Origin of the sequence: Burkholderia pseudomultivorans (assembly GCF_902499075.1) — a bacterium.
Taxonomy (GTDB): domain Bacteria; phylum Pseudomonadota; class Gammaproteobacteria; order Burkholderiales; family Burkholderiaceae; genus Burkholderia; species Burkholderia pseudomultivorans.
On record NZ_CABVPP010000006.1, the window covers coordinates 1 to 115,343 of the forward strand.

Annotated in this window: 88 protein-coding genes, 3 pseudogenes and 1 riboswitch (1 of these 92 running past the window's edge); of the genes and pseudogenes, 46 read left to right on the forward strand and 45 right to left on the reverse strand. The window is 68.5% G+C overall.

The features are described from left to right. Window positions 1–126: 126 nt before the first annotated feature. Together BST28156_RS06535 and BST28156_RS06540 are read left to right on the forward strand one after the other, a co-directional pair. A pseudogene (locus tag BST28156_RS06535) lies at window positions 127–825 on the forward strand (ISNCY family transposase); the annotation flags it as partial. Between the two features lie 102 nt (window positions 826–927). Beyond that, window positions 928–1,848 (forward strand): SDR family oxidoreductase, encoded by a 921-nt coding sequence (locus BST28156_RS06540; RefSeq protein ID WP_174901765.1) that lies wholly within the window; start codon window positions 928–930, stop codon window positions 1,846–1,848. A 60-nt stretch (window positions 1,849–1,908) separates the two neighbouring features. Here BST28156_RS06540 and BST28156_RS06545 read toward each other — a convergent pair whose 3' ends face one another. Both BST28156_RS06545 and BST28156_RS06550 read right to left on the reverse strand, forming a co-directional pair. Then, window positions 1,909–2,637, reverse strand: coding sequence for a transporter substrate-binding domain-containing protein (locus BST28156_RS06545; RefSeq protein ID WP_174901766.1), 729 nt, complete (start codon window positions 2,635–2,637; stop codon window positions 1,909–1,911). A gap of 34 nt (window positions 2,638–2,671) precedes the next feature. After that, window positions 2,672–3,871 (reverse strand): pyridoxal phosphate-dependent aminotransferase, encoded by a 1,200-nt coding sequence (locus BST28156_RS06550; protein ID WP_174901767.1) that lies wholly within the window; start codon window positions 3,869–3,871, stop codon window positions 2,672–2,674. Between the two features lie 243 nt (window positions 3,872–4,114). Between BST28156_RS06550 and BST28156_RS06555 the strand changes: the two are divergent. Next, window positions 4,115–5,068: pseudogene (locus BST28156_RS06555) on the forward strand (aminotransferase-like domain-containing protein); the annotation flags it as partial. A gap of 125 nt (window positions 5,069–5,193) precedes the next feature. Here the strand turns inward: BST28156_RS06555 and BST28156_RS06560 are convergent. Further along, a complete protein-coding gene (locus tag BST28156_RS06560; RefSeq protein WP_174901768.1) occupies window positions 5,194–17,532 on the reverse strand; it encodes an LWXIA domain-containing protein in 12,339 nt (4,112 codons plus the stop codon). Window positions 17,533–17,870: 338 nt separating this feature from the next. Between BST28156_RS06560 and BST28156_RS06565 the strand changes: the two genes are divergently transcribed. The 5 genes from BST28156_RS06565 (at window position 17,871) to BST28156_RS06585 (ending at window position 22,235) form a co-directional block, all read left to right on the forward strand. Then, window positions 17,871–18,494, forward strand: a complete 624-nt coding sequence (locus BST28156_RS06565) for a hypothetical protein (protein ID WP_060237841.1) — start codon at window positions 17,871–17,873, stop codon at window positions 18,492–18,494. 310 nt (window positions 18,495–18,804) lie between these two features. Then, on the forward strand, window positions 18,805–20,016 hold the full coding sequence (locus tag BST28156_RS06570) for a porin (protein ID WP_174901769.1): 1,212 nt from the start codon (window positions 18,805–18,807) through the stop codon (window positions 20,014–20,016). A gap of 303 nt (window positions 20,017–20,319) precedes the next feature. Then, window positions 20,320–20,943: a ubiquinol-cytochrome c reductase iron-sulfur subunit gene (gene petA / locus BST28156_RS06575; RefSeq protein WP_060239040.1), complete on the forward strand. Its 624-nt coding sequence runs from the start codon at window positions 20,320–20,322 to the stop codon at window positions 20,941–20,943. A 274-nt stretch (window positions 20,944–21,217) separates the two neighbouring features. Beyond that, a complete protein-coding gene (gene pal / locus BST28156_RS06580; RefSeq protein WP_174901770.1) occupies window positions 21,218–21,709 on the forward strand; it encodes a peptidoglycan-associated lipoprotein Pal in 492 nt (163 codons plus the stop codon). 358 nt (window positions 21,710–22,067) lie between these two features. Beyond that, window positions 22,068–22,235: a hypothetical protein gene (locus tag BST28156_RS06585; protein WP_174901771.1), complete on the forward strand. Its 168-nt coding sequence runs from the start codon at window positions 22,068–22,070 to the stop codon at window positions 22,233–22,235. A gap of 81 nt (window positions 22,236–22,316) precedes the next feature. On the opposite strand, the gene BST28156_RS06590 is transcribed toward BST28156_RS06585, so the two are convergent. The 3 genes from BST28156_RS06590 to BST28156_RS06600 are packed head-to-tail and all read right to left on the reverse strand — an operon-like array spanning window position 22,317 to window position 27,129. Beyond that, window positions 22,317–23,576 carry a cytochrome c gene (locus BST28156_RS06590; RefSeq protein WP_174901772.1) on the reverse strand — a complete coding sequence of 420 codons (1,260 nt, stop codon included), beginning with the start codon at window positions 23,574–23,576 and terminating at the stop codon, window positions 22,317–22,319. Further along, window positions 23,573–24,253, reverse strand: a complete 681-nt coding sequence (locus tag BST28156_RS06595; RefSeq protein WP_060237829.1) for a (2Fe-2S)-binding protein — start codon at window positions 24,251–24,253, stop codon at window positions 23,573–23,575. The genes BST28156_RS06590 and BST28156_RS06595 overlap by 4 nt, the downstream gene beginning before the upstream one ends. Continuing rightward, the gene (locus tag BST28156_RS06600) at window positions 24,250–27,129 is read right to left on the reverse strand and encodes a xanthine dehydrogenase family protein molybdopterin-binding subunit (protein WP_174901773.1); all 2,880 of its coding nucleotides are present in this window, start codon (window positions 27,127–27,129) and stop codon (window positions 24,250–24,252) included. The genes BST28156_RS06595 and BST28156_RS06600 overlap by 4 nt, the downstream gene beginning before the upstream one ends. Window positions 27,130–27,560: 431 nt before the next feature. Here BST28156_RS06600 and BST28156_RS06605 point away from each other — a divergent pair, with 431 nt between their 5' ends. The 10 genes from BST28156_RS06605 (at window position 27,561) to BST28156_RS06650 (ending at window position 37,685) form a co-directional block, all read left to right on the forward strand. Continuing rightward, a complete protein-coding gene (locus tag BST28156_RS06605; RefSeq protein ID WP_174901774.1) occupies window positions 27,561–29,105 on the forward strand; it encodes a sensor domain-containing diguanylate cyclase in 1,545 nt (514 codons plus the stop codon). Between the two features lie 221 nt (window positions 29,106–29,326). After that, window positions 29,327–29,599, forward strand: coding sequence for a hypothetical protein (locus tag BST28156_RS06610; RefSeq protein ID WP_174901775.1), 273 nt, complete (start codon window positions 29,327–29,329; stop codon window positions 29,597–29,599). Between the two features lie 124 nt (window positions 29,600–29,723). Next, complete coding sequence (locus BST28156_RS06615) at window positions 29,724–30,758, forward strand: succinylglutamate desuccinylase/aspartoacylase domain-containing protein (RefSeq protein WP_174901776.1); 1,035 nt, start codon at window positions 29,724–29,726, stop codon at window positions 30,756–30,758. Between the two features lie 119 nt (window positions 30,759–30,877). After that, window positions 30,878–31,174 carry a type II toxin-antitoxin system MqsR family toxin gene (locus tag BST28156_RS06620; protein WP_006413131.1) on the forward strand — a complete coding sequence of 99 codons (297 nt, stop codon included), beginning with the start codon at window positions 30,878–30,880 and terminating at the stop codon, window positions 31,172–31,174. 1 nt (window position 31,175) lies between these two features. Further along, window positions 31,176–31,577, forward strand: a complete 402-nt coding sequence (locus BST28156_RS06625) for a type II toxin-antitoxin system MqsA family antitoxin (protein ID WP_060237813.1) — start codon at window positions 31,176–31,178, stop codon at window positions 31,575–31,577. Between the two features lie 312 nt (window positions 31,578–31,889). Continuing rightward, window positions 31,890–32,450, forward strand: a complete 561-nt coding sequence (locus BST28156_RS06630) for a GNAT family N-acetyltransferase (protein ID WP_174901777.1) — start codon at window positions 31,890–31,892, stop codon at window positions 32,448–32,450. 53 nt (window positions 32,451–32,503) lie between these two features. Further along, window positions 32,504–33,451 (forward strand): ABC transporter substrate-binding protein, encoded by a 948-nt coding sequence (locus BST28156_RS06635; RefSeq protein ID WP_174901778.1) that lies wholly within the window; start codon window positions 32,504–32,506, stop codon window positions 33,449–33,451. Between the two features lie 40 nt (window positions 33,452–33,491). After that, window positions 33,492–34,844 carry an LLM class flavin-dependent oxidoreductase gene (locus BST28156_RS06640; protein ID WP_174901779.1) on the forward strand — a complete coding sequence of 451 codons (1,353 nt, stop codon included), beginning with the start codon at window positions 33,492–33,494 and terminating at the stop codon, window positions 34,842–34,844. Between the two features lie 86 nt (window positions 34,845–34,930). Further along, window positions 34,931–36,706 carry an amino acid ABC transporter permease/ATP-binding protein gene (locus tag BST28156_RS34965; protein WP_174901780.1) on the forward strand — a complete coding sequence of 592 codons (1,776 nt, stop codon included), beginning with the start codon at window positions 34,931–34,933 and terminating at the stop codon, window positions 36,704–36,706. A gap of 43 nt (window positions 36,707–36,749) precedes the next feature. Continuing rightward, entirely contained in the window at window positions 36,750–37,685 is a 936-nt protein-coding gene (locus tag BST28156_RS06650) for an ABC transporter substrate-binding protein (RefSeq protein ID WP_174901781.1), read from the forward strand. A 44-nt stretch (window positions 37,686–37,729) separates the two neighbouring features. On the opposite strand, the gene BST28156_RS06655 is transcribed toward BST28156_RS06650, so the two are convergent. Together BST28156_RS06655 and BST28156_RS06660 are read right to left on the reverse strand one after the other, a co-directional pair. Then, the gene (locus BST28156_RS06655; protein ID WP_174901782.1) at window positions 37,730–38,824 is read right to left on the reverse strand and encodes an LLM class flavin-dependent oxidoreductase; all 1,095 of its coding nucleotides are present in this window, start codon (window positions 38,822–38,824) and stop codon (window positions 37,730–37,732) included. Window positions 38,825–38,880: 56 nt separating this feature from the next. Further along, on the reverse strand, window positions 38,881–39,849 hold the full coding sequence (locus BST28156_RS06660) for an ABC transporter substrate-binding protein (RefSeq protein WP_174901879.1): 969 nt from the start codon (window positions 39,847–39,849) through the stop codon (window positions 38,881–38,883). Window positions 39,850–40,116: 267 nt separating this feature from the next. Here BST28156_RS06660 and BST28156_RS06665 point away from each other — a divergent pair, with 267 nt between their 5' ends. From BST28156_RS06665 to BST28156_RS06675, 3 genes are all read left to right on the forward strand, one after another. Continuing rightward, window positions 40,117–41,043 (forward strand): alpha/beta hydrolase family protein, encoded by a 927-nt coding sequence (locus tag BST28156_RS06665; RefSeq protein ID WP_174901783.1) that lies wholly within the window; start codon window positions 40,117–40,119, stop codon window positions 41,041–41,043. After that, window positions 41,040–41,471: a MarR family winged helix-turn-helix transcriptional regulator gene (locus BST28156_RS06670; RefSeq protein ID WP_174901784.1), complete on the forward strand. Its 432-nt coding sequence runs from the start codon at window positions 41,040–41,042 to the stop codon at window positions 41,469–41,471. Before BST28156_RS06665 ends, BST28156_RS06670 begins: the two co-directional genes overlap by 4 nt. Before the next feature lie 501 nt (window positions 41,472–41,972). Then, window positions 41,973–43,418 (forward strand): sialidase family protein, encoded by a 1,446-nt coding sequence (locus BST28156_RS06675; protein ID WP_174901785.1) that lies wholly within the window; start codon window positions 41,973–41,975, stop codon window positions 43,416–43,418. 71 nt (window positions 43,419–43,489) lie between these two features. Here BST28156_RS06675 and adhP read toward each other — a convergent pair whose 3' ends face one another. Then, the gene (gene adhP, locus BST28156_RS06680) at window positions 43,490–44,518 is read right to left on the reverse strand and encodes an alcohol dehydrogenase AdhP (RefSeq protein WP_174901786.1); all 1,029 of its coding nucleotides are present in this window, start codon (window positions 44,516–44,518) and stop codon (window positions 43,490–43,492) included. A 509-nt stretch (window positions 44,519–45,027) separates the two neighbouring features. On the opposite strand from adhP, the gene BST28156_RS06685 reads away from it, so the two are divergent. From BST28156_RS06685 to otsA, 3 genes are all read left to right on the forward strand, one after another. Further along, on the forward strand, window positions 45,028–47,052 hold the full coding sequence (locus BST28156_RS06685) for a TonB-dependent receptor (RefSeq protein WP_174901787.1): 2,025 nt from the start codon (window positions 45,028–45,030) through the stop codon (window positions 47,050–47,052). 380 nt (window positions 47,053–47,432) lie between these two features. Then, complete coding sequence (locus BST28156_RS06690) at window positions 47,433–49,055, forward strand: methyl-accepting chemotaxis protein (RefSeq protein ID WP_174901788.1); 1,623 nt, start codon at window positions 47,433–47,435, stop codon at window positions 49,053–49,055. A 373-nt stretch (window positions 49,056–49,428) separates the two neighbouring features. Continuing rightward, entirely contained in the window at window positions 49,429–50,826 is a 1,398-nt protein-coding gene (otsA, locus tag BST28156_RS06695) for an alpha,alpha-trehalose-phosphate synthase (UDP-forming) (protein WP_174901789.1), read from the forward strand. 24 nt (window positions 50,827–50,850) lie between these two features. Here the strand turns inward: otsA and ftsH are convergent, their stop codons facing one another. Next, entirely contained in the window at window positions 50,851–52,827 is a 1,977-nt protein-coding gene (ftsH, locus tag BST28156_RS06700; protein WP_174901790.1) for an ATP-dependent zinc metalloprotease FtsH, read from the reverse strand. A gap of 442 nt (window positions 52,828–53,269) precedes the next feature. On the opposite strand from ftsH, the gene BST28156_RS06705 reads away from it, so the two are divergent. Next, window positions 53,270–54,925 carry an acid phosphatase gene (locus BST28156_RS06705; RefSeq protein WP_174901791.1) on the forward strand — a complete coding sequence of 552 codons (1,656 nt, stop codon included), beginning with the start codon at window positions 53,270–53,272 and terminating at the stop codon, window positions 54,923–54,925. 87 nt (window positions 54,926–55,012) lie between these two features. Here the strand turns inward: BST28156_RS06705 and BST28156_RS06710 are convergent, their stop codons facing one another. Both BST28156_RS06710 and BST28156_RS06715 read right to left on the reverse strand, forming a co-directional pair. Further along, complete coding sequence (locus tag BST28156_RS06710; RefSeq protein ID WP_174901792.1) at window positions 55,013–56,509, reverse strand: FAD-dependent oxidoreductase; 1,497 nt, start codon at window positions 56,507–56,509, stop codon at window positions 55,013–55,015. A 265-nt stretch (window positions 56,510–56,774) separates the two neighbouring features. Beyond that, window positions 56,775–56,984, reverse strand: a complete 210-nt coding sequence (locus BST28156_RS06715; protein ID WP_040131725.1) for a hypothetical protein — start codon at window positions 56,982–56,984, stop codon at window positions 56,775–56,777. A 443-nt stretch (window positions 56,985–57,427) separates the two neighbouring features. Between BST28156_RS06715 and BST28156_RS06720 the strand changes: the two genes are divergently transcribed. The 4 genes and pseudogenes from BST28156_RS06720 to BST28156_RS06735 all read left to right on the forward strand — a co-directional run bounded on the left by BST28156_RS06720 (window position 57,428) and on the right by BST28156_RS06735 (window position 59,892). Next, window positions 57,428–57,844 carry a nuclear transport factor 2 family protein gene (locus tag BST28156_RS06720; protein WP_174901793.1) on the forward strand — a complete coding sequence of 139 codons (417 nt, stop codon included), beginning with the start codon at window positions 57,428–57,430 and terminating at the stop codon, window positions 57,842–57,844. Between the two features lie 3 nt (window positions 57,845–57,847). Then, window positions 57,848–58,030: pseudogene (locus tag BST28156_RS34970) on the forward strand (SDR family NAD(P)-dependent oxidoreductase); the annotation flags it as partial. A 79-nt stretch (window positions 58,031–58,109) separates the two neighbouring features. Further along, window positions 58,110–58,943, forward strand: coding sequence for an SDR family NAD(P)-dependent oxidoreductase (locus BST28156_RS06730; RefSeq protein WP_217451808.1), 834 nt, complete (start codon window positions 58,110–58,112; stop codon window positions 58,941–58,943). 40 nt (window positions 58,944–58,983) lie between these two features. Further along, window positions 58,984–59,892 (forward strand): NAD-dependent epimerase/dehydratase family protein, encoded by a 909-nt coding sequence (locus BST28156_RS06735; RefSeq protein WP_174901795.1) that lies wholly within the window; start codon window positions 58,984–58,986, stop codon window positions 59,890–59,892. 102 nt (window positions 59,893–59,994) lie between these two features. On the opposite strand, the gene BST28156_RS06740 is transcribed toward BST28156_RS06735, so the two are convergent. The 5 genes from BST28156_RS06740 to BST28156_RS06760 form a co-directional block, all read right to left on the reverse strand. Then, on the reverse strand, window positions 59,995–61,860 hold the full coding sequence (locus BST28156_RS06740; protein WP_060239024.1) for a phosphoenolpyruvate carboxykinase (GTP): 1,866 nt from the start codon (window positions 61,858–61,860) through the stop codon (window positions 59,995–59,997). A gap of 529 nt (window positions 61,861–62,389) precedes the next feature. Next, window positions 62,390–63,166: a glucose 1-dehydrogenase gene (locus tag BST28156_RS06745; RefSeq protein ID WP_174901796.1), complete on the reverse strand. Its 777-nt coding sequence runs from the start codon at window positions 63,164–63,166 to the stop codon at window positions 62,390–62,392. Between the two features lie 95 nt (window positions 63,167–63,261). Continuing rightward, complete coding sequence (locus BST28156_RS06750) at window positions 63,262–64,017, reverse strand: SDR family NAD(P)-dependent oxidoreductase (protein WP_174901797.1); 756 nt, start codon at window positions 64,015–64,017, stop codon at window positions 63,262–63,264. A 9-nt stretch (window positions 64,018–64,026) separates the two neighbouring features. Continuing rightward, window positions 64,027–64,893 carry an SDR family NAD(P)-dependent oxidoreductase gene (locus BST28156_RS06755; RefSeq protein WP_174901798.1) on the reverse strand — a complete coding sequence of 289 codons (867 nt, stop codon included), beginning with the start codon at window positions 64,891–64,893 and terminating at the stop codon, window positions 64,027–64,029. A gap of 41 nt (window positions 64,894–64,934) precedes the next feature. Beyond that, complete coding sequence (locus BST28156_RS06760) at window positions 64,935–65,435, reverse strand: nuclear transport factor 2 family protein (RefSeq protein ID WP_060237754.1); 501 nt, start codon at window positions 65,433–65,435, stop codon at window positions 64,935–64,937. A gap of 185 nt (window positions 65,436–65,620) precedes the next feature. Here BST28156_RS06760 and BST28156_RS06765 point away from each other — a divergent pair, with 185 nt between their 5' ends. Beyond that, window positions 65,621–66,115, forward strand: a complete 495-nt coding sequence (locus tag BST28156_RS06765) for a nuclear transport factor 2 family protein (protein WP_174901799.1) — start codon at window positions 65,621–65,623, stop codon at window positions 66,113–66,115. A gap of 53 nt (window positions 66,116–66,168) precedes the next feature. Beyond that, window positions 66,169–66,885: an EthD domain-containing protein gene (locus tag BST28156_RS06770; RefSeq protein ID WP_174901800.1), complete on the forward strand. Its 717-nt coding sequence runs from the start codon at window positions 66,169–66,171 to the stop codon at window positions 66,883–66,885. Between the two features lie 128 nt (window positions 66,886–67,013). Here BST28156_RS06770 and BST28156_RS06775 read toward each other — a convergent pair whose 3' ends face one another. Continuing rightward, window positions 67,014–68,444, reverse strand: a complete 1,431-nt coding sequence (locus BST28156_RS06775; protein WP_174901801.1) for a DEAD/DEAH box helicase — start codon at window positions 68,442–68,444, stop codon at window positions 67,014–67,016. 196 nt (window positions 68,445–68,640) lie between these two features. On the opposite strand from BST28156_RS06775, the gene BST28156_RS06780 reads away from it, so the two are divergent. From BST28156_RS06780 to BST28156_RS06790, 3 genes are all read left to right on the forward strand, one after another. Continuing rightward, a complete protein-coding gene (locus tag BST28156_RS06780; RefSeq protein WP_174901802.1) occupies window positions 68,641–69,279 on the forward strand; it encodes a helix-turn-helix transcriptional regulator in 639 nt (212 codons plus the stop codon). Between the two features lie 51 nt (window positions 69,280–69,330). Then, window positions 69,331–70,311 (forward strand): threo-3-hydroxy-L-aspartate ammonia-lyase, encoded by a 981-nt coding sequence (locus BST28156_RS06785; RefSeq protein ID WP_174901803.1) that lies wholly within the window; start codon window positions 69,331–69,333, stop codon window positions 70,309–70,311. Between the two features lie 156 nt (window positions 70,312–70,467). Then, a complete protein-coding gene (locus BST28156_RS06790; protein WP_174901804.1) occupies window positions 70,468–70,716 on the forward strand; it encodes a hypothetical protein in 249 nt (82 codons plus the stop codon). A gap of 64 nt (window positions 70,717–70,780) precedes the next feature. On the opposite strand, the gene BST28156_RS06795 is transcribed toward BST28156_RS06790, so the two are convergent. The 5 genes from BST28156_RS06795 to BST28156_RS06815 form a co-directional block, all read right to left on the reverse strand. Further along, window positions 70,781–71,605 (reverse strand): SDR family NAD(P)-dependent oxidoreductase, encoded by an 825-nt coding sequence (locus BST28156_RS06795; RefSeq protein WP_174901805.1) that lies wholly within the window; start codon window positions 71,603–71,605, stop codon window positions 70,781–70,783. Between the two features lies 1 nt (window position 71,606). After that, window positions 71,607–72,482, reverse strand: a complete 876-nt coding sequence (locus tag BST28156_RS06800) for an SDR family NAD(P)-dependent oxidoreductase (protein WP_174901806.1) — start codon at window positions 72,480–72,482, stop codon at window positions 71,607–71,609. A 30-nt stretch (window positions 72,483–72,512) separates the two neighbouring features. Continuing rightward, entirely contained in the window at window positions 72,513–73,505 is a 993-nt protein-coding gene (locus tag BST28156_RS06805) for an NADP-dependent oxidoreductase (RefSeq protein ID WP_174901807.1), read from the reverse strand. A gap of 74 nt (window positions 73,506–73,579) precedes the next feature. Beyond that, window positions 73,580–74,212 carry a Dabb family protein gene (locus BST28156_RS06810; RefSeq protein ID WP_059517171.1) on the reverse strand — a complete coding sequence of 211 codons (633 nt, stop codon included), beginning with the start codon at window positions 74,210–74,212 and terminating at the stop codon, window positions 73,580–73,582. After that, window positions 74,202–74,546 (reverse strand): hypothetical protein, encoded by a 345-nt coding sequence (locus BST28156_RS06815; protein ID WP_059517172.1) that lies wholly within the window; start codon window positions 74,544–74,546, stop codon window positions 74,202–74,204. The genes BST28156_RS06810 and BST28156_RS06815 overlap by 11 nt, the downstream gene beginning before the upstream one ends. A gap of 172 nt (window positions 74,547–74,718) precedes the next feature. Here BST28156_RS06815 and BST28156_RS06820 point away from each other — a divergent pair, with 172 nt between their 5' ends. Continuing rightward, complete coding sequence (locus tag BST28156_RS06820) at window positions 74,719–75,822, forward strand: helix-turn-helix domain-containing protein (protein WP_174901808.1); 1,104 nt, start codon at window positions 74,719–74,721, stop codon at window positions 75,820–75,822. Next, window positions 75,813–76,451, forward strand: a complete 639-nt coding sequence (locus tag BST28156_RS06825; RefSeq protein ID WP_009694279.1) for a class I SAM-dependent methyltransferase — start codon at window positions 75,813–75,815, stop codon at window positions 76,449–76,451. The genes BST28156_RS06820 and BST28156_RS06825 overlap by 10 nt, the downstream gene beginning before the upstream one ends. 51 nt (window positions 76,452–76,502) lie before the next feature. Here the strand turns inward: BST28156_RS06825 and BST28156_RS06830 are convergent, their stop codons facing one another. Next, window positions 76,503–77,858: a hypothetical protein gene (locus tag BST28156_RS06830; RefSeq protein ID WP_174901809.1), complete on the reverse strand. Its 1,356-nt coding sequence runs from the start codon at window positions 77,856–77,858 to the stop codon at window positions 76,503–76,505. 352 nt (window positions 77,859–78,210) lie between these two features. Between BST28156_RS06830 and acnB the strand changes: the two genes are divergently transcribed. Next, a complete protein-coding gene (gene acnB / locus BST28156_RS06835) occupies window positions 78,211–80,796 on the forward strand; it encodes a bifunctional aconitate hydratase 2/2-methylisocitrate dehydratase (RefSeq protein WP_009694282.1) in 2,586 nt (861 codons plus the stop codon). 256 nt (window positions 80,797–81,052) lie between these two features. Beyond that, window positions 81,053–81,249, forward strand: a riboswitch (cobalamin riboswitch). A 271-nt stretch (window positions 81,250–81,520) separates the two neighbouring features. After that, entirely contained in the window at window positions 81,521–83,449 is a 1,929-nt protein-coding gene (locus tag BST28156_RS06840) for a TonB-dependent receptor domain-containing protein (protein ID WP_059605687.1), read from the forward strand. Window positions 83,450–83,547: 98 nt separating this feature from the next. On the opposite strand, the gene BST28156_RS06845 is transcribed toward BST28156_RS06840, so the two are convergent. The 5 genes from BST28156_RS06845 to BST28156_RS06865 all read right to left on the reverse strand — a co-directional run bounded on the left by BST28156_RS06845 (window position 83,548) and on the right by BST28156_RS06865 (window position 87,656). Further along, on the reverse strand, window positions 83,548–84,075 hold the full coding sequence (locus BST28156_RS06845; protein ID WP_174901810.1) for an acyltransferase: 528 nt from the start codon (window positions 84,073–84,075) through the stop codon (window positions 83,548–83,550). 45 nt (window positions 84,076–84,120) lie between these two features. Then, window positions 84,121–85,092, reverse strand: a complete 972-nt coding sequence (locus BST28156_RS06850) for an electron transfer flavoprotein subunit alpha/FixB family protein (RefSeq protein WP_174901811.1) — start codon at window positions 85,090–85,092, stop codon at window positions 84,121–84,123. A 100-nt stretch (window positions 85,093–85,192) separates the two neighbouring features. Further along, on the reverse strand, window positions 85,193–85,942 hold the full coding sequence (locus tag BST28156_RS06855; protein WP_174901812.1) for an electron transfer flavoprotein subunit beta/FixA family protein: 750 nt from the start codon (window positions 85,940–85,942) through the stop codon (window positions 85,193–85,195). A gap of 43 nt (window positions 85,943–85,985) precedes the next feature. After that, a complete protein-coding gene (locus BST28156_RS06860) occupies window positions 85,986–86,774 on the reverse strand; it encodes an SDR family NAD(P)-dependent oxidoreductase (protein ID WP_059517186.1) in 789 nt (262 codons plus the stop codon). Between the two features lie 45 nt (window positions 86,775–86,819). Next, window positions 86,820–87,656 carry an alpha/beta fold hydrolase gene (locus tag BST28156_RS06865; protein WP_060237690.1) on the reverse strand — a complete coding sequence of 279 codons (837 nt, stop codon included), beginning with the start codon at window positions 87,654–87,656 and terminating at the stop codon, window positions 86,820–86,822. A 151-nt stretch (window positions 87,657–87,807) separates the two neighbouring features. Between BST28156_RS06865 and BST28156_RS06870 the strand changes: the two genes are divergently transcribed. From BST28156_RS06870 to BST28156_RS06900, 7 genes are all read left to right on the forward strand, one after another. Then, on the forward strand, window positions 87,808–88,581 hold the full coding sequence (locus BST28156_RS06870; RefSeq protein ID WP_174901813.1) for an SDR family oxidoreductase: 774 nt from the start codon (window positions 87,808–87,810) through the stop codon (window positions 88,579–88,581). Window positions 88,582–88,699: 118 nt separating this feature from the next. Continuing rightward, a complete protein-coding gene (locus BST28156_RS06875; RefSeq protein ID WP_060237681.1) occupies window positions 88,700–90,265 on the forward strand; it encodes a DUF1302 domain-containing protein in 1,566 nt (521 codons plus the stop codon). Between the two features lie 40 nt (window positions 90,266–90,305). Next, entirely contained in the window at window positions 90,306–91,688 is a 1,383-nt protein-coding gene (locus BST28156_RS06880) for a DUF1329 domain-containing protein (protein WP_174901814.1), read from the forward strand. Between the two features lie 85 nt (window positions 91,689–91,773). Beyond that, on the forward strand, window positions 91,774–92,556 hold the full coding sequence (dmpE, locus tag BST28156_RS06885; RefSeq protein ID WP_174901815.1) for a 2-oxopent-4-enoate hydratase: 783 nt from the start codon (window positions 91,774–91,776) through the stop codon (window positions 92,554–92,556). A 16-nt stretch (window positions 92,557–92,572) separates the two neighbouring features. Continuing rightward, window positions 92,573–93,472: an acetaldehyde dehydrogenase (acetylating) gene (locus BST28156_RS06890; protein ID WP_174901816.1), complete on the forward strand. Its 900-nt coding sequence runs from the start codon at window positions 92,573–92,575 to the stop codon at window positions 93,470–93,472. Between the two features lie 16 nt (window positions 93,473–93,488). Beyond that, window positions 93,489–94,520 carry a 4-hydroxy-2-oxovalerate aldolase gene (gene dmpG / locus BST28156_RS06895; RefSeq protein ID WP_174901817.1) on the forward strand — a complete coding sequence of 344 codons (1,032 nt, stop codon included), beginning with the start codon at window positions 93,489–93,491 and terminating at the stop codon, window positions 94,518–94,520. A 207-nt stretch (window positions 94,521–94,727) separates the two neighbouring features. Continuing rightward, window positions 94,728–96,119 carry an MFS transporter gene (locus BST28156_RS06900; protein WP_174901818.1) on the forward strand — a complete coding sequence of 464 codons (1,392 nt, stop codon included), beginning with the start codon at window positions 94,728–94,730 and terminating at the stop codon, window positions 96,117–96,119. Window positions 96,120–96,155: 36 nt separating this feature from the next. On the opposite strand, the gene BST28156_RS06905 is transcribed toward BST28156_RS06900, so the two are convergent. Both BST28156_RS06905 and BST28156_RS06910 read right to left on the reverse strand, forming a co-directional pair. Beyond that, the gene (locus BST28156_RS06905) at window positions 96,156–96,398 is read right to left on the reverse strand and encodes a hypothetical protein (RefSeq protein ID WP_174901819.1); all 243 of its coding nucleotides are present in this window, start codon (window positions 96,396–96,398) and stop codon (window positions 96,156–96,158) included. Further along, window positions 96,395–97,642, reverse strand: coding sequence for an alkaline phosphatase family protein (locus BST28156_RS06910; protein ID WP_174901820.1), 1,248 nt, complete (start codon window positions 97,640–97,642; stop codon window positions 96,395–96,397). Before BST28156_RS06910 ends, BST28156_RS06905 begins: the two co-directional genes overlap by 4 nt. 228 nt (window positions 97,643–97,870) lie before the next feature. Here BST28156_RS06910 and BST28156_RS06915 point away from each other — a divergent pair, with 228 nt between their 5' ends. Beyond that, window positions 97,871–99,904: a hypothetical protein gene (locus tag BST28156_RS06915; RefSeq protein WP_174901821.1), complete on the forward strand. Its 2,034-nt coding sequence runs from the start codon at window positions 97,871–97,873 to the stop codon at window positions 99,902–99,904. 39 nt (window positions 99,905–99,943) lie between these two features. Here the strand turns inward: BST28156_RS06915 and BST28156_RS06920 are convergent, their stop codons facing one another. The 14 genes from BST28156_RS06920 to BST28156_RS06985 form a co-directional block, all read right to left on the reverse strand. Further along, a complete protein-coding gene (locus tag BST28156_RS06920; RefSeq protein ID WP_174901822.1) occupies window positions 99,944–101,020 on the reverse strand; it encodes a 3-ketosteroid-9-alpha-monooxygenase, oxygenase component in 1,077 nt (358 codons plus the stop codon). Window positions 101,021–101,089: 69 nt separating this feature from the next. After that, window positions 101,090–103,558 (reverse strand): efflux RND transporter permease subunit, encoded by a 2,469-nt coding sequence (locus BST28156_RS06925; protein WP_174901823.1) that lies wholly within the window; start codon window positions 103,556–103,558, stop codon window positions 101,090–101,092. A gap of 61 nt (window positions 103,559–103,619) precedes the next feature. Next, window positions 103,620–104,579 carry a WD40/YVTN/BNR-like repeat-containing protein gene (locus BST28156_RS06930; protein WP_174901824.1) on the reverse strand — a complete coding sequence of 320 codons (960 nt, stop codon included), beginning with the start codon at window positions 104,577–104,579 and terminating at the stop codon, window positions 103,620–103,622. Window positions 104,580–104,690: 111 nt separating this feature from the next. After that, window positions 104,691–105,896, reverse strand: a complete 1,206-nt coding sequence (locus BST28156_RS06935; RefSeq protein WP_174901825.1) for an acetyl-CoA C-acyltransferase — start codon at window positions 105,894–105,896, stop codon at window positions 104,691–104,693. A 13-nt stretch (window positions 105,897–105,909) separates the two neighbouring features. After that, window positions 105,910–106,395, reverse strand: a complete 486-nt coding sequence (locus tag BST28156_RS06940; RefSeq protein WP_174901880.1) for a MaoC family dehydratase — start codon at window positions 106,393–106,395, stop codon at window positions 105,910–105,912. Next, window positions 106,395–107,195: an SDR family oxidoreductase gene (locus BST28156_RS06945; RefSeq protein ID WP_174901826.1), complete on the reverse strand. Its 801-nt coding sequence runs from the start codon at window positions 107,193–107,195 to the stop codon at window positions 106,395–106,397. Before BST28156_RS06945 ends, BST28156_RS06940 begins: the two co-directional genes overlap by 1 nt. After that, complete coding sequence (locus BST28156_RS06950; RefSeq protein ID WP_174901827.1) at window positions 107,192–108,385, reverse strand: acyl-CoA dehydrogenase family protein; 1,194 nt, start codon at window positions 108,383–108,385, stop codon at window positions 107,192–107,194. The genes BST28156_RS06945 and BST28156_RS06950 overlap by 4 nt, the downstream gene beginning before the upstream one ends. Next, entirely contained in the window at window positions 108,382–109,620 is a 1,239-nt protein-coding gene (locus BST28156_RS06955; protein ID WP_174901828.1) for an acyl-CoA dehydrogenase family protein, read from the reverse strand. Before BST28156_RS06955 ends, BST28156_RS06950 begins: the two co-directional genes overlap by 4 nt. 3 nt (window positions 109,621–109,623) lie before the next feature. After that, a complete protein-coding gene (locus BST28156_RS06960; RefSeq protein ID WP_174901829.1) occupies window positions 109,624–110,514 on the reverse strand; it encodes an SDR family oxidoreductase in 891 nt (296 codons plus the stop codon). A gap of 34 nt (window positions 110,515–110,548) precedes the next feature. Continuing rightward, window positions 110,549–111,700: an acetyl-CoA C-acetyltransferase gene (locus BST28156_RS06965; protein WP_174901830.1), complete on the reverse strand. Its 1,152-nt coding sequence runs from the start codon at window positions 111,698–111,700 to the stop codon at window positions 110,549–110,551. Next, entirely contained in the window at window positions 111,697–112,767 is a 1,071-nt protein-coding gene (locus BST28156_RS06970; RefSeq protein WP_174901831.1) for an acyl-CoA dehydrogenase family protein, read from the reverse strand. Before BST28156_RS06970 ends, BST28156_RS06965 begins: the two co-directional genes overlap by 4 nt. Window positions 112,768–112,802: 35 nt before the next feature. Next, window positions 112,803–113,972, reverse strand: coding sequence for an acyl-CoA dehydrogenase family protein (locus tag BST28156_RS06975; protein ID WP_174901832.1), 1,170 nt, complete (start codon window positions 113,970–113,972; stop codon window positions 112,803–112,805). Next, window positions 113,969–114,787 (reverse strand): enoyl-CoA hydratase family protein, encoded by an 819-nt coding sequence (locus BST28156_RS06980; RefSeq protein WP_174901833.1) that lies wholly within the window; start codon window positions 114,785–114,787, stop codon window positions 113,969–113,971. The genes BST28156_RS06975 and BST28156_RS06980 overlap by 4 nt, the downstream gene beginning before the upstream one ends. Window positions 114,788–114,812: 25 nt before the next feature. After that, window positions 114,813–115,343, reverse strand: partial view of an NAD(P)H-dependent flavin oxidoreductase gene (locus BST28156_RS06985; RefSeq protein WP_174901834.1) — the final stretch only. Its footprint extends 558 nt past the window's final position; only the last 531 of its 1,089 coding nucleotides appear in the window; the start codon falls outside the window, past its right edge — the gene reads right to left on this strand; the stop codon is at window positions 114,813–114,815.

The following is a 115,343-nucleotide window of genomic DNA, read 5'->3' on the forward strand; positions in this document are numbered from 1 at the left end:
GTCCGCAACCACCCTCCTCGCCACGATCAAAATTGCCTTGCAAATGGGAGGCGACCATATAAGAAATGTCGTGTTTTTGACTGCTGGCATGCTGGACGGCTCGTTGAGCAAGCACGGAAGCCGACCATGCAGCCAGCCGGATTGGTGACACTGACGATGCGAGAGCTTGATCGACTCAAGGTGATCCAGGCTGTGGTGGATACGGGCTTGAAGCCCGGACGTGCAGCCGAACGGCTGGGCCTGAGCGTGCGCCAGGTGGAACGGCTGGTTATCCGGTATCGCGAGCGTGAGCCCGACGGCGTAGCTTCGGGCCGTCGTGGGCGACCGGGCAAACCGCAAGCTCGGCGACGGGCTGGCGTTACGTGCCCTGACCGTTATCCGGGAGCGCTACGCGGATTTTGGGCCGACGCTGGCGTGCGAGAAGCTGCGCGACTGTCATGGCATTGACCTGGCTGTCGAAACGGTTCGTACGCTGATGAGAGCTTCCGGCCTGTGGATTCCACGCAAGCAACGCCCGCCGAAGGTCTACCAACCGCGCAACCGCCGTGCATGCCTGGGCGAACTGATTCAGATCGACGGCAGCGATCATCGCTGGTTCGAGGAACGGGCGCCGGCCTGCACGCTACTGGCGTACGTCAACGACGCAACGAGCCGGTTGATGATGTTGCATTTCACGCAGACGGAATCGACCTTCAGCTACTTCGAAGCGACACGGGCATACATCGAACGCCACGGCAAGCCTGGGCCTTCTACAGCGACAAGTCGAGCGTGTTGCGCATCTCGATACGGGGCAAGACTGTCAACCGTGTGACGCCGTTCGGTCGCTGAACTCCTGCAATCTAAACCATCCCCCTTGACCTTAAAGCTCCCTTCAAGGTTAGCCTTTTGCCTATCGTCATTTGAGACAGAGTCGCCAAGGCAGAGGACATGCAAACGATATTAGGGGCAAATGGCCAGATTGCCACCGAACTGGCCCGGGAACTGCGGCGCATCGACACGCCCGCCATACGTCTCGTGAGCCGCAATCCGCGCAAGGTCAACGACACCGATACCCTGGTGTCGGCCAATCTGCTGGATGCGCGCCAGACCGCCGAGGCGGTAAAAGGCAGTGACATCGTCTACTTCACGGCCGGCCTGCCGCCGGATACGGAGCTGTGGGAAACGCAGTTTCCGGTCATGCTGAAGAACGCGCTCGACGCCTGTCGCGCAGAAGGCGCCAAATTCGCCTATTTCGACAATACCTACATGTACCCGCAGGACAACCGGCTGCAGACGGAGTCGACCCAGTTCGCGCCGGTCGGCCGCAAGGGCAAGGTGCGTGCGGCGATGGCGGCGATGGTGCTCGAAGAGATGGCGCGCGGCGACATCCCCGTCCTGATCGGCCGCGCCCCCGAATTCTATGGCCCGGGCAAGACGCAAAGTTTCACGAATGCGCTGGTCATCGACAAGCTGAAAGCCGGCAAAAAGCCAAAGGTGCCATTGCGCGACGACACACGGCGCACGCTCGTCTGGACGCCCGACGCGAGCCGCGCACTCGCGGTACTCGGCAACACGCCGGACGCGTTCGGGCAGACCTGGCATCTGCCGTGTTGCGACGATCGCCCGACTTACCGGGAGTTCGTCGAGATGGCAAGCCACGCATTCGGACAAAAGGCCGCCTATTCGATCGTCGGAAAATCGGCCTTTTGGATTGCGGGTCTCTTCTCCCCCCAAGTACGTGAAATCAGGGAGCTTCTGCCTCGCTACGAACAAGACAATCTGTTCGACTCCACGAAGTTCAAGCGACGGTTTCCCGAGTTCAAGGTGACCACCTACCAAGCGGGCCTTGAAAAAATTCGACAGGAATGAGCGGAGAGACCGGTATCTCTCCGGCCGTTCGCTTAGCCGGGAAGCTGACTGAATCCAGAATCACTTCAGCCCGCCTGCGCCCACAACCCCATCGATCTCGGTCCCGGCGATCCCGTATTTCGCCATGCGCGCCCGATGATCGGGCGACCCGAGATACGCGCGCAATTGCTCGTTAACTGCGTGCAGCAGCCCCTGATTCTCCTTGCTGAACGAAAATGCGCCCACCGGCGCCTTTCCCGACGCGTCCGGAGCATGCGCAATCGACTCCAGTTCCGGATTTGCATCCGCAATGCTGCGGTTGCCGATCGCGGTCGCCGCAAACGCATCGATCTTTCCCGCCAGCAACGCGGCGACGGCGTCGGGCTGATCGTTGAACAGAACGATCTGCGCATCGTCGACGCCCGCCGATTTCGCGGAATCGACCTGAACCTGTCCCGGGATCAGCCCGAGTCGCGCGTCGGCCCGCTTCGCCACCGCATCGTAGCCGGACAGCGCCTTCGGATTGCCGCGCTGGACCACGAAGCCGTCGCCGAGCGACCAGACCGGCAGACTGAACGCGACTTGCCGCGCACGGGCAGCCGTCACGAAGATCGGTACATTCATGTCCCAGCGTCCCTCGCTGACGCCCGGCAGCAGTTCTTCGAAGGTCGTCAATCGATGGTCTATGGTCGTCACGCCGATGGCTCGCAGCACCACATGCGCGAGTTCGATATCCGCACCGGTGGCGGATCCGTCGCCTCCCGTCCAGTAGAACGGTGGCTCCTCGACATACGCGAGACTGATTTTCATGATGTCTCTCCTGTAATCAGCGGGTCAACATTGCTCAGGCAGCTACCTCGTCGAGTGCAGCGGAAAGCGCGGACAACGCCTCGCCGAGGCGCTTAGGCGGCAAGTAGCCGAACCCGAGACGGAACACGCGATCGCTTTCGCCGAACCAGCTACCGGCGGCAAGCTGCAGCGCATACTCGGGCAGGATCGCCCAGAAGCGTGAAACGGCATCGTCGTCCAGCGCATCGGGCCGCAGTCGCACGCAACACATCGCGCCCGCATCCGGCCTCACCCATTCAACCCGCCGCGCCTCGCGAGCACACCAGTCGGCCAGTTCGTCGAGCGCGCGGGCAAGCAGGCGCCGCCGCGGCCCGAGCACCGCTTCCCGATGATCCAGCACGACTGCCGCGAGCGTCTCGTCGAGTACCGAACCCGAGATCACCGTGTTCATCTTGGCGACGATCAGCCGCGCGCGCAGATCCGGATCGGCCACCGTGAGCCAGCCGGTCCGCAAGCCGGGCGCGCCGAGCGCCTTCGATACCGACGCGCCGGTGACGATCCGTGCGTCGAGACCGGCAACGCTGTCGATCACTCGCGCGTCGCCATAGCTCGCCTCACGATAGGTTTCGTCGACGAACAGAACGGCTTCCGGTGCGCGGCGCGCCATCAGCCCGAGCAGTTTCTCGATATCGGCGTGCGAAGTCTGGACGCCGGACGGATTTTGCGGCGACGCGAGGCTGACCAGTTTCGTTTTAGGCGACAGGCTCGCCTCGATTTTCTCCAGGTCCAGCCGATAGCCGCTTTCGAACGTCGAGCGCACCTCGCGCACCGTCACGCCGGCGCCCAGCAGGCTGTCGCGGCACGGGGGGAAGCACGGCGCGACCAGCACCGCCTCGTCGCCGGGACGGCAAACCTCGAATGCCAGCAGAAACAGTCCGAGCGCCGCGCCCTGGGTCGTGACGACCTGCTCGGCCGGAATCCCGCAACCTCGCGCAATCGCGTCGCGAAGCGCGTCGGCGCCGGCCGACTTGCTGTAGCCGAGCTTGAGCGCGCGAATCGATTCGACGCCGGCCAGGTCGAGCACTTCCCCGACCGTCAGGTCCTGTGACGTGCTCTCGGCCAGGTTGAACAGCCGATTCACGTCGAGCAGCAAAATGATGTCGTTGCGAGGGAAGCGCCCTTTCCACTCGCCCGCCTCGGCTCCGCCACGTCCGGTCCTGAACGTCATATTGGGATCCTGAATAATCGTGTTCATGCGAATGTCTCCCGCTTCCGTTGAATACCGTGCCGCACGATCCGCTGCCTGCGGCTGTGCGCGCGAAGTGTGCCGATTCCGATGCCGTCACATCTGATGATGCGATCGCGACCCATGCATCGTAGCGCGTCGACGAAAACCATAACAGCCACAATTTCCTGAGGATGGACCATCACAATTCGACTTGTCGCGCGACGGATGCCGGACCGATAATCGCGGCGTGTACCGATACCGACCCACGTCATGGAAACGTCCTCTCCGTACCGCTACCAGCAGCTGGCCGATCTCATCGTCGGGATGGTCGACAAGGGCACGCTCGCGCCCGGTGCGCGCCTGCCGTCGGTGCGCGCATTCAGCGAACAGCATCGCATCAGCATATCGACCGCGCTGCAGGCGTACCGGCTGCTCGAGGATCGCGGCATCCTGGTCGCCCGGCCGCAATCGGGTTTCTATGTCGCGACCGCGCGACGCGGCACGCTTGCGCTGCCCTCGACGCCGCGTGCGCGCGCCAGGGCATCGACGGTGTCGATCAGCGGCGCCGTCGCGGGGCTGCTCGAACATGCCGCCAACTCGGCGCTGGTTCCGCTCGGATGCGCGGTTCCCGATCCGGCGCTGCTGGAGTCGAAGCGGCTGGACCTGGCGCTGGCACGCGTCGCGCGACAACAAGGCATGCGCTACAACGTCTATTCCCCGCCGTACGGCGACCCGCGCCTGCGGCAGGAAATCGCGAAGCGTGCGATGCGGTTCGGACATGCGCTTGCGCCGGACGACGTCCTCGTCACCAACGGCTGCACCGAAGCGCTGACGCTTGCCCTCAGCGCGGTGGCCCGGCCCGGCGACACGATCGCCGTCGAGTCGCCGACGTATTTCGGGCTGCTGCATACGCTGGAAGTGCTGGGCCTGAAGGCGCTGGAACTGCCGACCGACCCGACTCGCGGCATCGACATCGGCGTGCTTGCCGGCTGGCTCGAAACGGGATCGGTGTCGGCCTGCGTGCTGTCGTCGACCTTCAGCAACCCGCTCGGCGCGACGATGGCGGAAACGGACAAACGCGCGCTGCTCGCATTGCTGGCCGCGCATCGCGTGCCGCTGATCGAGGATGACGTTTATGGCGATATCCACTTCGGCGGCAAACGGCCCACGCCTTTCATCGCAGTCGATGGGGGCGCCGATACGATCTACTGCAGCTCGTTTTCCAAAAGCCTCGCGCCCGGGGACCAGCCGCATCGAAAACGGCGTCCGGCAATTGGGACGACTCGCCGCTCGTCAGCTCGACCGCTGAGAACCGGGGACGCTGCCCGCGTGCGGGCGCCTGCGCCCCCTTACCCGACGATCACTCGCTGTCCCGGATCGATCTGCGCCGGATTCTGCGCAAAATTCCGGTTGAGCTGCAGGATCTCGTCGAGCGCGACCGCGATCCGTCGCTCGCTCGTCATCTGCTGCTGTTCGTCGGCCGGCACCCTGGCCGCCGCGAGCAACGACGACTCGTGACGTTCCGCGATCGTCCACAGTGAATCGCCGGCGACCACCGTCACGGTCTGCGGTGCGCTCGTCGGCGGCTGCGTGGATGGCGAAGAGGAGTTCGACGGCTGCACGCCGGGTGTCGCCGGTGTCGCGGAAGCGTTCGGCCGTTGCGTCGCGGGCGTCGTCGGAACCACTGGCGTCGCAGTCGCCGTTGCACCTGGCGCCCCCGACGGCGCCAACGACGCCCCCGGCGTCGGCGTCACACCGCCGCTCGCCCCCGTCGACTTCGGCGAACCCGCCGGCGACTTGTCCTTGTCGTCCGAGGTCGCCGCCACCACCAGATTGACCCCTTGCACGACGCCGAAAATCACCACCGGCGCCAGCGCGATGGCGGTCGGCACGCGTTCCATCCACGGCGTCGCATTCGGGAAATGCGTATGCAGGCGCCCGGCGCCGAGCAGGATGCCGGAAGCCATCGTCAACGCGCCGGTGGGATCGCCCGTCATCATCGTGTGAATGCCGCTCGCGACGCTGGCGGCCGATGTCGCGTAATCGCCGACCGCGCTCACGGTACGCGCGATCTGACTGCGATTCTCCGCATTCACGCCGCGCAGGCTGCCCGCATAGACGACGCCCGTATAGGCACCGGAGAACAGCCCGCCAAGCGCCTGCCCGCCGGCCAGCCAGTTGCCGTGCGCGATCGCCTCCGTCGCGTTCATCGCGACCGAGCCCGCGTATCCGCTCAGCGCGAGCAGCCGGCCGACGCGGCCGACCATGTGTCGCGGACTGCCATGGTGCAGCAGCTTCAGCGACGTGCCGCCGACCACGCCCTGCATCTGCGCAAGCATGTCCGCGGCGATCGCCTTCGTATGCGTGACCGTATCGTCGAACGACAGCAGCTTGTCCGCGTTCAGCTTGCGCAACTGCGCGGCCTTGGCCTTGCCCTCGCGCGCGATCTGCTCCAGTTGCGCACCGCGTCCGTTCACGTCGAAGTGATTCGCCCGCAACTGCGTCTGCATCCCGTGCACGAGCCGGTCGACGACGTGGTCGAACACGCGCGGGTCGCCGTTCTTCAGGCTCGCCACCGTACCGTGGTGCAGCGCCTGGAACAGCCGCCCGACCCGCATGCCGACAGACAGCGAATTGGTCGCGGTGCGCCCCGACTCGCGCCCGAGCGTGACCAGCCCGCCGACTCCGATGACGTCGATCGCGCCCGCCACCCCGATATCGACGACGACCTGCTGCGACGACTGCGGCTTGTCGCCATCGAGCATCCGCTTGTGTACGCGCAGTGCATACAGCTCGGCCTGCCCGCGCTTCTCGTCGGGAATCTTCACCTGGCCGAGCTGCGCGGCCTCCCGGCGGCTCGCGCCGAGCGGCTTGGTGCCGTCGTTGATCAGCGCCGGCGCGCGCACCACCGAGCGCCAGTATTCGACCGGCTCGCCGGCCGTCGCGACCCGGGCTTGCGAATGCGTGGTCACGCGTTCGGGCACGCCGGCGCCGTACTTCGCCAGCCAGCGCTCGCCGAACGCGCGTGCGCGTTCTTCCGTGCCGTTGCGCGGCGGGTTGCCGTCGGCTTCCCAGCGCGGCGTCGCATACTCGATCGTCGCCTTGCGGGCCTGGTTCAGCAGTACGGTCGTGTTGCCTTCGTAGAGCCGCTTGCGCAACGCCGCGACGTCGGCCGGCGTCATCCCGTCCGCGGCGCCGATCCGTTCGACTTCCGCGAACAGCAATTGATGCTGGTTCGCGAGCGTCTGCCGGTCGACGCGCTCGAACACGCGCGTCAGCGCATCCGCGCCGTGCAGCCGGCCGATCACGTCGGGACGGTCGCGGTACTCGACGATCAGCTTCGCCAGCGCCGCGGTGAGCGGCTGGTTGCCGACGAAGTCCGCGCCGTGCGTGCCGTACGACAGGCCCATATGCACCCACTCGAGTCCGTCGCGCTCGAGCACCGCGCGCAGCAGCGTCTCGTGCCCGCCGCCCGGCACCGACTCGGGCACCGCGTCCCAGCCGTGGAACGTGACCATCACGTTCGGCGCGACGGTATCCGGGTTGTCGTTCGCCCACTGTTCGAGCGCGCTGAAGAGCCGCACGTAGTCGTGGTACGTGTCGTTCGTGCCCGACTGGAACCGGTAGTCGGAACCGGACACCAGCGCGCGCGACGGCGCGGTCTCGAGCCGGATCGCGAAGCCCGATTTCGCGGCCTCGTCGAGCCAGCGATGCAGGTGCGCCAGATCGTCGAGCGCCAGCGGCTTGCCGTCCGAGCCGGGCGCCGGAAGGATCCGGCCGTTTTCGCCGTCGAAGACGGTGTTTTCCTGCTCGCCCAGCGCATGCACGGCGCGCAGGAATTCCGGGTCGTGCGCCTTGCCGAGCGCCGCCGCGAGCGAATGCGGATCGACCACGAGCGTGACGATCGGCATCACGCCGCCGTGGCGTTCGACGAGCTGCGTCATCAGCGCCGGATCGTCGCGCAGCGAGAACGCGCGCGCCATCGGCACCATCCGGTCCTGCAACTGCGGATCGGAGCGCGTGAAGATCTGCCGAATCCGCTTGTCGGCGACGGTCGCCGCGCCGAAGCGGCGCGTGCGCGCCTGCAGCTTGCCGGGAATCGGCAGAAAGCGCGACGCGGACGTCGACACGTCGCGCGCGACATACAGCTTGTTGAGCAGCGTGCGCCACATGCCCGCGTCGACCATCACGGCCTGCGGCTCGCCTTTCAGCACGAGGTTCACGTCGCCGGAGCGCTGCGTCTGCTTGTTGAAGGCCTCGATCTGGTCGTACGTCTCGAAATAGTCGCCGGTTTCTGCCGCGCCGTTGCGCAGGCTGTACTCGATGGCCGTGGCCGACGCGAGGCCCGGCTGGTACGGTTCGATCGACAGCGTCCGGGGCTTCGCGCCGGCGGGCGGCGCACCGCGGCGCATTCGCTGCAGTTCGCCGCGCACGTCGTTGTAGGTCTGCCGCGTGCGCGCGGCCAGCGCGCGGAACGGTGCCGACTGCCGCCCGCGCGCCTCCGCGTCGCTCAGGTGTTCGGCGAGCGCCTGTGCGCGCGTCTCGAGCGCCGCGACGCGCGTCGGCCGCGCAGCCTTCAGGAAGGCTCGCGGCGGCAATCGCGTCAGCAGGAAATGCAGGTCCGCGCCGAAACGGTCGTCGCCGATCGGCATCTCGTCGAGCGACACGCCGCGGTGACTCGCGTTGTTCGCGTGGCGGATGGCGTCGAACCAGCGCATCTTGCCGCCGCGCGCCGAGATCACGCCGATCGGATTGCCGAGTGCCTCGGCCACCGCGCCGTCGGTCCTGAATACGTAGACGACGTGGCGTTCGCCGTCCACCGCGCCGTTGCGGATCGCGCTCAGCAGGTGCTGCGCGTTGTTGCCGCTGAAGTCGATCGCGTGGAATGCCGACGCGTCCGACGGCAGCAAATGCGGATCGACGAGCGGCGACGTCGAGGCGGCGGACGCTTCCCCGCCCGCCTTCGCGCGTGTGGGCGACCAGCGGACCGGCACGAGCGACTGGAACACGTCGCCGGCCTTGCGGCGCGGCGGGGTGTCGACGGCGGGATCCTTCGCGGGCTTGAAGCCGCCAATGCGATCGACGATCTCCGGCTTCACGTCGCTGACCACGAAGCGGATCCCGCGGCGCGGCGAGCGGCCGACCGGAATCCCGCCGCGGCGCTGCCGCCGGAACACCGTGCGCAGATCCTGCTCGGGAATCTCGGTGTCGCCGAGCGGCGCCTTCTCGTAGTACTTCCATGTGTGGTTCGTATTGCGCGCCGCGTAGCCGAGCACCTTGCCGGTTTCGTCGTCGACCACGTGAATCCAGCGGCGCTCGCCTTCGACCGCGGCCACCGCCTGCCGCGGTCGCTTGAAAGCCGGCGCATCGTGCAGCTTCGTCATGTCGGCGGCAAGCGTCGCGTCGATCTTGCGCCCCGACGCCGCAACGGACCACGACGACCGGCCATCGTGGCTCTTGATCTTCGACGGGCCGCCGAATCGCATCAGCTCGTCGTGCGCGACCGGCGACACGTAGAAGTCGTAGCCGCGGCGCGCATTGCGCCCCTTCGCGCCGGTCTTCGCGAGCGCCTTGCGCAGCGCAGGCGGCACGCGCCGGCCGTCGAGCATGCGCACCGGGCCGGGCACGCCATGCTCGTCGGTCTCGAGCACCGCGACGAACGCCGGCGGCGCATGCTCGGCGTTCTTGCCGGGACGCGCCGTGTGCTCGGTGATCAGCACCTGCGCATTGCGGCCGAGCTTGCGCCCGAGCCCGTCGAGCGTCGGCGCCTGCGCGCCGTCGACACGCGTCAGCGTGCGGCGGTCGAGGCTGTCGAGCCACGCGGCAGCCTGCGCCTCGCGCGCTTCGGCAACTGCGGTCGAGGTACCGCCTTCGGGTACGGCCGGCGCACCCGCATGGCCGGATACGGTGGCCGGCGACGCCGCGCCAGCCGGTTCGTTCGCAGCGCCTGCGAGCCGGCCGCCCGGCCCCGCCGCGCCGAGCGTCGGCCAGGTCGGAGTGCCGTCGGCCGCGCCGAGTGCACGCATTCCGCTCGCATGCACGGCGGCATAGCCCTCTGGCAAGCCGTTGCGATCGACGCCGACGAGCCGATACGACGCGTCGCCGCTTGCCGCGTCGCGCGTACGCACGACATACGCATCGGCGCCAGCCGGTTTGAACAGTTCGCCGTCGGGCGTGGCAATGCGCACGGCATTCGCCGGATCGTGGCCGAGCGTCGACAGCAGCACGGCATCGGTATGCGCGGCGGCATCGACGGCCGCCCGGTTCGCGGCGACACGTGCGGCGATGCGCTGCTGCGATGTCAGGTCCGGCTGCGCGAACGCGGTTTCGTCCGGCAACGCGTCCGCCGGCACGTACGCGTAATCGTTCGCGGCGGCCTGGGCCGAATCGAATGCGCGTTCGAGATCGTCATGCCCGACGCGCTGCGCACCGGACGGCAATGCGCGCGGCTCGGCGGCCGACGGGTCGTGTCCCGCACGCGCGACCCTCGTCTCGGGCACGGTGCCGCTGAAGCGGAACCAGCCGTCTTCGGGGTCGATCGCGCCGAAGTCGGTGCCGCTGCCGAGCGGGATGCTGCCGTCGCGCGTCATGAATTCGACGCGCAGGTTCGTCAGGCCCGCCGCGTCGAACGCCGTCATCACGTCGTCGATCACGCGGGTCGGTTCGGGTTCGTCGAGGAAATAGCTCGGCCAGTGCTGGCTTACCGTGCCGCCGGCGCGTGTCACGCGCGCGGCGTCGCCGATCACGCCGGGCCGTTCGGCCAGCGCGCTGCGGAATGGATGGTCGAGCGTCACCGATTCGAACGTTCCGTCCGGGATCGGCGTGAAGTCGTAGGCCGGGTCGGCGAAGGTCGGGTCGGGCACGCGCGGCACGGTCGGGCGCGCCGCCGCATCGGTCATCGGGCGCGCCGCAGCAGGCGCGTCCGGCTGCGCTCCGGCCGACGCGTCGTCCGCGACGAGCGCGGGGCGGCCCGCGCGCGCGGGATCGCCGCGGAACACCTGCATCGCGAGACGATCGCGGTCGATCTGGCCGGTCAGGCGCGTCACGCGCACGGCAACCGAACCGTCGGGCCGAACCATCAGGATGTCGGGCGGCGCCCACACCGACGTCGGTCGCCCGGTCAGCTCGGACAGCCGCTGCGCGAGCGTCGTGGCAAACGTCGCGTTCGCCGCGCGCACCTGGGCGGGCGCGACGCGCAGCGGATCGTGCCGGGCCGAGCCGCCGAAGCACGAATACAAGGTCACGTCCTGTCCCGGCGCAAGGTGCGGCGCCACCCGCACGGCTACCTCGTCCGGCGTCAGTGGCCGCCCTTCCGGGCCCTGCATCGCATCGGCCGAGATGCCGTGGCCGAACACCACGTGATGACCGGGCGGCGACATCAGCCCGCGCTGGCCGATCGCATGCAGCCGGTCGCTTTCCGGCATCAGCATCGTATCGACCGGGCGCAGGAATTCGGGATGCAGTTTCGCGTCGATGCCGGTCACGTCGTCGAAGCCCGGCTGCAGCACCGACCGGCCGTGGACCGTCGTCGTGACGATCCCTTCATTGACGATCCGCCGATCCGTATAGACGCCGCTGTTCGGCAGGTAGGTTTTCTGCGGAATGCCGGACAGGCCGTCGTCCGGCTCCGTTTCCTGCTCGTCGCGCGCGGCCCATTCGTCGGCCTTGAAAACCCGGCCGGTGCCGACGTCGGCCAGCGGCGTCGGCACGTAGACCGGCGGTTCGGTCCCGTCCGGCTCCGCCGCGAGACGCGGATGCGCGGGCCGCTGCGGCGTCGCGCCCTGCCCGCCGCCATCGCCGCGCCGCCCGCTGTCCGCCTGCGGATCGATCTGCTGCTCGATCGGGCGCACCGGCTCGACCGGCGCATCGCCATGCGCGGCCGCGCCGGGCACCGTTTCGCCGCGCGACGCGTACACCGTCGGCAGATCGCTCGCGTCCGGCGCTTCGGGAATATGCAGGTAGAGCCGCGTCGACACGTCCGGATCGTCGGCCGGCACGACGATCTTGTCGCTGTTCGGATGCAGGACCAGCGCGCCGGTGCCGCGCACCGAGTTGGACGCGATCGACGCGATCACGGGCGCCTGCAGCTCGTATGCGAGTTCCTGCGCGAACGGATAATCGCCGGAACCGAGGTAGCAGCCGGTCAGCAGCACGCCGTTGCCCGCCGTATAGGCCGGATCGTCGAGCAGCTTGCGCGCGAACAGCTTCGGCGGCATCCGCTCGCCGTCGAGCGTGACGGCGGTCGAGCTGTCCCACCTGACGTTCTGCGGCGTCGTGCCGTGCGATTCGACGATGTCGAAGCCCGATACCTTCAGGAACCGGCGCGCGGTCGGATGGCCGAGCAGGTTCACGACTTGCGAGCCCGGCACCGGCCGCAGTTCCAGCGGATTGAGCAGCACTGGCTGCGCGCGGCCCGGCGAGAACTTGCCGTTCGTGTCGGGCTCGATCTGGAAGCGCGCGAGCCGGCGGTTCGGGTCGGGATCGGCGCGCCGCCAGCCGGCTGCGTCCCCGCTGCCGTTGCGGCCATACACGGGCGCCTGGATCAGGTCCGCGAATTCCTGCAGCAGTTGCGGATCGGCGCCGCTGTGCGCGCCGTCGAGCGCGACCGGCACGCCCGGCGTATAGCCGTTCCACGCCAGCTGTTCGAGCGCGTGCGTCATCTCGAGCGCGCTCGCCGCGCGGCCGCTGCGCGGATTGACGATCGAGCCGCGCCTCGTCAGCACGCGCCATACGTACACGCCGAGCGGCACGCGCGCTTCGGCGGCCGCGTCGCTGCCGCCCCAGCGGTTCGAGACCGGACGCGGCGCGACGTTTTGCCAGTCGACCCGGCGCGGCGCGCCCTGCTCGACGATCGGCAGCCCCGGCGAGAAACGATAGGTGCGCGGCCCATGCTGCACCGAATGATCGGGCACGCCGGCCCGATCGGGCGCACCCGGTTCCAGCACGATGCTGCTCGTATAGCCCGAGTCCGGGCTGCCGTCGCTGCGGGAGCGCGGCGAGCGCCACGCGACGAAGCCGCTCGCGCCGTACACGTCGACGCCCAGCACGTTCGCGAGCAGTTGCGCGAGCGGGCTCACGCGCGTGCCGGCGCCGCACGCATAGAGGATCACCGGCGACTTGCCGTCCCAGCCGCTGCGCCGGACCATGTCGGCCATCTCTTCGGCGCTGATCGCCTTGCCGGCCGCATTCGCGAACGAATCGGCCCACGCATGCGCGTACACCGCGAAATAGCCGGGCGGCACTGGCATCAGCGGCCGCTCGCCGGCGGGCAGCCGGTTCTCGGGTTGCGCCGGGTTGGTCGAATAGATCGCGAGATCGGCTTCGCGACGCGGATAGGCGCCCCACTGCGTTTCGGCCAGGCCGAGCGGCGCGTTGATCACGTCGATGCGTCGGCCGTCCTCGTAGCGGATCAATGGCTTCGCGGGATCGAATCCGCGCGGATACAACACGCGCAGCGGACGGTCGTACGCGCCGTTCATCGACAGCTGGAGCCCGTTGCGCGCATCGTTCGCGGCAACACGTCCGGCGATCGCTTCGGGCGGCACCGTGCCGTCCGCGGCCAGCGCGCTGCGGTCGACCAGCGCGACCGCATAGCGGCCCGCCACCGCGCCGTCCTGCGCGACCATCAACGCGTCGTGGAACGCCGCATAGCGCGTCACGTCGATCGTGCCGTCTTCGTCGCGCACCGCCGCCGGGTCGCTGCCCGCGTTCGCGCGGCGCGCGTCCGCGTTCGCTGCGCGCAGGTCGTCTCCGAGGTCGCCCTTTTCAGTGGCGGGCAGCCCGTCCTGCTCCGGCGCGCGCGCATTGCCTTCGGTGTCCTCGAGCGCATACACGTAGTACTCGATGTTCTCGAGCCGGTTGCCGCTGTCGAGAACCGACCCGACGACCTTGCCGAGAATCTCCGGATCGGCGGCGACATGCGCGGGAATCTCCCAGGACGCGGGGCGCGCGTTCGCCGCAGGCACGCCGGTTTCGGCCGGCGCAGTCGGCCCCGCCTCGTCGCCGGACAACGCTTCGGCAACGGCCGGCGTCGCTTCGCCGCCGGCCGCTTCGGAATCGGGGGCCAGCCGCAACGCGATCGCGTCGCCGTCGTCGGCGATCCCGTTCGAGCCCTTCGTGCGGCGCGCGCGCAGCCACGACGCGAATTTCGAGCCGCGCCCGGCATCGGCCGGCGCGAGCGGTTCGCCGTCGTCGGCCGTCTCGCCGAAGCTGGCCGCCTGCTTCTCCGCGTGCTGCCACGGATTGCCGATCTCGCCGACCGCGAGCCGCTGGTTCACCAGCCCGTCCGACAGCATCGTGTGCATCACGTCGAGCGCCGTCGGCCTCGCGACCGGCGGCGTCGCGGGCGTCTTCGTGATCGCGCGGATCGGCCGCTCCATCAGCGTGTGCGAGCCGAGCCCCATCTGCGCGACGCCGATCCCGAGGTTCAGCAACTGCTGCGCGCGATCGGAATCGGACATCGCGTCCCAGTTCTTGAGCAGCGACGCGCCCTGGTCGAGCATCTGGTAGCCGCCGATCGCGCCGCCCGACACATTGAACACCGCGGCCGTGCGGCCGGTCGTCTGCGCGAGCGAATCGAACGCGTCGGCCTGCTGCGCGAAGCGGCCCAGGCCGGCCAGTTCGGTCACCGCGCCGTCGCCGCGCGACGCCAGCGTCAGCATGTCCGACATCTGCCCGGTCGTGCGCAGCAGCGACGACGCTTCCGCGAGCGACTTCGCCGCGAAGCCGAGCCCGCCGCCCGCCATCCCCGCGCCGCTGCCGATCAGGCTGAGCCAGTCGCCGCGCGCCTGCGCGTTGCCGAAGCCGGTCGACTGACCGTGTTCGCTGAGGTTGTGCAGGTCGCCGATCGCGGTCGGCACGCCGACCGCCATCCCGGTGCCGACCGCCGTCCACGCGGCGACCAGCAACGGCGCGGCCACCGTGCCGATCCCGCTCGCAACCAGCACGACACCGCCGGCCGCCGCGAGGATGCCGGTGCCGATCTCGAGCACGTGCTCGAAGCGCTGCCAGCCGGTGGTCACGTGCGCGGACTGCGTGTCGTACTCGACCGGGCCGCCGGACGCCGGGCCGATCGTCAGGTTCTTCGGGATATACAGCGTGCCGTCGTCGGACAGCGCGTTGTTGTGCCGGTAGTCGTCGATGCTCTTGTATTCCCAGCCGCGATCGTCGATCAGCCGATACTCGTTCGGACTGCCTGCGACCTGCACCTTGAACAGCGCGCTCGGGTTCGCGCCCGAATCCTTCGACACGTAGTAGATCGGCACGAGCGACACGACCGGGTGATCGCCGCCGACCTTGCGGATATGGTCGACCACGGTCTGGATCATCTGCGTCGCGGCCGAATTCTGCGCGTACAGCGACTTGTCGTTCACGGCCGTGCCGTTCAGCAGCTGCCCGTTGCCGACGATCATCTGCTCGAGCAGCGCCATCGACGGCACGTCGTTCGCATCGGTCGGCACCGCGCCCGGGTCGTCGGGCTGCATCCCGAGGCCCGCGCCGACGAAGTTCGTCAACTGGTTGGAGCCGGCCGTGAACGTATACGACTTGTCGTCGAAATGCTTCTGGAAATCGCTGAAATACGCGTGCAGCTGCTTCGACGGATCGGCATTGAACAGCTTGTAGCTGGCCGTCGCGGCCTGCTGGTTGCGCGTGTTCTGCGCATGCTCGGTGCCTTGCTGGTAGCGCAGCTGGAAGTCGTTCGCGAAGCCCGCGCGAAACCGGTCGTCGCCCTGCATCTGCGACAGCAGCGCCTTCGACAAGGCCGGATCGACGCCCGACGCGAGCGCCTGGCGCACGCCGTCGAAACCGTATCCCGGGTCGCTGCCGCGCAGCGTGTAGATCAGCGTCTTGGCATTGCCCTTGTCGTTCAGCAGCCAGCTCGCGACGTCGTCCTCGCGCTGCACGGGGACGCCGCTCGCAGTCGGCTGCTGGTCCGCGAGCCCGACCGCGACGCTCAGCCCCTTGTAGAACTCGGTGCCCTGCCCGTACGGCTGCGGCGTGCCCGTGTTGTTCTGAAACCACTTGTCGTTGAAATCCTTCTCGACCGTGTCGAGCACGACGCCGGCGAATTCGGGCGGCGCATCGGCGAGGATGTCCTGCATCCACTTGCCGGCCTTGTCCGCGTTCATCGTGCCGTCGTTGCGCGCCTGCACGCTGGCCGTATCGGTCGCGCTCGCATCGGGCTTCTTCATCAGCGGATCGATCTGCGCATGGATGAAGCTCGCGTTGAAATGCGGCTGGCCGGCCTGCGTCCACAGCGTCTGGCGCTCATCCAGCGAGAACGACGCATCCATGTTGGTCTTCAGCACCTTGAGCGCCGCGCTGGCGCCGCCGGGACCCTGCATTGCCTGGTCGACCTGCTGCTTCGTGTACTGCAGCCGCACGTCGGGCGCGGCCGCGAGCAACAGCTGGATCTGCTTCTGCGGGTCGCCCTTCGCCTTCGGATCGACGTGCGCCATCGCGTACTGGAACACGCCCTGCTGATCGAGCTGGTCCTTCAGCGCCTTGGCCTTGGCCGGGTCCTTCACGTTGGCCGGGTTCACCTCGGCCCCCGTCATCTTGACGAACGCCTCCGCGAGCGGATTCTGCTGCGCGAGCGCCTTCTCCTGCGGCGACAGCGTCGGATCGTTCGGATCGACGGTCTGCCCGGTCTCCTGCAGCAGCGCGAACGTGACCGGATCGGACTGTGCGAGCTGCTTCATCTGCGGCGACAGCGACGGATCGTCGGGATTGATCGTCGCGATCGTGCGCTTGAGCTGGCTCTGCTCGCCCAGCACGTCGACGAGGCCGGTGTACCACATGCCGTCGTGATTCTGCTTCACGGCCGCGACCGCCTGTTTCTGCTCGTCCGCCGTCACGTAGTTCAGCGCGGTATCGTCGCCGCCGATCACCTTGTCGTACTGGCTCTGCGCCTGCGACATCTCTTGCGTAATGTCGGCCTCGTCGGCGCGGCGCGCGCCGCCCGGTTCCTTCTGCCACGCCGCGTAATCGGCCTTCGCGTCGTTCAGGCGCAGCGTAGCGGCCGACACGCTGTATTCGTGGCGCAGCGCATTGGTCAGCGCGGTGTACGCGCTGTCCTGGTTCGCGTCGGCCGTGCTCGCCGCCTGGCGAAGCTGCGCGCCGGTGTCGGGATCCGCGCGCCGGACGCCGCCGGGCAAGCTGTTGTACTGCGTCAGATCGGCATGCGCGTCCTGGTCGTGCTGCGCCGCGAGTGCGAACTGGAACGCCTTCTCGTTGGTCGCCCGCTGCGGCGCCGATTCCGCCGCGACCGACTTCTGCGCGGCGTCGACGACGTCGCCGAGCACCGGATCGTTCGGCGAGGCCTTGCGCAGGTCCGCTGCGACGCCCGCGATCGCCTTGTTCGTATCGCCGCCGCCGTCGGCGGCGACGCGCATCTGGTTCTCGACGGCCGCCTGCACCGCGCCCCACGCGGATTCGGCCTTCTTGACCTGGTTGTCGAGGTCGGCCTGCGACGCGCCCTGGTCGTGCAGGCGCTTGAGCGTCGCCATCTCGGCCTGGGCCAGCCGGAGCAGACGCTGGGTCTCGGCCTGCGCCGCCGCGAGGGCCTTCTGTTCGGGCGTCTGCGCCGGCGGCGCGCCGCTCGCGCCATTGCGGTTCGCCGGGTCGTTGTCATTGTGCGGCGGCGGCACGTATGTCGATCCGCCCCCTCCCACAGCCATCAACACCATGTTCGTTCTCCCGCGGCCTGCGTGACGCGGCGTGATGCGCCGCAAAAACGGCGGACAGCCACGCGCAATGGTCCATTGTGCCGAACGGAAATCGGTCGAAAAGGCGTGAATTACGTAGTCGCCGGCGCGATCGCGCCGGCTGCGCAAGACGCCTGCTACGAACGGGGAAGCGGCGGCGAGCGGTCGAGGCGCGTGCCGGGCGGCCGTCGGTCGTATCAGACGGGAAATTTTTCCGATTGCCGCCGGCCAGGTCATAACGACAGGCTCGCCCGATCGCCGCATTCTGGTGTACGTTCCGGACCAGCATCCAGTCAGCCCGAGCGACGACCGCCAACCGCATGCACTACCGCCCCGACGATCTCCACCGCCTGTTTTCGTGCGTGCCGACGCTCCGGCTGAACCGTCCCGCGCCGGCCGAGTCGTTCCTGGACGCCGCCGTCGCGGTCGGCGACGAACTCGCGCACGTGCTGCGCGACTATCCGCACGTCCGCTACGCACCGCTCGACTTCCACTATCTGTGCCATCAAAGCCTGTGCGCGCTGGACGATGCGCTGCTGGCCGACCTGACGCAGGATTCGAATCCCGGCGGATGGCACGGCGCGCACTGGGCCGCGTTCCTGATCGCGCTCGCGGGCGACGCGCGTTACCTGCCGCATCTCGATGCGGTACGGTCCCATCGCGGCGTTCAATGGGCGGCCGGGCTTGCGGATGCCGCGGTACGCGCCGATGCCGCGTCCGATGCGTCGCGCTGTTGCCGGCTGATCGTCGCGCTCCGCGATCAGTTGGCGCCGCTGCCGCGCGTCGGCGTGCGACTGCGCATGTACGCGGCTCCCGATGACATCGATTCGACGGCCAGCGCGGTTCGCACCGCATATCGCAGCGGCGACTTCGAGGCCGCGCTCAGGCTGGCCCGTCGCGAACCGGCCGGCGATGCGGCCGACGCACGCACGATCGCGCGCTGAGATCCTGCAGCCGCGTCGCCGGATGGACGATCGAGCCGCGCCCATGCGGCGACGGCAAGCCGATCGCCGCCGCGCATGGCGCCATCACGGCGACGAGCACGCGCTTCGCCGAAAGCGTCTGCGTGCATGCGCCAGCAAGACAAGGCCCGCTCTCGGTGCATCCGGTCCTCGGCTCGCGGCGGCGATTATGCGCGATTTCGCAGAGGTGCTTTCCTGTGCAGCGCCTTAATCGACCGGCGCGCGATCTCCAATAATGGCCGCTCGATCCGTCGGCCGCCACACGGGGCCGCTCAAACAATAAAAAACTCCTATGCATTCCTACCAGATGAAAAAGCATGGCGGCGCATGCGTCGCGGGGACCGTCATTGCCGCATGCCTGACCGGCGTCGCACCGACCGGCGCACACGCCCAGAGCAGCGTGACGCTGTACGGCCTGATCGACACGTCGCTCACCTACGCGAGCAATCAGCGCACGCACGGCGCCGGCTCGCCGGGCAGCGGCGCGTTCGCGATGACGAGCGGCGCACTGAACGCGGCGCGCTGGGGACTGCGCGGCCGCGAAGACCTCGGCGGCGGCATGGCCGCCGTGTTCACGCTCGAGAACGGGTTCTCGGGCACCAGCGGCGCGCTGTCGCAGAAAGGCGTCGACCTGTTCGGCCGGCAGGCGTGGGTCGGCGTGAGCTCGAAGACGGCAGGCACGCTCACCTTCGGCCGCCAGTACGACCTGATCCTCGATTTCGTGACACCGCTCGGCGCGTCGGGGCCCGGCTGGGGCGGCAACCTCGCGGTTCATCCGTACGACAACGACGACTCGAACCGCAACATCCGCATCAACAACGCGGTCAAGTACACGAGCCCGACATACCGCGGGCTGACCTTCGGCGCGATGTACGGCTTCTCGAACACGGCCGGCGCGTTCTCGAACAACGCGGCGTGGAGCGCGGGACTCTCGTATGCAAACGGGCCGCTGAAGCTCGGCGCCGGCTATCTGAAGATCAGCCGCGACCGCAACGCGGCGAATCCGAACGGCGCGCTGAGCACGGTCGACGGTTCCGCAACGATCACGGGCGGCAACCAGCAGATCTGGTCGGTCGCCGGGCGCTACGCATTCGGCCGCCATTCGGTCGGCGCGAGCTGGTCGCACTCGACCACCGACGGCGTGACCGGCGTGCTGCAGGGCGGCAGCATCGCGCCGCTGAAGGGCGAATCGCTGGTGTTCGACAATTTCACGGTCGACGGGCGCTACTTCGTCAGCCCCGCCTTCACGCTGGCCGCCGCGTATACCTTCACGATGGGTCGCTTCGACACGCGCACCGGCCAGACGCGCCCGAAATGGAACCAGGTCGTCGCGCAGGCCGACTATGCGTTTTCGAAGCGCACGGACGTCTATCTCGAAGGCGTGTACCAGAGCGTGAGCGGCGGCAACGGCAACCCCGCGTTCAACGCGACGGTCTGGACGCTGACGCCGTCGGCCAACAGCAACCAGGTCGTCGTCGCGCTGGGCATCCGACACAAGTTCTGACGACGCGGCGTGCAGCCTGTCCGACCGTACGTGCATCTTTCATGCCCGCTGCCCCGCCGTCGCATCCGGCTTGCGGTCGACGGCGTTTTAAGCATCGCTTAATCCTCGCTACCTAGGCTGGAATCGCGACGTGCTCGCGCGGTCCCGCAGCGACGGCCGCATCTCGCGAACGCACGCACACGGCAGGACGCGCCGCACGGCCCGCGCGCGACGCCGAATGCTGCACGGCCGCGGGCCGCCGGCCCCGGCGACCCTGCGCGTCGGGCGGCAACCCCACGCCGTTCGACGCAAGCGGAGTTCGCGATGAATGCACAACCCCCGCTGGAAACCGTCGACCTTCATCGACGCACGCTGCTGATCGCGACGACCGTGACGGGCGGCATCGGCTGCGTCGCGGCCGCGATTCCGTTCGCCGATTCGCTGTCGCCGCCGGCAAGCGCGCTCGCGGCGGGTGCGCCGGTCACGGTCGAGATCGGCGGCCTCGGCGAAGGCCGCATGATGACCGTCGGATGGCGCGGCAAGCCCGTGTTCATCGTCAACCGCACGGCGGCGATGCTCGATGCGGTCACGAAGGCCACGCCGATGGTCGCGGACCCCGACACGCAACATCCGTTCTCGATGCCGCTGCCCGCCTATTGCCGCAATCCGTTTCGCGCGCGCGCCGAGCGCCGCAATCTGCTGGTGGTCGTCGGCGTCTGCACGCATCTCGGCTGCACGCCGACTCCGCGCTTCCAGCCGGGCGCGCAGCCGAATCTGCCCGACGACTGGCCCGGCGGCTTCCTGTGCCCGTGTCACGGCTCGACGTACGATCTCGCGGGACGCGTATTCCGCGACAAGCCCGCGCCGCAGAACCTCGATGTGCCGCGCTATCAGTTCACGTCGCCGACCGCGCTCGTCATCGGACGCGACGAACACGGCGAAGCCTGACGCGACCGGCCGCCCCGGCGTTCCCGATATCGGCGCGCGCCGCCCGGCACGCTTCGACGCAAACCGCGGCCCGCCGGTCGGCTCCCGCGCGAAAAATGCGAAGAAACTGGTCACGCTGTGACATTTTTCCTAATCTATTTGCAGCGGCACCGCCATTGGTCGCGCCGATCGCGACAGTCTTTCATATCGCGTGCCACCGGCTTACGGATCGACGTCGCACCGATGCGGCGGGCGCGCCCCACGCTTTCCACGCAGTCAACCGCAGGAGAAAACGATGAGCAAAACAAACCGGTTTGCGGTCATTGCAGCCCTCGCGCTGTTGGGCGGTTGTCATCACGCGGCGAAGACGCCCGAAAACGCCGGCATGGCGCCGGCGCCTTCGAGAGAGTCGGTCGCGACGGTGACGGCCGACGATCTCAACAATCCGAACAGCCCGCTCGCGAAGCGCAGCGTGTATTTCGACTTCGACAGCTATTCGGTGAAGCCCGACTACCAGTCGCTGCTTCAGGCGCATGCCGACTACCTGCGCAGCCATCCGGCGCGGCACGTGCTGATCCAGGGCAACACCGACGAGCGCGGCACGTCCGAATACAACCTCGCGCTCGGCGAACGCCGCTCGCAGGCGGTGATGAGCGCGCTCGAAACGCTCGGCGTGCCCGCGTCGCAACTCGAAGCCGTGAGCCTCGGCAAGGAAAAGCCGGTCGCGCTCGGCCACGACGAGGATTCGTGGGCGCAGAACCGCCGCGCCGATCTCGTCTATCGTTGATCGCATGCCGCCGCACCGGCGGCGGCATGGACCGCGCCGCGCGGCGACCGCCGCGACCGCGCAGGCGTCCGGCGTCCAACTCGTCCGGTTCATGCGCGCCATCGTCGCGGCCGGCTGTCTCGTCGCGTCCGAGCGCACCGCGCACCGTCGGCGCGGATACGACGAGGCTCGATACCGTCCCGAGCAAGGATGCCCCGTCCGAAACCGATGACGCCGAGCCACAACAGCAGCCACGCGACATGCCCGTCGAAAAAAACATGGAATAAATCGCCGTCGCGAAGCGTCTTGTCATCGCGCAGACGCCCGGTTCGCGTGAACCGTCCCTTACAGGCGGCCTGCGCATCGACAGGAGATCGACATGAAATCGGCAAGCTTCGCCGCGGTGCTGATCGCGGCGCTGGCGCTCCTGCTGCAGGCGGGATGCGCATCGCCCGGCAGCGGCGGGTCGCAGGGGCCTGCCGTCGGCCGGTACGGCGGCGGCAGTTCGGGAGGAGGAAGCGGCGGCGGAGGTGGCGGCGGCTACTGATGCGCCGATGCCGGCACGCGACATGCCGCGCACGACCGCCGTAACCCGGCCCGTCGCGCGCGGCGCACCGCGCTGCCGCGCTCAGCGCATCGCCTTCACGTCGGCCGGCGTGACGCTCGCGGGCTGGCCGCCCCAGGTCGCGCGCAGGTAGTTCGCGAGCTGCGCGACTTCGTCGTCGCTCAGCGTGCGCGCGAAGCCCGGCATCCGCTGCATGTTCTCGACGCCGGCGAACTTCTGTTCGTCGATCCCGTCGAGCACCGCGACCAGCAGGTTGCGCGGATCGGCCTGGCGCACGGTCGAATTGCCGTTCATCGGCACCGCAACGTGCGGCTTGCCTTCGCCGTTGAAGTTGTGACACCCCGCGCAGACCGCGAGATACACGGAACGGCCGGCCGCGAGCTGCGCGGCGTCGGCCGACACGGGCTTCACCGGCTGCGGCGCGGGCGGCGTGTCGCCGAGCAGGTAGACGGACAGCGCGCGCAGGTCGTCCTTCGCGAGGGTTTGCGTGCTCAGGTGCACGACCGGATACATCTCGCCGAACGCCGAGCCTTGCGGCGCGATGCCGACGCCGAAGAACGTCTGCAGGTCGGCGCCCGTCCAGCCGCGCGCGGCGAGGCCCGCCGGCGTGATGTCGGGCGCGGCCACGCGGCCGAGCGCGGCGCCCGCGAACGGCTTCGCGCTGTCGAGCTGGCCCGTGAACGCGCGCGGCGTATGGCATTCCGCGCAGTGGCCGAGTGCGCCCGCGAGATAGCGGCCGCGCTGCCAGTCGGCGGATTGCCCGGTCGACGCGTCGGGCAGGCTGTCCTTGAGGAACACCATGTCCCAGAAGACCATACCGAACCGCAGGTTGTACGGGAACTTCAGGTCGTGCGCGCGGTTTTCCTGCGCGACCGGCCGGACCGTCTTCAGGTACGCGTACATCGCGTCGGAATCGGCGCGCGTGAGCTGCCGGTACGACGTGTACGGCATCGACGGGTACAGCCGCTTGCCCGGCGCCTTGCCGTCGTGCAGCGCGGCGTAGAAGTCGTCGGCGCTCCAGCTGCCGATCCCGTGATCCTTGTCGGGCGTGATGTTCGAACCGTAGAACGTGCCGAACGGCGATTCGAGCGGCGCGCCGCCGGCGAACGGCGCGCCGTCCTTCGCGGTGTGGCACGCGGCGCAGTCGGCGGCCTTGACGAGATAGCGGCCGCGCGCGATCTGGTCGGCGCCGGGCGCGCCCGACGCAGCCGTCGACGCCGGCGCGTCGTGACCGCCGCAGGCGGCGAGCGTCAGCGCGCAGGCAGCCGTGAGAGCGGACCAGCCGGCGATGCGCGCGACGCGATGAGCGAGTGTGCGTTTCATGCGGCGTCCTTCACGAGTCCCGGCGTATTCATCACCACGTCCTTCACGGCTTCGTAGTAGCGGACGTAACCCGTGCAGCGGCACAGATGCGCGTCGAGCGCGGCGGTGATCGTGCGTTCGACGTCGGCCTTCGCGACCGGCTCGCGCTTCAGGCGCTCGATCAACACGGTCGCCGCGTTGACGAAGCCCGGCGTGCAGTAGCCGCACTGGAAGCTGAAGTGCTCGAGGAACTTCTGCTGGATCGGCGACAGCTCGACGACCTCGCCCGCCTCGTTGCGCTTCGCGTGCCCTTCGATCGTGCGGATCGAGCGGCCGTGGAAGAAGTGCGCGCCGGTGATGCAGGTGCGCATTTCCTCGCTGCTGCCGTCCGGCTGGTCGACGATCACGACGCATGCATGGCAGATGCCCTGCCCGCAGCCGAGCCGCGAGCCGGTCAGGCCCGCGTATTCGTGCAGGAACTCGATCATCATCAGCCCTTCGGGCACCTGCATCGGGCCGACGGACTTGCCGTTGATCTTCATCGACAGCGGCTTCTGCTGGAACCGCACGAGCGGACGCTCGGCGGCGGCGGGTGCAGCGGCCGGGGTTTGCGCGGCCGAAGCCGCGTCCGGCGCGGACGCGCCGGTGGCAACCGCGCCGGCGCTCGCGGCCGACGCGGCGGTTTGGGCGGTCGTCATGCGAGCACCTCCTGGATCTTTTGCGGGGTCACCGGCAGATCGGTGAAACGATGGCCGATCGCGTGCGCGAGGCCGTTCACGATCGCGCCGACGACGGGAATCATCACCACTTCGGCGACACCCTTCGGCGGATCGGTCTCGGACAGCGGCGGCAGCACGTCGCCGGTCTGCGTCCACACGGCGACGTCGGACGCGCGCGGCAGCTGATAGCGGTTGAAGTTCCACGTGCCGTTGCCCGGGCCGTCCTCGTACAGCGGCAGGTATTCGTGCAGCGCGTGGCCGATGCCCATCGCGAGGCCGCCCTGCAACTGGCCCGACACGAGCTGCGGCGAAATCTGGTTGCCGCATTCCATGATCGAGTGGTGCGTGAGCAGCTCGACCTTGCCGGTCGCCTCGTGCACGGCCAGCTCGACGAGCGTGCCGACCGCCGTGTAATACGTGACAGCCGCGTTGTTGCGGCTCATCGGCGGGATGAACACGCGCTTGCGGTCCAGCACGCGATAGCCGTTCGCGGTCGGCGGCAGCGTGCCGCGCATCGCGGTCGCACCGGCCGGCGCGGCGGTGCCCGGCACCGGGCCGTTGTCGCCGCCCGACTTCGGCGCGCCGACGCGCAGCGACAGCCCGTCGATCGGCAAACGCTCGACGGCGCCGCCGATCTCGAACTCGGCGTCGGTCCACTGCCAGCGATTGAACACGTGCACGACGGCGCCGGTCGGCAGGCCGAGCGCATGCGCCTGCTTCGCCAGTTGCTCGAAGCTCAGCGGCTCGAGGCCGTCGGCGGTCAGCTTGCCGTCGACCCAGCGCGCATCCTCGATGCGCACCGTGTACGGCGCGGCCTGGCCGCCGCCGAGGCCGCGCGTCCAGATCGACATCGCCGCCGGCCACAGCCCGTAGCGAAACACCGCGCGCGCGGCTTCGCGCGTGCTGTGCGTGAAGTAGTACGCCGAATTCGTCGCACTCGACGGCGACGCATAGCTCGGCGACCAGCGCGGGTTCGCGCTGAGCCGGTCCTGGTCGGCCTGCGACATCAGGTACGGGTCGCCGCTCGTCTCGACCGGCAGGTCCGGCCAGTCGGTCACCGCGACGCGCACGTCGGTCGCCGGACGGCCGAGCCACTTCGCGACCGCGACGGCCTGCGACGTCGACATCCCGGTGCCGATCTCGGCGGCCGTGTGATGCAGCGTGACCTTGCCGTTCTCGTCGAATTCGACCTTCGCGAACGACGCTTCCGCGCCAGTGCCGAAGTCCTTCTGCACGCACGCGAAGCCCACGCCGTAGCGCTTGCCGGGGTTCGCTGCCTCGAACTCGGCCTTGCGCGCGACGCGGCGCGTCCACAGCGGATGCTGCTTCGCGCGCTCGAGCACTTCGTCGATGCGCAGCGCACCGGCGGGAATCGCGCCCTGCGTGTTCTTCATCCCCGAACGCAGCGCGTTGCGCAGCCGGAAATCGATCGGATCGAGGTTCAGTTGCGCGGCGATCTCGTCGACCGCCATTTCGGTCGCGGCCATGCTCTGCAGCGTGCCGTAGCCGCGCGCGGAGCCGGCGTCGATCGCGCGCGACGCGATCGCGACCGAGGCCAGGTCGCTCTTCGGGAAGTAGTAGATCGATTGCGCGGCGGTCGCGCCGACCATCGCGACCGACGGCGAGAAGTTGCAGCGGCCGCCGCCGTTCGCCTCGAAGTCGCCCTTGAACGATTGCAGCAGGCCGGTGTTGCGGTCGACCGCGATCCGGTAGTGCATCTTGAACGCGTGACGCTTCAACGAGGTCTGGAACTGCTCGTAGCGATCGTTCGCGAAACGCACCGGGCGGCCGTCCGCATACAGCGCGCAGACGAGCCCGTAGAACGGCACGTTGCTGTGATCCTTCGAGCCGTAGCCGACCGTGTAGCACGGATGCACGAACAGCTTCTTCACCGGGAAGCGGCATTTCGCGACCATCGCGGCGGCGTTCTCGGCCACCTCCAGCGGCGACTGGCTCGCGACGACGAGATGCAGCGACTGCGTCGCGGCGTCGTACCAGCAGTTCGCGTTGTCGGGCTCGAGCGCGGCCGTGTCGATCGACTGCGTGTTGTACTCGCGGTCGAACACGAGCCAGTCGGCCGACGGACGATCGAGCTCGCCGGCGATCTGCGCGGCGAGGAACATCCCCTGCTCGTCGAGCTTGCCGTGCTCCTTGCCGTCCGGCCACACGGGCTGGTGCTTGCGCATCTGGCTCGGGAAGATCGGCGCGTCCTTCAGGCTCGAATAGACGTCGTCGTCGTAGGCGGTCTTGCCGCCCACGCGCACGTAGCGGAACGTGCCCCACGGGTCGCGCTCGAGCGGGCCCGTGACCGCGCCGTAGCGGATCACGTCGTCGCGGAACTTCAGCGCGTTCTTCGCGAAACGGAAGCGCGCGAAGTCGTGGTAGATCAGGATCGCGACCGCATGGCCGAGATACGCGGGCGTCTTGCCCGTCGGCAGCAGCATGTCCTCGCCGTAGAACGTCGGGAACGCGACGCCGTCGCGCGCGAGATCGTCGGCCGTGACGACGCGGTCGGGCTTCAGGTCGTCGCCGAGCAGCGACAGGTCGAAGCCTTCGTAGGTGCGGTCGGCCTGCGTGACGCGCAGGATCAGCGCATGCGACTGCTGCTGCGGCCAGTGCGGCATGTCAGCGGCGCGCACGTCGCGGGCGAACACTTTCGAGCCCGTGACCTTCGCGATGCCGTCGATGCGGAATTGGGGGATGCCGGTGACGCTATCCCATTTGACCGGAGTGAGGAGTTTTTCTTCGAAGAGCGCCGCGAATGCGCGGCTGCCGAGGGGCGCGACATAGACTGCGACGCCCGCCAGCACACTGGCTTTCAGAAAACCCCGCCGTGACAGGCCGTGGTTTTTCATTGGGGGGAACCTCCTGAGCGGCTCGGACGGCGATCGGGTGTCGCGACGTTCGGAGCGGCGCGCATTCTGGCATTGTTTCCGATATATCGCCTATAGTATTTCTCGCATGAAATACTTATTGAATTTCTTATAACCGGATTCAGCCGGGCTGCGGCAGGCGGTCGCGGATCGCAGAAACCAGCGCCGCGGATCCGTCGACCGATCTCCTTTCGGCCGAAGCACATCGTCCCGTCGGCAACGATCGTGCCTTCGCGCCGGCCGATGTGCAAGCGTTTCGCAGCCGTGGTTTACGAGACTGGCACGCTGCTCCGCGCCGCCGGCGTTTCATGGTAATGTCGTGCGCATCCGGCTTGCCGGTGCTTCCGCCATGTGCCGTGCGGGCGCCGCCAGCCATCGCGACAATCGCGACATCGTGCCGAGGTCAAAAATCCATGGCAGTCAGGGCATCTCTCCTGAACTCCGTTCTCGCCACTCCCCCTTCCGGCAATCACCGCGTGACGGCCGCGTTGCGCCCGTCGATGCTCGTCACGCTGTTCGAGGACGTGCGCCCGATGGCGCTGTCCGGCATCGCCAGCAGCTTCGTCGCGGCGATCGCGCTGCTCCGGCTGCATCAGCTGTGGTGTCTCGCGTGGCTCGTCGCCGATGTCGGCCTGCTCGTCGCGCGGCTCGCGATCGCTTGCGCCTACACCGCGCAGCGCGACACCGGCGACGATCGCGCCGAATACTGGGCGATGCGCTACGCCCCCGTGTCGCTCGCCGCATGCTTCGTGCTCGGCCTCGGCGTGATGGGCTGCGTGAGCGCGGTCGACGTCGAGCTCGGCACGCTGTCGGTGATGGTCGCCGGCGGCGTGTTCGGCGGCATTGCGTCGCGCAACTCGGCGCTGCCGCGGCTCGCGATGACGCAGGTCACGCTCGGCGTGCTGCCGATCGGCGTCGGCGCGCTGCTCGCCGACCGGCCCGGCGCATGGCTGCTGCTGCCGCCGCTCGTCATCTACCTGGCCGCGATGCGCACGGTCGTGCAGCGCCACTACCGCGTGCTCGTCGCGTTGATCGCGGCGCGCCAGCGCAACGCCGAGCTCGTCGCGCGCTTCGACGCCGCACTCACCTACATGCCGCACGGGCTGTGCATGATCGACGGCGACCGTCGCGTGATCGTCGCGAACCGGCGCACCGCGCAACTGTTCGGCTCGCTGCGCGAGATCATGCTCGATGCGCCGCTGCCCGACGTCGTCGCCGCGCTCGGCACGGATGCGGCCGCGTCGGACGGCGACGGCCTCGCCGCCCGGTGCGAGGACTGGCTGAACCGCGAGTCGTCGCCGTTCGACATCACGCTCGCCGACGGACGCCAGCTCGAACTGACGCGCCACCGCGTGCCGGACGGCAACGCGGTGATCATCGTCGAGGACGTCACCGCGCGCCGCCTCACCGAGCGGCACATTCGCCACCTGGCGCGGCACGACGCGCTGACCGGGCTGCCGAACCGCCACGAACTGCATGCGGAACTCGGCCGGATGCTGGCGCGGCGGTCGCCGCTGCCGGACGTCGTCCCGGCCGTCATGTATCTCGATCTCGACGGTTTCAAGGCGATCAACGACCGCTTCGGCCATCAGGCCGGCGACGAGGTGCTGACACAGGTCGCCGAGCGGCTCGGCCGCGCGCTGCTGCACGGCGAACTCGCGGCACGCATCGGCGGCGACGAATTCGTCGTCGCGATCGACGGCACGACGACGCACGCGTGCTCGGCCCTCGCCGCGGAGATCATCCGGCAGATCTCGGCGCCGTACACACTGTCGATCGGCGAGACCGTCAGCTTCGGGATCAGCATCGGCATCGCGCTCGACGACGGCCATCGCTCCCCCGACGAGTTGATCCGGCAGGCCGACAGCGCACTGTACGACGCGAAATCGGCCGGCAAGGGCATGTACCGCTTCTATTCGAACGGCAGCCGCCGCGTCGCGCCGGCCACCGCGAACTGACAGCCGGCCGCGCGGGCCGTCGCCGGTTTCATTTCCGCAACGTTTTTCGCTTCCGCCGCGCGGCCGCGCGTGGCGATGTCACGTGACGTGTTCCGTAACATCGCGGCCGATCGCCCGCGACGTTCGCCGCCGAAGCCTGCAGGATCGATGCAGCGCACCGCATTTCATGGCTGGCATTCTTATTGCTCACTGACAGGAAACAGGTTGTCAGGGAGCCCCGCATGAATACCGTCGAAGTCATGAGCCGCACCGATACGATCGACGAACTGGACGTGATCGACGGCGCGTCGCTGATCCGGCGACTCGTCTCCGTGCGCCGCGCGCCGGTGCGCGAAGCCACCTGCGTCGACAATCCGCCGCTCACGCTGTACGGCGCGTTCCGCCAGGGTGTCGCCGACTACGCGGCGCGGCGCGCGAATCCGTATCGCGCGGGCAGCCGTTTCTGGGCATTGTGGGAAGAAGGCCGTCTCGAAGCCGAAACATCGGGACGGTGACGCGCACACCGGCATCGGCTGCACGGCGAAGGCGCCGGCGCCCGGCCCGCGCACCGGACGAGCCGGCGCGCGGCCGCCGTTTCCCGATAAGATGGCGGCTCCCCGTTCATCGCACGATGCCGCCATGACCGCCCCCACCTCACACCGAAACCCCATTCACTGCGAGATCGATCTCGACGCGCCGGGCAAGCACGCCGGCTACCTGCGGCTGCCGCATTCGGTCCATCGTTCGGCCTATGGCTGGCTGCCGATTCCGATCGCATCGATCCGCAACGGCGACGGCCCGGTCGCGCTCGTGATGGCCGGCAACCACGGCGACGAATACGAAGGCCAGATCATCGTGTCGCAGTTGATGCGCGAGATCGAGCCCGGGATGGTCAACGGCCAGCTGATCCTGCTGCCGATGGCGAACTTCCCCGCGGCCGATGCGGGGCTGCGCGTGTCGCCGCTCGACAACGGCAACCTGAACCGCAGCTTCCCCGGCGATCCGGCCGGCACGCCGACGCAGATGATCGCCCACTACATCGAGCATGCGCTGCTGTCGCGCGCGCAGTATCTCGTCGATCTGCATTCGGGCGGCAGTTCGCTGCTGTACCAGGGCGGCAACATGCTCGCGATCGATCCGCTCGACGCGGACGAGGCCGCGAAGCTGAACGGCATGCTGGTCGCGTTCGGGCTGCCGAACGCGCTGCTGCATGCGCCGAATCCCGTGCATTCGGCATCGGCCGCGCGCCGGCAAGGCGCGATCTCGATCGTCACCGAACTGGGCGGCGCCGGCATGGCCGATCCGTCGTTGATCCGGATGGGCCGCCAGGGGCTGCTGCACTACCTCGGCCATATCGGCCTGCTGCGCGGCGCGCTCGTGCCCGATGCGCCGCCGACCGTCACGCGCTTCCTGCGCGTCGACGGCGACCGGCATTTCGTCTATGCGTACGAGCGCGGGCTGTATGAGCCGCTCGTCGAACTCGGCGATCAGGTGAAGGCCGGACAACCGGCCGCATGGGTGCATTTCCCCGATACGCCGCTGCGCGAGCCGGTGCTGCACCGGTTCAACGGCGACGGCGAAGTGGTATGCAAGCGCGTGCCCGCGCAAGTGCAGCGCGGCGACTGCCTGTTTCAGCTCGCGGAACCCACCGCCCCGCCGAGCATCGGCCGATAGGGCCGGTTCCGGACCTCTGCTTTCCCCGTGCTGTCTGCCGTGTGTGGCGGACGGCACGCGTGCGCCATTAACCAACTTGACAAATTAACCTACTTGGTTAGACTCGCACATGGATGCACATGGAAAAGAGAACGCCGCACTGCAAGCTGCCGCGCGTCAAGGCGCTGATCGAGGCCGGCAAGGTCCGCCTGACCGCAAGCGCCGTCATCGGCGCCCGCCAGATGGGCTTCACCGAAGCGGAAACGATCGACGTGGTGAGGGCGCTGACGCCGTTCGAATTCCACAAGAGCATGACGACCTACGCCGACCACACGATCTGGCAGGACGTCTACCGGCCTTGCACGATGCGCGGCGACGTGTACCTGAAACTGACCGTCGTCGACGATGTGCTGATCGTGTCTTTCAAGGAGCGATGAGATGAAATGTCCTGCATGCGGTGCCGCCAGGCTGATCCGCGACACGCGCGACATCCCGTACACCTACAAGGGCGAATCGACCGTGATCCCGCACATCACCGGCGAGTTTTGTCCGGCGTGCGGCGAGTCGGTGCTCGACGTCGGCGAGGCGACCCGTTTCGGCGAAGCGGTGTCGGCATTCAACCGGCAAGTGAATGCAACGCTCGTCGATCCGAAGTTCATCGCGTCGGTGCGCAAGAAGCTGAAGCTCGATCAGCGCGAGGCGGCCGAGATTTTCGGCGGCGGCGTCAACGCGTTTTCCCGCTACGAGACCGGCAAGACCAATCCGCCGCTGGCGCTCGTGAAGCTGCTGAAGATTCTCGACCGTCATCCGGATCTGCTCGACGAAGTGCGCGCAGCGTAAACGAACCTCCCCCGACGTCTCGGCCTGCGCGGCGCAGCGATGATCCGCCGCGCACGTACACGCGCATGCATGCGCGCCATTCCCCCACTCTCGCTGCAAGCCTTCTGACGCTTCCTGCGAAATCCTTATCGAAATTGCTTCGTTCGTCTTCGCGCGCCGCCCCGCTAACGTATCCGAAACGGCGGCGGCCCGCCGAATGCATCGCACCGCGCACCGTAGCCGCCGCCATCACGACAACCGCGTCGCGATAACGAACGAAACGGCCGGGCCGCGTGCCTGCCTCGTCCGCATCGCGCGCCTTTCGCGATGCCCATGGCCACGACCGACCGCATCATCGACACGACCCCGCTCGACGTTCGCGCGCAGCCGCTGATCGACGCGCTGATCCACGAGTATTCGACACGCTACGACGCGTACCGGCCCGACAGCCGTGCGTCCGCGCGCGAAGAACTCGCGCGCTATCCGGCCGAACTGTTTGCGCCGCCCGAAGGCGCGTTCGTGCTGCTGCTGCGCGACGGCGAGACGATCGGCGGCGGCGCGTTCAAGCGTTACGACGCACAGACGGCCGAACTGAAGCGCATCTGGACACATGCCGGCCTGCGCCGCCAGGGGCTCGCGCGGCGCATCGTCGAAGCGCTCGAACGGCGCGCCGTGCAGCAGGGCTATCGCCGCGTGTATCTGACGACCGGCTTTCGCCAGCCCGAAGCGTGGGCGCTCTACGACCGTACCGGCTATACGCGGCTGTTCGATCCATCGATCGCCCCCGAAGTGCTGTTCCATCTGCGCTTCGGCAAGGATCTCGTCGATCCGTCGCGCACGTCGACGCTCGCCGACCTGTGGGCGCCCGCGCCCGAACCGGCGCTGCCGCGCTGAGTGCACCGCTTCCCGCCCGACCCCGCCTCCGACCACAACGACTGGACGTCTTCATGCCACGCACCGCCCGCCTCTCTTCCCGCGCAGTCCGCACGCTGGCCGCCGCGCTGGTCGGCCTGACCGCCTTCACCGCTATCGCCACCGCCGCGACCTTCGACCTGAGCCCCGAGCAACGCGATCGCCCGCGCGGCGTCGCCGATCCGGCGGTCGAGCGCGCGGTGCCCGCGTCGTTCCGGTTCGCCGAGCCCGATACGCTGACGATCGGCATCGCGCCCGCGCTGCCGCCGATCAGTTCGTACGCCACCGATGCGCGCACGGTGATCGGCTTCGATGCGGATGTCGGCCAGCTCGTGTCCGACACGCTCGGCCGGAAGCTGAAGATCGTCGCGCTGTCGTGGCCCGACTGGCCGCTCGCGCTCGAGTCGGGCAAGGTCGATGCGGTGATCTCGAACGTCACGGTCACCGAGGAGCGCAAGCAGAAATTCGATTTCTCGACCTACCGCAAGGACCAGGTCGGCTTCTACGTGCGCAACGACAGCAAGATCCAGTCGATCCGCGAGCCGAAGGACGTGGCGGGGCTGCGCATCGTCACGGATGCGGGCACCAACCAGGAAAAGATCCTGCTCGAATGGGATCGCGAAAACGTCGCGCACGGCCTGAAACCGGTGCAGATCCAGTACTACGACGACCAGGCGATGCGGATCGTCGCGGTGCAGTCCGGGCGCGCGGACGCCATCTTCAGCGTGAACTCGGTGCTCGCGTACCAGAGCGCGCAGCAGGGCAAGACGCGGCTGGTCGGCACAGTCAGCGGCGGCTGGCCGCGCACCGCCGACATCGCGATCGCGACGCGCAAGGGCAGCGGCCTCGCACAGCCGCTGACCGTCGCGCTGAACGGGCTGATCAAGAACGGCCGCTACCGGCAGGTACTCGATCGCTGGAACCTCGCGTCCGAAGCGATCGACCAGTCGCGCACGAATCCGCCCGGCCTGCCGAAGAGCTGAGCGCCGCCCCGACCTTCCCGACCTCCGCACCCGACACCCGATGACCACCCGACGACCGATTCCCTTCGGCCTGATGCTGCAAGGCGCAGGCAGCCACATGAACGCATGGCGGCACCCGAGCAACCCGCCCGACGCGAGCATCAACCTCGATTTCGCGATCGGCATCGCGCGCAAGGCCGAGGCCGCCGGCATTGCGTTCGCGTTCGTCGCGGACGGCCTCTACATCAACGAGAAGTCGATCCCGCACTTCCTGAACCGCTTCGAGCCGCTGACGGTGCTGTCGGCGCTCGCGGCCGCGACCCGCAAGATCGGGCTCGCCGGCACGATCTCGACGTCGTACAGCGAGCCGTTCACGGTCGCGCGCCAGCTCGCGTCGCTCGATGCGATCAGCGGCGGCCGCGCGGGCTGGAACGTCGTGACGACGCCGCTCGAAGGCACCGCGCTGAACTTCGGCAAGACCCATCCCGATCACGCGCTGCGCTACGAGATCGCCGACGAATACCTGAGCGTCGTGCAGGGGCTGTGGGACAGCTGGGACGACGACGCGTTCGTGCGCGACCGTGCGACCGGGCGCTTCTTCGATCGCGCGAAGCTGCACACGCTCGATCATCGCGGCCGCTTCTTCCAGGTCGCGGGACCGCTCAACATCCAGCGCTCGCCGCAGGGGCAGCCGGTGATCTTCCAGGCCGGATCGTCCGATGCCGGCATCGGGCTCGCAGGCAAATACGCGGACGCCGTGTTCACGCATTCGCCGTCGCTCGACGAGACCGCCGCGTTCGCGCAGCGCGTGAAGCAGAGCGCGGTCGAGCACGGCCGCCGCGCCGACGACGTGAAGATCTTCCCGGGCATCGGGCCGATCGTCGGGCGCACGGCCGCCGAAGCCGAGGACAAGTACCAGGCGATCCGCGACCTGCTGACGATCGACGAAGCGCTCGCCTATCTCGGCCGCTTTTTCGATCACCACGATTTCACGCAGTATCCGCTCGATGCACCGTTCCCCGAACTCGGCGACCTCGGCCGCAACAGCTTCCGCTCGACCACCGACCGGATCAAGGCCGACGCGAAGCGCAACGGCCATACGCTGCGCGAGACCGCGCTCGCCGTCGCGACGCCGCGTCCGAACTTCATCGGTACGGCCGAGCAGGTCGCCGACGAACTGATCCGCTGGTTCGACGCGGGCGCCGGCGACGGTTTCATCCTCGGCTTCCCGGTCCAGGCGCAGGGCGTCGACGATTTCATCGAGCTCGTGATTCCGGCGCTCGAGGCACGCGGCCGCTATCGCCGCGACCTGCCGGGCAGCACGCTGCGCGACCATCTCGGCCTGCCGCGCAAGGCGAGCCGCTACGCGCAGCCCGATCCGGCCCGCGCGCCGGCGGCCGAAGCGCACGCCTGAGCGGCTCCGCTCACGCCCTCCGCCCAGCCGAAGCGCCGCGCGATCGTGCGGCGCTTCCGACGATCCCACCAGGAGCCTGCATCGCCATGAGCGACACGACCCATCTCGGCGGCACGCTGCCGCCGCTTTCTTCCTCCGGCCCGCGCGACAGCGGCGCGCGTTTGCGAATCGTGCCGGCGCGCCACCGGTCGAGCGCCGTCGGCACCGTGCTCGCGCTCGCGCTGATCGCGATCGCGCTGCATTCGCTGCTCGCGAACCCGCAATGGGGCTGGCCGGTATTCGCCGAATGGTTCCTGTCGCCGCCCGTGCTGTCCGGCCTCGCGCGCACGCTGGTGCTGACGCTGCTCGGCGCGGTGTTCGGGCTCGTGCTCGGCGCATTCGTCGCGCTGGCGCGGCTGTCGCGCTCGCGTCTGCTCGCCGCCAGCGCATGGGCCTTCATCTGGCTGTTCCGCTCGATCCCGCTGATCGTGCTGCTGCTGATCCTGAACAACCTCGGCTATCTGTACGAGCACGTGCGGCTCGGCGTGCCGTTCACCGGCCTCGTCTGGCTCGACGTGCCGACGACCGACCTGATCAGCCCGTTCGCCGCGGCCGTGCTCGGCCTGACGCTGAACCACGCGGCGTTTTCCGCCGAGGTGATCCGCGGCGGCATTCTCGCGGTCGACCAGGGGCAGCTCGAAGCGGCGGCCGCGCTCGGGCTGCCGCGCGGCCGGCAGACCATGCGGATCGTGCTGCCGCAGGCGATGCGCGCGATCCTGCCGACCGCGTTCAACGACCTGATCTCGCTCGCGAAAGGCACGTCGATGGTGTATGTGCTCGCGATGCCCGAGCTGTTCTACACCGTGCAGGTGATCTATCGCCGCAATCTCGAAGTGATTCCGCTGCTGATGGTCGCGACGGTCTGGTATCTGATCATCCTGACCGTGCTGTCGGCGATCCAGGTGCAGATCGAGCGGCACTACGCGCGCGGCGCGCTGCGCAATCCGCCGCCGTCGGCGCTGACCTTCGCGCTCGCACGCGCCGGCACGCTGTGGCGCCGCCTGACGGCGCGCAAGCCGGCATCGGATGCGCACCCCGACGGCGACGCGGCCGCGCCGCACCTCGGCGGCGAAGTGGCCGTGCATCATGTGTCGAAGCAGTTCGGCATGCAGCGCGTGCTCGACAACGTATCGTTCGTCGCGCCGCGCGGCAGCGTGACCGCGATCGTCGGGCCGTCGGGTTCCGGCAAGTCGACGCTGCTGCGCACGATCAACCATCTCGAACGCGTCGACGACGGCTTCATCGACATCGACGGCGAACTGATCGGCTACCGGCGCGACGGCGACGTGCTGCACGAACTGAAGGAGCGCGACGTGCTGAAGCGCCGCACGGCGGTCGGGATGGTATTCCAGACCTTCAACCTGTTCCCGCACCTGACCGTGTTGGAAAACCTCGTCGAGGCGCCGGTCGCGGCGGGCGGCGCGACGCGCGAGGCCGCCGAGCGGATCGCGCGCACGCTGCTCGCGCGCGTCGGGCTCGCCGACAAGGCCGATGCGTATCCGCGCCAGCTGTCCGGCGGCCAGCAGCAGCGCGTCGCGATTGCGCGGGCGCTCGCATTGCGGCCGAAGGTGCTGCTGTTCGACGAGCCGACCTCCGCGCTCGACCCCGAGCTGGTCAACGAAGTGCTCGACGTGATCAAGGAACTCGCGCGCTCCGGCACGACGCTCGTGATCGTCACGCACGAGATCGGCTTCGCGCGCGAAGTGGCCGACCACGTGCTGTTCATGGAGCGCGGGCGCATCGTCGAAGCGGGGCCGCCGGCCGTCGTGCTCGACGCGCCGACGCATCCGCGCACGCGCGCATTCCTGTCGCGGGTGCTGTGATGCGGCCCGCTTCCCGTCTGCCCGCCATTCAGGACACGACACGATGATCGACCGACGACAGTTCATGAGCGCCGCGCTGGTCGCGGCATCCGGCGGCCTGTGGTCGCGCTCGGCAAGCGCGGCCGCGGCGACGGCGGATCTCGATCCGCGCCAGGCGGGCCGCATTCGCGCGCCGCGCGACGATGCGGCGATCCGCGCGGCAAGCAGCTACCGATGGGTGCACGACGGCGCGTTCACGGTCGCGATCTCGCCGCACGCGCCGCCCGTATCGACCTATGCGACCGACGCGCGCACCGTGGTCGGCGCCGACCCCGACTATGCGCAGCTCGTCGCCGATGCGCTCGGCCGGACGCTCGTGCTGGTGCCGGTCGCCTGGGCCGACTGGCCGCTCGGGCTGACGTCGGGCAAGTACGACGCGGTGATCTCGAACGTCGGCGTCACCGAGCAGCGCAAGCAGAAATACGATTTCACGACCTATCGGCTCGGGCTGCACGGTTTCTATGTGCGCACCGGCAGCCCGATCGCGAGGATCGCGGAACCGAAGGACGTCGCGGGGCTGCGCATCATCACGGGTGCGGGAACGAGCCAGGAGCACATCCTGCTCGAGTGGAGCCGCCGCAATGTCGCGCAGGGCCTCAAGCCGACCGAGCTGCTGTATTTCGACGACGATGCGACGGCGCGCGTCGCGCTGCTGTCGGGCCGCGCGGACGCGGAGCTGAACCCGAACGCGTCGCTCGCGTACGAGGCCGCGCGCAGCGGCAAGATCCGGCGCGTCGGCGTCGTCAATGCCGGCTGGCCGGCCAATGCCGATGTCGCGATCGCGACGCGCCGCGGCAGCGGGCTCGCGCCCGCGCTGACGCTCGCGACGAATACGCTGATCGCCAGCGGCCGCTACGGGCAGGCGCTCGCGCGCTGGGGATTGCAGAGCGAGGCCGTCGCGCGCGCCGAGACCAATCCGCCGGGCCTGCCTTCATTCTGAAGCGGCGCGTGCGGGTCCGCGTTGCCGTTGCCCCGTGTACGGCACTACGCGGTCACCGCCGCGTGCCGCCGGTCGAGTTCCGCGACATGCGCGTGGATCGCCGGAATCAGCGCGCGCCCGTAATCGAGCGCATCGTCGAGCGGATCGAAGCCGCGGATCAGGAACGTCGTCACGCCGAGCCGGTAGTACTCGCCGAGCGCGCGCGCGACCTGCTCCGGCGTGCCGACCAGCGCCGTCGAATTCCAGCGCGCGCCGGTCAGGTTGGCGACGCCCATCCACAGCCGTTCGTCGAGCACGTCGCCCTGCGCGGCGGCGGCCATCAGCCGCTGCGAGCCCGCATTCTGCGGTGCGTGGCCCGCGATCGGCTGACCGCTCGCGAGCCGCGTCGCACGTACGCGCTCGCGAAACGCCTCGGCCTTCTCCCACGCGGCAGCCTCGGTGTCCGCGACGATCGGGCGGAACGAGACGCTGATGCGCGGCGTGCGTCCGTACGGCGCGGCGGCGGCCTGCACGCGCGCGATCTGCTCGCGCACCGATGCAAGCGGCTCGCCCCAGGTCATGTAGACATCCGCATGCTGCCCGGCCACTGCGAGCGCGGCCGGCGACGAGCCGCCGAAGTAGATCGGCACGTGCGGCCGCTGCACGCCCTTCACGAGCGGCGACGCGCCGCGCAGCCGGTAGAACGGGCCGTCGTGGTCGACCGGCGCATCGGCGAGCCAGATCCGCTTCAGCACGTCGAGATATTCGCCGGTACGCCGGTAGCGCGCGTCGTGCGGCACGAAATCGCCGTCGCGGCGCAGGTCCGCGTCGTCGCCGCCCGACACCACGTTCAGCGCGAGCCGGCCGCCGCTGAACACGTCGAGCGTCGCGATCTGCCGCGCGGCGGCCGACGGCACGATCACGCCCGGCCGGTGCGCGAGCAGCAGGCGGATGCGTTCGGTCGCGGCAGCCGCGAACGACGCGACGATGAAGCCGTCCGCCGCATTGCTGAAATGGCCGATCAGGATCTGGTCGAAGCCCGCGGCCTCGTGCGCCTGCGCGAAGCGGCGCACGTAGTCGGGCTGGACGGCGGCGCCGCCGGGCACGTCGACCTCCGCGCCGGGCGTCGCGGTGATCATGCCGATGATGTCGACTGGCATGTCGGTGTCCTTGTAGGTCTGAGTCGGAATCGGGAAAGCGGTGTGCGCCGGCGCGGTCACTGCGCGGCAGCGGTTTTCCGCACGCTCGGCGCGAATGCGCCCGCATACGAGCGGTCGAGCAGTTTCGACGTGTCGTAGGCGGCCGGGATCACGCCGGCCTTGTGCAGGAAGTCGGCCGTGTTCTGCGCGTCCTTCGCGGCCGTCTCGTCGACCGGGCCGACGCGCTGGTGCGCGTTGTCGAGCCAGCGGTACGCGACATCCGGTTCGAGCTTCGCGCGCTTCGCCCACAGGTCCGCGTATTCGCGCGGATGGCTGTCGACCCATTGCCGCGCGGCAACCACGCGCCGCAGGAAATCGGTGATTTCCGCGCGCTTGCCGGATGCGGCCTGCTCGTTCGCGGCGACGAAGCTCAGCGCCGGCATCAGCCCCTGCGCGGTCACGACAGGCCGCGCGCCTTGCCGCAGCGCGAGCGTGCTGACGAACGGCTCCCACAGCGACACTGCATCGACCGAGCCGTTCGCAAGCGCGTTGGTCGCGTCGATCGGCATCAGGTACGCGTACTTGACCGAGTCCGCGCGCAGCCCCGCATGTTCGAGCGCGCGCAGCACGAGCTGCTGGCTCCACGCGCCGCGCCACACCGCGACGGTCTTGCCCTGCAGGTCGGCCACGGTCCGCACCGGCGAGTTCTTCGGCACGAGGATCGCGACGCCGTCGAGGCTTTGGCGCGACACCGCGACGACCTTCACCGGCGCGCCGCGCGCGGCCAGCGTGAGCAGCGCGGAATCGCCGAGAAAGCCGAGATCGATCGCATTGCCGTTCAGGCTTTCGGCGACGGGCGCGGCGGCCTGGAAATGCTTCCACTCGATCGTGTAAGGCAAGTCCTTGAGCACGCCGGACGCCTCCATCGACGCCTGGATGTTGAAGTAGTTCTGTTCACCGACGCGCAGCGTGACGGTGTCTTTCGCGATGCCCGGCTGCGCGGCGAGCGCCAGCAGGAGCGTCGTGACGATTCGGCTCAGCAAGATGATCTCCCGGAGGTTCGAGGGCGGCCGCGCGGCGGCGGCGCCCGTTGTCCGCCGGCGCGACGGCCGGCGAACGGAATGGAACCGGTGAAGATACGTCGATCCGCATCATCAGACAAACGCAATATTCTGATATGCAAATATGCAAATCTTTTATGAAGCGAGCGCCATCGCAGCGCCCGCTTTCGAGCGATTCCTCGACAGATATTTCGTGCACGAAATAAATTCGCGACTATATTTCGCATACGAAATAACTGTCTGGAGCGCACGATGTCCGTTACCGCCGAACCCGTCGGCTTTACCGCCGCCGACGGCTATCCGCTGCGCGGCACGCTGTGGTCGCCGGCCGACGCGCCGCGCGCGATGGTGCTGATCCATCCGGCCACGGCGGTGCCGGAAAGGCTGTATGCGGGCTTCGCGCGCTTCCTCGGCGAGCGCGGCTTCGCGGTGCTGACTTACAACTATCGCGGCATCGGCGCGTCGCGGCCCGCTCGCCTGCGTGCGTTGCGGGCGCGGATGCGCGATTGGGTCGATCTCGATGTCGAAGCCGCGACCGCGTGGGCACGCCACGCGTTCGACGGACTGCCGCTGCTCGCGGTCGGGCATAGCGTCGGCGGGCACGCGATCGGCCTGTCCGCCGGCTCCGCGCAGCTGCGCGCGGCGGTGATGGTCGCGGCGCACGCGGGCAGCACGCGGCTGATCGCGCACGCGGCGGAACGCTTGAAGGTGCGGCTGATCCTGCGCGTGCTCGGCCCGCTCGCGTCCGCGCTGCTCGGCTACGTGCCCGGCAAGCGGCTCGGGCTCGGCGAGGATCTGCCGGCCGGCGTGTTCCGCGAATGGAGCGGCTGGACCACGCTGCCGCGCTACTTCTTCGACGATCCGACGCTCGGCGCGGCCGAGCGCTTCGCGCAGCAGCGGCTGCCGATCCTCGCGCTCGGCTTCGACGACGATCCGTGGGCGAACCCGGCCGCGATCGACCTGCTGGTAAGCTACCTGACCCGCGCGGCGGTCGAGCGCCGCCAGGTCGATCCGCGCGCGGAGGGCAGCGGGCCGGTCGGGCACATGGGCTTCTTCCGCAGCCGGCCCGGCGCGGTACTGTGGCCCGGCGTCGCCGACTGGCTCGCGCAGGCGCTCGAAACGCCGCCGCGCGACGCGGACCACGCGCCCCTTTCCATTGCAGCCGGGAACCGAGCTTGAGCGAACATCGACGACTGTTTTTCCTGTTGAACGTCGGCCAGCGCCGCGTGCAGCGCTGGGTCGACCGCAAGGCGGACGCCGACACGCAGGCGAGCGCCGCGCAGGCCGGCGTGCTGTTCTATCTCGCGAAGCAGGACGGCGCGCTGACCGGCGAGGTCGGCGCAGCGCTGCAACTGGCGCCGTCCGCGATGACGGGGCTGGCCGACCGGATGGCGAAAGCCGGCCTGATCGCACGCCACGCCGATGCCGACGACGGCCGCGCGACGCGCCTGTACCTGACCGACGCGGGCCACGCGGCACTCAAGCGGGCGCGCGTGCTGCTGCGCGAACTGAACGCGAAGCTGTGCGACGGGTTTTCCGACACGGAACTCGACGTCGTCGCGCGCTGGCTGCACGCGTTGCAGGAACGCTTTCCGGGCGAACGCTGAACCGCGTATCGCCATCGGCATTCGCTCGCCGCATCCGCAACGTCGCCCCATCGCGAATCGAAAGCGATGGCGATTCTCGTTCTCGATTCGATCGCGTTCGTCGCGGCAAATTTTTCCCCGACATGACCCGCCTCCGGCAACGCTTGCCGGCTACGCTCTGTTACAAAAAATTGCATCGCGCACCGCATGCGGATCGCCTACATTGCAATCCACTCGACGCACGCGTCGTATGCCGGGCCGGCTTTTCCGTCGGGTCGACAGCGCGGACAGACCCGACAAGCAACGAGAATGAAAAGGAGTCTTGACCGAAGTGCTGGCGGTATCCAGCACACGCGGATTGCGATGGCTGAGGCGGCATTCCGGGCGACTCGCACCGGCGCACCGCAGCGCGGATGGCGCGGTGCACCGACGCTCCGGCAACCGGGCATGCGCTGCCGCGCACGGGCTCGCGCCGCGTGCCTGCCGTGCCATGGCGGTCCGCACGTCAACGAGGAGCAGTCCATGCGACGCACTATCGTGTCCCACCCGCTTGTCACCCGTCTATCAGCCGCCATCGCGCTGGCCGCAGCCGCCACCGCGCACGCCGAACCCGTGCCGGTGTCCGGCCCGAGCCCGTTTGCCGCATGCACGATCGGCGGCCCAGGCACGAACTACGTGAACGCCGAGGTCGAACCGTGGCTCGCGGTCAATCCGGCGAATCCGAACAACATGATCGGCGTATGGCAGCAGGATCGCTGGTCGAACGGCGGCGCGCACGGGCTGGTCGCCGGCTATTCGTTCGATGCGGGCGCAACCTGGGCACGCACGCCGCAGCCGTTCAGCGCATGCGCGCCCGGCGGGCTCGCGTACGAGCGCGCCTCCGATCCGTGGGTATCGTTCGGGCCGGACGGCACCGCGTACTCGGTATCGATTTCGTTCAACCAATCGAACAACAGCAATGCGGTCGCGGCATCGGTATCGACCGACGGCGGGCAGACCTGGAGCAGCCCTGCCGTGCTGATCGCCAACAACGAACCGACCACGCAGTTCTTCAACGACAAGGAATCGGTCACGGCAAACCCGGTCAAGGCCGGCACCGCCTATGCGGTCTGGGATCGTCTCGAACTGCCGAACGGCAATCCGTACGCGAACCTGCACACGCAGGCGTATCGCGGGCCGACGCTGTTCTCGAAGACGGTCGACGGCGGCAAGACCTGGAGCACCGCGAAGGTGATCGTCAACGTCCCGTCGCGTCAGCAGACGATCGGCAACCAGATCGTCGTCGATCCGAAGAGCGGCACGCTCTACGACTTCTTCGATCTGATCCAGCCGCCGTTCAGCAAGGCGGCCGGCAAGGTCGCGTTCGTCAAATCGACCGACGACGGCGCGACCTGGACGAAGCCGCAGGTGATCGCCGGGCTGCAGACCGCCGGCGTGACCGATCCGAATACCGGCGAACCGATACGCACCGGCGACATCATTCCGGAGCCGGCGATCGACCCTGCGTCGGGGCAGCTGTACGTCGTCTGGCAGGACAGCCGCTTCAACGGCGGCCAGTACGACGAGATCGCGGTGTCGACGTCGAAGGACGGCGGTGCAAGCTGGAGCGCACCGATGCAGGCGAACACGCCGACCGGACGCCCGGCGTTCAATCCGTCGGTGCGCGTCGACAACACGGGCGCCGTGATGATCACCTACTACGACTTCCGCGACCTGCTCGCCGGCAATACGACGACGCTGCCGACCGGGTTCTGGCGCAAGATCTCGCACGACGGCGGCGCGACGTTCGCCGACGAACGTCGCGTCGGCGGCCCGTTCGACATGAAGCTCGCGCCGTACGCGGAGGGCTACTTCATCGGCGACTACCAGGGGCTCGACGTGTTGCCGTCGTCGTCGTTCCACCCGTTCTTCGTGCAGACCAACGCGGGCAACCTGACGAACCGCACCGACGTGTTCTTCGCGCCGTGATGCGCGCCTGAGCGCACGGCCGCCGCGGCGATGTCGACGAGTCGCCCGCGGCGGTCGCGAATCGGTGCGCGTCAGTGCATCTCGGTCAGCACGACGCGCTCGTCGACCTTCCCTTCGCGCAGCTTCGCGAACACGTCGTTGATGTTGCCGAGCCGGTCGCGATGGATATGCGCGCGCACGAGGCCGTCGGCCGCGAAGTCGAGCGATTCCTGCAGGTCGCGCCGCGTGCCGACGATCGAGCCGCGCACGGTAATGCCGTTCAGCACGGTCGAGAAGATCGGCAACGGAAAATCGCCGGGCGGCAAGCCGTTGAGCGCCACCGTGCCGCCGCGCCGCACCATCCCGAGCGCCTGTGCGAACGCGCTGCGCGACACGGCCGTGACGAGCACGCCGTGCGCACCGCCGATCTCCTTCTGGATCACCTGCGCCGGATCGTCGACCGACGCATCGATCGTCAGCTGCGCGCCGAGCTGCCGCGCGAGCGCGAGCTTGTCCGGCGCGATGTCGATCGCCGCGACGTGCAGGCCCATCGCTCGCGCATACTGCACGGCGACATGCCCGAGCCCGCCGATGCCCGAGATCGCGAGCCACTGGCCGGGCCGCGTATCGGTCACGCGAATGCCCTTGTAGACCGTGACGCCCGCGCAGAGGATCGGTGCGATTTCGTCGAACGCGACCTGCGCGGGCAGATGGCCGACATAGTCGGGGTCGGCGAGCACGTATTCCGCGTAACTGCCGTTCACCGAATAGCCGGTGTTCCGCTGTTCGCGGCACAGCGTTTCCCAGCCCGTGTGGCAGTACTCGCAATGGCCGCAGGCCGTGTAGAGCCACGGCACGCCGACGCGGTCGCCCTCGCGCACGTGCGTGACGCCCGCGCCGACCGCCGCGACGAAGCCGACGCCCTCGTGCCCGGGAATGAACGGCAGCGCCGGCTTGACGGGCCAGTCGCCGTCGGCCGCATGCAGGTCGGTGTGACAGACGCCGGACGCCTTGATGTTGACGAGAATCTGGCCGGGGCCCGGCGTGGGCACCGGCACTTCGTCGATGCGCAACGGCTCGCCGAAGGCATGCACCACGGCCGCTTTCATGGTTTGCGTCATGCGTCGCTCCTGTCTGGTCGATGAGCGAACCAGTATCCGTGCGGCGACGCAGCCGTCGTTGATGAAAGTCAATCGAAGGGAAATGCCGCGCGGTCGGTGCCTGTCGCGCAATGTCGCATCGAGGAAGGCGCTGCGATGCGCCGGATGAGTCGAAGGCGACGCGACGAGGCCGGATCGACGGGTATCGATTCATGTCGCCCTGCCGCCCTCTGTTTCCGCCGATATTTTGTTTGTCCGACAGAAACCGTACGGCGCGCCGACATCGAGCTTGGAATTTGAAATGATATAACATATCATTCCGCGTGTTCCGCCGCCCGACGCCGTTTCACTCGAGGCGACCGGACATCGCCGGGCCATGCTTCAACGGGTCGTTGTGCGCCCAAGACGCAACAATATATCGTATCCAGACACGATCCGCATGGCCCGTTCCTGATCCGACTCCAACCGATTCACCAACCATGCGCGACCTCCCTCGTCTTTCGCTTCCTCCGCTCCCGCCGCTATCGCTGATGCTGTTCGCCGCCGTCGCGCACGCACAGGCCGATGGATCCGCCGCGCCGGCATCGCCGTCCACGTCGCTCGCGCCGATCTTCGTGACCGCGAACCCGCTCGGCGACAACGAACTGATCGCGCCCACCGCGCAGCTGTCCGGCGACGCGCTCACGCGCCGCCAGGCCGATTCGCTCGGCGAGACGCTCAACGGGCTGCCGGGCGTCTCGACCACCACGTACGGGCCGATGGTCGGCCGCCCGATCATCCGCGGGATGGACGGCGACCGGATCCGGCTGCTGCAGAACGGCGTCGCGGCCTACGACGCGTCGTCGCTGTCGTACGACCACGCGGTGCCGCAGGATCCGCTGTCGATCGAGCGCATCGAGATCGTGCGCGGCCCGGCTGCGCTGCTGTACGGCGGCAACGCGGTCGGCGGCGTCGTCAACACGATCGACAACCGGATTCCGCGCGAAGCGATCGAGGGCGTGACGGGCGCGCTCGACGCGCGCTACGGCGGCGCGAACACGGTGCGCGCGGGCGCCGCGCAGGTCGAGGGTGGCAACGGCCGCTTCGCGTTCCACGTCGATGCGTTCGACCGCGAAACCGGCAAGCTGCGGATTCCCGGCTACGCGCGCAGCAGCCAGCAACGCGCGCTCGACGACCCCGACACGCCGCAGCCTTACGGCAGCGTGCCGAACAGCGACGGCCGCGTGCACGGCGGCGCGGTCGGCGCGTCGTACACCTGGGGCGACGGCTTCGCGGGCCTGTCTTACAGCGGCTACGAATCGAACTACGGCTCCGTCGCGGAAGACGACGTGCGGCTGCGGATGCGCCAGGAACGTCTCGCGTTCGCGTCCGAGGTGCGCAACCTGAGCGGACCGTTCACGAAGCTGAAATTCGATTTCGCGTATACCGACTACCGGCACAAGGAAGTCGACAACGGCGAGACCGCGACGACGTTCCGCAACCGCGGCTACGAAGCGCGCATCGAGGCCCGGCACCGCAAGATCGGCCCGCTCGAAGGCGCGATCGGCATCCAGTTCGGCCAGAACACGTTCTCCGCGCTCGGCGACGAAATGCTCGTGCCGTCGACGCGCACCAGCAGCGTCGCGCTATTCGGCCTCGAGGAATGGCAGGTCGCCCCGGCGTTGAAGCTGAGCTTCGGCGGCCGCTTCGAGCACGTGAAGGTCGATCCCGATCCGGCCGGCGTCGAGAAATTCGCGGGTGCGCAGCCGCGCGACTTCAATGCGGGCAGCGTGTCGGCCGGCGCGCTGTTTGCGTTGACGCCGGTATGGTCGATCGCCGCGAACGTCGCCTATACCGAGCGTGCGCCGACCTTCTACGAGCTTTACTCGAACGGCCCGCACGATGCGACCGGCCAGTTCCTGATCGGCAACCCGAACGCGTCGAAGGAAAAGGCGGTATCGACCGACCTGTCGCTGCGCTACGCGAGCGGTCCGAATCGCGGCAGCGTCGGCGTGTTCTACAACCGCTTCTCGAACTACCTGACCGAGTACAACACCGGCCGCGTCGTCGACGACGACGGCGAGCCCGTCGCGCGCGGCACCGACGGCTCGCTCGACGAGGCCGTCTATCGCGGCGTGCGCGCCGAGTTCTACGGCGTCGAGCTGGACGGCAAGTATCGCGTGTTCGCGCAGCGCGGCCATACGGTCGACCTCGAACTGACGGCCGACTACACGCATGCGCGCAACGTCGACACGGGCCAGCCGCTGCCGCGCATCGCGCCGCTGCGCGCGACGCTCGCGGCCGACTACGGCTACGGGCCGTTCGGCGCGCGCGCGCAGCTCACGCATGCGTGGTCGCAGCACCGCGTGCCGGACAACGACTTCCCGACCGACGGCTATACGTCGCTCGGCGTGATGCTGACCTACAAGTTCCGCGTCGGCCCGACGCACTGGCTCGCGTACCTGCGCGGCGACAACCTGACGAACCAGGACATCCGCTATGCGACCTCGGTCGTGCGCGGCTTCGCACCGGAAGGCGGCCGCAGCGTGATGGCCGGATTGCGGACGACGTTCTGACCGAAGTGCGTCCCGCGGCCGCTGCGGCGGGGCGGGACGCATTCCCGTCGTTTTCGGCCGTACCATTCCCCAATTAATCGAATCGAAATTACCGGAAGGCTAATTCATTGCGTGCCGATTCTGATCTTCGGCATAAATCCGGCTTCATCATCCGGATATGAACACTCGAATCACAGGTGATTTAAAAACGATTCCAGACAGCGCCAAACCCCGCCCCGGCCCCGGTTTCAACCCAATCGAAATATAAATATCAGGGTTTCCGACGAGTCAAGAACGACTGGAAATACCCGTTAAAGACGGCACGAGCGCGCACTCTGCTCGAACAATAAATTTCCTACGTCAACCACTCGCGCAAGAGGCCCATCTTGAAAATCGCCAGAATGACCATCAAAGCAAAACTGCTTGGCGGCTTCGGCCTGCTCGCCGCGATCGTCATGATCGTGTCGGGCATGGCGCTCAAGGCGCTGTCCGATACGAACGACGAGTTCTCCCGGTACATGAACGGCATCAACGCGCGCGCGAACCTGGCCGCGCAGATCCGCACGGCGGTCGACCGGCGCGCGATCGCCGCGCGTAACCTCGTGCTCGTGACCAAACCGTCCGACATCGAGCTCGAACTGGCCGAAGTGCAGCACGCGCATCGCGACGTGCAGGACCATCTCGCGAAACTCAAGGACCTGATCGCGAACGCGAACGATACGACCGACCGCGCGCGCGAACTGATCGGCGAGATCGCACGCATCGAATCGAGCTACGGGTCCGTCGCGCTGAACATCGTCGGGCTCGCGCAGGCCGGGAAGAAGGACGAGGCGACTGCCGAGATCGACGAGCATTGCCGTCCGCTGCTCGCGCAGCTCGTGCGCGCGACCGACGCCTATGCGAGCTATACGCACGAGCGCGAACTCGCGATCGCGCAGTCGTTCGCGGACCGCTATACGAGCGGGCGCAACCTGCTCGCAGGCATCTGCCTGGGCGCGCTCGCGCTCGCGATGGGCGGCGGCCTGTGGCTGACGCGCAGGATCACGACGCCGATCGTCGCGGCGGTCGAAGTCGCACGCACGGTCGCAAACGGCGATCTCGGCAGCCACATCCGCGTCACCGGCAACGACGAGACGCGCGACCTGCTCGACGCGCTGCATACGATGAACCGGCGGCTGATCGACATCGTCGGGCGCGTACGCGATTCGTCGAACAGCATCGCGCACGCGGTCGGCGAAATCGCGTCGGGCAATCTCGACCTGAGCCAGCGCACCGAGGAACAGGCGTCGTCGCTGCAGGAAACGGCCGCGACGATGGAGGAATTCACGTCGACGGTGCGGCTCAACGCGGAGAACGCGCAACAGGCGAGCGCGCTGGCCGCGAACGCGTCGGAGGTCGCGCAACGCGGCAGCAGCGTGGTCGGGCGCGTCGTCGACACGATGACGGAGATCGGCCACAGCTCGTCGAAGATCGCGGACATCACCGGCATCATCGAGGGCATCGCGTTCCAGACCAACATCCTCGCGCTGAACGCGGCGGTCGAAGCGGCGCGCGCGGGCGAACAGGGCCGCGGCTTCGCGGTCGTCGCGAGCGAAGTGCGCAGCCTCGCGCAACGCTCGTCGACTGCGGCGAAGGAGATCAAGGAACTGATCTCCGCGTCGGTGCAGACGATCCAGGACGGTTCCGCGCTCGCGGGCGAAGCCGGCAAGACGATGGCCGACGTCACGCAGGCCGTCGCGCGCGTGACCGACATCATGGGCGAAATCGCCGCCGCGTCGGCCGAACAGAGCCGCGGCATCGATCAGGTGAACCTGACCATCACGCAGATGGACCAGACGACGCAGCAGAATGCCGCGCTCGTCGAACAGGCCGCGGCCGCGTCGAAATCGCTCGAGGCGCAAGGGCAGGAACTGTCCGGCACCGTGTCCGCGTTCCGGATGCCGGCCGACGCGCACGCATCGTCGTCGCAGCGCGAGCCTGCGCGTGCGGCCGATACGCCGTACTGGCACGCCGCCACCGCGTAACGCCGGCCGCCAGGCACGCGCGACGCCGACGACGGCATCGATCGCCTCGATGCCGTGACGCATGACGATGCGCGCGTCGGCCCGTTGCAGCGCGCCGCCTGCCGGCGGCACGCACGGCGCATGCGCAAGTTTCGGTCCCGCACGCGCTTCGCGTACCGCGCAATGCATCGTCCGCACCCCGTGCAGATGCAGACTTTTAAAACCGGCGAATGGCGAGTATCCTAAAAAAAGCACTCCCCGTTCGGACGGCGAATCGCGTGCCCTGACTCCCGTCCGATCGTATTGCGGCCCATCGCGCGCAGCGCGCCTTTGGCGGCATCTGCTGCGCGCCCGGCCGCACGAACCTTTCCCCCAACCATTGTCAGGAGAGCTGGTGAGCCGTCTCGTCGTCGTATCCAATCGCATCGCAGATCCCCGCAAAGCCGCGGCAGGCGGCCTCGCGGTCGCCGTGAAGGACAGCCTGCAGGAAACCGGCGGCGTCTGGTTCGGCTGGAGCGGCAGGCTGCGCGGCGACGACCAGGCCACCGGCAGCGACGAGGTGCAGATCCAGAACGTCGGCGGCATCCAGCTCGCGACGATCGACCTCGATCCGCAGGATTACGACGCGTACTACCTCGGTTATTCGAACAACGTGCTGTGGCCGGTGTTTCACTACCGGCTCGATCTCGCGCAGTTCGACCGCCGCTTCGCGGACGGCTACCGGCGCGTGAACCAGTTGTTCGCGCGCAAGCTGCGCTCGCTGCTGCGGCCCGACGATGTCGTGTGGGTGCACGACTACCAGCTGATTCCGCTGGCCGCCGAGTTGCGCGCGATGGGCTGCGCGAACCCGATCGGCTTTTTCCTGCACATCCCGATGCCGCCGCCGCCGATCATGGCGGCGATTCCGGAACACGAGTGGCTGATGCGTTCGCTGTTCGCGTACGACCTCGTCGGCTTCCAGACCGAATCGGACCTGCTGCACTTCGAGCATTACGTCGAAGCGGAAGCCGGCGCCGCGCGGCTGCCGGACGGCCGCCTGCAGGCCTTCGGTCGCACGCTGTCGGCCGGCGCGTTTCCGATCGGCATCAACGTCGACGAATTCGCGGCACTGGCCGACGATCGCGACGGCATCGACATGTTCGAACGAATGCGCGACGAGTATTCGCGCCGCCAGTTGCTGGTCGGCGTCGACCGGCTCGACTACACGAAGGGCCTGCCGCAGCGCGTGCATGCGTTCCGCCAGTTGCTCGAACAGTATCCGGAAAACCGCGACCGCGCGACGCTGATCCAGATTGCCGCGCCGAGCCGCGAGGATCTCGGCGCCTACGACGACCTGCGGCGCGAGATGGACAGCCTGTGCGGCGCGATCAACGGCGACTACGGCGAGCTCGAATGGATGCCGATGCGCTACATCCACCGCACGGTCGCGCGCAAGCGCCTGCCGGGCCTCTATCGCGCGAGCCGCGTTGCGCTCGTCACGCCGTTGCGCGACGGGATGAATCTCGTCGCGAAGGAATTTCTCGCCGCGCAGGACGAGGCCGATCCGGGCGTGCTCGTGCTGTCGCGCTTCGCAGGCGCGGCCGAGCAGTTGAAGGAAGCGCTGCTCGTCAATCCGTACGATACGCAGGGCACCGCGCAGGCGATCCAGCGCGCGCTCGCGATGCCGCTCGACGAACGCCGGCAGCGCCACTCGGCGCTGATGACGACGCTGCGCAAGACCGACGTGCACTGGTGGCGCACGCGCTTTCTCGAAGCGCTCGCGGAAGCGGCCGAAGTCGCCGACGCAATTTAACCGGCTGCGCGCTGCCGCACGCGTTCAACGATCGCGCTCGCGCGGCGGCCCGTACGCGACGAAGTCGCGCTCCACCGCCGACGCGTCCGCCGACGCCTTTTCCGCCCCACCCGTCCCGCCGCGCGCGCCGCCCTCCGTATCGCCGGCGTCCGGCACCCGCTCGCTGCGGCCGTCGATCAGGGCCTGCAACGCATCGCGTTCGAGCACCTCGCATTGCAGCAGCCGCTGCGCGATCCGTTCAAGCGCGTCGCGCCGCTCGTCGAGCGTCGCCGCGACACGCGCATGCGCGTCGGCCAGCAGCGTGCGCACCTCGTCGTCGATCAGCCGCGCGGTATGTTCGCTGCAGCGGCCGTCGCCGCTCAGCCGCGAATCCTGCAGGCCCGGATGCGCGCCGTCGTCGAAGGTCGCGAGTCCGAGCCGCTCGCTCATCCCGTACTGCATCACCATATGCCGCGCCATCGCGGTCGCGCGTTCGAGATCGTTCTGCGCGCCCGTCGACACGTCGCCGAACACGAGTTCTTCCGCGACACGGCCGCCGAGCAACACGTCGACGCGATCGAGCAGCTCGCTCCTGCGCAGCACGTAGCGGTCCTCGGTCGGCACCTGCTGCGTATAGCCGAGCGCCGCGACGCCGCGCGGAATGATCGACACCTTCTTCACCGGATCGCAATGCGCGCGGCTTTGCGCAACCAGCGCGTGGCCGGCCTCGTGATACGCGATCGTCACCTTCTCCTGCTCGTTCATCACGCGGCTCTTGCGCTCCATCCCGGTCATCGCGCGATCGATCGCCTCGTCGAAATCCGCCATCCCGATCGCCGGCTTGCCGAGTTCGGCCGCATGCAGCGCGGCCTCGTTGACGACGTTCGCGAGATCCGCGCCGACGAAGCCCGGCGTGCGCGACGCGAGCTCGCCGAGATCGACGTCGGCCGCGAGCTTCACGCGCTTCACGTGCACGTCGAGAATCTGCCGGCGGCCGTTCAGGTCGGGCCGGTCGATCGCGATGTGCCGGTCGAAGCGGCCGGGGCGCAGCAACGCGGGATCGAGGATCTCGGGCCGGTTCGTCGCGGCCATGATGATCACGCCGGAATTCGCCTGGAAGCCGTCCATCTCGACCAGCAGCTGGTTCAGCGTCTGCTCGCGCTCGTCGTTGCCGGACATCGGGCCGACGCCGCGCACCTTGCCGAGCGCATCGAGCTCGTCGACGAACACGATGCACGGCGCCTTCTGCTGCGCCTGCTCGAACAGGTCGCGCACGCGCGCCGCGCCGACGCCGACGAACATCTCGACGAACGCCGAGCCGCTGATCGAGAAGAACGGCACCGCCGCCTCGCCGGCTACCGCGCGCGCGAGCAGCGTCTTGCCGGTGCCCGGCGCGCCGACCACCAGCACGCCTTTCGGAATCTTGCCGCCGAGCCGCTGATAACGCTCCGGATTGCGCAGGAACGCGACGATCTGCTGCAACTCGGCTTTCGCCTCGTCGATGCCCGCGATATCGTCGAACGTGATGCCGGTTTCCTGCTGCACGTATACGCGCGCACGGCTCTTGCCCATCCCGCCGAAATCCTGCAGCCCGCCGCGCTTGCGCAGCAGCATCGTCCACACGAACACGAACGCGGCGAGCGGCAGCAGCCACGACGCGAGCGACGCCAGCCAGCTCGTGTCGGGCGTGCCGTGATAGCGGATGCCGGCGGCCGTCAGCGCATCGATCAGATGGTCGTCGGTCACGCGATCGGTCGTGAAGCGCCACGGCGTGCCGGCCGCCTTGACCGCCTCGGCCTCCGACGCCGGCAGCATCGCGCCGGCCTGCGGCATGCGCAGCGTGCCCGCGATCGAACTCTGGCCGACCTCGAGATCGTCGACGAGCCGCGCGGCGACGAGCCGGTGAAAATCGCTGTAGGCGATCGATGTCGATGCCGGATGCAGCATCAGCAACTGCGCCGCGAACAGCACGAAGAAGCCCGCCGCGATCAGCAGCCCCGGGTAATCGAATTTCCTGTCCATGGCATCGGGCCCGCCACCGGCTCACGGGGTCGCGCACGCATGCGCAAACCCGTGCGCGGCATCGGAGTATGCGTGAAAGCGGAACTCGCACGATTCATCGTCGCCTCTCGTTTCGTCGCATCAATCGCGCCGCGACGGCGCCGTCGGCAGCGCCGCCGGGCGGCTTTCGCCAGGTCGGCGCGCCGCACGCGCCGACCGTCAATCCAAGTCTAGTCTGCACGCGCGCGTCGCGCATCGGCCTGCGCCCGGATGCGCGCGACCCGACGAATGCCTTTCGCTGCCGGTCGCCGACGCGTTATAGTCGCCTTCATGACAATTTCGTGACAGTGTCGCCGCTGCGGCCCGGCCACCACAGCGGCAATTGCCATCCGGCCTGCGGCGCGGCAGCCTGTACGCCGCCGCGCGATATCGAACGACCCCGCCCATTCGAGGAGCCTACGACGTGAACGACACCCCCGATCGCCCCGACGACCTGCCCGCCGATCCCGACCGCCGCCGCGTGCTCGGCGGCCTTGCCGCGTTCGGCGCGGGCATCGCGCTCGGCGGCTGCGAAACCGGTGCGCCGCGCTCCGCCGCCGATCTGCGCGTCGACGAAGCGCTGCGCCATCACGTGCGCAACATCGTCGTGATCTACGCGGAAAACCGCAGCTTCGCGAATCTGTACGGCGACTTCCCCGGCGTGCTGCATCCGCTGAGCGACGTGCGTCCCGAACAGGCGCAGCAGCTCGACCGCGACGGCAAGACGCCGCTGCCGGTACTGCCGAAGATCTGGGGCGGCCTCGTGCCGCAGGCGCAGGAAGTGGACGGCAAGCGCTACATGATTGCCGAGCGCGACATCGACAAGCTGCCGAACGCGCCGTTCCGGATCGCCGACGCGCAGGGCAAGCCGCTGCCCAACGGCGTGATCACGCGCGACCTGTGGCACCGCTTCTACCAGAACCAGATGCAGATCGCCGCGGGCCGCAACAACCAGTTCGCCGCGTGGGCCGATTCGGGCGGCCTCGTGATGGGGCATTACCGCAACTCGGCCGACACGCTGCGGCTGTGGAATCTCGCGCGGCAATACACGCTGTGCGACAACTTCTTCATGGCGGCCTTCGGCGGCTCGTGGCTCAACCACATGTTCCTGATCTCCGCGCAGGCGCCGCGCTATCCGGACGCGCACAAGCATCCGCACGCGGCGAAGCTGCTGTCGGTGGTCGAAGGCGACGATCCGACCGGCACTCGGCTGAAGCTCGCCGCCGATTCGCCGGCATCCGCGCTCGACGGCCCGCCGAAATTCGCGGGCGACGGCCCGCTCACGCCCGACGGCTACGGCGTCAACACGATGGCGCCGCCATACCAGCCGAGCTACGTGCCGCCGCCCGCGCAGGGCAATCCCGCGTTCGCGGATCCGCACGACCATCGCGTGCTGCCGCCGCAGGCGTATGCGACGATCGGCGACCGGCTGTCGGAAAAGCACATCGACTGGGCGTGGTACAGCGGCGCGTGGCAGTACGCGCTCGAGCATCGCGACACCGGCACCGTGCCCGATTTCCAGTACCACCACCAGCCGTTCAACTATTTCGCGAATTTTGCGCCGGGCACCGACGCGCGCCGCCTGCATCTGCGCGACGCGGGGCTCGGCGACGATCCGGCGACCAACCGCTTCATCGCCGACATCGACGCGGGCCGCCTGCCGCCCGTCGCGTTCTACAAGCCGCAGGGCAACCTGAACATGCATGCGGGCTACGCCGACGTCGAATCGGGCGACCGCCACATCGCGACCGTGATCGACCATATCCGGCGCGGCCCGCAGTGGGAGCACACGGTGATCGTGATGACGCACGACGAGAACGGCGGCTGGTGGGATCATGTCGCGCCGCCGGTCGGCGACCGCTGGGGGCCCGGCTCGCGGATCCCGGCGCTCGTGATCGCGCCGTTCGCGAAGCAGGGCTACGTCGACCATACGATGTACGACACGAACTCGATCCTGCGCTTCATCAGCCGCGTGCACGGGCTCGCGCCGCTCGACGGTGTCGTCCATCGCGATCGCGCGTTCGCGGCGCGCGGGGCGACGCCGCCGGGCGACCTGACGAACGCACTGGATCTCGGCTGATGACCGGCTCACGCTGGCCGCGCCGAAACGACGACGCCACTGGCGATCCGCGCTGCCCGGCGCGTCGCCGCCGGTCGTGAAGCGCGGCTAAGCGGCGCTGCGCAACGCGTCGCGTGCCGCCTGCGCGGCGTGACGGCCGGCCTGCCGGCCGAAGAAGGTCGCGTCGGCCAGCGACAGCCCCGAGCTGTAGCCGGCGCCCCAGCGCGGCAGCCCGCAGGCCGTGCGGCCGGCCGCGTAGAGGCCCGGCACCGGCGCACGCGTCGCGTCGACGACCTGCCCGGTCGGCAGCGTATCGAGCCCGCCGAGCGTGAAGTGCGGATAGAACGCATAGTCGATCCGGCAATCGAGCGCGACGAACGGCGGCTCGATCAACGGCTTCAGCCACTTCCTCGCCTTGTGGAACAGCGGATCGACGCCTTCGGCCGCATGCCGGTTGTAGACGTCGACGGTCGCGGTCAGCGTGCCGGCCGGCATCTGCAGGTCGCGCTCGACTTCATCCCACGTCTCGCCCGCGGCCGCGATCCCGATCCGCGCGATGGCGGGCGGCTCCTGATAGGTTGCCTGATCGACGAGCAGGTAGATGCGGTCGCCGGCCTGGTGGAACGCGTGATGGCCGGTCCGGCCGTGATAGCCGTCCTCGTTGATGAAGCGCTGCCCGCGCGCGTTCACGAAAATACCGCGGATCAGCGACTCGGGCGCATAGAACGGCAGGCTCACGAACCCCTGGTCCATGTGGATCGCGGCGCCGCCCGCGCTCTGGCCGAGCAGGATGCCGGAGCCGTCGTCGCCGGGGCTGCCGATCGGTTCGTCCGAGCGCAGGAATTGCGGCGCATGCTGCCGCACCATGTCGCGATTCATCGCGAAGCCGCCCGCGCACAGGATCACCGCGCGCCGCGCACGCACGCAGGCCGTCTCGCCATACGCGCGCAGCACGACGCCGCACACCGCGCCGCCGTCGTCGACGATCAGCGCGAGCGCACGCGTGTCGTAGCGCGTCGCGACGCCGAGCGCCTGCACGCGCTCGGCCAGCACACGCATCAGCATCTGCCCGCCGCCCCAGCCCGGCCATTGCGGCGTGTGGCCGCGCGGACACGGCTTCGCGGCCTCGCTGAACGGCCAGGCTTCCTCGCTGCCGGACCAGATCAGGCAGTCGTCGGTTTCGGGCTCGACGATCCGCTCGGCGATGAAGGTGTTCTTGTACGTGAGCCCCTGCGCGACGAGCCAGTCGTGATGTGCGAGGCTCTGGTCCGCATAGAGCCGCACCTTCGCTTCGTCGGCATCGGGGCCGCCTGCGAGCATCAGGTAGCGATACAGGTCCGCGGTTTCGTCGCGAAAGCCGGCCTGCCGCTGCGCGGGCGTGCCGCCGCTGCCGCCGAGGTAGATCTCGCCGCCCGACAGCGCGCTCGTGCCGCCGTGGCTCGAGGCGCGTTCGACGATCAGCGTATCGGCGCCGGCGCCGGCGGCTTCGATCGCCGCGCACGCTCCAGCCGCGCCGAAGCCCACGATCACGACATCGTGTTCGGCATCCCAGCGACGCACGTCGCGGGCGTTCAGGGGGCGAGTCAGGGAATATTCGGATGACATGGGAAAGAGTCGGCGTGAAGGGAATCGACGAGCCGCGCCGCCCGGATACGTCGGGCGACGCGTGGATGACGAGGCGTCGGCGCAGCGCTCGACGCCGCGAAAGCGGGCCGCGCATGCGCGACCCGGTGGTACGGACGTGCGGCCGTCGCGGCGACGGCCGCGTGTCGCGACGCGCGCGTGTTGCCGCGAGCCGTGCGCGTCGCACGCGTCCTGCGCCGTCGTCCGGCGAGGTCCGTTCGCGTGCGGCGGCGATGCAGTGCCCGCCTTACATGCCGCGCAACGCGGCAAAACCGAAGTGCGACGGATCGATCGGCACGCAGCCGCTCGGCAGGCCGTTCTGGTCGACCGACCGGCATTGCAGGATGCCGGCCGCATACGGCGGCGACGGCACCTGATCGGCTCCGTAACGCGCCAACGCCATGGCGGCGAGCGTGGCCGCCGCGAATACGCCCAGCTTGCGATTCGTGAGTCTCATGATCGTCGTCCCCTCCGATTGGCCGCTCGTGCGGTGCGTGTCCGGCATGTCGCTGCAGCGCCGGATGACTGCACATTAGCGATCCGCTTCCCGCGGGCCATCGTCCGTTTCGACTAAGGGCAAACGCTGAGTGCATGCACGGCGTCGTGGCGCATCGCAGCATGCCGCGCCCACGCCGATTCGTCCGATCGAATCGACCGCAGCGGGTGTGCCTTTCTTCATCGGCCACGTCGCGTGGCGAACGCGTGCGGCATGCACGCTGCCGCATCGCACCATCCCGCCGCGCGGCGCCGCGCCCCCGGTGTTTTCCCCGGCCGGCAATCTGCTCCGTATGGATGATGAGCCGCGTGCGGGCCGATGCGAACCTGCGCGTCGGCATCCCGCATTCGCGGTGCATCCGTCCGATCTTTTCCGTTTTTTCCGTTCTTTCACGGGAGTACGGCATGACCGATTCAAATCCCCGCGACGCGCTGTACGAACTCGCGTGCCGCTATGCGCAGGCCGTCGATCGTCGCGACTGGCCGCGTCTCGAGACGCTGTTCACGCCCGATGCGCAGCTCGCCGGCCCCGGCTTCCGGTTCGACGACCGCGACGCGATCGTCGCCGGCATGAACGCGATCGCGCACTACGAGACGACCCAGCATCATGTGCACAACCAGCTCGTCACGCTCGACGGCGGCGCGGCCGAGGTCGAGACCTACGGCGTCGCGTGCCACGTCTACGTGCGCGACGGCGTGAGGCGCAAACTCGACTGGGGGCTGCGCTACCGCGACCGCTGCGTGTTCGACGGCGGCACATGGCGTTTCGCCGCGCGCACGCTGCATGTCGACTGGTCGCAAGACCTGCCGCTGGAGGGCTGAGCGATGCGCGCTTCGCTTCCCCTCGACGGCCGGACCGCGCTCGTGACGGGCGGCGCCGGCGGCATCGGCGCGGCCTGTGCGCATGCGCTGCTCGCGGACGGCGCTGCCGTCGTGCTGAGCGGCCGCCGCCGCGACGCGCTCGAACGCGCGCAGCGGCAACTGACCGACGCGGTGCCGGGCGGCCGCGCGCCGGACGCCGCGTGAGCACACGCCGGCCCGTCGCCGCGGCACGTGCCGTTTTCCCGTTCAAAGGAGCGTATCGATGATTTCATTCACCGGCAGGACCGTGCTGATCACCGGCGGCGGCGCGGGCATCGGCCGCGCGTGCGCGGAAGCGTTCGGCGCGGCCGGCGCGCGCGTCGCCGTGGCCGAGATCGACGCCGCCCGTGCGCAGGACGTCCGGCACGCGCTGGAGGCAGCGGGCGTCGAATCGCTGGTGCAGACCGTCGACGTCACGCGCCGCGACCAGGTCGACGCATTCGCGCGCGCGATCGACGCGCGCTTCGGCGGCCTCGACGTGCTCGTCAACAACGTCGGCGACTTCCTGCAGATCGCGAAGCCGTTCGACGACTGTACCGACGACGATATCGCGCGACTGTTCGACGTGAACCTGCGACAGGCATTCATCGTCACGCGCGCGATGCTGCCGCTGCTGCGCAGACGCGGCGCGGGCAGCAGCATCGTCGGCGTGTCGTCGATCGAGGGTTTCCGCGCGATTCCGAACTGCACCGTCTACGCGTCGTTCAAGGCCGCGCTGACCGGCTTCACGAAAAGCCTGGCGCTCGAACTCGGGCCGGCCGGCATCCGCGTCAACCAGATCGCGCCGGAAACCACCGAGACGCCGCAGGTGCCGGTCGGCACGATGGTCGCGGCCGAGCACCGCGACCACATCCCGCGCTGGATTCCGCTCGGACGCTTCGGCGCGGCCGGCGACATCGCGGGCACCGCGCTGTTTCTCGCGAGCCCGCTCGCCGCATGGATCACCGGCACGACGCTGCACGTCGACGGCGGCGCGCTCGCGGCGGCCGGCTGGTATCGCGACCCGAACGGCTGCTGGACGAACCTGCCCGTCGTCACGGGCAACGGCTTCAATTTCTGACCCTGGAACGCGGCGCGCCCGCGCGCCCAACGGAGACTTCATGAAGATCCTGATCATCGGCGGCACCGGCCTGATCGGCGGCCACGCCGCGCTGCACCTGCACGCGCAGGGCAACCACGTGACGCTCGCCGCGCGCAAGCCGCCCGCGGCCGGCAGCGCGCTCGCTCAGTTCGACGTGCTGCTGCGCGACTACGTGGCCGGCGACTTCACGCGCGACGATCTCGCACCGTTCGACGCGATCGTGTTCGCGGCCGGCAACGACATCCGCCACCTGCCGCCCGGCACCGACGAAGCCGCGCACTGGGAACGCGCGAACGTCGACGCGGTGCCGCGCTTCTTCGCGCTCGCGCGCGGCGCCGGCGTCGGGCGCGCAGTGCTGGTCGGCAGCTTCTATCCGCAGGTCGCGCCGGCACTCGTCGACACCGTGCCGTACGTGCGCTCGCGCCATCTCGCCGACCAGCGCGTGCGCGCGCTCGCGACGCCGTCGTTTGCGGTATGCAGCGTGAATGCGCCATTCGTTGTCGGCGCGGTGCCGGGCCTGCGCAACGACATGTTCGCCGCGTACACCGGCTACGCGCAGGGCAAGCTCGCGGGGCTGCCCGTGTACGGACCGGCCGGCGGCAGCAACTTCATCTCGACCCGGTCGTTGTCTGAAGCAATCTGGGGTGCACTGCAGCGCGGCGAAGCGGGCCACGCGTATCTGGTCGGCGACGAGAATCTCAGCTTCGCCGACTATTTCGCGGCATTCTTTCGCGCGGCCGGCAATCCGCAGCCGGTGCCGTCGCTCGACCGTGAGCATCCGCTGCTGCCCGACATCGCGATTTACACCGGGCGCGGCAACGTCGTGTCGTACGAGCCCGATCCGGCCGAACTCGCGCTGCTCCGCTACCGGCGCGGCGACGTGCAGCGCGCGGTCGACGAAGTCGTCGCGCACTGCGGCGCGATCTAGCCGTTGCTTTCACGCGCGGCGAACCGCACGCCGATACGAAAACGTCCCGCCGCCGGCCTTGCGTGCCGGCGACGGGACGTCAGCAAGCGCGACGGATCGCCGTCAGGCGCCGATGCGCTGCTCGATCTTCTTCATCGTGTCGGTCAGCTCGGCGGGCAGCCGCTGCTTCAGCGTATCGAACAGCGCCGCATGCAGCTTCAGCTCTTCGCGCCACTCGGCCGCATCCATCGACGTGACCGCGTCGAACTGCGCGCGCGTGAAGTCGAGCCCGTCCCAGTGCAGGTCGTCGTAGGACGGCGACACGCCGAACGCATGTTCGCCGCCGCCGCCGTTGCCTTCGAGGCGATCGAGCATCCACTTCAGCACGCGCATGTTCTCGCCGAAGCCCGGCCACACGAACTTGCCGTTCGCATCCTTGCGGAACCAGTTCACGCAATAGATCTTCGGCAGCGTCGCGCCCGCGCCTTCGAGCTGCTTGCCGAGCTTCAGCCAGTGCGCGAAATAGTCGCTCATGTTGTAGCCGCAGAACGGCAGCATCGCGAACGGGTCGCGGCGCACGACGCCCTGCTGGCCGGCTGCCGCCGCGGTCGTCTCGGAGCCCATCGTCGCGGCCATGTACACGCCTTCGACCCAGTCGCGCGCTTCGGTGACGAGCGGCACGGTGGTCGAGCGGCGGCCGCCGAAGATGAACGCGTCGATCGGCACGCCGGCCGGATTCTCCCAGTCCGCGTCGATCGACGGGCATTGCGCGGCCGGCGCGGTGAAGCGCGAGTTCGGATGCGCGGCCTTGCGGCCGGTTTCCTTGCCGAGCTCGGGCGTCCACGGGTTGCCCTGCCAGTCGGTCAGCTTCGCGGGCGGCGTGTCGGTCAGCCCTTCCCACCACACGTCGCCGTCTTCGGTCAGCGCGACGTTCGTGAAGATCACGTTTTCCTTCAGCGTCGAAATCGCGTTCGGATTGGTCTTCTCGCCGGTGCCCGGCGCGACGCCGAAGAAGCCCGCCTCCGGATTGATCGCGTAAAGGCGGCCGTCGCGGCCCGGCTTCAGCCACGCGATGTCGTCGCCGATCGTCGTGACCTTCCAGCCGTCGAAGCCTTGCGGCGGAATCAACATCGCGAAGTTGGTCTTGCCGCACGCGGACGGGAACGCGGCCGCGACGTGATACTTCTTGCCGGCCGGCGACGTCACGCCGAGGATCAGCATGTGCTCGGCGAGCCAGCCCTGGTCGCGGCCCATCGTCGACGCGATGCGCAGCGCGAAGCATTTCTTGCCGAGCAGCGCATTGCCGCCGTAGCCCGAACCGAAACTCCAGATTTCGCGCGTCTCGGGGAAATGCACGATGTACTTGACCGGGTTGCACGGCCACGGCACGTCCTGCTGACCGGCTTCGAGCGGATGACCGACGCTGTGCACGCACGGCACGAATTCGCCGTTCTCGCCGAGCACGTCGTACACGTCGCGGCCCATGCGCGTCATGATCCGCATGTTCGCCGCGACATACGGGCTGTCCGACAGTTCGACGCCGATGTGCGCGATCGGCGAACCGAGCGGACCCATCGAGAACGGCACGACATACAGCGTGCGGCCGCGCATCGCACCGCGGAACAGGCCGTCGAGCGTCTCGCGCATTTCGGCCGGCGCGATCCAGTTGTTGGTCGGGCCGACGTCGTCGGCCGATTCCGCGCAGATGAACGTGCGATCCTCGACGCGTGCGACGTCCGATGGATCGGATTGCGCGAGATACGAATTCGGGCGCTTCGCCGGATTCAGGCGCTTCAGCGTGCCCTGGTCGACCATCGCCTGGCACAGCGCGTCGTTTTCCTCCTGCGAACCGTCGCACCACACGACGCGATCGGGCTCCGTGAGCGCGGCGATGCGCGCAACCCAGTCGATCAGCCCGCGATGTTTGACGAAAGCCGGGGGAGCGATCAGCGGGCCGTGCGTCGCTTCGGCCAGAGTGTTTTGCGACATGAGCATGTCTCCAGATTATTGGGCGGGGATGGGGGATGCGGGGCGAGCCCGCCAGATGGGGAATGCGTGTGGAGCGCAGGTTGCGGCGACGCGCAGGACGGGACGCGCGAGCGGAGCGCGTGTCGATGCCGCGAGGCGAGAGAGAAGAAGCGATGTCTCTTTAGAGGGTGCGAACGCGAGTTTCGCCATGCAAGCAACCTGCCGTACAACTTCCATGAGGGCCAGCATACCATCGCCGATATTGCGCGCGGGTTGCGTTGCAACAAGAAACAACTGTGACGAAGAACCGGCACGCGGGTTGCAGGCAGGTTCTTTTTACGCCGTCGGCGCCCTCGCCCGCGGCCGGAGAAATCGCTGGAACGGCCGTGCCCCAAGGGTTTCGCGAAAGCAGCAAAATTCTCCGATGCGGGTTCGCGCGTGCGCGGCGCGAACCCGCGTCGGCCGTCTCCGTGTTTTCGCTACTCAGGCAAACCCTGAATTAGGTTGCGTACACAAACATCCTGCCTGAACGCATGTCGGGCATCCGTGCTCAAAAAGGTGCGCCCGGCAATCCGGGGTAATACGCACCTGCGGCCATCCCGCCGTCGACCGACAGTTCCGCGCCGTTGCAGTACGACGCGTCGTCGCTCGCGAGAAACAGCGTCGCGCGCGCGATTTCGTCGGGCAGGCCGACGCGCTGCAGCGGCACGTTCGTATAGTGCTGGTTGACTTCGTCGAGCGGCGCGCCGGTCGGGTTCGACATCACGGTGTTCACGCCGCCCGGATGAATCGAATTCACGCGCACGCCCCGATGGCCGAGTTCGAGCGCCGCGACCTTGGTCAGCCCGCGCACGCCCCATTTGCTCGACACGTAGGCAGCGAGCGCGTTGACGCCGCGCAGTCCGTCCACCGACGAAATATTGACGATCGACCCGCGCTGCTGCGCAATCATCTGCGGCGCGACCGTGCGGATGCCGACGAACGTGCCGACCAGATTGACCGACACCGCGCGCTCGAAATCGCGTTTCGACAGCTCGGCGATCGCGCCGAACATCAGCACGGCCGCGTTGTTGACGAGCACGTCGATGCGGCCGAACTGCTCGACGGTCGCGTCGGCGACGCGCGCCCAGCTCGCTTCGTCGGCGACGTCGAGCCGCATGAAACGCGCGGCGTCGCCGAGTTCGCGCGCGAGCGCCGTGCCTTCCGCTTCGAGCACGTCGCCGATCACGACGCGCGCGCCTTCGGCGACGAACAACCTGCACGTCGCCTCGCCCATCCCGCGTGCGCCGCCGGTGACGATCGCCACCTTTCCTTCAAGCCGTCCCATTCTGTATCCCTGTCAATGCCGGTTACCGGCCGCCATGCGCATGCGCATCGATGCGGTCGGACATACGATTCGCCAAGCCAGGCGACGCCCCGCCTTTAACCCCAGTATGCCTGCCCGCCGTCGAGCGGCAGCGTCGCGCCGGTCAGATACGCGGCGTCGCGGCTCGCGAGAAACACGATCGCGCGCCCGATGTCCTGCTCGCAGTCGCCGACGCGGCCGAGCGGAATCGTCCGAAAGAACGCGGCCGCCTCCTGCGGATTCGCGTCGATCCAACCCTTCAGTCCCGGCGACAACGCATGCGGCGCGACCGCGTTCACGCGAATGCCGTCCGCGCCCCATTCGCATGCAGCCGCCCGCGTCAGCGCGCGTATCGCCTCCTTGGTGGCCGCATACGCGCCGTAGCCAGACGCATCCCAGCGCACCGCGGCCGACGACGCGAAATTGACGATCACGCCGTCGCCCTTGAGATGCGGATGGCATGCGCGCATCATGCGCAGCGTCGCGATCGGCCCCGATTCGAGCCCCGCGAGAAAATCCGTGTCGGTCACGTCGAGCAGGCGGCCGAGCGGCACGACCTGCGCGTTGTTGACCAGGATCTGCACGCCGCCGAAGCGCTCGACGACCGCGTCGACGCAATGCGCGATCTGCGCGGCGTCCATCACGTCGCAGACGAACGGTTCCGCGACGCCGCCGCGCGCGCGGATCGCGTCGCAGGTCGTCGCCAGCTTGCCGCGCGTGCGGCCGACCACCGCGACCTGCGCGCCTTCGGCCGCGAGCGCATGCGCGACGCCTTCGCCGACGCCCTGCCCCGCTCCCGTCACGAGCGCGACCTTGCCGTTCAGGATGCCCATGCGCGCCCCTTATGCGACGATCGCCGGATGCGCCTGCACGGGGCCGCCGAGCAGTTCGCGATACGACGGCGGCTGCTTGCCGTCGAGATCCGCGATCCCGTACCGCAGCGCCGCTTCCGCGCCGACCAGCACCTGGCCGGACAGCGCCATGCGCCGCGGATCTTCGTGGATCGCATGGATCACGCGGCCGGTGAACTCCGGGCTTTCGGCGACCAGCGAGAACTCCTTGTACAAGTCCGGATGCTCGTCCCACACACGCGTCGTGCGCTCGGTGCGCAGCGGTCCCATCCAGATCGACACGGCCGCGACGTCGAACGGCTTCAGGTCGACCGCCATGTCCTTCGCGAACTTGTCGACGCCGCTCTTCTGCGCGCCATACGCGGCGCCATGCATGTAGCAGCTCGCGCCGAACGACGACGTGAACGCGATCAGCCCGCTGCGGCGCTTCGCCATTAGCGGCGCCGCATGCCAGCTCGCGACGTAGGCCGAGCGCAGCCCGACGTCGAGGATGTTCACGAGGTCGAGCGACTTCTCCCAGAACGGGCCGGGCAGGATCAGCTGGTCGTGCAGATAGGTCGCGTTGTTGACGAGGATGTCGAGCCGCCCGCTGTCGCGCTCGACGCGTTCGAACAGCGCCTTGACCTGCGCGTCGTCCGCGTGGTCGCATGCCACCGCAATGCCGCGGCCGCCGAGCGCGTCGATCTCGCGCGCCGTCTCGTGGATCGTGCCGGGCAGCGGCGCATCGCCGGCCTTCTGCGAGCGCCCCGTCACGTAGACGGTCATGCCGGCCGCGCCGAGCGCGCGTGCGATGCCCTTGCCCGCGCCGCGCGACGCACCCGTCACGACGGCCACCGGCGCGTGCTGGTTCTGTGTCATGTTCGATGTCTCCTGTGGATCGGTGTATGGCGATGCGCCGCTCAAGCGGCCGGCGGCTGCGCGCCGGCGAACAGCACGCCCGGCGCGTCGCCGTCGTAGCGGGCCGACAGCGTCGACGTGACGACGCAGCGCGTGGCCGAGATCTTCCATTCGCCGTCGACCTTCCGGTATTCGTCGTCGTAGTACGCGCCGAGCTGCGTGAGCGTGTGCGCATTCGTGTCGATCATCTGGTAGTGCAGCCCCCACGTGCCGCGCGCATGCGTGTCGTCGAGCACGGTGATGTCGGGGTTCACGCCGTGGTGCATCTCGACGATGTGCGGGTGGCAGCCGAGACGCGTGAAGATCTCGACGAGCGCGTCGCGGTTGTCGAACCTGCCGATCCGACCGTAGTCGATCTGCACGGTGCCGGGCGCGAAGCAGTCGCGCATGCCTTGCGGATCCTTCCGGTCGCAGCAGGTGAAGTAGCGCGCCTTCAGCCGACGGATCGCGTCGGCGTCCTCGAGCCTGCGCATGCGCGTCTCGATGCGTTCGATGGGGGTCATGCCGTCTCCTGGGATTCGATCGCGCGGATTGTCGGCCGCGTCGACGCCACGTTACCGCCGCGCACCGCGCCGGCCATCACCCGTTCGGACGACACCGATGCGCGGCACGTCTTTCGTCCGAACAGACGATGTGATGCGGGCGGCTTCGTTCCTACCATCGAACGACCTCATCACGAGACCCGACGATGGACGACACGACCCGCACGCTCCACGAATACGAGCAGATTCGCCAGCTCAAGTACCGGTATTTCCGCGCGGTCGATACGCACGACTGGTCGCTGCTTGCGCAATGCCTGACCGAAGACTGCGAAGCGCGCCTGTACGGCGGCCGGTATGCGTACGACGGGCGTGACGCCTTCGTATCGAGCCTGCGCGCGCTGATCGGCAAGCCGACCTTCCTGACGATGCATCACGGCCATCACCCGGAGCTCACGCTGGTGTCCGCCGAGCATGCGTGCGGCGTGTGGTTTCTCGAGGATCATGCGATCAATCTCGAGGATAACTATCTTCTGCACGGCACCGCGTTCTACGACGACCAGTACGTGAAGCGCGACGGCGTGTGGCGCATCCACGCGACGCGTCACGAGCGCCTGTTCGAAACGGTCACGTCGCCGATTCCGCCGTCGTTCTCGCTGACCGCGAACCGCTTCGCGGCCGGCGCGCAGATCGTCGCGTCCTGACCCACCCAGCGGCCATGCGGCCGCCCCCGCCCTTCCCCTCTGGAGCCGCAATCTTGGAAAAAGTCATTTACGTGCTGTGGCGCGACGCGCAGGTCGAGCCCGATCGATGGAGCCGCGCGCTGCGCGCGCAGCTCGCCGACAAACTGCTGTCGCTCGGCGCGCACGGCGTGCAGGTCAACGTCGCCGATGCCGACGTCGCGCCGGCCGCGGGCCTGAAGCAGACCCACACGCATCCGGGCATCGACGGGATCGTCGCGGTGTGGCTCGACAGCGCGAACGCGATGTTCCGCCAGCCGTTCGACGACGCGGTGCGTGCGAGCGTCCCGCATATGGCCGCGTATCTCGTCACCGAATCTCAACCGATTCCGAACACGCGTTATCCGGCGCGCGCCGGCGAGCGTACCAGCGGCTTCTCGCAGCTCGCGTTCCTGAAGCGGCCGCCGCGCCTTACGCACGAAGCGTGGCTCGACGTGTGGCACGGCCATCACACGCGCGTCGCGATCGATACGCAGGACAATTTCCTGTATGTGCAGAACGTCGTCGTGCGCGCGCTCACGCATGCGGCGCCCGGCTACGACGCGATCGTCGAGGAATGTTTCCCGGCCGCCGCGATGACCGATCCGCACGCATTCTTCGATGCGGTCGGCGACGAAGCGAAGTTCCAGCGCAACGTCGCGGAGATGATGGACAGCTGCGCGCGCTTCATCGATTTCGACAAGATCGACGTGGTGCCGACGAGCCAGTATGTCGTGAAGGCGGTGCGCGGGTAGATTGCGGCGGTCGAGACGGCGCGCAGGAATGCGTGGACGACCGTGTTTATCGGGGTGTTGCCCGATGTTCGTCGGCGAGTCGCATAACGCCAGCCCGTTCAGGGGCTGGCGTTATGCATACACACGGCTCAGGGCTGACGCTTGCCGCGGCCGCCAGCCGGTTTGCCGGCCGGTTTGCGTGAACCCGCCGCGGGTTTGCCGGCGGGTTTGCTGCGAGGCTTCTGCACGCTGAACGGACTGCCCTTCAACACGTCCGGGACTGCGGCGGCCGGCTTGCGCTTGTTGTCGCCATTGCCGCCGTGCAGGTGCGCCTTCTTGCCGGGCGCCTTCGGCGCAGCCGGTGCGGCTTGCGGCAGCTTGGGCTTCTTCGGCTTCTTGGGTTTCTTGACGATCTGGCCCGTCGCGCTGGTTTGCGGCACGCGGTGTTCGGCTTCGAAACCCGGCTCCTCCTCGCGCGGCAGCGTTTGCCGGATCAGCGCCTCGATCGCGGCCAGTTGCGGCGCTTCGTCGGCACACACGAGCGACACCGCCACGCCGCTGGCGCCCGCGCGGCCGGTACGGCCGATACGATGCACATAGTCCTGCGCGACGATCGGCAAATCGACGTTGATCACCAGCGGCAGGTCGTCGATATCGAGGCCGCGCGCCGCCACGTCGGTGGCGACCAGCATGCTGACTTCGCGCTGCTTGAAGCGCTCCAGCGCACGCAGGCGCGCGGGTTGCGGCTTGTCGCCGTGAATGGTGTCGACCGCATAGCCCGCTTCGTCCAGCCGCGCCGCCAGGTAATCGACGCCGCTGCGGGTCTTGACGAACACCAGCGCGTGCTCCCAGTTGTTTTCCGCAACGAGGTGCATGAACAGCTCTGGCTTGTTGCGCTTGTCCACCGTCACCACCCACTGCCGGATCTTGCTGGCCGTCGCATTGGGCGGGCTGACGCTGATATTGACCGGCGCGCGCAGAATGTTGGCCGCCATCGCGCGGATATCGTCGCTGAACGTCGCGGAGAACAGCAGGGTCTGGCGTCGTGCGGGCAGCGCGGCAAACACGGCATCGAGTTCGCGCGCAAAACCGAGGTCCAGCATGCGGTCGGCTTCGTCGAGCACCAGCGTCTGCACCTGATCGAACTGCACCGCGTTCTGACGATTGAGATCGAGCAGGCGGCCCGGCGTGGCGACCAGCACGTCGACGCCTTTGCGCAGTTTCATCATCTGCGGGTTGATGCTCACGCCGCCGTACGCCGCCAGGAAGCGCAGGTCGAGGCCCTTGCCGTACGCGACGAAGCTTTGCAGCACCTGTTCGGCCAGCTCGCGCGTCGGCACCAGTACCAGAACGCGCGCGCGGTTGCTCGACACCGCCGGGCCGTGCTGCACCAGCCGTTGCAGCAGCGGCAGCGCAAAGCCGGCCGTCTTGCCGGTGCCGGTCTGTGCCGCGGCCATCACGTCCTGGCCGCCGAGCACGGCGGGAATCGCCTTGGCCTGCACCGGCGTGGGTGTCTGGTAATTGAGGTCCTGCAGGTTGCGCAGCAGCGGACCGATCAGGCCAAGCGAAGCAAAAGACATGGACGTATTCCGGGCTAAAAACCGCAATTCTAGCGGTTACCGGGCGGACTGCCGTGCGCGGTTCCGATCCGTCCGCGCCCGTCGAAAGTGCGATCGCGAGCGACGGGTTCTCGCGTTCGCCACAAACCAAACAAAACGTCTATAATTGGAAAATCCGTCAACGAGCATTCTTTCTCCGATCGACTCCGAACACGCGATGACCCGATCCCGTCAAAAAGCGCAGTCCGAACAGGCGTCGCTGATCGAGCAGGTGCAGCGCATCGCCGAAGGGCTCGGCGCGATGTTCGCGCCGTTCACCGAGGTCGTCGTGCACGATCTGCGCTCGCCCGAACACGCAATCCTCGCGATTCACAACAACCTGTCCGGGCGCGCGGTCGGCGATCCGGCGACGGAACTCGGCCTCGCCCGCATCGCGGACGACGATTTCCCAGCCGTACTGGCGAACTACCCGAACCGCTTCGCGGACGGCCGCACCGCGAAGAGCACGTCGATCGGCATCAAGGATTCGTCCGGGCGCTACGTCGCCGCGCTGTGCCTGAATGCCGACACGACGCTGTTCCGCGCTTTCCAGGGCATCCTGAGCCAGTTCTGCAGCGCGGACGGCGAGCCGGTCGCGGAAACGCTCGATCCGGCCGGCGCGGACACGCTGCGGCAGCGCATCGACGCGTTCGCGGCCCGCCTCGCGACGACGCCGCGCGAACTGAAGACCGAACAGCGCCGCGAACTGATGCAGACGCTGAAGGCCGACGGTTTTCTCGATGTGCGGCGCGCGATGGAGATCGTGTCGCAGCATCTGGGCGTATCGCGCGCGACGGTGTACAACGATGCGAAATGACGCGTGCGCGCGCTGCGCATGTTGACCGACCTTTTCACTCGAGCAGACCCGATGAACTCATTGCCTCTCCCCACGTTCGACGATGTCGCCGCCGCCGCGGCGAGACTCGCAGGCCATGCACACCGCACGCCCGTGCTGACGTCGCGGACGGTCGACGAAGCGCTCGGCGCGCAGGTGTTCTTCAAGTGCGAGAACCTGCAGCGCATGGGCGCGTTCAAGTTCCGCGGCGCGTTCAACGCGCTGTCGCGCTTCGACGCCGAGCAGCGCCGCAACGGCGTCGTCGCGTTCTCGTCGGGCAATCATGCGCAGGCGATCGCGCTGTCGGCGCGCATCCTCGGCATCCCGGCCACGATCGTGATGCCGCAGGACGCGCCGGCCGCGAAGATCGCCGCGACGCGCGGCTATGGCGGCCAGGTCGTGACCTACGACCGCTATACGGAGGATCGCGAGCAGATCGGGCGCGATCTCGCGCAACGGCACGGGCTCACGCTGATCCCGCCGTACGATCACGCCGACGTGATCGCGGGCCAGGGCACCGCGGCGATGGAACTGTTCGACGAAGTCGGGCCGCTCGACGCGGTGTTCGCGCCGCTCGGCGGCGGCGGGCTGCTGTCGGGCACCGCGCTCGCGACGCGCGCGCTGTCGCCGCACGCGCAGCTGTACGGCGTCGAGCCCGAAGCGGGCAACGACGGCCAGCAATCGTTTCGCGCCGGCTCGATCGTCCATATCGACACGCCGCGCACGATCGCCGACGGCGCGCAGACGCAGCACCTCGGCCAGCTCACGTTCCCGATCATCCGTCGCGACGTCGACGACATCCTCACTGCGACCGACGACGAACTCGTCGACTGCATGCGCTTCTTCGCATCGCGTATGAAGATTGTCGTCGAGCCGACCGGGTGCCTGTCGTTCGCTGCCGCGCGGCGGATGAAGGATGCGCTGAAGGGCAAGCGCATCGGCGTGCTGATCAGCGGCGGCAACGTCGATCTCGGCAACTTCTGCGCGCTCGCGGGCGCGCAGCCGCAGGCCTGAGCGTCGCGGCGGCGGCACACGGCGCGCGGCACACGGCACACGGCACACGGCACACGGCACACGGCGCGCGGCGTTCGGTTCGAGCCCTTCATGGCGCGTTAAGGTTCACGGCCTAGACTGAATGCGTCGTCCCGCATCTGTCGTGAAGGAGTTGCCATGAATACGCACGCGATCGTCGCCGCCGCCCTGACGGCCGTTTCCCTTTCGGCGTTCGCTCAACCGGGCGTAACGTCGTCCGGCGCTGCGTTCGCGCCGCCGCACGATGACCTCGCGCGGGCGACCCATCGCTCCCCCGGCGCACTGCCCGCCGCCGGTTTCGTGTTCGCGAAGATCGATCAGAACAATACGCCGCCTGATCGCGGCAGCGACCCGGACGGACGCACACGCTCGGGCTCGCGGCTGTAACGGCGCGCGCAAACGACCGCCCTTGCCCGTCGCCCACGCTGGTCGCCCACGCCGGTCGCTCAGGTCAAAACGCCGGCAGCGACGGATCGCGCGCGGCGAGGATGTCGTCGGTGCGCCGCTGCAGCGCGCCGTCGATCGTCTCGGGCTGCGGAATCAGCCAGTAGCGCCCCGCGCGGATCCCGTCGAACACGCGCTCGGCGAATGCGTCGGGCGTCAGCCCGTGCGCGTTCAGCATCGCGCGCATCGTGTCGACGAATCCGCGCACCTCGGGCCGATCGCGCGCGTCGCCGAACGGATCGTTGAAGATGCCCGTCAGCACCGGGCCCGGCGCAAGCAGCGACACGCCGACCGGCGCGCCGAGCATTTTCAGTTCGCCGTACAGCGATTCCGTCAGCGCAACCACCGCGAACTTCGTCGCCGAATAAGGCGACATCAGCGGGCTCGGCAGGAAGCCGCCGACCGACGCGGTGTTGACGATGCGCGCCGGCGCATTGCGCGCGAGCATGCGCGGCACGAAGCTGCGCACGCCGTTCATCACGCCGTGCACGTTGATCGCGAAGCTGCGCTCGAAACGTTCCGGCGTGATTTCCCAGCTGAAGCCGGTCGCCATCACGCCCGCGTTGTTGAACAGCAGATCGACGCCGCCGAAGCGCTGCCACGCGGCTTGCGCAAGTGCATCGACGGCTTCGGGCCGGCTCACGTCGGTCGGCACGCACAGCACGTCGGTGTCGAGCGTCGCGGCAAACGCGTCGAGCGCGGCCGGATCGAGGTCGGCCAGCACGACGCGCATGCCGAGTGCGGCCGCGCGGCGCGCGAGCCCGCTGCCGATGCCGCTGGCCGCGCCGGTAATCACGGCGGTGCCGCCGTCGAAGCGAAGCGAAGCGCTCATGTCAAAGTCCTGTCGGGTCGATGTGGGGATGCGCATAAGCGGGAATCGTCGGCGGCGGCAGCGGCGTGCGTCCGTCGAGCGAACGCACCGCGAGCCCGTGCGCGAGCGGGAAATGCAGGCTGTGCGCGATCAGGCCCGTGCGTTCGCGCGCCGGCACGCTGCACAGCGCGAGCGCCGTTTCGGCGAGATACGCGACGTCCTCGGTCGGATAGCCTTCGGGGATGTATCGCGCGGCGCCCGGCGTGCGGATCGCGGTGCTGGGCGCGACCAGGTTCACCGCGATGCCGTCCGCCTCGAGTTCGGCCGCGAGGCCCTGCGTGAAGCGCGACAGCGCGGCCTTGACCGCCGCATAGACGGTCGCGCCGCCGGCCCGCGCGAAGTCGTCGAACGGCCGCAGCGGCGGCAGCGCGGTGACCGAGCCGATGTTCACGATCCAGCCCGCGCCGCGGGCGCGCATCAGCGGAATCGCCGCCTGCGACAGCGCGAACGGAATGCGCAGGTAATGGTCGACGGTCGTGTCGAACATCGTTGCCGGCATCGCGTCCACGCAGGCGTAGTCGGCGACGCCCGCGTTGTTGACGAGAATGTCGAGACCGCCGGCCGCCTGCGCCGCGCGCGCGACGAGCGCATCGCGTTCGGCCGCGTTCGACAGGTCGGCCGCGAGCGGAATCGCGCGGCCGCCGGCCTGCTCGATCAGCGCGACCGTTTCGGCGAGCGTGCCGGCGACGCTCGCCGCTTGCGCGAGGCTGCGCGCCGTCACGACGACGGTCGCGCCTTCGGACGCGAGCCGCTGCGCGATCGCGCGGCCGATGCCGCGGCTCGCGCCGGTCACGAGCGCGCATTTGCCGGCCAGAAGCGGGGTTCGGGGGTCGGTCATCATGTCTCCGGTGAGGGTCTGGCAGGCGGTTCAGCCCGCGATATCCGCAACTTGCAGCACGAGCTTCGCTTTCGCCTCGCCCGTTTGAACGAGATCGAGCGCGCGCGCCGCCTGTTCGAGCGGGAAACGGTCGAAACGCGGCACGCGCAGCGCGTGCCGCGCGAGGCGCTGTGCGATCTTCGCGAGCGTGTCGCCGCTCGGCATCCGGCTGTAGGTCATCGCGGTACGCAGGCCGCGCCGCGCGGCTTCGGCGGCCGTCGTCGCGAGTCGTTCGGCGTCGCCGGCCGCGAGCGTCATGATGTTGACGAGCGTGCCGCCCGGCGCCAGCAGGTCGAGCGCATCGCGCAGCGTGTCGCCGCCAACCGCGTCGAGCACGAGGTCGACGCCGCCGGGCGCCCACGCGCGCACGGCCTGCGCGATATCGGCGGCCCGGTAGTCGATGCTCGCCGCGGCACCCAGCGCCTCGACGGTGTCGCGATTGCGCGCCGAGCATGTCGCGATGACGCGTGCGCCCGCCTGCGCGGCCAGCTGGATCGCAAAGGTGCCGACCGCACCCGCGCCGCCGTGGACCAGCACGGTCTGCCCCGCGCGCAGCCCGCCGTCGTCGAACAGGCCGGCCCATGCGGCCAGCGCGGGCGTCGGCACGGTGGCCGCCGCCGCGAAGCTCGTGTCGTCCGGCAAACGCACGACCGAGTCGTGACGCACCGCGACGTATTCCGCATACGCGCCCCATCGTCCCGCGCCGACGTCGGTCTGCGCGAACACGCGCATGCCCGGCGCGAACCCGTCGACGCCTGCGCCGACCGCCTCGACGATGCCGGCCGCGTCGAAGCCGATCACGAACGGAAACGTGTACTGCATGAACGCGCCGAGATAGCCTTCGCGGCATTTCCAGTCGGCGGGATTGACGCCCGCGTACGCGACGCGGATCAGCACGTCGCCGGGGCCCGGCCGTGGCACGGGGACGTCGGCCAGCCGCAGTGCGTCGGAATCGCCGACGCGGTCGATCAGAAGGGCTCGCATCGTGGGGTCTCCAGTTGGATGATTGCCGCTGCGCGATGCGCGGCGGATGGGCGCGCGGCGGTCGTTGCCGTGCGCTACGCCGCCGTGTCGGCCAGCAGGCTCGACGCGAGCGGACAGAACGCATGCGAGATCGCATCGACGGTCCAGTCGGGGCTTTCGGCGTCGAACCGGCGGTCGACCCAGCCCCAGTGATACGGGTGCATCAGGTATTCGCCGAGCAGATCGTCGAGGCGCGCGAACTCCTGCTGCCAGACGTGCGTCCACGCGCCCGGCGGCTCGATCCGGCTCAGGCGCCAGTTGCGGATGCCGCGCATGAACGCGGGCATCTGCAACAGTTCGCGCTCGAGCGCGGCCACCTGCGCATCGCTCGCCTGCGGCCGCACGCGTAGCATCAGCGTGCGCCAGACGCCGTCTCGCAGCGCCGGCGCGCGCATGCCGCCGCCGACCGGGCGGCACGCGGCCACCTCGATCCGCACGACGCCCGGCTGCTCGGCCAGCATCGCGAAGTGCGTCGCCGCGTCGCGCGCGCCGTCGTCGCGGACCAGGTCGAGCGTGTAGTCGCCCGCGCCCCAGCAGCCGGGTAGATTGCGCGCGAGCGCCACGCGCTTCACGCCGGCCAGCGACCGCGCGGTGTCGCGCAATGCGGACGCGACCGCATCCGCGTCGTGCTCCGCCGAAACGAAAACCTGCGCCGTGTCATGCCGCATGATCGAGCTCCGTCAGCGCGGGCAGCGGCGCGTCGGCGTCCGTCATCACGTGGCGGCGACGCCCGTCGCACACCGCGTCGACGGCGGCCCAGAACGCGACCGTGTCGGCATCGGCCAGCGCGCGCATGCGGTAGTAGGACGGCGCGTCGGCGACGTGCCAGGTCAGCCACAGCGTGCTCGCGTGCCCGGGCACCGCGACAGGCGGCGACACCCAGCGCCCGGCCGCCGTCAGCCCGCGCGCCGCGTGACCCGGCAGATAGCGCTCGCGCAGCAGCGCAAGCACGTCGGCAATCCGCTCGGGCGCGAGCGTGATTTCGTCTACGATCTGGATCATGCGCGTGTCGTCTCCGTGGTCGTGCGTGGCGGCGGGCAGGATCGCCCTGCCTACGTCGTTCCGGCGAGGCCGCGGGCGGCCCGGCTGGATAGCATTCTTGCGTGGCGACCGCGAGCGGGCCCCTACCGGCCCGCTCAGCGCCCCCTGTCGCGACGATCAAAACGGGAGACTCATGAGACAGCGTGCCTTGCCGACCGGCGGCCGCGCGTTGCCGGGCTTCGGTGCGCGCCTTTTGCGCGAACTGACGCGCAGCGGCGCACCGCCCGCCGTGCGTACCGCATCCGTGGCCGCACCTGCGGACGCCGCGACATCGGGCGGCTTCGTCGCGCTGTATCGCGACGCGATCGAACGGCTCGAAGCGCAGGTCGCGCGCGGCGACGGCCATCCGCCGATGCGCAAGCAGGAAGTCGATCTGATGTGCCGCTGCCTGCTGAGCTGCGCGACGCTGGCCGATGCGATCCGCTGTGCGGCCGAGTTCTGCGAGATGCTGCAGCCGCGCGCCGGCCGGCTGACGCTGACGGTGCGCGACGCACGCGCGGCGTTCCGGATGGATTCGCTGCGCCGCACGCGCAGCCCGGCCGCCTGCCTCGTCGACCTGACCGGGCTGTTCTGCTACCTGCAGTTGTTCGGCTGGCTGATCGGGCAGCCGCTGCGGCCGGCCGACGTCTGGCTCGGCCATCCGCGCCGCGACGATGCGGTGCCGCTGCTCGGGCTGTTCAACGCGCCGGTCGAGGTCGGCCGCAAGACCTACGGCTTCGGCTTCGACGCGGCGCTGCTCGAATCCCGCGTGATCCGGCGGCCGGCCGAACTCGATGCATTCGTCGTCGACTTTCCGTTTCGTCTGATCGATGCCGCGCCGGCCGTCGTGTCATGGACGCAGCAGGTGCGCGGTTTTGTCGAGGCGGCGCTCGCGCGCGAACAGGCGCTGCCGGCGTTTGCGGAACTGGCCGCGTGGCTCGGCGTCAGCGAAGCGACGCTGCGGCGCCGGCTCGCGGCCGAAGGCTGCGGCTATCACGCACTGCGCGAGCAGTGCCTGGCCGAGGCCGCGCGGCGCTGCCTGCGCGAATCCGACTGGCCGGTCGCGCGCATTGCCGCGCATCTCGGGTTCGGCGGCGAGGAGGCATTCCGGCGCGCGTTCGTGCGCTGGACGGGCGTGGCGCCGAGCCGGTTCAGGCGCGACTACGCCGGTTTGCCGCAGTTCGCTGACACGCGACACGCCGCTCGTCGGGACCAACCGGGCGAACCGCCGGCGCCCGGGAGACGCGCATGTCCGTGAACGTGAGCGGCACCGAAGGTTATGCGGAACAAGCGCCGATACTCGTCGAGCGATGGCGCGCCATCTCGTTTGCCGAGCACCATGCGCCGATTCTGCCGCTCGTTCCGAAAGCCCCGTGCCGCGTGCTCGACATCGGCGCCGGCATCGGCACCGACGCGGCCGGGTTCGCGGCAATGGGACATGCGGTCGTCGCGGTCGAACCGGTGGACGCGCTGCGCGCGGCCGGCATCGCGTTGCACCGGTCGGCCTCGATCGAGTGGCTCGACGACAGCCTGCCCGATCTGGCGGTGCTGCGCGCGAGACACGCGAGCTTCGATTGCGTGATGCTGTCGGCGGTGTGGATGCACCTCGACGCAGACGAGCGCCGCCGGGCGATGCCGAATGTCGCCGCACTGCTCGCCGACGGCGCGATGCTGGGAATGACGTTGCGCCACGGCCCGGTTCCGGATGGCAGAAGGATGTTCGACGTGTCGGCCGAGGAAACCGTGCAGCTGGCGCGCATGCACGGGTTGCGCGTGGCGATGAACGAGCGGACCGGATCGGTTCAGCGCGGCAACCGGCACATGGCGGTGATGTGGAGTCGGCTGGTTTTCGTCAAGGACGCGACAGGAAATCACGCGCGCGATTGAAGCTGCGACCGCGCAGTTTCGCCGACACGCAGCGATGTCTGCTGCCCGCCATCACTGCGCCAGATCGCTGACGTAAATCGCCGGATCGCGGTTCTCGAACTCGTTGCCCTTGTTCCAGTAGACGGCCTTCCTGTCCGCGTCGAATCCCAGCACGCCCAGATAGCCGGGAATGGCGAGCTTTTTCCAGTGACGGCCGCTATCGGTCGAGAAAAACACCCCGTTGCCTTCGATGTGCGCTGCCTTGCCCGTCAGCTGGGCGGTCGTGTGCGTGCTCATGGTGGTCACGAGTATGACCGGCCCGCTGACGTAGAAGCTGGTCTGCTGGTTGGGCCGGATCATCGTCGAAGCGGGAAGCGGCCAGAACGGATTCGGCAGATCGCCGAGCCTGTTCCACGAGCGGCCGTCTTGCCCGAGTTCGGCCAGCTCGTGGCCGGCATCGCTGCTGCGGCTCAACTCCGCCACCACGCGGCCCGCACCGTTGTCCTTCACCTTGAACAGGTAGAGCCCCGGCGTCGTGCGGATGTCGCCGACCTCCCAGCGCCCGTCGCGACGCGTCAACTGCGCTTCGCGCGTGAACGTCTGCAGCGTGCTCGTGCCGTCCCAGTAGCTCTGGCTGACCCACGCCGTTGCCTGACGATCGTTGAACTGGATCAAATGCGCCGCGGTGTCGCCGCCGCTTCCCGGCGTCTGGGGCAGCGTGCCGGACGGCGCGTCCCAAAGCCGCTCGGTGCCTTCGACCGCATCGGCGTGTGCGCCCTGATCGGAGGAATGGAAAAGCCGTCCTTGTCCCGCGGCCCAGACATCGTTGCTGCCATGGAAGTACGGATCGAGGCTCCACGCCAGCCATTCCGCGTCGGCCATGAAACCGCCCGGAACGATCCGCCAGTCTTTACCGTGCTCGTCCGCACGGAAAACAGCCGTCTGAACTGGCCGGCCGTCGTTGCCTTCCGGCAGGTGGGCGCCGGTCAGCAGCAGCAGGCTCGTCTTGTCGGCGGAAGGCAGTGGGCACGCGTAGCCGCTGACATAGGCCATCGTGTGAAACACGCCATCGTCGCCGAGCCGCGAAACCTGCGAGACCTCACGCTCGCCGGTATCCGGGGTGGAACCGGCCGGCAACAGCGCGTCGAGATTCACGGCGTCCCGAAGCCGAGCCTTGTCGTCGTCGGACTCGCGCCGGCCGACCAGCCAGACGCTCCGCCCGACCGCCACCACACCCGTGCAGGCCTGCTCCATCGCACGCTGCCCGTCGTCGAGCGCCCGGCCCAGAATCCGTTGATTCGGCTCGCTTCCGCCTAGCTCGAGGTGGGCGCGCGTCAATCCCCATGCATAGGCGATCAGCAGCAGCGCGATCGGTATGGCGATGCCTAACCTGACAATGCTGACGATCGACCAACGGCTTTTTTTCATGACGATCCGTTAAGAAGGAAATGGGCGCCTGACGCCCGCCGGAAAACAGACGGCCCGAAGGACCGTGCCGGGCGTCGACTGTCGCTCGCAACGGCGCTTGTTGTACCGATTCGGCGCGTAGGTTACCAAATGCCGAACGGGCGACCTGCCAAGCCTCCCGAATACCCCGCCCGACACACGCCCCAACCCGACACCGCCAGCCCCGCCGCCCCGCCTTGCAACTCTTATATAAGACATAAGATATTTGACGCTACAAGGCGTTGCGATTAGAATTCCCGTCGATGCAGTGCCTGGAACAGCCCGGAGTGCCTGAACGGCCTTCTCCTGAAACGCAACATCAGCAGGTCCCCCCATGCTTGAAAACTTTCGTGCTCACGTGGCCGCCCGCGCCGCGCTCGGTATTCCTCCCCTGCCGCTGACGGCTCAGCAGACCGCCGAACTGGTCGAACTGCTGACCAACCCGCCGGCCGGCGAAGAGCAGACGCTGCTCGACCTGATCACCCACCGCGTGCCCGCCGGCGTGGACGAAGCTGCCCGCGTGAAGGCCGGCTTCCTGGCCGCCGTCGCCAAGGGCGAAACCGCCTGCCCGCTGATCTCGCGCGCCCGCGCCACCGAACTGCTCGGCACGATGCTGGGCGGCTACAACATCCAGCCGCTGATCGAGCTGCTGTCCGACGCCGAAGTCGGCGCGACCGCCGCCGACGCGCTGAAGAAAACCCTGCTGATGTTCGACCAGTTCCATGACGTGAAGGAACTCGCCGACAAGGGCAATGCGAACGCGAAGGCCGTGATGCAGAGCTGGGCCGACGCCGAATGGTTCACGAGCCGTCCGGAAGTGCCGGAAAGCCTGACCATCACCGTCTTCAAGGTCACCGGCGAGACCAATACCGACGACCTGTCGCCGGCGCCGGACGCGACCACCCGCCCGGACATCCCGCTGCACGCGCTGGCGATGCTGAAGAACGCCCGCCCCGGCATCACGCCGGAAGAAGACGGCAAGCGCGGCCCGGTCAAGTTCATCGAATCGCTGAAGGAAAAGGGCCATCTGGTCGCCTATGTGGGCGACGTGGTCGGCACCGGCTCCTCGCGCAAGTCGGCCACCAACTCGGTGCTGTGGTTCACCGGCGAAGACATCCCCTACGTCCCGAACAAGCGTTTCGGCGGTGTGTGCCTCGGCGGCAAGATCGCCCCGATCTTCTACAACACGATGGAAGATGCCGGCGCGCTGCCGATCGAACTCGACGTGTCGAAGATGGAAATGGGCGACGTGGTCGAACTGCGCCCGTACGAAGGCAAGGCGCTGAAGAACGGCGAAGTGATCGCCGAATTCCAGGTCAAGTCCGACGTGCTGTTCGACGAAGTGCGCGCCGGCGGCCGGATTCCGCTGATCGTCGGCCGCGGCCTGACCGCAAAGGCGCGTGAAGCGCTGGGCCTGCCGCCGTCGACGCTGTTCCGCCTGCCGCACCAGCCGGCCGACAGCGGCAAGGGCTTCTCGCTCGCGCAGAAGATGGTCGGCCGCGCATGCGGCCTGCCGGAAGGCCAGGGCGTCCGTCCGGGCACGTACTGCGAACCGAAGATGACCTCGGTCGGCTCGCAGGACACCACCGGCCCGATGACGCGCGACGAACTGAAGGATCTCGCCTGCCTCGGCTTCTCGGCCGACCTCGTGATGCAGTCGTTCTGCCACACCGCCGCCTATCCGAAGCCGGTGGACGTGAAGACGCACCAGACGCTGCCGAACTTCATCAGCACGCGCGGCGGCATCGCGCTGCGTCCGGGCGACGGCGTGATCCACTCGTGGCTGAACCGCATGCTGCTGCCCGACACCGTCGGCACCGGCGGCGACTCGCACACGCGCTTCCCGATCGGCATCAGCTTCCCGGCAGGTTCGGGCCTGGTCGCGTTCGCGGCCGCCACCGGCACGATGCCGCTGGACATGCCGGAATCGGTGCTGGTCCGCTTCAAGGGCAAGATGCAGCCGGGCGTCACGCTGCGCGACCTCGTCAACGCGATTCCGCTGTACGCGATCAAGCAAGGCATGCTGACGGTCGCGAAGCAGGGCAAGAAGAACATCTTCTCCGGCCGCATTCTCGAGATCGAAGGCCTGCCCGACCTGAAGGTCGAGCAAGCGTTCGAACTGTCCGATGCGTCGGCCGAGCGCTCGGCCGCCGGTTGCACGGTCCGCCTGAACAAGGAACCGATCATCGAGTACCTCAACAGCAACATCACGCTGCTGAAGTGGATGATCGCCGAAGGCTACCAGGATCCGCGCAGCCTGCAGCGCCGCATCGCGGCGATGGAGCAGTGGCTGGACGACCCGCAGCTGCTGGCGCCGGATGCCGACGCCGAATACGCGGCCGTCATCGAGATCGACCTCGCCGACATCCATGAGCCGATCGTCGCCTGCCCGAACGATCCGGACGACGTGAAGACGCTGTCCGACGTCGCCGGCGCGAAGATCGACGAAGTGTTCATCGGCTCGTGCATGACCAACATCGGTCACTTCCGCGCCGCGTCGAAGCTGCTGGAAGGCAAGCGCGACATTCCGGTCAAGCTGTGGGTCGCGCCGCCGACCAAGATGGACCAGAAGCAGCTGACCGAGGAAGGCCATTACGGCGTGTTCGGCACGGCCGGCGCACGTACCGAAATGCCGGGCTGCTCGCTGTGCATGGGCAACCAGGCACAGGTGCGCGAAGGCGCGACGGTGATGTCGACCTCGACCCGCAACTTCCCGAACCGCCTCGGCAAGAACACCAACGTGTATCTCGGCTCGGCGGAACTGGCGGCAATCTGCTCGCGTCTGGGCAAGATTCCGACGAAGGAAGAGTACATGGCCGATATCGGCGTGATCAACGCCAATGGCGACCAGATCTACAAGTACATGAACTTCGACCAGATCCAGGACTTCAAGGAAGTCGCCGACACCGTGCAGGTGTAAGCGGGTTGTCGCGCCGCGGCGAGTCATGCTCGCCGCGGCAAACCCGCCACGGCGCCGCAGGCTGAATGCCTGCGGCGCCGTTTTTCATGGTGCCGGCGACTCTCGTCGTAACGACAAGCCCTGCCGGCGCCCATTCATCAGACCTGAACCGGCTTTTTCCACGCGCCCCGGCACGAACCGGGCAACGCAGGCCCGCAATACGTGGTTTTTTCGCGCCGGCCCCGCGCGAAGCATTGACGCGGCGAAGCGGCGGCCATTACCCTTGCGCGCTGATGGTTCCCGGAGACGGGATCAAATGGGAACGCAGTAGCGGCAGCGATGCCGTCGATCTGCGGCTGCCCCCGCAACTGTGAGCGGCGAGTCCATGCCCACCGAGCCACTGGGACACCCGGGAAGGCCGGCACCGGACGACGACCCGCAAGCCAGGAGACCAGCCATCGACCGAGGTCCAAGCAGCCGCAACGGGCGGGGTGTCCCGATGCGCAAGCGCCGCCGTCGGCGGTCGCCCGTTGCAAGGACGGCCCGACCTCAGGATTCCGTCAGATGTCCATCGTTCCCGATTCCGCTTTCGCGCCGAAAGCGTCGTGCCGGCACGCGGCACGCGTGCGCGCCTGCTCCCGTGTCGTCGCGCCCGATCCGGCCGCGCACGCCGAACCCGACCACGACACCGCCCGCCGCCCGTTCACGCGCGCGGCCCGCGCAGCACGATAACAAGACCCGCTTCATGAAACTCCGACATCTCCTCGCCACGTCCGCCGCCACCGCGCTGCTGTCGCCGCTCGCGCACGCCGCCGGCGACACCGCCCCGCCGCAGCCGGCGCAGCCCGCAGACAACGCCGACCTGCCGACGATCTCCATCACCGACACGCGCCACCTGCCCGAATCGTTCGACCAGCGCTATGCGACGACGCAGGTGCTCACGCGCGACGACCTCGACCGGCTGTCGCCAAGCGATCCGAGCATCACGCAGGCGCTCGCGACGCTGCCGGGCGTGACCGTGTCGCAGAACGGCGGCCCCGGCGCGTCGTCGTCCGTCAGTATTCGCGGCTCGTCGGCGAGCCAGGTCGCGGTGTTCGTCGACGGCATCCGGATCGGCTCGTCGACCACCGGCATCGCGCCCTGGGCGGATCTGCCGACCGAGGCGTTCGAGCGCGTCGAAGTCATCTCGGGGCCGGCGGCCGCCTCGTTCGGCGCGAACGCGATGGGCGGCGTCGTGCAGCTGTTCACGCGGCGCGCGGCGAACCAGCCGAACCAGACCACGGTGTCGTTCGGCGGCGGCTCGAACAAGACCTTCGACACGCAGGTCCGCACGTCGGGCACGGTGCCGTCGAGCGGGCCGCTCGCCGCGCTCGGCGGGCTCACCTACTCGCTCGGCCTGCACGATTACGCGACGGCCGGCATCGATGCGACGCGGCCGTTCGCGTACGGCCACGAGGAAGGCCGCAACCCGTATCACGCGCAGGATATCGACGCACGCCTCGGCTATGCGCGCGACAACTGGTCGATCTCGACGTTCGCGCTGTACCACCGCTCCGACCTGTCCTACGACAACGCGGGCGGCGCCGATCGCGAGCTCGACCACCAGTTGACGGCCGGCCTGTCGTTTCATCTCGACATCACGCCGGACACGCAGTTCGACCAGTCCGTCGGTTACTCGAACGATCGCCAGTTCCTGTACGCGAGCGACCCGGCGATCGCGACCGATCAGATCAATTCGCAGCGCATCAGCACGTCGACGTCGCTGACGCACCAGGAACGCGGCTTCAGCCTGTTCGGCCAGCCGCTGTCGGGCGAGACCAAGCTCGCATACGATTTCACGCGTGAACAGGCGTTCCTGCCGGTCGATATCCCGAGCGGCGTGCCCACGCGCAACGATTCCGCGTTCTCGCTGCACCAGTCGGTGACGCTCGGCACGGTCACGATGTTCCTCGCGGGCCGTCACGAGATCGTCGCCGGGCGGTCGGTGAACACGGGCAACGCGGCGCTGTCGTGGGCGATCACGCCGGTCTACACCGCACGCCTGTCGTATGGCAACGCGTTCCGGCTGCCGACCTTCAACGATCTCTACTATCCCGGATACGGGAATCCGGATCTCAGCCCCGAGCGCAGCAACTCGGTCGAGGCCGCGCTCGATGCGACGACGTCGCTCGGCACGTTTACGGCCGCGATCTACGACACGCGCGTCCATAACCTGATCGCGTACGATCCCGCGACGTTCCAGCCGGTCAACATCGGGCGCGCGCACATTCGCGGGCTCGACCTGTCGTACAAGGGAACGATCGGCCGTTCGACGCCGGTCAGCATCGCAATCGGCCTGCTGAATCCGCAGGACACGACCAATCAGACGTGGCTGAATCGCCGTCCGCGACAAACGGTCAGCATCAGCATCGACCACACGTGGGACGAACTGCATCTGCACGCGCTGAGCACCGGCGCGTCGCTGCGCTACGGCGGCACGACGTTCGACGATCCGGCCAACACGACCTATCTGCCGTCGTACCTGACGGCGGACCTGCGCGCGTCGTACCGGATCAATTCGCATCTGTCGGTATCGGCGCTGCTGTCGAACCTGTTCGACCGTCGCTATATGACGGCCTACGGTTACAACACGGTCGGCCGCGCTGCGTTCGGCAAGGTCACTTACACGTTCTGATTGTTTCCGCTCGTTCCGGCAAGGCCGGGCCATCGGTGCCGACGCTCGCCGGCACCGATGCGCTCGCGTCGTTCGCCGACTTTCACCGCCCGCCCCGCTCACCCGTCGACCTGCCTGAGCGTGCGCAGACAATCCGCCGCGAGCTGCTGATAGATCCGCGTGCCGTTCGCCTTCGCGTCGATCTCCGCGTCGCTCAGCCGTCGCACCACGCGCCCCGGCACGCCCGCCAGCAACACGCCGGGCGGCACCTCGAGCCCTGCCTTCACGAACGCGCACGCGGCGACGATCGTCGTCGCGCCGATCGTCGCGCCATCCATCACGACCGCGTTCATCCCGATCATCGTGTCGGGTTCGAGCGTCGCGCCATGCACGATCGCGCCGTGACCGACATGGCTGTTCACGCCGAGCCGACATGTCTCGCCGATGCCGACATGCAGCACGCAGCCGTCCTGCACGTTGCTGCCGGCCTCGACCACGATCGCACCGAAATCGCCGCGCAGGCTCGCGTGCGGACCGATATAGCAGCCCGCGCCGATCGTCACGTCGCCGATCACGATCGCGCCCGGATGCACATATGCGGACGCATCGACACGTGGACGCATTCCGTTGAATTCGAACAATGGCATCGGTCGGGGCGTGGGCTCAGTAGACGTAATCGGCGAGGCAACCGCTCACAGCGCCGCGCAAGCTTCGGGCACGACGGCGAACAGATCGCCGACGAGACCGTAATCGGCCACGCTGAAGATCGGTGCTTCGGGATCCTTGTTGATCGCGACGATCACCTTCGAATCCTTCATGCCGGCCAGATGCTGGATCGCGCCCGAGATGCCGACCGCGATGTACAGCTGCGGCGCGACGATCTTGCCGGTCTGGCCGACCTGATAGTCGTTCGGCACATAGCCGGCGTCCACGGCCGCGCGCGACGCGCCGAGCGCGGCCTGCAGCTTGTCCGCCAGCGGCTCCAGCACCTTCGTGTAGTTCTCGCCGCTGCCCAGGCCACGGCCGCCCGACACGATGATGTTCGCCGACGTCAGTTCCGGACGGTCCAGCTTCGTCACTTCACGACTGACGAACTGCGACTTGCCCGCATCGGCCGCTGCTTCGATCTGCTCGACCGATGCGCTGCCGCCTTCCGCTGCAACCGGATCGAAACCCGTCGCACGCACGGTGATGACCTTGATCGGGTCGCTCGACTGCACCGTCGCGATCGCGTTGCCCGCGTAGATCGGGCGCTCGAACGTGTCGATCGCCGTCACGGCCGTGATGTCCGAGATCTGCGCAACATCGAGCTTCGCCGCGATACGCGGCGCGATGTTCTTGCCGTACGCAGTCGCCGGCGCGAGGATGTGCGAATACTGCTTCGCGACCGTCATCACCGTCGCTTCGACATTCTCCGCAAGACCGTCGGCAAGCTGCGGCGCATCGGCCAGCAGCACCTTCGTCACGCCGGCGATCTGCGCGGCCGCATCGGCTGCGCCCTGTGCGTGGTGTCCGGCGACCAGCACGTGAATGTCGCCACCGCCGAATCCGCTGATCATCTGCGCGGCAGCCACGGTATTCAGCGTCGCCGCCTTGAGCGACGCATGGTCGCCGGGCGATGCCGCATCGGCCACGTCGTGTTCGGCGATCACCAGAATCGTCATCGTGTTTCCGCTCCGTCGTCTTTCCAGGCAAGGATTCAAAGCCCGCCTGCTTCACATTCGGTGTCTGCAGCGAGCCGAAGCCCGCGCGCGTCCCGCCGGCTTACAGCACCCTGGCTTCGGTCTTCAGCTTGCCGACCAGCGTCGCCGCGTCCGGCACTTTCACGCCGGCCGCGCGCTTCGGCGGCTCGTTCACGGCGAGCACCTTCAGCCGCGGTGTCACGTCCACGCCGAGATCGTCCGGTTTCACTATTTCCAGCGGCTTCTTCTTCGCCTTCATGATGTTCGGCAGCGTCACGTAGCGCGGCTCGTTCAGGCGCAGGTCCGTGGTGACGACTGCGGGCAGTTGAAGCGACAGCGTTTCCGCGCCGCCGTCGACTTCGCGCGCAACCGTCGCGTTGCGGTCCGTCACCACGAGCTTCGATGCGAACGTCGCCTGCGGCAACCCGGCCAATGCGGCCAGCATCTGCCCGGTCTGGTTCGAATCGTCGTCGATCGCCTGCTTGCCGAGGATCACCAGCGACGGCTGCTCCTTGTCGACCAGCGTCTTCAGCACCTTCGCGACACCGAGCGGTTCGACCGCCGCGTTCGTCTCGACGAGGATCGCGCGGTCCGCGCCGATCGCCAGCGCGGTGCGCAGCGTTTCCTGCGCCTGGGCGACGCCGACCGATACCGCGACCACCTCGGTCGCGATGCCGGCCTCCTTCAGGCGCACCGCTTCTTCAACGGCGATCTCGTCGAACGGGTTCATCGACATCTTCACGTTCGCGAGGTCGACGCCGCTCCGGTCGGACTTCACGCCGACCTTCACGTTCGCGTCGACCACGCGCTTCACTGCCACGAGCACTTTCAACTGCCGGTCTCCTGTCGCCTGTCCGGTTACGAGCCGCCGCGCGTCAGCGCGCGGTAAACCCGCCGTCGATCACGAGCTCCGCGCCCGTCACGTAGCGGCCCGCCGGCGACACGAGATACAGGATGCCGGCCGCGATGTCGCGCGGGCTGCCGATCTTCGCCATCGGCACGTTGGTCTGCATGTACTCGAAGGCGCGGTCGGGATCCTGGCCCATCTGGCGGAACGCTTCCTCGAGCATCGGCGTGCGGATGTAGCCGGGATGCACCGAGTTCGCGCGGATGTTCTTCGCCGCATACAGCATCGCGTCGACCTTCGCCATCATCCGCACCGCCGCCTTCGACGCGTGGTAAGCCGGCACGTCGGGACCGCCGACGATCCCGTACATCGACGACAGGTTCACGATCGACCCGCCGCCGGCCGCCTCGATATGCGGGATCGCCGCGCGCGTGCACAGGAACACGCCGTTGACGTTCACGTCCTGCACGCGCTGCCACTGCGCGAGCGTGAGTTCGTGCGTCGGCACGTTATGCCCTTCGATGCCCGCGTTGTTCACCAGCACGTCGATGCGCCCGAAGCGCGCGGCGATCTCGCCGAACACGCGCGACACGTCGTCCTCGCGCGTGACGTCCAGCGACCAGAACGCGGCCTGCCCGCCCTGCGCGCGGATTTCGTCGACGAGCGCCTCGGCCGGCTGCGACAGCACGTCGAGAATCGCGACGCTCGCGCCGGCCGCGGCCAGCGTGCGCGCCGTCTCGGCGCCGATGCCGCGCGCCGCGCCGGTAATCACGGCCACCTTGCCGTGCAGGTCGAACAGTTCTTCGATCAGTTTCATCTTGTCTCCGTATAGGTCGGGCCCCGTCGTCGAGGGCATCCGGCGTTATCGCGCATTTTGCGTCGCGAGAAAATCGAGGCATTCCCGATTGAAGTAAGCGGCATGTTCCACCATCACCCAGTGGCCGCACCGGTTCATCAGTACGACCCGCGCGTCGCGACAGCGCTCGACGAACTTCATCGCGCCGCCGACCGGGTTGAAGCGATCGTCCGTGCCCCAGAAGCCGAGCACCGGGCAGCGCAGCTCGCCGAGCGCATCGGTCAGGTTCGGCACGCTCATCGTCGACAGCACTTCGGTCGGCTGCTCGACGCAGACCTTCATCCGCTCGGCAACGAGCGCGTCGGTGACGATCGCCGGATCGTGCACCAGCAGCGTCAGCAGCTCGCGCATCGTGTCGTCGTTCATCTCGCGATGGGTGAACAGCTTCACCATCCGCTGGATCCCTTCCATCCGGAAATAGGTGTCGCGATCCTCGACGCCGCCCGGCGCCATCATGATCAGCGCGTCGACCGCGTCGGGATGGTCGAGCGCGTATTTCAGCGCGACCGCGCCGCCGAGCGAGTTGCCGAGCAGCACCGCCGGCCCGACGCCGAGCGCCGTCAGCTGCGCATGCAGCGCGCCGACGAAGAAATCGAGCGTATACGCGACGTCCGACGGTTTCGACGACTGCCCGTAGCCCGGCAGGTCGACGACGATCGCGCGATGGCCCGCCGCCGCGAACGCCGGGTAGTTGTGCTTGAAGTTGCTGAAGCCGCTGGCGCCCGGCCCGCTGCCGTGGATGAACACCACTGGCCGGCCAGCGCCCGCCTCGAAATGATGCAGGCGCAGGCCGCCCGGTACGTCGGTGAAGATGCCGTCCGGCGGCGTCGTGGGGGTCGTCATCGCGGGTTGTCTCCTTCGTCGGTCGTGACATGCATGCCCCGATGATTGCGCGCGCCGCGCCGGCCGGCATCATCCTTTCAGACTACGAAACCGCGCGCGCTTGTTCCTATCATCGGCCCCACTGAAACGGCAATCGCGACGGAGGCGGACGGTGAGCGGATTCGACTACAGCGGCAAGACGGTGCTCGTGACGGGCGGCACCAAGGGGATCGGGCGGCGCATCGCCGAACGGTTTCTCGCGGCGCGCGCGCGGGTGTTCGTATGCGGGCGCAGCGCACCCGACACGCCGCCGGCGGCCGGCGGGCGCACCGCGACCTTCGTCGCGGCCGACCTGCGCGACATCGAGCAGGTCGACGCGCTGCTCGCGACGATCCGCGACACGGCCGGCGGCCTCGACGTGCTGGTCAATAACGCGGGCGGCTCGCCGTTCGCGCTCGCGGCCGACGCGTCGCCGCGCTTCACCGAATCGATCGTCCGGCTGAACCTGATCGCGCCGCTGCAGCTCGCGCAGCGCGCGAACGCGATCATGCAGCCGCAGCCCGAAGGCGGCGTAATGCTGTTCATCGCCAGCGTCAGCGCGTCGCGGCCTTCGCCCGGCACGGCCGCCTACGGCGCCGCGAAAGCGGGCCTCGTCAACGCGGTGACGTCGCTTGCCGTCGAATGGGCGCCGCGCGTGCGCGTCTGCGCGATCAGCCCGAGCCTCGTACAGACCGATGCGGCCACCGAAGGCCACTACGGCGACCACGACGCACTCGACGCGATCCGCGCGACGATTCCGGCCGGCCGGCTCGCGACGCCCGACGACGTCGCGTCCGCTTGCCTGTTTCTCGCATCGCCCGATGCGTCGTATGCGTCGGGCGCGAACCTGCGGCTCGACGGCGGCGGCGAACGGCCTGCGTTTCTTGCGGCCGCGCAGACTCGGTAGCCGATGTCCTAGGGAAGTCATCTAGTTCATTTTGACGATTCCCTGCTACCGCGACGTCCCTACTCTGCCTCTCACGACAACCACAGTCGACCGTCGTCGATACCCCAGAGGAGACACCATGCATCAACGGATTTCGCGCCGTACCGACAAGCGGGCCGCCGCCACGCTGTCGACGCTGACCGCCGCGCTGCTGTCGTGCGCCGTACCCGACGCGCACGCCGGCAGCACGATCGAGCTCGGCGCCGATACGACGCTCGACTACACGTTCACGCTCAGCTACGGGCTCGGCATGCGCACGCGCGCGCCGAGCGGCAACCTGCTGACGCCCGCGAACATCAACGGCGACGACGGCGACCGCAACTTCGCGAAGAACAAGCTGATCGAAAACCAGGTCAGCCTGCTCGGCGAAGTGAACCTGAAGCACGACGACTGGGGCGTGTTCGTTCGCGCGGACACGTTCTACGACCAGGCCTATCACCGCCCGAACTACAACGACGCACCCGGCACCGTGAACCAGTCCGGGCAGTACAACAACTTCACGAGCGACGCGCGCTACTGGTCGGGCGGCCACACGACGCTGCTCGCCGCCTACGCGTACAACACGTTCAAGATCGGCACCACGAGCCTGAACGTGAAGGTCGGCGACCAGGTCGTCGCGTGGGGCGAAAGCCTGTTCTTCCCGAACATCGCCGGCGCACAGGGGCCGTCCGACGCGACCAAGTCGTATATGGCCGGTGCCGAGGTGAAGGACATCCTGCTGCCGGTGCCGCAGATCTCGACGCAATGGCAGATCACGCCGAACTTCAGCGTGCTCGGCTACTACCAGTTCTCGTTCCAGCAGAACCGGCTGACCGCGCCCGGCACCTACTGGAGCTATTCCGACGTGACCGGCCCCGGCGCGCAATACATCATCGGCCCGGGCGGGATGATCATTCCGCGCGGCCCCGACGACAAGCCGAGCGCACGCAACCAGTGGGGGATCGGCGCGCGCTTCCGCGTGCTCGGCGACACCGAGCTGGGCCTGTACTACCTGCACTACAACGACATGAACCCGAGCGTCGTCACGACGTACTTCCCGACGCTCCAGTATCAGCAGACGTATTTCAACAACATCAAGCTGACCGGCGCGAGCTTCTCGACGCAGGTCGGCCCGGTGAACGTCGCGGGCGAAGTGTCGTACCGGCAGGGCGCGGCGGTGCTGGTCAATACGCCGACCGGCCCGCAATCGACGCGCGCGAACGTGCTGCAGACCAACCTGTCCGGCATCTACTCGATCGGGCCGAGCTTCCTCGCGAACTCGCAGTCGCTGATCGGCGAACTGACGTACGTGCATGCGGGCAGCATCTCGGAACTCGACGGCTCCACCACGCTTGCGAACTCGCGCAACGCGCTGGCGCTGGAGATCGCCTGGACGCTCAGCTACAAGAACGTGTTCAACGGCTGGGATCTCGACGTGCCGCTGACCTACACGCACGACCTGACGGGCACCTCGCCGCTGGCCGGCGCGCTCGGCTCGCTGACGGGCCAGGGCGACCACCGCGTGACCGCGGGCCTGACCTTCACGCGCCTGAGCAACCTGCAGCTGTCGCTCGTCTACGCGAAGTTCCTCGGCTCGCCGAACCCGGTCACGCGCCCGCTCGCGGATCGCGACTACGTGCTCGCCACGGCGACCTACCACTTCTGAGCGGCGCGGCCGCTCGTTACCCAGCCAGAAGAGGATTGTCATGAAACGCATTCGTCTCCCCCTCCTGCGCGCGTCGGTGATGGCCGCCTGCGCGCTCGCCGCGACGGCGTCGTTCCCGAAGGTCACGCCGGACGAGCTGAAGGCGCTCGACGGCCCGCTCACGCCGATGGGCGCGGTGCGCGCCGCCAGCAAGGACAGCGGCGTGCCCGAGTGGTCGGGCAAGTGGCTCGGCACGCCGCCGGACGTGCAGTACAAGCGCGGCGGCCGCTACCCCGATCCGTTCGCGAACGAGAAGCCGATCGCCACGATCACCGCGGAGAACATGGCGCAGTACGCGGAGCACCTGACCGACGGCCAGAAGGCGATGTTCAAGCGCTACCCGACGACCTTCAAGCTGATCGTCTATCCGAGCCATCGCGACTTCCGCTATTCGGATGCGGTCTACAAGGACATCCGCACCTACGCGCCCGATTCGACGATGACGCCCGACGCGAACGGCCTGACGAACGCACCGCCGCAGGTGCCGTACCCGATTCCGAAAACCGCCGCCGAGCTGCTGTGGAACCAGCGCTTCTCGTCGGCGATCGGCACCGAGCAGGCGACCTACGACCAGGCGGTGGTCTACTCCGACGGCAACATCGCATGGGGCAAGGTGCGCTACGACATCTACTCGCCGCGCAACGTCGGCAAGTACGACGTGAAGAGCGACCTGAACAATCGCACCTTCTATCGCAACGCGACGGAGCTGCCGCTGTCCGACCGCGGCTCGCTGATCGTCGGCTTCACGAACTGGGACAAGGCCGGCGCGGACAATTCGTCGCGCACCTGGATGTACAACCCCGGCACGCGCCGCGTGCGCCAGGCGCCCGAATACGGCTACGACCAGCCGCAGGGCCCGGGAGGCTTCCGCACCGTCGACGACGACCGCCTGTACAACGGCCCCGGCGATCGCTACGACTGGAAGATCGTCGGCAAGCGCGAGATCTATGTGCCGTACGACAACTACAAGGTGATGGACAGCGCGGTCAAGTACAGCGACCTGCTGACCAAGGGTCACGAGAATCCGGCGTACGTGCGCTACGAACTGCACCGCGTATGGGTGCTGCAGGCGACGCTGAAGAACGGCTATCGCCATCAGTATGCGAAGCGCGTGCTGTACATCGACGAGGACTCGTGGATGACGCTGCTCGCCGACAACTACGACGCGCGCGGCCAGCTGTGGCGCACCAACGTCGCGACGACGCTCTACGCGTATGACGCGAAGACGTTCTACCCGAGCGCGGTGTTCTATCACGACCTGATCTCGGGCGCGTACCTCGCCGACCGCCTGACGAACGAAGGGCCGATGCCGAAGCTCGACAACAGCCCGCAGTTCTCCGAAGCATATTTCTCGCCGGACGCGATCCGCAGTTCGGGCAACTGACGCGCACCTGCGACCCGCGCGCCGGGGCATCGCTCCGGCGCACCCTGCCGCCGATCCGGCGGCCTTTTCCATCGAGGGCCCTTTGATGTCTTCCCGCTTGCATACGACGCTCGGCGACGAACTGTACGACGCGTGGCACGCCCGTGCGCCGGTCACGCCGCTGTCGGGCCGTCCGCGCCGACTGTCGCTCGACGATGCGTACCGGATCCAGCAGCGCTTCATCGAACGTCGCGTCGCGCACGGCGAATCGGTCGTCGGCAAGAAGATCGGCGTGACGAGCCAGGCCGTGCAGGACATGCTGAACGTGCGCCAGCCCGACTTCGGCATCCTGCTGTCCGGCATGCACCATGCATCGGGCGAAGCGATCGCCACCGACGCGCTGATCGCGCCGCGCGCGGAGGGCGAGATCGCGTTCATTCTCGCGCACGACCTGCGCGGCCCCGGCATCGACCGCACCGACGTGATCGACGCGACCGCCGCCGTCGCGCCCTGCTTCGAGATCGTCGATTCGCGCATCCGCGACTGGGCGATCCGCATCGAGGACACCGTCGCCGACAACGCGTCGTGCGGCGTCTACGTGCTCGGCGACGCGCGCGTCGATCCGCGCACGCTCGATCTCGCCGCCTGCGAGATGACGATCGACAAGAACGGCGAGCGCGTCGCGCAGGGCCGCGGCGACGCGGCGCTCGGCCATCCCGCCGACGCGGTCGCGTGGCTCGCGAATACGCTCGCCGCCTACGACGTGCCGCTGCTCGCCGGCGAGATCGTGCTGTCCGGCTCGCTCGCGAAGCTGATTCCGGTCACGGCCGGCGATGCGCTGTCGATGCAGATCGCCGGCATCGGCGGCTGCGAGGTTCGTTTTACCTGAAGAAAAAGGAATCCTGATGAAGAAGATCCCCTGCGCATTGATCGGGCCGGGCAATATCGGCACCGACCTGCTGTACAAGCTGCGCCGCTCGCCGGTGCTCGAACCGGTGTGGATGGTCGGCGTCGATCCGGCATCCGACGGTCTCGCGCGTGCACGCGCGTTCGGCCTGAAGACCACCGACCAGGGCGTCGACGGCCTGCTGCCGCACGTCGCGGCCGACGGCATCCGCATCGCGTTCGACGCGACCTCGGCCTACGTGCACCGCGAGAACGCCGACAAGCTCACCGCGCTCGGCGTGAAGATGATCGACCTGACGCCGGCCGCGATCGGACCGTACTGCGTGCCGCCGGTCAACCTCGACGCGCATCTCGGCAGCGCGCAGAGCAACGTGAACATGGTGACCTGCGGCGGCCAGGCGACGATCCCGATGGTCTACGCGGTGTCGCGCGTGCAGCCGGTCGCGTACGGCGAGATCGTCGCGACGGTGTCGTCGAAATCGGTCGGCCCCGGCACGCGCAAGAACATCGACGAATTCACGCGCACGACGGCCGGCGCGATCGAGCAGGTCGGCGGCGCGCGCAAGGGCAAGGCGATCATCGTGATCAACCCGGCCGAGCCGCCGCTGATCATGCGCGACACGATCCACTGCCTGACCGACGGGCCGCCCGACGTCGATGCGATCACCGCCTCCGTGCATGCGATGGTCAAGGAGGTGCAGCGCTATGTGCCCGGCTATACGCTGAAGAACGGCCCGGTGTTCGACGGCAATCGCGTGTCCGTGTTCATGGAGGTCGAGGGCCTCGGCGACTACCTGCCGAAGTACGCGGGCAACCTCGACATCATGACCGCCGCCGCGGCCGCCACGGCCGAGCGTTTCGCCGAACAGATGCTGGCCGCGACGGCCGCCACCGCTTGAGTCGAGGAGTCACACGATGTCACTTGCAGGCAAGAAAATCACCGTCCACGACATGTCGCTGCGCGACGGGATGCACCCGAAGCGCCACCAGATCACGCTCGACCAGATGCGCGACATCGCGGCCGGGCTCGACGCGGCCGGCGTGCCGCTGATCGAGGTCACGCACGGCGACGGGCTCGGCGGCGCGTCGGTCAACTACGGCTTTCCCGCGCACACCGACGAGGCCTACCTGAGCGCCGTGATGCCGGAGCTGAAGCAGGCGAAGGTGTCGGCGCTGCTGCTGCCCGGCATCGGCACCGTCGAGCACCTGCGCATGGCGCACGAACTCGGCGTCGGCACGATCCGCGTCGCGACGCACTGCACCGAGGCCGACGTGTCGGAACAGCATATCGGCCTTGCACGCAAGCTCGGCCTCGATACGGTCGGCTTCCTGATGATGGCGCACATGTCGTCGCCGGCGCAGCTCGTCGTGCAGGCGAAGCTGATGGAATCGTACGGCGCGAACTGCATCTACATCACCGATTCGGCCGGCCACATGCTGCCCGACGACGTGACCGCGCGGATCGGCCAGGTGCGCGCGGCGCTGAAGCCGGAGACCGAACTCGGCTTCCACGGCCATCACAATCTCGCGATGGGCGTCGCGAACTCGGTCGCGGCGGTCGCCGCCGGCGCGAACCGGATCGACGCGGCCGCCGCCGGCCTCGGCGCCGGTGCGGGCAACACGCCGATGGAAGTGTTCGTCGCCGTATGCGACCGGATGGGGATCGAGACCGGCGTCGACGTGTTCGCGATCTCGGACGTCGCCGAAGATCTCGTCGTGCCGATCATGGACGCGCCGATCCGCATCGACCGCGATGCGCTGACGCTCGGCTATGCGGGCGTCTACTCGTCGTTCCTGCTGTTTGCGAAACGCGCGGAAGCCAAGTACGGGATTCCGGCGCGCGACATTCTCGTCGAGCTGGGCCGTCAGCGACTGGTCGGCGGGCAGGAGGACATGATCGAGGACGCGGCGCTGACGATGTCGCGGGCGCGGGCGGGCGCGGCCTGACGCGATATCGCCGCGACGGTCCGGAAGCAACGGGGAAACGGGGCGCAAGCCTCGTTTTTCGTTTCGGGCAGCGCGCATGCGGGTCGCGCCGGGCCGGGCGAACCTGCGGGCATGCCGTTTGCACGCCTGCTGCCCTCGCCTGCTGACACCACGCTGGCAGCAGGCCGCGTCTACGCTCGAACGATCGCCCGTCGAGGAATGCCGCTCATGACGCATGCCGGAGAATCCGCCGCCCCCGTGCACTGCACCGCCAGACGGCGCGGCGTGACGCTGCTCACGCTGTGCCTTGCCGTGCTCGTCGCGCAGGTCGATACCGCCGTCGTCAATCTCGCGACGCGCGCGATCGGCGCGTATTTTCATGCGGGCGTCGGCGCGCTGCAGTGGGTCGTCGACAGCTACAACCTCGCCTACGCGGTGTTGCTGCTGAGCGGCGGGCTGCTCGCCGACCTTTACGGCCGCCGTCGCGTGTTCCTGGCCGGCACCGCCGTGTTTACCGTCGCCTCGCTGCTGTGCGCGCTCGCGCCGTCGGTGCCAGTGCTGATCGGCGCACGCGCGCTGGCCGGCGTCGGCGCGGCGCTGCTGCTGCCGGCGTCGCTGGCGATCGTGCGCGTCGTGTGGCGCGATCCGGTCGAGCGCGGCCGCGCGCTCGGCATCTGGGCCGCGTGCAACGGCGTCGCGATGGCGATCGGGCCGACCGTCGGCGGCGTGCTGATCCGGCACTTCGGCTGGCGCAGCATTTTCTTCGTGGTCGTGCCGCTGAGCGTCGCGGCGATGCTGCTCGCGATCCCGGCCGTGCCGGAATCGTCCGATCCGCGCGGCCGTCATTTCGATGCCGGCGCGCAGGTCGCCGGCGCGCTTGCGCTCGGCACGCTCGCGTATGCGGCGATCGTGTTCCGCGATTCGACGGTCGCCAGCGCGATCGCGGGCTGTGTCGCCGTGGCGTCGTTCGCCGCCTTCATCGCGATCGAACGGCGCCACGGCGATGCCGCGCTCGTGCCGCTCGACCTGTTCGGCATCCGCGCGTTTCGCGGCGCGATCGCCGCGACCGCCGGCATGACCTTCGGCATGTACGGCGTGCTGTTCCTGCTGCCGCTGACGTGGCAGAGCATCGGCCGGCTCGACGCGACCGGCGCGGGCCTCGCGCTGCTGCCGATGGCGCTCGTGTTCGTCGTCGTGTCGCCGTGCTCGGGGCCGCTGTCCGAGCGCGTCGGCACGCGGACGACGACGGCCGGCGGCGTCGCGGTGATCGCGAGCGGGCTCGCGGCGATCGGCGCGTCGGCGGCCTCGCCCGGTTTGCTCGGCGCCGGGATCGGGCTCGCGCTGACCGGACTCGGGATGGGAATCGCGACGGGGCCGCTGATGACCGTCGCCGTCGGCGCGGTCGACAGTGCGCGCTCCGGCACCGCGAGCGCGCTCGTCAACGTCGCGCGGATGACCGGCGCGACGCTCGGGATCGCGGTGCTCGGCACGCTGTTCGCAGCCGCGCACGGCGGCGTCGGGGGCCTGCGCGCGGCGATGTTCGCCGGTGCGGCGGTTCAGCTGACCGGCGCGGCCGTGTCCGCCGTGACGGTGCGGCGCGTGCGCGCGTCCGCGTCGTAGTCGAAAGCGCGCCAGCCGCCATCATCCGGGCAGCGCTCAATGATGTTTCTTCGCATGCCGGCGTCGGCGATGCGCATCCCGCGCCTGCAGCAGCGCCGGCATCAGTTCCTCGATGTACTGGCGCGCCTGCCCGCGCGTAACGATCTCGCTGAAGCGCCGATGGGCCGTGTCGTGCCCCACCAGCGCCGCATGCGCTTTCTTCAGAATGTGCAGGAACGCGACCAGGCTCGTGCCGTCGCGCACGGGCAGCGCATCGCGCGGGTCCGGGTGCGTATTCATGTTCCGATCCTTTGCGGGCAGTCGGTGCGGCAGGTGGCGGTGACGAGCGGCAACAGGTCGCGCGCGGCGCGGTCGCGATCGGTCAGCGGCGCCAGGCCGAACAGCCGCTCCAGCGTCGCGGGCACCGACGCGTGATCGTAAGGCGTGTGATCGACCTGCCCGGCCGCGACCCACGGCGAAATCACGAGTGCCGGCACGCGCACGCCATACACGTCGAACCCGAAGCCGCTTGCGTTCAGCGTCGCGGGCGCGCCGTCGTTCGGCGGCGCCGCCGCACCGGGCCGGACCGAATCGTAGAAGCCGCCGTGCTCGTCGTAGACGATCACGAACAGGCTGCTGTCCCACACCGGCGAATTGCGGATCGCGTTGTACACCGTAGCGGCGAGTCGGTCGCCGCCGGCGAGGCCGTCCATCGGATGATGCGAGCTGCCGTTTTGATAGGTGCCGTGCACGATGTCGCCGTAGCCGGGCTCGATGAACGTGTAGCGCGCCGTGTAGCCGGCGGCGAGATCGGCCTCGAAATGCGCGAGATCGTCGATGTCGAAGAAGCTGACACCCTTCAACGACGCCACTTGCGGCACGTGGCCGAGCGGATCGCCCGACTGGTCCTGGTAGATGCGCCAGTTGTCGTCGCCGAGCGCGGCGAAGATCGACCCGTTCGGATAGTGAAAGCCATCGAACGATTCCCAGCCGCCCATTTCCTCCCGGGTCGGCGAATGGTCGAGTCCCGCCGACGATGCGCCGTGCAGGAAGAACCGGTTCGGCCAGGTCGGCCCCGGCATCGACGCATGCCAGCCGTCGCACACCACGAACGCGCTCGCGAGCGCATACAGCGACGGCGCCTGCGTACGGAGATCCGCGCCCTGCATGATCTTGCCGGCGTCGGCCGCCTGCGGCGGCGTGCCTTCCGAATGCGACGTCGCGTAGTTCGACACGAACCCGGAATTGTCGACGGGCGGATAAGGCTGCCCTTTCACGAACGGCACGCCGGCACCGCAAAGCTGCTCGAGCACGTCGGTGAATTCGTGGCACGGATCGGTCGGCATCCGGTCGGGCGCGCCGCCGCCGAACGGATAAGTCACGCCGTCGTGGACGTTGCCGTTTGCGGCCGACGCGGCCACGATGCCGGGCAGGCCCGACAGCGCGAACAGATGATCGAACGAGCGGTTCTCGAGCATCAGCACGAACACGTGCCGAATGCGGTCCTGGACGGACGGGACTGCTGGGGCTGCGTCTGCACTCATGGCGCCTCCTGGCGTCGCGCGACGAAGTGTGCCGCGGCCGGCCGGCGCGCTGAAAGCGATGTAAGCTGCGCGGACCGCGGATCGTCGACGAGTGTACTGGGGCGTGCAGGCCTGCGTAAAGTCACCTGTCGCTGTATCCCGCGCAATGGAGGCCGGATCGCACAGGTCGGGAGCAAACGCAGGCATGCCGACATCGCCGTTTCGAACTCGATAAATCAGAAAACACACTTGGCCAACATGAACGACAATTTTCGCAACCTCATCCCGGACGCGCTCAAGAACGTCAAGCTGTCGCGCAACAGCCTCCCGCCGACACGCGACACGAAGCAACTTCCGTACGGAAGCCTCGACGCCGGCCAATTCGAACTTTTCTGCTGCGAATTATTGAACAGGAACATCGAACGGGATGGGATGAAATCCAGGATCATCCGGATCGAACCGCTTGCCGGCGATGGAAAAAAACAATACGGCGCCGACATTTTTGTCGAAACGGCAAATCAGGAAGATTCGTGGGTCGAGCTATTCGAGGTCAAACGTGTTGAAAAATTCGACCGCTCCGTATTCAGGACGGCGGCCGACAGATTTGCGAAAAACCGCGAAAAATGGGGTTACGACATCAGGAAATTTGTCGTGATTTCGTCGGAGCGGCTCGACGCCGATCTGATCATCGACATGAAGTCTCACCCGGATCGGCATTCCGTTCCCGGCGTCGCGATCGATATCTGGTCGGCCACGAAGCTCGATCAAATGCTGAGCGGATGCGAGTCGCTGGTTTTCAAATATTTTCATCCGGTCTGGACCGAAATCCTGTTTGGCGAGAAAGCGCGCGAGCACTACGAGAAATACGGCATCTACGAATTCAACGAATCCTCGAGCTGGATGAACTATGACGGCCCGAGCGAGGTCGAGATCGGCGATACCGTGACGATCCGGAACGATCACGTGAAAATTTACGGATTCCTGCCCACGCTTAGGAGCGGCAGCGCCAGTTGTCTCGTGGAATTGCGGAACGGCCGCTTCAGTCATGTTCTGATGACCCTGAATCATCGTGACCTGGTCGAACGGTATTTCGTGAACCCCGGCGCACCGCTCGACAACGACCTGCGGGATTTTCTCCTGCCGTACTACGGCGAGCCGTCGATGTGGTTCTGCGACATCGGGAACTGCCGCCTCAAGATCAGCGAAGCGGAGGCGCGCAATCTATGCAACGCATTCGACCGATATGCCGCGCGCTACATGAAGCGCCTCCAGGCGCACGAGGCGATCTGGCGAAGCGAGGCATTCTCCATCTACGAAGGAATCGGCTCCGCGGTCCCGCTGATGACGGTCAATCGCGGATTGTGGCGCGTTCTTCTGGCATTCGCCAACGCGCACGATGTATTTAAAACAGATACCGAATGGAGCATGTTCGAATCCAGCGGCACCGCTTATCTGAAAGTGATGACCCGGCAACAAAGCGAACGGTTCGATCCCGGATTTCACGTATTCATTCGCCCCACGAAAGCCGACCCTCTTTGCCAATCGTTTGAATATCCGGATACCGACGTCCTGCTCGCCTGGTGTCCACCACAGGATTTCGGGCTCAATCAATTCGAAGAGAAAGTCGGCCCGCGCTATTACTGGGACGTTGCGACAACGTACGAATGGATGGTCGACGAACTCATCCCTGCCGCGTTGAAGTGGGATCAATCGAAACAGCATCAGCCGGTACGCTGGAAAATTTTCAAACGCGGAAAATCCAAAGCGCGGAATCACCCCGAAAGCTTCGATATCAACAACTACATCCGATCCTGTCGACACGGAAAAATCGAAAACACCGGAGATATCGACACCGCGGAAAAACTGCTCACCGTCACGCGCCGCCTGCAATCGTTCTTCAGTTCGAGAAGAAGTACTGTCTACGTTTCCAGAGAAAACTACAAGCTTGCCTTTTCAGCACTGGGAACGGTCATCGAATATTCGTCATGCGATAACTTCGGCTACCTTCACGGCAATCTCGACTATCTGAAGAACGCTCGCGACATGCCGTCCCTGACACGTGCCGTGATCGAACATGCAGCAGCATGGAACGACTATTGCGCGAACAATTTCAAGATGGACCACCTGTTCCGTTGCTTCGACGCGGTACTCGATTCGGGGACGTGCCGCCTCAACGCCGTCGAGATCCGGGATGTTGCGAAGCAGTTAGACCCGCTCGTTCAGCTGATGCGGCAGGTCCAACTGCTCGATCGCCAGCAGAAACGCCTCGCGGCCCCGCATTGAGCGGCGCCGGCCGCGCCATCGCGCGACCGGCGGCCCGCCTTACCGCTCGAACACGTGATGCAGCGGCGGCGCTTCCGCACCGTCCCGGATCCGCATCTCGAAGGTCTTGCGCGCGATGCTCGACGGCCGCACGTCGGCGACGTCCAGATAGAACTGCCCGTACCAGTCGCGCATCTGGTACAGCGGCCCGTCGCCTTCGCACAGCAGCGGATTGTCGATCCGCGTCTTGCTGTGCCAGATATCGACGTCCTCGTAGAACGCGCGCTGCGCTTCCTTCACATACGCGTTCGCAATCTCCAGGTTCTGCTCGTCGGACAGCCCCGGCACCTTCTTCACGATCACGCCGTAACGCAGCTCGAAGCTGTTCATGTCGATCGGCACATGGCAGTTCAGCAGCACCGAATGAATCGGCTGGCCGCCGCTCTGCCCGGTCATCTGCGTGATGTGCACGGCCGGCCCGAAATAGGTCGACAGCGCGGTCAGGCTGTCGCCGCCGAGCTTCTCGCTGCGGCCGACCATCAGCTGCGTCGCCTTGTGATCCTCGAACAGGTTCGCGAAATAGTCGATCGGCGCACGGTGCACGGTCGCGAAGTGCGCGACGTCGGAGATGTTGTCGACCAGCTCGCGGCAATTGGCCTGGATCACCATCTTGTCTACGACCCAGTCCGACCATTCGTCGGAAAAACACACGTCGAGGCGCGGAATCGCGACCTCCGGCGGCGGCGCATGGCCTTCCGGATCGTTCCATACGAACAGCAGCTGGTTTTCCTCGCAGGTCGGCCATGCGCCGATGCGCGCTTTCGGCGGAATCCGCTTGCAGTACGGAATCGACGCGCACTGCCCGTCGCCGTTCCAGGCCCAGCCGTGGAACGGGCACACGAGATGGTCGCCTTCGACCTTGCCGAGGCTCAGGTCTGCGCCCATGTGCGGACAGTACGCATCGACGACATGGATTGTTCCGGACGAATCGGCGAATACGGCGAGCTTGCGGCCGAACGCGTTCAGCGTGTGCGGCTTGCCGTCCTTGTAGTCGCGGGCGAGCCCGAGGCAGTGCCAGCCGCGCGCATAGCGCTGCGCGAGCGGCTGGGCTTCGATCTTGTAAGGGCGTGCGGACATGTGGGTTGACTCCTCATTTTCAGCGCGCGCGGCGGCCCGCCGCGCGCTCGGGTGATCGGAACGCGTGGGTCAGCGCACCGGATTGCCGGGTTCGAGCGCGCGCGCCGGCTTCAGCGACGGCGCGGCCGTCTGCGCAGTCTGCTGCGGCTGCGGCTGCGGCGCGCGCCGTTCGGCACGCTCGACGCCGAGCCACGCGGCCAGAGCGGGCAGCAGGAACGCCGCGCCGAACAGGTTCACGAGGAACATGAACGCGAGCAGCACGCCCATGTCGACCTGGAACTTCAGCGCGGAAAACGCCCAGGTGCCGACGCCGATGAACATCGTGACGGCCGTGAACAGCGCCGCGGTGCCGCGCTGGCGCATCGCGTCGGCGAATGCGTCCGGCAGCGTCGCGCCGTGACGGATGTCGTGCTGCAGCCGCTCGTACAGGTAGATCCCGTAGTCGACGCCGACCCCGACGCCGAGCGTGATCACCGGCAGCGTCGCGACCTTCAGCCCGATGCCGAGCCGCGCCATCACCGCGTTGCAGAGGATCGACACGAGCGTCAGCGGCACGATGATGCACAGCACCGCGCGCCACGAGCGGAACGTGACGGCGCACAGCAGCGCGATCGCACCGAAGATCGACAGCAGCATCGCGACTTCCGCGTCGCCGACCGCCTCGTTGGTCGCGGCCATCACGCCGACATTGCCGCCCGCGAGCCGGAACGCGACGTTCGGCGTCGGGTTCTCGGCCGAGAAGCGCTTGATCTCGTCGACGATGTGCGCGATGGTCGTGCCTTCATGGTTCTGCGTGTAGATCAGCACCTGGATCGCCTTGCAGTTCGCGGTGTTCATCCCGTTGTCCGGGTCGAACGCGTTGGCGCCCTGCGTAAGCCCGTCGCTCGAACGCGGCAGCGCGGCCCAGCGCGGATTGCCCTCGTTGAACGCGGCGATGAACACCTTGCCCTGCGACGACACGCTCGTCACCGACTGCACGCCCGACACGCCGCGCATGAACATCTCGAACTTCTCGATCGCGCCCATCACCGGGTAATGCAGGCACGCATCGTCGAAGCCGGTCGTCTCGACGATCACCGACAGCACGTCCACGCCGATGTTGTACTGGTGCGTGATCGCCGCGTTGTCGATGTTGTAGCGCGAGTTCGCGCGCAGCTCGGGCGCGCCGGCGCCGATGTCGCCGATCTCGAGCTTGCGCGATTCGAGCGTGCCGTACGCAAGCAGCACGAGTGCGATCGCGAACACGCCGAGCGCCGGCGCCGGCCGCGCGAACGTCGCGAAACCCGACCACAGCCGGCTGCCGCCCGCGGCCGCCGTGCGCTGCGCGCGGGCCAGCGTGCCGCGTTCGAGGCGCGTGTACGACAGCAGGATCGGCAGGAACACCTTGTTCGTGACGATCATCAGCAGCACGCCGAGGCACGCGGTGATGCCGAGTTCGCGCACGATGTCGATCCTGATCCGCATGATCACCATGAAGCCGAGCGCGTTGGTCAGCAGCGCGACGGTGCCCGGCACGAACAGCTTGCGGAACGCGTCGCGTGCGGCGTCGATCGACGACGCGCCGCGCACCAGCGCCTGCTTCCACGCATTGGTCATCTGCACCGCGTGAGATACGCCGATCGAGAAGATCAGGAACGGCACGAGGATCGACATCGGATCGATGCCGAGCCCGAGCAGCGGCAGCGCGCCGAGCAGCCACACGACCGGCAGCAGCGCGACCAGCAGCGCGAGCGCGGTGGTCTTCAGCGAACGCGTATAGATGAACAGCAGCGCGGCCGTGACGAGGAACGCGAGTGCGAAGAACGCCATCACGCCGGCGATGCCCGACTCGACGTCGCCGACCAGCTTCGCGAAGCCGATGATGTTCACGTCGATGCCCTGCTTCGCGTACCGCGCGCGAATCTCCTCGAGCTGGCGTGCAACTGCGCCGTAGTCGAGCCGCTTGCCGGTCGCGGGATCGGTCTCGCGCAGCTCCGCGCGGATCAGCGCCGACTTCAGGTCGTTGCCGACCAGCCGCCCGATCTGCCCCGAACGCGCGACGTTGCGGCGCACCTTCGCGAGATCGTCGTGATTCGCGCTCGAGAACTGGCCCGGCACGACCACGTCGCCGCGGAAGCCGGCCTCGGTCACTTCGGTGTAGTGGACGTTCGGCGTGAACAGCGAGAACACGCGCGAGCGGTTTACGCCGGGGATGAAGAACACGTCGTCGGTCGCATGGCGCAGCGCGTCCATGAAGGCCTGGTTGTAGATGTCGCCGTCGCCTTTCCAGCGCAGGCTCACGAGGATCGTGTTCGCGCCGGGGAACGCGCCCGCGTAGCGCTCGAACACCTGCATGTACGGGTGCTGCATCGGGATCATCTTGTTGAAGCCCGGGTCGAGCTTCAGGCGCGTCGCGGACAGGCCGAGCGCGAGCGTGACGGCGATGCAGAACACCATCAGCAGCCGGCGCCGGCGGATGATCGTGTCGGCACAGCGCTCGACGAACGCGGCGAGGCGCGACGCGGGAACGGCTTCGGTGGGGCGTGACAGGTCGTTCATGGATTTCTCGGTCGATACGGACGGGCGAAGCGAAACGAACGGAAACGGCTGCGGGAGCGCGTCAGGACGGCGACATCGCACGCGGCGCGACGCCGGCCTCGCCGCCGAGCAGCAGCGCGCCGTGGCCCATGTCGAGCACGGCCGCGAGGCTTTGCACGCCGCCGAGCTTGCGCACGTCGAAGCTCAGGCCGCCGTCGCGCGACGCGACGATCGCGCCGCCCTGGCCGACCAGCACGAGTTCGCCGTCGCCGAGCTGGGTCGCGCCGAAATACGACACGGGCACGTGGCTGTCGACATGCGTCCAGGTCGTGCCGCGATCGGTGCTGCGCAGCACGTTGCCGCGCATCCCGTACGCGACCCAGTCGCCGTTCGCGAGCATCAGCGCGCCGAACAGCGAGCCTTGGTACGGCGACGGCAGCTTGTCCCAGCTGACGCCGTTGTCGGTCGAGCGCAGCAGCGTGCCGCTTTCGCCGACGATCAGCAGCGTGCCGTGGCCGTCGCCGACGATCGCGTTCAGGTGGCGGTCGCCGGCCGGCGTTCCGACCTTCTGCCACGTGAGGCCCGCGTCGTCCGAGCGCAGCAGCTGGCCGAAGCTGCCGGCCGCGAACAGCGGGCCGTCGGCCGTGCCCCAGATCGACAGCAGCGGATCGGAATGCTCGCGGTCGACATGCGCTTCCTTCCAGTGCAGGCCGGCGTCGTCGCTGCGCACGATCCGGCCGTCGTGGCCGACCGCGATCCCGAGCGTCGGCGTGACGAAGCGCACCTGCGTGAGCGTCGACGCCTGGTCGGGCGTGATCGAGGCCGGCCGCCAGTGACGGCCCGCGTCGTCGCTCAGCAGGATCACGCCGCGCTCGCCGACCGCGACGATGCGCGCGCCGGCCTTCGCGAGGCCGTTGATCTGCAGGCGGTCCGCATGGATCGCTGTGACCGGGAACGCCGGCAGCGGGCGGGGCGAAAACGCGAACAGCGCGGCGCCGAGCACGAGCGCCGACATCGCGAGTCCGGGCAAAGTTCGTTTCATCGCTTGTCTCCTGTCGGCCCGAGTTGGCGCTTTAGCGCCTACCCGGGTCCCATGCCAGTCTCCGGGCCGGCGGTCATCGCCGCGGCCTCGAATCGTTCTGCACCGCTACCGTTACTCGCCTACTTCAAACAACGCCGCAGCACCCATCCCGCCGCCGATGCACATCGTCACGACCGCATGCCGCACGCCGCGACGCGCGCCTTCGAGCAGCGCATGCATCGTCATCCGCGTGCCCGACATCCCGAACGGATGGCCGAGCGCTATCGCGCCGCCGTCGACGTTCAGCCGGTCGTCCGGAATGCCGAGCGTGTCGCGGCAGTACAGCGCCTGGCACGCGAACGCCTCGTTCAGCTCCCACAGCCCGACGTCGGCCACGGTCATGCCGAAACGTTCCAGCAGCTTCGGGATCGCGAACACCGGGCCGATGCCCATCTCGTCCGGCTCGCAGCCCGCGACCGCGAGGCCGCGAAACGCGCCCAGCGGCGTCAGCCCGCGACGCTTCGCCTCGGTGCGCGACATCACGACCACGGCCGCCGCGCCGTCCGACAGCTGCGACGCATTGCCGGCCGTCACGAACTCGCCCTGCTCGACGAACCTGCCGCCGCTCCACGACGGCTTCAGCCCCGCCAGCCGCTCGGCGGTCGTATCCGCGCGCACGCCTTCGTCGCGCGCCGCGCGCAGATCCTCATGACCGGTCGCATTGCCTTCCTTGTCGAACAGCGCACGCCGCACGTCGAGCGGCGCGATTTCCGCGTCGAAGCGGCCGGCCGCCTGTGCGTCGGCCGTGCGCCGGTGGCTCTGCAGCGCGAATGCGTCCTGCGCCGCGCGCGAGATCCCGTAACGGCGCGACACGATCTCGGCCGTTTCCATCATCGCGATGTACGCGGCCGGCTGATGGTCGAGCACCGCCTGCGAACGCGCGCGATACGCGTTCTTGTGCTTGTTCTGCGTCAGCGAGATCGACTCGACGCCGCCCGCGACGACGATCCGCGCGTCGCCCGCGCCGACGCTGCGCGCGGCGCTCGCGATCGACATCAGCCCCGACGAGCACATCCGGTCGATCGCCATGCCGGGCACCGATGCGGGCAAGCCGGCCGCCGCGGCCGACAGGCGGCCGATGTTGTAGCCCTGCGTGCCCTGCTGCGCGGCGCAGCCGATCAGCACGTCGTCGACCTCGGCCGGCGCGACGCCCGCGCGTTCGAGCGCGGCGCGCACCACGTGGCCGCCGAGCGCGGGCGCCTCGGTGTCGTTGAACATGCCGCGAAACGCCTTGCCGATCGGCGTGCGCGCGACGGAAACGATAACTGCGTCTTCCATATGTATGCAGACCCTAGAAGTAGTAACGGCTGATCGTGTCGGCGACGCAGCCGGGCTTGGCGTCGCCTTCGATCTCGACGCTCACGCGAATCCACGCCTGCACGCCGCCGTCCAGCGGCTCGACGCGCAGCAGCTCGCCGACGCCGCGCACGCGCGCGCCGACCTTTACCGGCGCCGGGAAGCGGATCCGGTCGCAGCCGTAGTTGACGCCGAGCCGCGCGCCGTCGATGCGCACGATCTGCGGCAGGAAATGGTTGACGAGCGCCAGCGTCAGGTAGCCGTGCGCGATGCACGCGCCGAACGGGCCGTCCTTCGCACGCACCGGATCGACGTGCACCCACTGGTGGTCGCCGGTCGCATCGGCGAAGCCGTCGATGCGGAGCTGGTCGATCGCGAGCCACGCGCTCGCGCCGAGCGTTTCGCCGACGGCCGCGGCGAGCTCGCCGGGATGCGCGAACACGCGCGGCGTCGCGCGCACGGGGTCGAGTGTCGTCTCCATCATGCGTGCTGGCTGCTGACCGACAGCACTTCGCCCGTCATGTACGACGCGTAATCGCTGGCAAGAAACATCATCACGTTCGCGACCTCCCAGACTTCGGCGGCGCGCCCGAAGGCTTCGCGCGACGCCAGTTGATTCAGCAAGTCGGCCGGCGCCGACTTCTTCAGAAAATCGTGCATCGCGATGCTCGGCGCGACCGCGTTGATGCGCACGCCATACGGCGACGCCTCGAGCGCCGCGCAGCGCGTGAGCGCCATCACGCCCGCCTTCGCGGCCGCGTAGTGCGCCTGTTCCGCCTGCGCGCGCCAGCCGAGCACCGATGCGTTGTTGACGATCGCGCCGCGGCCGCGAGCCTGCATGTGCGGCAGCATCGCGCGCGTCATCCGGAACGTCCCGGTGAGGCTAATGTCGATCACCCGCGACCATTCGGCATCGTCCATTTCGACGATGCGTTTCGATCCGCCGAGCCCGGCGTTGTTGATCAGCACGTCGACGCCGTCGAGCCGGTCCTGCGCGTCGGCGACGAGCGCCTGCACGTCGTCCTCGACCGCGACGTTGCAGAGCCGCCCGTAGATCCGCTGCAGGCCCGTTTCGGCGCGCAGCGTATCGACCGCCTGTTCGAGGCGCTTCTCGTGGATGTCGGAGATGAACAGCGCACGGCAGCCTTCCTCGACGCTGCGGCGCGCGGCCGCGAAGCCGATGCCGGCGCCGGCGGCAGCCGTGATCAGCACCGACTTGCCAGCGAGCAGTTGGTGGCCCGGCACATAGGCGGGCGCTTTCTGGATCTGGGGTTCGGTCATGCGTTGCCTCGCGGTTCCCTGGGCATGCCGAGCCCGCGCTCGGCCATGATGTTGAGCTGGATTTCGTTGGTGCCGGCGTAGATCGTGTCCGCACGGGAGAACAGGAACACGCGTTGCAGATAGACGAGCTTCTCGTCGTCCGGATCGATCGCGTTCGCGCGCGGCCCGAGCGCGTCCATCGCGAGCTGGCCGAGGTCGCGGTGCCAGTTCGACCAGTAATACTTGTAGATCAGCGCCTCGCGGCGCAGCGGCGCGCCGGCCGCGTCGTCGGCGCCGGACAGCATTCGCAGCGCGTTGTAGCGCATCACGCGCAGCCCGGCCCAGGCCCGGCCGATCCGCTGGCGCAGCACCGGGTCGCGGTCGGCGCCCGATGCGCGCGCGGCGTCGATCACCCATTCGAGTTCGCGGACGAACTGCATCTGCTGGCCGAGCGTCGACATGCCGCGCTCGAAACCGAGCAGCGTCATCGCGATCCGCCAGCCGTCGCCCGGCGCGCCGACGAGGTCGCGCGCGTCCGCGCGTGCGCCGTCGAAAAACACTTCGTTGAATTCGGCGCCGCCGTTGAGCTGCCGGATCGGCCGGATCTCGACGCCCGGCTGGTCGAGCGGCATCAGCAGGAACGACAGCCCCTTGTTGCCGGTCGACGCCGGGTCGGTACGCGCGAGCACGAAGATCCAGTCGGAGTCGTGCGCGAGCGACGTCCATACCTTCTGGCCGTACACGCGCCACGTGCCGTCCGCGCCTTGCTCGGCGCGCGTGCGCACATTGGCGAGATCGGAGCCGGCGCCCGGCTCCGAATAGCCCTGGCACCAGAACTGCGTGCCGGCGAGGATGCCGGGCAGGAAGCGCGCGCGCTGGTCGTCGGTGCCGCATGCGACGAGCGTCGGCCCGAGCAGCCCTTCGCCGATGTGCCCCATCCGTCCCGGCCCGCCGGCGCGCGCGTATTCCTCGTGGAAGATCACCTGCTCCGCGACCGTAAAGCCGCGCCCGCCCGCTTCGACCGGCCAGCCCAGGCCGGTCCAGCCGCCCTGCGCCATCTCCCGTTCCCACGCCTTGCGCAGCGCCGGCCATGCTTCCTCGTCGCCGGGGCCGCCGCGGTATTTCAGGCACGCGAATTCGCCGCTCAGGTGCGAGCGCACCCAGTCCGCGACTTCGTGCCGCAATTGCTGTTCGCGCGTTTCGCTGTTCATTGAAGTGCTCCTGCGCGTGCGGCGGACGGACGCGTTGCCGTCGCCGGAATCGCTGCCGCATCGCGCGCCGGTGCGCCGCCGTCGATCGCGTAATGCGCGATCCATTCGAGCAGTCGCGGCGTGCTGCCGAACTGCGCGCCCGACGCCTGCGCACGCTTGAAATAGAGATGCGGGTCGTATTCCCACGTGAAGCCGACGCCGCCGTGCAGCTGGATCGCCTCCTGCGCGCAGAACGCATACGCGTCGTTCGCGGCGGCCTTCGCGGCCGCGACGTCGGCGCGCAACGCCATGCCCAGCGCCGCGCCGCCGCGCTCCGCGTCCCACGCATGCGCGGCGCCGAGCACGGCCGAGCGCGCCGATTCGATCAGCACCATCATCTGCGCGCAGCGATGCTTGACGGCCTGGAACGATGCGATCGCGCGGCCGAACTGCACGCGCTGGCCCGTATAGTCGAGCGTCAGATCGAGGCATTGCTGCGCGCCGCCGAGCTGCTCGGCGGCCAGCGCGAGCGCCGCGAACCACGCGGCGCGCTCGAGCACGCGGGCCGCGTCGCCGCTCGCGAGCAGCGCGTCGCGGCCCACGCGGGTTTCGTCGAGCACGATGCGCGCGATCGGCCGCGTCGCGTCGAGCGTGTCGAGCGGCGTGGCGGTCAGCCCCGACGCCGTCGCGGCGTCGAGCGCGAACAGGCCGATCGACTGCCCAGCGTGCGCGATCCGCGCCGGCACCAGCAGCAGGTCGGCGCGTGCGCCGTCGATCACCTGTGCAATCGCGCCGGACAACGCATAGCCGCCGGCTGTTTCGTCGGCGACGATCGGCAGCGGCCATTCTGCGGGCGCGGCGTCGAACCGCGGGTCGAGCGGCAGCGCGAGCGTCGCGCTGCACGCGCCTGCGGCGATCTTCGCGAGCCAGCCGTGCGCCGCCGGTGTCGTGCAGCCCGCCAGCGCGGTCGCCGCGACGCATGCAGTCGAAAAATACGGCACGCATGCGATGCGCCGGCCGAGCTGTTCCATCAGCACGACCTGCTCGACCGCGCCGAGCCCCATTCCGCCTGCCGTCTCCGGCAGCGCGAGCGCGTTCCAGCCGAGTTCGCCGGACAGCGCGGCCCACAGCGCGTCGTCGCGGCCGGCCGACTGCCCGATCGCGCGGCGCACGTCGGCGGACGCGCTGCGTTCGGCGAGCACGTCGGCCGCCGCGTCGCGGATCATCGCCTGTTCGTCGGTAAGCGCGAGAGCCATCCGTCAGCTCCCGTATACACGCTGTGCGGGACGCGCGTCGGCCAGCAGGCGTGAAATCGCCGGGCCGATCTCGGCCGGCGCCCAGCGCGCGCCGCGATCGACGCTCGGGCCGGTGCGCCAGCCCTCCGCGACCGCGATCATCCCGCCCGCGACCTCGAACACCTGGCCCGTCACGTCCGCCGACAACGGGCTGCCGAGCCAGACGACCAGCGGCGCGACGTTGGCCGGATCGAAATAGTCGAAGCCGCCGTCCTCGGGCTTCTTCATCATCTCGGCAAACACGCCTTCGGTCATCGACGTGCGCGCGGCCGGCGCGAGCGCATTCACGCGCACGCCGTAGCGCTGCAGCTCGACCGCCTGCATCAGCGTCAGCGCCGCGATGCCGGCCTTCGCCGCGCCGTAGTTCGACTGGCCGATCGAGCCTTGCAGGCCCGCGCCGGAACTCGTGTTGACGATCCGCGCATCGACCGGCGCGCCGGCCTTCGCGGCGTCGCGCCACACGCGCGCCAGCACGTTCGACAGGCAGAAGTGACCGCGCAGATGCACGCGCATCACGTCGTCCCAGTCCGCTTCGGTCATGCTGGCGAACATCTTGTCGCGGCAGATGCCCGCGTTGTTGACGAGTACGTGCACGTCGCCGAACGCTTCGCGCGCGGTGTCGACGATCCGCTGCGCGGTGTCGATACGCGTAATGTCGTCGGCATTGGCGAGCGCGCGCCCGCCGCCGCTTCCACTTCTTTCGGCGATCTCGTCGCAGACGGCCTGTGCCGCGTCGTGCCGGATGTCGTTGACGACCACCGCCGCACCTTCGGCCGCGAACGCGAGCGCGTATTCGCGCCCGAGCCCGCCGCCCGCGCCGGTGATGATGACGGTGCGTCCATTGCAGATTCCCATGCTGATGCCTCGTGGATCGTGAAAGAGGTCGCGCTCACAGGCGCTCGATGATCGTGACGTTCGCGAGGCCGCCGCCTTCGCACATCGTCTGCAATCCGTAGCGGCCGCCGCTGCGCTCCAGTTCGTGCAGCAGCGTCGTCATCAGCCGCGCGCCGGTCGCGCCGAGCGGATGGCCGAGCGCGATAGCGCCGCCGTTCGGGTTGGTCTTTTCGTGCGGAAAGCGCGTGTCGGCGAGCCACGCGAGCGCGACCGACGCAAACGCCTCGTTGATCTCGGCGACGTCGATCCGCGACCAGTCGAGCCCGCTCTTCTTCAATGCGGCCGCGGTCGCCGGGATCGGCGCGGTCAGCATCCACAGCGGATCGTCGCCGAGCACGCTCAGGTGATGGATGCGCGCGCGCGGCGTCAGGCCGTAGCGCTTCAGCGCCGCCTCGGACACGATCAGCAGCGCCGCGGCCGCATCGCAGGTCTGGCTCGCGACGGCGGCCGTCAGCGAGCCCCCCGGCGCGAGCGGTTCGAGCGTCGCCATCTTGTCCAGCGACGTATCGGGGCGCGGCGTCTCGTCGTGCGCGACGCCTTCGAACGGCACGATCTCGCGCCGGAAATGCCCGGCTTCGGTCGCGGCGATCGCGCGGCGATGGCTTTCCAGCGCATAGCGCTCCATCGTCTCGCGCGACAGGTTCCAGTGATCGGCGATCCGCTGCGCGGCGACGAACTGCGACACCGGCGCATCGCCGAAGCGCGCACGCCAGCCGGTGCTGCCCGAGAACGGATCGTTGAAGCCGAGCGGCGCCGCGCAGGTCATCGCGGACGAGATCGGGATCTGCGTCATGGTCTGCACGCCGCCCGCGACGACCACGTCCTGCACGCCGCTCATCACCGCCTGCGCGGCAAAGTGCACGGCCTGCTGCGACGAGCCGCACTGGCGGTCGACCGTCACGCCCGGCACCTGCAGCGGCAGCCCGGCCGCGAGCCAGCAGGTGCGCGCGATATTGCCGGCGAGCGGGCCGATCGTGTCGACGCAGCCGAACACCACGTCGTCGTATTCGTCGGCCGGAATCGCATTGCGCCCGACCAGCGTCTTCAGCACGAAGCCGCCGAGGTCCGCCGCATGCACGTGGGCGAGCCCGCCCTTGCGGCGGCCGGTCGGCGTGCGCAGCGCGTCGACGATATAGGCTTGTTTCATCGCTTGGATTCCTCGAGGTCGAAGGTCTGCGCGGGGCCGATCGGCAACGCGTCGTCGAGGATCGCGCCGGCCACGCGGGCCTTGTGGAACGCGCTGTCGCCCCAGCTTGCGGCGAGCGCCCAGATGCGTTTCATGAAGATCTGCAGGTCGAGCTCCCACGTGTAGCCGATCGCGCCGTGCACCTGCATCGTGTGGCGCGCGGCAAGCTGCGCGGTCGCGGCGGCCGCGAGCTTCGCGTGCGACACGAACAGCGCGCGCTGCGGATGATCGTCGGCGATCGCCTGCGCGGCGCGCGCGACGACCGGTCGCGCGAACTCGTAGCGGATCGCGACGTCGGCGAGCAGGTGCTTCAGCGCCTGGTACGAGCCGATCGCCTTGCCGAACTGCTTGCGCTGCGCGCTGTAGTCGATCGCGACGTCGAGCACGCGCTGCGTGAGGCCGAGCAGCTGCGCGGCAACCGCGAACGCGCCGTGATCGAACGCGCGCGCCAGCAGCGGCGCGGCTTCCTCGACGCCCGCGATGCGCGTCGCCGACGACGCTTCCCAGTCCAGCGTGAACAGCCGCCGCGACGGGTCGACGCTGTCGACCGCGCGCCACGCGCACTGCGCGGGATCGACGCGATGCAATTCGCCGCGGTGCTCGCACAGCAGCGTGTGCGCGACATGCACGTCGGCCGCATACGGGTTCACCGGATGCACGAGCGCGACGCGCGCATTCCCTTGCGCGATGTCGCACAGCAGCGCATCGCGCCAGTCGCTCGCGGGCAGCCGCGCGAGCACGCCAGCCGCTACCAGCGCGGTGTCGAGCAGCGGCTCGGGGCTGCCGAAGTAGCCGTAGGTCTGCGCGAGCAGCGCCCACTCGACTTCGGTGAGGCCGAGTCCGCCGAACGCGTCGGGCACCGACACGGCGGTCAGCCCCTGCGATGCGAACAGCGACCACAACGCGTCCGAGCGGCCGGTCGGCGTGGCCCACAGCTCGCGGATCAGCTCCGGCGTCATCTCGGTCATCAGCAGGCGCTTCACGCTGTCCGCGAGCGCTTCCTGGTCTTCATCGAATACGAAATCCATACGATGTCCGTTCAGTGAGGGTGTCGCCGGCGCGCTCACGCGCGCGGCATGCCGAGCATCCGTTCGGCGACGATGTTGCGCTGGATCTCGTTGGTGCCCGCGTAGATCGGGCCGGCCTGCGCGAACAGGAAGCCGTCGAGCCAGTGGCCGAGCGTCGCGTGCTGCGCGGCGGTCTGCGGGACGACCTCGCCGTGCGCGCCGAGGATGTCGAGCGCGGTCTGGTGCATCCGCAGGTCCAGCTCGGACCAGAACACTTTGTTGGTGCTCGACTCCGCGCCGATGTGGCCGCCCTTCAGCAGCCGGCTCGCGGTCGCGTAGGTCGACAGCGCATACGCCTGCGCATCCATCCACGCCGACACCACGCGCTCGCGCAGCGTCGGGTCGCGATCCGCGCTGTCGCGATGCGCGAGATACAGGTCGCGCAGCGCCTGCGCGGTTCGCTGGAAGCGCGCGGGCGAACGCAGCATCAGCCCGCGCTCGAAGCCGGCCGTCGCCATCGCGACCTGCCAGCCCGCGCCTTCGGCCGCCAGCCGGTTCTCGACCGGCACGCGCACGTCGTCGAAAAAGATCTCCGCGAAGCCCGTCTGCCCGTTCAGCTGCCGGATCGGCCGCACCGTGATGCCGGGCGCCGACAGCGGCACCATCAGGAACGTAAGCCCGTGATGGCGCGACGATTCCGGATCGCTGCGGAACAGCCCGAACAACCAGTCGGCCCACACCGCGCGCGTCGACCAGATCTTCTGGCCGTTCAGCACGTATTCGTCGCCGATGCGGATCGCCGTCGAGCGGATCGCGGCCATGTCCGAGCCCGCGTTCGGCTCCGACCAGCCTTGCGCCCACACGTGTTCGCCGGCCGCCATCGCCGGCAGGAAACGCGCCTTCTGCTCGGCGGTGCCGAAGTCCATCAGCGTCGGGCCGAGCAGGAAGATGCCGTTCTGGTTCACGCGCATCGGCGCGTCCGCGCGCCAGTACTCCTCCTCGAAGATCAGCCACTCGATCAGGTCGCAGCCGCGCCCGCCCAGCTCGCGCGGCCAGGTGACCATGCTCCAGCGGCCCGAGTGCAGCGTGCGCTCCCAGTCGCGATGCGCGGCAAAGCCCGCCTCGGTATCGAAGCTCGGCAGCCGCTCGCGCGGCACGTGCGCGGCGAGCCAGTCGCGGATTTCCGCGCGGAACGCCTGCTGTTGCGGCGTATAGGTCAGGTTCATGCGCGTGCCTCCTGCGCGGTTGCCGGTGCGGCCGACGCATCGAAGCACGCGTCGCGCTTCTCGACGAACGCGGCGCGCGCTTCCGTCGAGTCGTTCGTCATGTACGCCTGTAGCGTGAAGCCCTGCTCCCAGCGATATTTGTCCTCGAGATCGCCGTCCTCGACGCCGTTCAGCGCCTCCTTTGCGAGCCGCACCATCGCGGGGCTCTTGGCCGCGATCCGGCGGGCGATCGCGAGTGCCGCGTCGCGCAGCGCGTCGCGCGCGACGACCTGCTCGAGCGCGCCGAGCCGGTATGCCTCGGCCGCGTCGATCATCTCGCCGGTGAAATACATCGTGCGCACCTTCTGCACGCCGAACAGCCGCTGCAGGTGCGCACCGCCGCCCATCGCGCCGCGGTCGATCTCGGGTACGCCGAAGCGCGCGCAGTCGGCCGCGACGACGATGTCAGCCGCGCCGCAGATGCCGATCCCGCCGCCGAGCACGAAGCCGTGCACGGCCGCGATCACCGGTTTCGGGTTGCGGTGCACCGCGCGGAACGTCTCGTAGTTGCCCGCGTTGACCGCCACGATCCGCTCCGGATGCGCGGCCAGTTCCTTGATGTCGACGCCCGCGCAGAAGCCGCGCCCTTCGCCGCGCACGACGATCGCGCGCACGTCGTCGTCGGCGCCGAGCGCATCGAGTGCGCGGGCGAGCGCATGCCAGCCCTGCGCGTCGAGCGCGTTGACGGGCGGATGCGCGATCACCAGTTCGGCGATGCCGTCGGCGCGGTCGATCCGGAACGGCGTCGTGCCGGCCGGTTGATTGGATGGTGTCATCTCCTCTGCCTCCCTGTGATGTCGTTCATGCAGGCTGCGCCGCAGCCGCGCCGCGCAGCGCGGCCAGTGCGTCGAGCCGCGCGCCGGCTTCCGCGACGATCCGCGCGATCAGCGCGTCGCACGATTCGATCGCGCCGATCATCGCGGCCGCCTGGCCGCTCGGCAGCACGCCCTCGTCCGGACGCCCGTCGACGATCGCGCGCTGGATCAGGAACGGCGCGTTCGCAGCCATCAGCGTCTGGCTGGCGGTGTAGTCGTGCGAGCGCAGCGCCTTGAGCGCGAGGCCGAGCATGTCGCCGGTGCGCAGCCCGCTGCGGCGCCGCCACGCCTCGGCCGTCTTCAGCGCGAACAGCGTGCGGCGCAGCGGGCCGAAGCGTTCGAGCTTCAGCAGGTACGGGTTGTCGATCATGCGTTGCGGCAGCCCGTCGAGCGCGTCCGACACGCGGATGCGCGCCGGATCGGCAACCGCGACGTAGCGCTCGAGCGTGTCGCGCGGCACCGGCGATTCGGCGCTCATCAGGAAGCGCGTGCCCATCGCGATGCCGGCCGCGCCGTA

What these genes read in the sequence shown, in the direction of transcription:
- BST28156_RS06540 (WP_174901765.1), top strand. Translation starts at nt 928, where the DNA reads ATGCAAACGATATTAGGGGCAAATGGCCAGATTGCCACCGAACTGGCC.
- BST28156_RS06685 (WP_174901787.1), top strand. Translation starts at nt 45,028, where the DNA reads ATGCTGTTCGCCGCCGTCGCGCACGCACAGGCCGATGGATCCGCCGCG.
- BST28156_RS06590 (WP_174901772.1), bottom strand. Translation starts at nt 23,576, where the DNA reads ATGAAACGCACACTCGCTCATCGCGTCGCGCGCATCGCCGGCTGGTCC.
- BST28156_RS06800 (WP_174901806.1), bottom strand. Translation starts at nt 72,482, where the DNA reads ATGACCGACCCCCGAACCCCGCTTCTGGCCGGCAAATGCGCGCTCGTG.
- BST28156_RS06760 (WP_060237754.1), bottom strand. Translation starts at nt 65,435, where the DNA reads ATGACCCCCATCGAACGCATCGAGACGCGCATGCGCAGGCTCGAGGAC.
- BST28156_RS06560 (WP_174901768.1), bottom strand. Translation starts at nt 17,532, where the DNA reads ATGGTGTTGATGGCTGTGGGAGGGGGCGGATCGACATACGTGCCGCCG.
- BST28156_RS06740 (WP_060239024.1), bottom strand. Translation starts at nt 61,860, where the DNA reads ATGTCGCAAAACACTCTGGCCGAAGCGACGCACGGCCCGCTGATCGCT.
- pal (WP_174901770.1), top strand. Translation starts at nt 21,218, where the DNA reads ATGAGCAAAACAAACCGGTTTGCGGTCATTGCAGCCCTCGCGCTGTTG.
- BST28156_RS06610 (WP_174901775.1), top strand. Translation starts at nt 29,327, where the DNA reads ATGAATACCGTCGAAGTCATGAGCCGCACCGATACGATCGACGAACTG.
- BST28156_RS06630 (WP_174901777.1), top strand. Translation starts at nt 31,890, where the DNA reads ATGGCCACGACCGACCGCATCATCGACACGACCCCGCTCGACGTTCGC.
- BST28156_RS06720 (WP_174901793.1), top strand. Translation starts at nt 57,428, where the DNA reads ATGACCGATTCAAATCCCCGCGACGCGCTGTACGAACTCGCGTGCCGC.
- BST28156_RS06620 (WP_006413131.1), top strand. Translation starts at nt 30,878, where the DNA reads ATGGAAAAGAGAACGCCGCACTGCAAGCTGCCGCGCGTCAAGGCGCTG.
- BST28156_RS06925 (WP_174901823.1), bottom strand. Translation starts at nt 103,558, where the DNA reads ATGAACGACCTGTCACGCCCCACCGAAGCCGTTCCCGCGTCGCGCCTC.
- BST28156_RS06745 (WP_174901796.1), bottom strand. Translation starts at nt 63,166, where the DNA reads ATGGGACGGCTTGAAGGAAAGGTGGCGATCGTCACCGGCGGCGCACGC.
- BST28156_RS06635 (WP_174901778.1), top strand. Translation starts at nt 32,504, where the DNA reads ATGCCACGCACCGCCCGCCTCTCTTCCCGCGCAGTCCGCACGCTGGCC.
- ftsH (WP_174901790.1), bottom strand. Translation starts at nt 52,827, where the DNA reads ATGGACAGGAAATTCGATTACCCGGGGCTGCTGATCGCGGCGGGCTTC.
- BST28156_RS06875 (WP_060237681.1), top strand. Translation starts at nt 88,700, where the DNA reads ATGCATCAACGGATTTCGCGCCGTACCGACAAGCGGGCCGCCGCCACG.
- BST28156_RS06890 (WP_174901816.1), top strand. Translation starts at nt 92,573, where the DNA reads ATGAAGAAGATCCCCTGCGCATTGATCGGGCCGGGCAATATCGGCACC.
- BST28156_RS06565 (WP_060237841.1), top strand. Translation starts at nt 17,871, where the DNA reads ATGCACTACCGCCCCGACGATCTCCACCGCCTGTTTTCGTGCGTGCCG.
- BST28156_RS06615 (WP_174901776.1), top strand. Translation starts at nt 29,724, where the DNA reads ATGACCGCCCCCACCTCACACCGAAACCCCATTCACTGCGAGATCGAT.
- BST28156_RS06605 (WP_174901774.1), top strand. Translation starts at nt 27,561, where the DNA reads ATGGCAGTCAGGGCATCTCTCCTGAACTCCGTTCTCGCCACTCCCCCT.
- BST28156_RS06690 (WP_174901788.1), top strand. Translation starts at nt 47,433, where the DNA reads ATGACCATCAAAGCAAAACTGCTTGGCGGCTTCGGCCTGCTCGCCGCG.
- BST28156_RS06975 (WP_174901832.1), bottom strand. Translation starts at nt 113,972, where the DNA reads ATGAACCTGACCTATACGCCGCAACAGCAGGCGTTCCGCGCGGAAATC.
- BST28156_RS06945 (WP_174901826.1), bottom strand. Translation starts at nt 107,195, where the DNA reads ATGACCGAACCCCAGATCCAGAAAGCGCCCGCCTATGTGCCGGGCCAC.
- BST28156_RS06570 (WP_174901769.1), top strand. Translation starts at nt 18,805, where the DNA reads ATGCATTCCTACCAGATGAAAAAGCATGGCGGCGCATGCGTCGCGGGG.
- BST28156_RS06950 (WP_174901827.1), bottom strand. Translation starts at nt 108,385, where the DNA reads ATGAACAGCGAAACGCGCGAACAGCAATTGCGGCACGAAGTCGCGGAC.
- BST28156_RS06900 (WP_174901818.1), top strand. Translation starts at nt 94,728, where the DNA reads ATGACGCATGCCGGAGAATCCGCCGCCCCCGTGCACTGCACCGCCAGA.
- BST28156_RS06815 (WP_059517172.1), bottom strand. Translation starts at nt 74,546, where the DNA reads ATGATCCAGATCGTAGACGAAATCACGCTCGCGCCCGAGCGGATTGCC.
- BST28156_RS06970 (WP_174901831.1), bottom strand. Translation starts at nt 112,767, where the DNA reads ATGGATTTCGTATTCGATGAAGACCAGGAAGCGCTCGCGGACAGCGTG.
- petA (WP_060239040.1), top strand. Translation starts at nt 20,320, where the DNA reads ATGAATGCACAACCCCCGCTGGAAACCGTCGACCTTCATCGACGCACG.
- BST28156_RS06790 (WP_174901804.1), top strand. Translation starts at nt 70,468, where the DNA reads ATGAATACGCACGCGATCGTCGCCGCCGCCCTGACGGCCGTTTCCCTT.
- dmpE (WP_174901815.1), top strand. Translation starts at nt 91,774, where the DNA reads ATGTCTTCCCGCTTGCATACGACGCTCGGCGACGAACTGTACGACGCG.
- BST28156_RS06860 (WP_059517186.1), bottom strand. Translation starts at nt 86,774, where the DNA reads ATGAAACTGATCGAAGAACTGTTCGACCTGCACGGCAAGGTGGCCGTG.
- BST28156_RS06955 (WP_174901828.1), bottom strand. Translation starts at nt 109,620, where the DNA reads ATGGCTCTCGCGCTTACCGACGAACAGGCGATGATCCGCGACGCGGCG.
- BST28156_RS06655 (WP_174901782.1), bottom strand. Translation starts at nt 38,824, where the DNA reads ATGCCAGTCGACATCATCGGCATGATCACCGCGACGCCCGGCGCGGAG.
- BST28156_RS06905 (WP_174901819.1), bottom strand. Translation starts at nt 96,398, where the DNA reads ATGAATACGCACCCGGACCCGCGCGATGCGCTGCCCGTGCGCGACGGC.
- BST28156_RS06920 (WP_174901822.1), bottom strand. Translation starts at nt 101,020, where the DNA reads ATGTCCGCACGCCCTTACAAGATCGAAGCCCAGCCGCTCGCGCAGCGC.
- BST28156_RS06710 (WP_174901792.1), bottom strand. Translation starts at nt 56,509, where the DNA reads ATGTCATCCGAATATTCCCTGACTCGCCCCCTGAACGCCCGCGACGTG.
- BST28156_RS06665 (WP_174901783.1), top strand. Translation starts at nt 40,117, where the DNA reads ATGTCCGTTACCGCCGAACCCGTCGGCTTTACCGCCGCCGACGGCTAT.
- BST28156_RS06880 (WP_174901814.1), top strand. Translation starts at nt 90,306, where the DNA reads ATGAAACGCATTCGTCTCCCCCTCCTGCGCGCGTCGGTGATGGCCGCC.
- BST28156_RS06850 (WP_174901811.1), bottom strand. Translation starts at nt 85,092, where the DNA reads ATGACGATTCTGGTGATCGCCGAACACGACGTGGCCGATGCGGCATCG.
- BST28156_RS06840 (WP_059605687.1), top strand. Translation starts at nt 81,521, where the DNA reads ATGAAACTCCGACATCTCCTCGCCACGTCCGCCGCCACCGCGCTGCTG.
- BST28156_RS06715 (WP_040131725.1), bottom strand. Translation starts at nt 56,984, where the DNA reads ATGAGACTCACGAATCGCAAGCTGGGCGTATTCGCGGCGGCCACGCTC.
- BST28156_RS06930 (WP_174901824.1), bottom strand. Translation starts at nt 104,579, where the DNA reads ATGAAACGAACTTTGCCCGGACTCGCGATGTCGGCGCTCGTGCTCGGC.
- BST28156_RS06600 (WP_174901773.1), bottom strand. Translation starts at nt 27,129, where the DNA reads ATGAAAAACCACGGCCTGTCACGGCGGGGTTTTCTGAAAGCCAGTGTG.
- BST28156_RS06640 (WP_174901779.1), top strand. Translation starts at nt 33,492, where the DNA reads ATGACCACCCGACGACCGATTCCCTTCGGCCTGATGCTGCAAGGCGCA.
- BST28156_RS06980 (WP_174901833.1), bottom strand. Translation starts at nt 114,787, where the DNA reads ATGACACCATCCAATCAACCGGCCGGCACGACGCCGTTCCGGATCGAC.
- BST28156_RS06795 (WP_174901805.1), bottom strand. Translation starts at nt 71,605, where the DNA reads ATGAGCGCTTCGCTTCGCTTCGACGGCGGCACCGCCGTGATTACCGGC.
- BST28156_RS06650 (WP_174901781.1), top strand. Translation starts at nt 36,750, where the DNA reads ATGATCGACCGACGACAGTTCATGAGCGCCGCGCTGGTCGCGGCATCC.
- BST28156_RS06810 (WP_059517171.1), bottom strand. Translation starts at nt 74,212, where the DNA reads ATGCGGCATGACACGGCGCAGGTTTTCGTTTCGGCGGAGCACGACGCG.
- BST28156_RS06805 (WP_174901807.1), bottom strand. Translation starts at nt 73,505, where the DNA reads ATGCGAGCCCTTCTGATCGACCGCGTCGGCGATTCCGACGCACTGCGG.
- BST28156_RS06625 (WP_060237813.1), top strand. Translation starts at nt 31,176, where the DNA reads ATGAAATGTCCTGCATGCGGTGCCGCCAGGCTGATCCGCGACACGCGC.
- adhP (WP_174901786.1), bottom strand. Translation starts at nt 44,518, where the DNA reads ATGACGCAAACCATGAAAGCGGCCGTGGTGCATGCCTTCGGCGAGCCG.
- acnB (WP_009694282.1), top strand. Translation starts at nt 78,211, where the DNA reads ATGCTTGAAAACTTTCGTGCTCACGTGGCCGCCCGCGCCGCGCTCGGT.
- BST28156_RS06935 (WP_174901825.1), bottom strand. Translation starts at nt 105,896, where the DNA reads ATGGAAGACGCAGTTATCGTTTCCGTCGCGCGCACGCCGATCGGCAAG.
- BST28156_RS06550 (WP_174901767.1), bottom strand. Translation starts at nt 3,871, where the DNA reads ATGAACACGATTATTCAGGATCCCAATATGACGTTCAGGACCGGACGT.
- BST28156_RS06825 (WP_009694279.1), top strand. Translation starts at nt 75,813, where the DNA reads ATGTCCGTGAACGTGAGCGGCACCGAAGGTTATGCGGAACAAGCGCCG.
- BST28156_RS06830 (WP_174901809.1), bottom strand. Translation starts at nt 77,858, where the DNA reads ATGAAAAAAAGCCGTTGGTCGATCGTCAGCATTGTCAGGTTAGGCATC.
- BST28156_RS06780 (WP_174901802.1), top strand. Translation starts at nt 68,641, where the DNA reads ATGACCCGATCCCGTCAAAAAGCGCAGTCCGAACAGGCGTCGCTGATC.
- BST28156_RS06965 (WP_174901830.1), bottom strand. Translation starts at nt 111,700, where the DNA reads ATGAAACAAGCCTATATCGTCGACGCGCTGCGCACGCCGACCGGCCGC.
- BST28156_RS06765 (WP_174901799.1), top strand. Translation starts at nt 65,621, where the DNA reads ATGGACGACACGACCCGCACGCTCCACGAATACGAGCAGATTCGCCAG.
- BST28156_RS06820 (WP_174901808.1), top strand. Translation starts at nt 74,719, where the DNA reads ATGAGACAGCGTGCCTTGCCGACCGGCGGCCGCGCGTTGCCGGGCTTC.
- BST28156_RS06755 (WP_174901798.1), bottom strand. Translation starts at nt 64,893, where the DNA reads ATGACACAGAACCAGCACGCGCCGGTGGCCGTCGTGACGGGTGCGTCG.
- BST28156_RS06545 (WP_174901766.1), bottom strand. Translation starts at nt 2,637, where the DNA reads ATGAAAATCAGTCTCGCGTATGTCGAGGAGCCACCGTTCTACTGGACG.
- BST28156_RS06940 (WP_174901880.1), bottom strand. Translation starts at nt 106,395, where the DNA reads ATGGAGACGACACTCGACCCCGTGCGCGCGACGCCGCGCGTGTTCGCG.
- dmpG (WP_174901817.1), top strand. Translation starts at nt 93,489, where the DNA reads ATGTCACTTGCAGGCAAGAAAATCACCGTCCACGACATGTCGCTGCGC.
- BST28156_RS34965 (WP_174901780.1), top strand. Translation starts at nt 34,931, where the DNA reads ATGAGCGACACGACCCATCTCGGCGGCACGCTGCCGCCGCTTTCTTCC.
- BST28156_RS06585 (WP_174901771.1), top strand. Translation starts at nt 22,068, where the DNA reads ATGAAATCGGCAAGCTTCGCCGCGGTGCTGATCGCGGCGCTGGCGCTC.
- BST28156_RS06735 (WP_174901795.1), top strand. Translation starts at nt 58,984, where the DNA reads ATGAAGATCCTGATCATCGGCGGCACCGGCCTGATCGGCGGCCACGCC.
- BST28156_RS06775 (WP_174901801.1), bottom strand. Translation starts at nt 68,444, where the DNA reads ATGTCTTTTGCTTCGCTTGGCCTGATCGGTCCGCTGCTGCGCAACCTG.
- BST28156_RS06865 (WP_060237690.1), bottom strand. Translation starts at nt 87,656, where the DNA reads ATGACGACCCCCACGACGCCGCCGGACGGCATCTTCACCGACGTACCG.
- BST28156_RS06595 (WP_060237829.1), bottom strand. Translation starts at nt 24,253, where the DNA reads ATGACGACCGCCCAAACCGCCGCGTCGGCCGCGAGCGCCGGCGCGGTT.
- BST28156_RS06785 (WP_174901803.1), top strand. Translation starts at nt 69,331, where the DNA reads ATGAACTCATTGCCTCTCCCCACGTTCGACGATGTCGCCGCCGCCGCG.
- BST28156_RS06910 (WP_174901820.1), bottom strand. Translation starts at nt 97,642, where the DNA reads ATGAGTGCAGACGCAGCCCCAGCAGTCCCGTCCGTCCAGGACCGCATT.
- BST28156_RS06845 (WP_174901810.1), bottom strand. Translation starts at nt 84,075, where the DNA reads ATGCCATTGTTCGAATTCAACGGAATGCGTCCACGTGTCGATGCGTCC.
- BST28156_RS06960 (WP_174901829.1), bottom strand. Translation starts at nt 110,514, where the DNA reads ATGGGAATCTGCAATGGACGCACCGTCATCATCACCGGCGCGGGCGGC.
- BST28156_RS06750 (WP_174901797.1), bottom strand. Translation starts at nt 64,017, where the DNA reads ATGGGCATCCTGAACGGCAAGGTCGCGCTCGTGACGGGAGCGGGGCAG.
- BST28156_RS06675 (WP_174901785.1), top strand. Translation starts at nt 41,973, where the DNA reads ATGCGACGCACTATCGTGTCCCACCCGCTTGTCACCCGTCTATCAGCC.